At 62.5% G+C, this 108678-nt stretch carries 119 protein-coding genes, 1 tRNA gene, 3 pseudogenes and 1 riboswitch (1 of these 124 running past the window's edge); of the genes and pseudogenes, 66 read left to right on the forward strand and 57 right to left on the reverse strand.

Annotated features, from left to right (window positions below):
• The first annotated feature begins 299 nt into the window (after window positions 1-299).
• The 5 genes from V7S54_RS04800 (at window position 300) to V7S54_RS04820 (ending at window position 3234) form a co-directional block, all read left to right on the forward strand.
• Window positions 300-1076 (forward strand): hypothetical protein, encoded by a 777-nt coding sequence (locus tag V7S54_RS04800; protein WP_336409989.1) that lies wholly within the window; start codon window positions 300-302, stop codon window positions 1074-1076.
• Window positions 997-1533 carry a hypothetical protein gene (locus V7S54_RS04805; protein WP_176707631.1) on the forward strand — a complete coding sequence of 179 codons (537 nt, stop codon included), beginning with the start codon at window positions 997-999 and terminating at the stop codon, window positions 1531-1533. Before V7S54_RS04800 ends, V7S54_RS04805 begins: the two co-directional genes overlap by 80 nt.
• 189 nt (window positions 1534-1722) lie before the next feature.
• Window positions 1723-2082, forward strand: a complete 360-nt coding sequence (locus tag V7S54_RS04810) for a helix-turn-helix domain-containing protein (protein WP_336409988.1) — start codon at window positions 1723-1725, stop codon at window positions 2080-2082.
• A 104-nt stretch (window positions 2083-2186) separates the two neighbouring features.
• Window positions 2187-2792, forward strand: coding sequence for a hypothetical protein (locus tag V7S54_RS04815; RefSeq protein WP_065377329.1), 606 nt, complete (start codon window positions 2187-2189; stop codon window positions 2790-2792).
• A 67-nt stretch (window positions 2793-2859) separates the two neighbouring features.
• On the forward strand, window positions 2860-3234 hold the full coding sequence (locus tag V7S54_RS04820) for a hypothetical protein (RefSeq protein WP_141679602.1): 375 nt from the start codon (window positions 2860-2862) through the stop codon (window positions 3232-3234).
• A gap of 742 nt (window positions 3235-3976) precedes the next feature.
• On the opposite strand, the gene V7S54_RS04825 is transcribed toward V7S54_RS04820, so the two are convergent.
• Both V7S54_RS04825 and V7S54_RS04830 read right to left on the reverse strand, forming a co-directional pair.
• Complete coding sequence (locus V7S54_RS04825) at window positions 3977-4447, reverse strand: nucleoside deaminase (RefSeq protein WP_057254438.1); 471 nt, start codon at window positions 4445-4447, stop codon at window positions 3977-3979.
• Window positions 4448-4682: 235 nt separating this feature from the next.
• The gene (locus V7S54_RS04830) at window positions 4683-5147 is read right to left on the reverse strand and encodes a cupin domain-containing protein (RefSeq protein WP_065377336.1); all 465 of its coding nucleotides are present in this window, start codon (window positions 5145-5147) and stop codon (window positions 4683-4685) included.
• 346 nt (window positions 5148-5493) lie between these two features.
• On the opposite strand from V7S54_RS04830, the gene V7S54_RS04835 reads away from it, so the two are divergent.
• Window positions 5494-6300 (forward strand): class I SAM-dependent methyltransferase, encoded by an 807-nt coding sequence (locus V7S54_RS04835; protein ID WP_065377326.1) that lies wholly within the window; start codon window positions 5494-5496, stop codon window positions 6298-6300.
• Between the two features lie 116 nt (window positions 6301-6416).
• Here the strand turns inward: V7S54_RS04835 and V7S54_RS04840 are convergent, their stop codons facing one another.
• The 3 genes from V7S54_RS04840 to V7S54_RS04850 all read right to left on the reverse strand — a co-directional run bounded on the left by V7S54_RS04840 (window position 6417) and on the right by V7S54_RS04850 (window position 8252).
• Entirely contained in the window at window positions 6417-7067 is a 651-nt protein-coding gene (locus V7S54_RS04840) for a glutathione S-transferase family protein (protein WP_065377325.1), read from the reverse strand.
• A gap of 91 nt (window positions 7068-7158) precedes the next feature.
• The gene (locus V7S54_RS04845) at window positions 7159-7539 is read right to left on the reverse strand and encodes a nuclear transport factor 2 family protein (protein ID WP_065377335.1); all 381 of its coding nucleotides are present in this window, start codon (window positions 7537-7539) and stop codon (window positions 7159-7161) included.
• A 260-nt stretch (window positions 7540-7799) separates the two neighbouring features.
• Window positions 7800-8252, reverse strand: a complete 453-nt coding sequence (locus V7S54_RS04850) for an Lrp/AsnC family transcriptional regulator (protein ID WP_057253994.1) — start codon at window positions 8250-8252, stop codon at window positions 7800-7802.
• 115 nt (window positions 8253-8367) lie between these two features.
• Between V7S54_RS04850 and V7S54_RS04855 the strand changes: the two genes are divergently transcribed.
• Window positions 8368-8991 (forward strand): LysE family translocator, encoded by a 624-nt coding sequence (locus V7S54_RS04855; RefSeq protein ID WP_065377324.1) that lies wholly within the window; start codon window positions 8368-8370, stop codon window positions 8989-8991.
• Window positions 8992-9006: 15 nt separating this feature from the next.
• Here the strand turns inward: V7S54_RS04855 and V7S54_RS04860 are convergent, their stop codons facing one another.
• Window positions 9007-9957 (reverse strand): hypothetical protein, encoded by a 951-nt coding sequence (locus V7S54_RS04860; RefSeq protein ID WP_065377323.1) that lies wholly within the window; start codon window positions 9955-9957, stop codon window positions 9007-9009.
• 529 nt (window positions 9958-10486) lie between these two features.
• Here V7S54_RS04860 and V7S54_RS04865 point away from each other — a divergent pair.
• Window positions 10487-10909: a MarR family winged helix-turn-helix transcriptional regulator gene (locus tag V7S54_RS04865; RefSeq protein WP_057253998.1), complete on the forward strand. Its 423-nt coding sequence runs from the start codon at window positions 10487-10489 to the stop codon at window positions 10907-10909.
• 111 nt (window positions 10910-11020) lie between these two features.
• Entirely contained in the window at window positions 11021-11914 is an 894-nt protein-coding gene (locus V7S54_RS04870) for an SDR family NAD(P)-dependent oxidoreductase (protein WP_058323289.1), read from the forward strand.
• Between the two features lie 463 nt (window positions 11915-12377).
• Here the strand turns inward: V7S54_RS04870 and V7S54_RS04875 are convergent, their stop codons facing one another.
• A complete protein-coding gene (locus V7S54_RS04875; RefSeq protein ID WP_065377322.1) occupies window positions 12378-12959 on the reverse strand; it encodes a dienelactone hydrolase family protein in 582 nt (193 codons plus the stop codon).
• A 190-nt stretch (window positions 12960-13149) separates the two neighbouring features.
• On the opposite strand from V7S54_RS04875, the gene V7S54_RS04880 reads away from it, so the two are divergent.
• Window positions 13150-14232, forward strand: a complete 1083-nt coding sequence (locus V7S54_RS04880) for a D-alanine--D-alanine ligase family protein (RefSeq protein WP_065377321.1) — start codon at window positions 13150-13152, stop codon at window positions 14230-14232.
• Between the two features lie 117 nt (window positions 14233-14349).
• Window positions 14350-14895 (forward strand): BA14K family protein, encoded by a 546-nt coding sequence (locus tag V7S54_RS04885; protein ID WP_065377320.1) that lies wholly within the window; start codon window positions 14350-14352, stop codon window positions 14893-14895.
• 162 nt (window positions 14896-15057) lie between these two features.
• On the opposite strand, the gene V7S54_RS04890 is transcribed toward V7S54_RS04885, so the two are convergent.
• The 3 genes from V7S54_RS04890 to V7S54_RS04900 all read right to left on the reverse strand — a co-directional run bounded on the left by V7S54_RS04890 (window position 15058) and on the right by V7S54_RS04900 (window position 16520).
• Complete coding sequence (locus tag V7S54_RS04890) at window positions 15058-15189, reverse strand: hypothetical protein (protein ID WP_268753082.1); 132 nt, start codon at window positions 15187-15189, stop codon at window positions 15058-15060.
• Between the two features lie 285 nt (window positions 15190-15474).
• On the reverse strand, window positions 15475-15642 hold the full coding sequence (locus V7S54_RS04895; RefSeq protein WP_176707630.1) for a hypothetical protein: 168 nt from the start codon (window positions 15640-15642) through the stop codon (window positions 15475-15477).
• 509 nt (window positions 15643-16151) lie between these two features.
• The gene (locus tag V7S54_RS04900; protein ID WP_065377319.1) at window positions 16152-16520 is read right to left on the reverse strand and encodes a tetratricopeptide repeat protein; all 369 of its coding nucleotides are present in this window, start codon (window positions 16518-16520) and stop codon (window positions 16152-16154) included.
• Window positions 16521-17047: 527 nt separating this feature from the next.
• Between V7S54_RS04900 and V7S54_RS04905 the strand changes: the two genes are divergently transcribed.
• The 8 genes and pseudogenes from V7S54_RS04905 (at window position 17048) to V7S54_RS04940 (ending at window position 21738) form a co-directional block, all read left to right on the forward strand.
• The gene (locus V7S54_RS04905) at window positions 17048-17437 is read left to right on the forward strand and encodes a hypothetical protein (protein WP_141679600.1); all 390 of its coding nucleotides are present in this window, start codon (window positions 17048-17050) and stop codon (window positions 17435-17437) included.
• A pseudogene (locus V7S54_RS04910) lies at window positions 17322-18116 on the forward strand (terminase large subunit domain-containing protein); the annotation flags it as partial. The gene V7S54_RS04905 and the pseudogene V7S54_RS04910, both read left to right, overlap by 116 nt.
• 185 nt (window positions 18117-18301) lie before the next feature.
• Window positions 18302-19432, forward strand: a complete 1131-nt coding sequence (locus V7S54_RS04915; protein WP_336408432.1) for a hypothetical protein — start codon at window positions 18302-18304, stop codon at window positions 19430-19432.
• 13 nt (window positions 19433-19445) lie between these two features.
• Window positions 19446-19925: a hypothetical protein gene (locus V7S54_RS04920; RefSeq protein WP_336408431.1), complete on the forward strand. Its 480-nt coding sequence runs from the start codon at window positions 19446-19448 to the stop codon at window positions 19923-19925.
• A gap of 25 nt (window positions 19926-19950) precedes the next feature.
• Window positions 19951-20799, forward strand: a complete 849-nt coding sequence (locus V7S54_RS04925) for a hypothetical protein (RefSeq protein WP_336408430.1) — start codon at window positions 19951-19953, stop codon at window positions 20797-20799.
• A complete protein-coding gene (locus V7S54_RS04930; protein WP_058323330.1) occupies window positions 20796-20999 on the forward strand; it encodes a hypothetical protein in 204 nt (67 codons plus the stop codon). Before V7S54_RS04925 ends, V7S54_RS04930 begins: the two co-directional genes overlap by 4 nt.
• A gap of 120 nt (window positions 21000-21119) precedes the next feature.
• Entirely contained in the window at window positions 21120-21377 is a 258-nt protein-coding gene (locus tag V7S54_RS04935; RefSeq protein ID WP_083203878.1) for a hypothetical protein, read from the forward strand.
• Window positions 21364-21738 (forward strand): DUF1515 family protein, encoded by a 375-nt coding sequence (locus V7S54_RS04940; protein ID WP_336556956.1) that lies wholly within the window; start codon window positions 21364-21366, stop codon window positions 21736-21738. Before V7S54_RS04935 ends, V7S54_RS04940 begins: the two co-directional genes overlap by 14 nt.
• 444 nt (window positions 21739-22182) lie before the next feature.
• On the opposite strand, the gene V7S54_RS04945 is transcribed toward V7S54_RS04940, so the two are convergent.
• Window positions 22183-23214, reverse strand: a complete 1032-nt coding sequence (locus V7S54_RS04945) for a GlxA family transcriptional regulator (RefSeq protein WP_234793227.1) — start codon at window positions 23212-23214, stop codon at window positions 22183-22185.
• Between the two features lie 118 nt (window positions 23215-23332).
• On the opposite strand from V7S54_RS04945, the gene V7S54_RS04950 reads away from it, so the two are divergent.
• Entirely contained in the window at window positions 23333-24349 is a 1017-nt protein-coding gene (locus V7S54_RS04950) for an alpha/beta fold hydrolase (RefSeq protein WP_065377316.1), read from the forward strand.
• 73 nt (window positions 24350-24422) lie between these two features.
• Complete coding sequence (locus V7S54_RS04955; protein WP_065377315.1) at window positions 24423-25388, forward strand: MBL fold metallo-hydrolase; 966 nt, start codon at window positions 24423-24425, stop codon at window positions 25386-25388.
• 79 nt (window positions 25389-25467) lie between these two features.
• On the opposite strand, the gene V7S54_RS04960 is transcribed toward V7S54_RS04955, so the two are convergent.
• Genes V7S54_RS04960 through V7S54_RS04970 form a run of 3 tightly spaced genes read right to left on the reverse strand, consistent with a single transcriptional unit; the run spans window position 25468 to window position 27408 of the window.
• The gene (locus V7S54_RS04960) at window positions 25468-26580 is read right to left on the reverse strand and encodes an NADH:flavin oxidoreductase (protein WP_065377314.1); all 1113 of its coding nucleotides are present in this window, start codon (window positions 26578-26580) and stop codon (window positions 25468-25470) included.
• 1 nt (window position 26581) lies between these two features.
• Window positions 26582-26974, reverse strand: a complete 393-nt coding sequence (locus V7S54_RS04965; RefSeq protein WP_065377313.1) for a RidA family protein — start codon at window positions 26972-26974, stop codon at window positions 26582-26584.
• 41 nt (window positions 26975-27015) lie between these two features.
• On the reverse strand, window positions 27016-27408 hold the full coding sequence (locus tag V7S54_RS04970) for a RidA family protein (RefSeq protein ID WP_065377334.1): 393 nt from the start codon (window positions 27406-27408) through the stop codon (window positions 27016-27018).
• Window positions 27409-27549: 141 nt separating this feature from the next.
• On the opposite strand from V7S54_RS04970, the gene V7S54_RS04975 reads away from it, so the two are divergent.
• Window positions 27550-28458, forward strand: a complete 909-nt coding sequence (locus tag V7S54_RS04975) for a LysR substrate-binding domain-containing protein (protein WP_065377312.1) — start codon at window positions 27550-27552, stop codon at window positions 28456-28458.
• Between the two features lie 17 nt (window positions 28459-28475).
• Here V7S54_RS04975 and V7S54_RS04980 read toward each other — a convergent pair whose 3' ends face one another.
• Window positions 28476-28772, reverse strand: coding sequence for a hypothetical protein (locus V7S54_RS04980; protein ID WP_065377311.1), 297 nt, complete (start codon window positions 28770-28772; stop codon window positions 28476-28478).
• A gap of 436 nt (window positions 28773-29208) precedes the next feature.
• Here V7S54_RS04980 and V7S54_RS04985 point away from each other — a divergent pair, with 436 nt between their 5' ends.
• Complete coding sequence (locus V7S54_RS04985) at window positions 29209-30984, forward strand: SLC13 family permease (RefSeq protein WP_065377310.1); 1776 nt, start codon at window positions 29209-29211, stop codon at window positions 30982-30984.
• An 81-nt stretch (window positions 30985-31065) separates the two neighbouring features.
• Here the strand turns inward: V7S54_RS04985 and V7S54_RS04990 are convergent, their stop codons facing one another.
• The 4 genes from V7S54_RS04990 to V7S54_RS05005 form a co-directional block, all read right to left on the reverse strand.
• Window positions 31066-32745 carry an aspartate:alanine exchanger family transporter gene (locus V7S54_RS04990; RefSeq protein ID WP_336408429.1) on the reverse strand — a complete coding sequence of 560 codons (1680 nt, stop codon included), beginning with the start codon at window positions 32743-32745 and terminating at the stop codon, window positions 31066-31068.
• A gap of 246 nt (window positions 32746-32991) precedes the next feature.
• The gene (locus tag V7S54_RS04995) at window positions 32992-34644 is read right to left on the reverse strand and encodes a bifunctional aspartate transaminase/aspartate 4-decarboxylase (protein WP_065377309.1); all 1653 of its coding nucleotides are present in this window, start codon (window positions 34642-34644) and stop codon (window positions 32992-32994) included.
• Between the two features lie 60 nt (window positions 34645-34704).
• The gene (aspT, locus tag V7S54_RS05000; protein WP_234793226.1) at window positions 34705-36393 is read right to left on the reverse strand and encodes an aspartate-alanine antiporter; all 1689 of its coding nucleotides are present in this window, start codon (window positions 36391-36393) and stop codon (window positions 34705-34707) included.
• A 490-nt stretch (window positions 36394-36883) separates the two neighbouring features.
• The gene (locus V7S54_RS05005; protein ID WP_065377308.1) at window positions 36884-37177 is read right to left on the reverse strand and encodes a DUF1330 domain-containing protein; all 294 of its coding nucleotides are present in this window, start codon (window positions 37175-37177) and stop codon (window positions 36884-36886) included.
• A 215-nt stretch (window positions 37178-37392) separates the two neighbouring features.
• A riboswitch (cobalamin riboswitch) is annotated at window positions 37393-37608 on the forward strand.
• Window positions 37609-37713: 105 nt separating this feature from the next.
• Here V7S54_RS05005 and V7S54_RS05010 point away from each other — a divergent pair.
• The 9 genes from V7S54_RS05010 to V7S54_RS05050 all read left to right on the forward strand — a co-directional run bounded on the left by V7S54_RS05010 (window position 37714) and on the right by V7S54_RS05050 (window position 48073).
• Window positions 37714-38127 (forward strand): DUF1636 family protein, encoded by a 414-nt coding sequence (locus V7S54_RS05010; RefSeq protein WP_065377307.1) that lies wholly within the window; start codon window positions 37714-37716, stop codon window positions 38125-38127.
• 76 nt (window positions 38128-38203) lie between these two features.
• Complete coding sequence (locus V7S54_RS05015; protein ID WP_065377306.1) at window positions 38204-39010, forward strand: ABC transporter ATP-binding protein; 807 nt, start codon at window positions 38204-38206, stop codon at window positions 39008-39010.
• Window positions 39007-39960 carry an ABC transporter substrate-binding protein gene (locus V7S54_RS05020; protein WP_065377305.1) on the forward strand — a complete coding sequence of 318 codons (954 nt, stop codon included), beginning with the start codon at window positions 39007-39009 and terminating at the stop codon, window positions 39958-39960. The genes V7S54_RS05015 and V7S54_RS05020 overlap by 4 nt, the downstream gene beginning before the upstream one ends.
• Before the next feature lie 3 nt (window positions 39961-39963).
• A complete protein-coding gene (locus V7S54_RS05025; protein ID WP_083203876.1) occupies window positions 39964-41031 on the forward strand; it encodes a FecCD family ABC transporter permease in 1068 nt (355 codons plus the stop codon).
• 229 nt (window positions 41032-41260) lie between these two features.
• Window positions 41261-41821, forward strand: coding sequence for a DUF924 family protein (locus V7S54_RS05030; protein ID WP_065377304.1), 561 nt, complete (start codon window positions 41261-41263; stop codon window positions 41819-41821).
• 126 nt (window positions 41822-41947) lie between these two features.
• Window positions 41948-44761 carry a mechanosensitive ion channel family protein gene (locus V7S54_RS05035; RefSeq protein WP_336408428.1) on the forward strand — a complete coding sequence of 938 codons (2814 nt, stop codon included), beginning with the start codon at window positions 41948-41950 and terminating at the stop codon, window positions 44759-44761.
• Between the two features lie 167 nt (window positions 44762-44928).
• Window positions 44929-45207, forward strand: a complete 279-nt coding sequence (locus V7S54_RS05040; protein ID WP_057254041.1) for a hypothetical protein — start codon at window positions 44929-44931, stop codon at window positions 45205-45207.
• A 353-nt stretch (window positions 45208-45560) separates the two neighbouring features.
• Window positions 45561-47117 (forward strand): caspase family protein, encoded by a 1557-nt coding sequence (locus V7S54_RS05045; RefSeq protein ID WP_065376592.1) that lies wholly within the window; start codon window positions 45561-45563, stop codon window positions 47115-47117.
• Between the two features lie 194 nt (window positions 47118-47311).
• Complete coding sequence (locus tag V7S54_RS05050; protein WP_065376591.1) at window positions 47312-48073, forward strand: MBL fold metallo-hydrolase; 762 nt, start codon at window positions 47312-47314, stop codon at window positions 48071-48073.
• Window positions 48074-48141: 68 nt separating this feature from the next.
• Here the strand turns inward: V7S54_RS05050 and V7S54_RS05055 are convergent, their stop codons facing one another.
• On the reverse strand, window positions 48142-49551 hold the full coding sequence (locus V7S54_RS05055; RefSeq protein WP_065376590.1) for an adenylate/guanylate cyclase domain-containing protein: 1410 nt from the start codon (window positions 49549-49551) through the stop codon (window positions 48142-48144).
• A 152-nt stretch (window positions 49552-49703) separates the two neighbouring features.
• On the opposite strand from V7S54_RS05055, the gene V7S54_RS05060 reads away from it, so the two are divergent.
• Window positions 49704-51155 (forward strand): DUF1254 domain-containing protein, encoded by a 1452-nt coding sequence (locus tag V7S54_RS05060; protein WP_141679537.1) that lies wholly within the window; start codon window positions 49704-49706, stop codon window positions 51153-51155.
• A gap of 38 nt (window positions 51156-51193) precedes the next feature.
• On the forward strand, window positions 51194-52594 hold the full coding sequence (locus V7S54_RS05065) for a DUF1254 domain-containing protein (RefSeq protein WP_234793182.1): 1401 nt from the start codon (window positions 51194-51196) through the stop codon (window positions 52592-52594).
• Here the strand turns inward: V7S54_RS05065 and V7S54_RS05070 are convergent.
• Window positions 52588-53076 (reverse strand): nuclear transport factor 2 family protein, encoded by a 489-nt coding sequence (locus V7S54_RS05070; RefSeq protein WP_336408427.1) that lies wholly within the window; start codon window positions 53074-53076, stop codon window positions 52588-52590. The two genes, V7S54_RS05065 and V7S54_RS05070, sit on opposite strands and share 7 nt — an antisense overlap.
• A gap of 189 nt (window positions 53077-53265) precedes the next feature.
• Between V7S54_RS05070 and V7S54_RS05075 the strand changes: the two genes are divergently transcribed.
• The 5 genes from V7S54_RS05075 to V7S54_RS05095 all read left to right on the forward strand — a co-directional run bounded on the left by V7S54_RS05075 (window position 53266) and on the right by V7S54_RS05095 (window position 58104).
• Window positions 53266-53676, forward strand: a complete 411-nt coding sequence (locus V7S54_RS05075) for a GFA family protein (protein ID WP_065376588.1) — start codon at window positions 53266-53268, stop codon at window positions 53674-53676.
• A gap of 141 nt (window positions 53677-53817) precedes the next feature.
• Entirely contained in the window at window positions 53818-54891 is a 1074-nt protein-coding gene (locus V7S54_RS05080; RefSeq protein WP_065376587.1) for a cyclic nucleotide-gated ion channel, read from the forward strand.
• A 185-nt stretch (window positions 54892-55076) separates the two neighbouring features.
• Complete coding sequence (locus V7S54_RS05085) at window positions 55077-55922, forward strand: response regulator (protein ID WP_065376586.1); 846 nt, start codon at window positions 55077-55079, stop codon at window positions 55920-55922.
• Between the two features lie 307 nt (window positions 55923-56229).
• A complete protein-coding gene (locus V7S54_RS05090; protein ID WP_336408426.1) occupies window positions 56230-57498 on the forward strand; it encodes a diguanylate cyclase in 1269 nt (422 codons plus the stop codon).
• 123 nt (window positions 57499-57621) lie between these two features.
• Complete coding sequence (locus tag V7S54_RS05095) at window positions 57622-58104, forward strand: VOC family protein (RefSeq protein WP_065376585.1); 483 nt, start codon at window positions 57622-57624, stop codon at window positions 58102-58104.
• Between the two features lie 157 nt (window positions 58105-58261).
• On the opposite strand, the gene V7S54_RS05100 is transcribed toward V7S54_RS05095, so the two are convergent.
• On the reverse strand, window positions 58262-58861 hold the full coding sequence (locus V7S54_RS05100) for a YdeI/OmpD-associated family protein (RefSeq protein WP_065376584.1): 600 nt from the start codon (window positions 58859-58861) through the stop codon (window positions 58262-58264).
• 386 nt (window positions 58862-59247) lie between these two features.
• On the reverse strand, window positions 59248-60252 hold the full coding sequence (locus V7S54_RS05105) for a GlxA family transcriptional regulator (RefSeq protein WP_057254457.1): 1005 nt from the start codon (window positions 60250-60252) through the stop codon (window positions 59248-59250).
• 464 nt (window positions 60253-60716) lie between these two features.
• Here V7S54_RS05105 and V7S54_RS05110 point away from each other — a divergent pair, with 464 nt between their 5' ends.
• On the forward strand, window positions 60717-60944 hold the full coding sequence (locus V7S54_RS05110) for a hypothetical protein (RefSeq protein WP_065376583.1): 228 nt from the start codon (window positions 60717-60719) through the stop codon (window positions 60942-60944).
• 111 nt (window positions 60945-61055) lie between these two features.
• Here the strand turns inward: V7S54_RS05110 and V7S54_RS05115 are convergent, their stop codons facing one another.
• Both V7S54_RS05115 and V7S54_RS05120 read right to left on the reverse strand, forming a co-directional pair.
• Complete coding sequence (locus tag V7S54_RS05115) at window positions 61056-61259, reverse strand: hypothetical protein (RefSeq protein ID WP_057254070.1); 204 nt, start codon at window positions 61257-61259, stop codon at window positions 61056-61058.
• A gap of 99 nt (window positions 61260-61358) precedes the next feature.
• Complete coding sequence (locus tag V7S54_RS05120) at window positions 61359-61637, reverse strand: hypothetical protein (protein WP_065376582.1); 279 nt, start codon at window positions 61635-61637, stop codon at window positions 61359-61361.
• A 112-nt stretch (window positions 61638-61749) separates the two neighbouring features.
• Here V7S54_RS05120 and V7S54_RS05125 point away from each other — a divergent pair, with 112 nt between their 5' ends.
• The 4 genes from V7S54_RS05125 (at window position 61750) to V7S54_RS05140 (ending at window position 64517) form a co-directional block, all read left to right on the forward strand.
• Entirely contained in the window at window positions 61750-62640 is an 891-nt protein-coding gene (locus V7S54_RS05125) for a LysR substrate-binding domain-containing protein (protein ID WP_057254074.1), read from the forward strand.
• Window positions 62641-62713: 73 nt separating this feature from the next.
• Window positions 62714-63361: a VIT1/CCC1 transporter family protein gene (locus V7S54_RS05130; RefSeq protein ID WP_065376581.1), complete on the forward strand. Its 648-nt coding sequence runs from the start codon at window positions 62714-62716 to the stop codon at window positions 63359-63361.
• A gap of 174 nt (window positions 63362-63535) precedes the next feature.
• Window positions 63536-63967, forward strand: coding sequence for a VOC family protein (locus V7S54_RS05135; RefSeq protein ID WP_065376580.1), 432 nt, complete (start codon window positions 63536-63538; stop codon window positions 63965-63967).
• A gap of 313 nt (window positions 63968-64280) precedes the next feature.
• Complete coding sequence (locus tag V7S54_RS05140) at window positions 64281-64517, forward strand: hypothetical protein (RefSeq protein ID WP_082616074.1); 237 nt, start codon at window positions 64281-64283, stop codon at window positions 64515-64517.
• Window positions 64518-64807: 290 nt separating this feature from the next.
• Here the strand turns inward: V7S54_RS05140 and V7S54_RS05145 are convergent, their stop codons facing one another.
• Entirely contained in the window at window positions 64808-65464 is a 657-nt protein-coding gene (locus V7S54_RS05145) for a GntR family transcriptional regulator (RefSeq protein WP_058327032.1), read from the reverse strand.
• 234 nt (window positions 65465-65698) lie between these two features.
• On the opposite strand from V7S54_RS05145, the gene V7S54_RS05150 reads away from it, so the two are divergent.
• The 8 genes and pseudogenes from V7S54_RS05150 (at window position 65699) to V7S54_RS05185 (ending at window position 72149) form a co-directional block, all read left to right on the forward strand.
• A complete protein-coding gene (locus V7S54_RS05150; protein ID WP_065376579.1) occupies window positions 65699-67123 on the forward strand; it encodes a M20 family metallopeptidase in 1425 nt (474 codons plus the stop codon).
• Window positions 67124-67155: 32 nt separating this feature from the next.
• Window positions 67156-67875 (forward strand): ABC transporter permease, encoded by a 720-nt coding sequence (locus tag V7S54_RS05155; protein WP_336408425.1) that lies wholly within the window; start codon window positions 67156-67158, stop codon window positions 67873-67875.
• On the forward strand, window positions 67875-68597 hold the full coding sequence (locus V7S54_RS05160) for an ABC transporter permease (RefSeq protein ID WP_336408424.1): 723 nt from the start codon (window positions 67875-67877) through the stop codon (window positions 68595-68597). Before V7S54_RS05155 ends, V7S54_RS05160 begins: the two co-directional genes overlap by 1 nt.
• 2 nt (window positions 68598-68599) lie before the next feature.
• On the forward strand, window positions 68600-69376 hold the full coding sequence (locus V7S54_RS05165) for an ABC transporter ATP-binding protein (protein WP_336408435.1): 777 nt from the start codon (window positions 68600-68602) through the stop codon (window positions 69374-69376).
• 72 nt (window positions 69377-69448) lie between these two features.
• Window positions 69449-70305: pseudogene (locus V7S54_RS05170) on the forward strand (transporter substrate-binding domain-containing protein).
• 113 nt (window positions 70306-70418) lie between these two features.
• Complete coding sequence (locus tag V7S54_RS05175; protein WP_065376574.1) at window positions 70419-70757, forward strand: ArsR/SmtB family transcription factor; 339 nt, start codon at window positions 70419-70421, stop codon at window positions 70755-70757.
• Window positions 70758-70820: 63 nt separating this feature from the next.
• The gene (locus V7S54_RS05180) at window positions 70821-71288 is read left to right on the forward strand and encodes an SRPBCC family protein (protein ID WP_065376573.1); all 468 of its coding nucleotides are present in this window, start codon (window positions 70821-70823) and stop codon (window positions 71286-71288) included.
• A 375-nt stretch (window positions 71289-71663) separates the two neighbouring features.
• Window positions 71664-72149 carry a BA14K family protein gene (locus V7S54_RS05185; RefSeq protein WP_065376572.1) on the forward strand — a complete coding sequence of 162 codons (486 nt, stop codon included), beginning with the start codon at window positions 71664-71666 and terminating at the stop codon, window positions 72147-72149.
• Between the two features lie 220 nt (window positions 72150-72369).
• Here V7S54_RS05185 and V7S54_RS05190 read toward each other — a convergent pair whose 3' ends face one another.
• Together V7S54_RS05190 and V7S54_RS05195 are read right to left on the reverse strand one after the other, a co-directional pair.
• Window positions 72370-72681 carry a hypothetical protein gene (locus V7S54_RS05190; protein ID WP_065376571.1) on the reverse strand — a complete coding sequence of 104 codons (312 nt, stop codon included), beginning with the start codon at window positions 72679-72681 and terminating at the stop codon, window positions 72370-72372.
• A 348-nt stretch (window positions 72682-73029) separates the two neighbouring features.
• A complete protein-coding gene (locus V7S54_RS05195; protein ID WP_065376570.1) occupies window positions 73030-73209 on the reverse strand; it encodes a hypothetical protein in 180 nt (59 codons plus the stop codon).
• A gap of 184 nt (window positions 73210-73393) precedes the next feature.
• On the opposite strand from V7S54_RS05195, the gene V7S54_RS05200 reads away from it, so the two are divergent.
• A tRNA-Leu gene (locus V7S54_RS05200) sits at window positions 73394-73467 on the forward strand.
• A gap of 3 nt (window positions 73468-73470) precedes the next feature.
• Here V7S54_RS05200 and V7S54_RS05205 read toward each other — a convergent pair.
• Both V7S54_RS05205 and V7S54_RS05210 read right to left on the reverse strand, forming a co-directional pair.
• Window positions 73471-73695 carry a hypothetical protein gene (locus tag V7S54_RS05205; protein ID WP_065376569.1) on the reverse strand — a complete coding sequence of 75 codons (225 nt, stop codon included), beginning with the start codon at window positions 73693-73695 and terminating at the stop codon, window positions 73471-73473.
• Window positions 73696-74598: 903 nt separating this feature from the next.
• Window positions 74599-75483 carry a hypothetical protein gene (locus V7S54_RS05210; RefSeq protein WP_065376567.1) on the reverse strand — a complete coding sequence of 295 codons (885 nt, stop codon included), beginning with the start codon at window positions 75481-75483 and terminating at the stop codon, window positions 74599-74601.
• A gap of 97 nt (window positions 75484-75580) precedes the next feature.
• Here V7S54_RS05210 and V7S54_RS05215 point away from each other — a divergent pair, with 97 nt between their 5' ends.
• Entirely contained in the window at window positions 75581-75889 is a 309-nt protein-coding gene (locus V7S54_RS05215) for a putative metallopeptidase (protein WP_336408423.1), read from the forward strand.
• Between the two features lie 150 nt (window positions 75890-76039).
• Here V7S54_RS05215 and V7S54_RS05220 read toward each other — a convergent pair whose 3' ends face one another.
• The 21 genes and pseudogenes from V7S54_RS05220 to V7S54_RS05320 form a co-directional block, all read right to left on the reverse strand.
• A complete protein-coding gene (locus tag V7S54_RS05220; RefSeq protein ID WP_065376565.1) occupies window positions 76040-78112 on the reverse strand; it encodes an ASKHA domain-containing protein in 2073 nt (690 codons plus the stop codon).
• Between the two features lie 154 nt (window positions 78113-78266).
• On the reverse strand, window positions 78267-78599 hold the full coding sequence (locus tag V7S54_RS05225; protein WP_065376564.1) for a hypothetical protein: 333 nt from the start codon (window positions 78597-78599) through the stop codon (window positions 78267-78269).
• A gap of 141 nt (window positions 78600-78740) precedes the next feature.
• A complete protein-coding gene (locus V7S54_RS05230) occupies window positions 78741-79703 on the reverse strand; it encodes a methyltetrahydrofolate cobalamin methyltransferase (RefSeq protein WP_065376563.1) in 963 nt (320 codons plus the stop codon).
• A gap of 98 nt (window positions 79704-79801) precedes the next feature.
• Complete coding sequence (locus tag V7S54_RS05235; RefSeq protein WP_058323481.1) at window positions 79802-80893, reverse strand: methylenetetrahydrofolate reductase; 1092 nt, start codon at window positions 80891-80893, stop codon at window positions 79802-79804.
• Window positions 80890-81492: a methylenetetrahydrofolate reductase C-terminal domain-containing protein gene (locus V7S54_RS05240; protein WP_065376562.1), complete on the reverse strand. Its 603-nt coding sequence runs from the start codon at window positions 81490-81492 to the stop codon at window positions 80890-80892. Before V7S54_RS05240 ends, V7S54_RS05235 begins: the two co-directional genes overlap by 4 nt.
• Window positions 81485-81787, reverse strand: a complete 303-nt coding sequence (locus tag V7S54_RS05245) for a virulence factor (RefSeq protein ID WP_065376561.1) — start codon at window positions 81785-81787, stop codon at window positions 81485-81487. The genes V7S54_RS05240 and V7S54_RS05245 overlap by 8 nt, the downstream gene beginning before the upstream one ends.
• 339 nt (window positions 81788-82126) lie before the next feature.
• Window positions 82127-82930 carry a formyl transferase gene (locus V7S54_RS05250; RefSeq protein ID WP_065376560.1) on the reverse strand — a complete coding sequence of 268 codons (804 nt, stop codon included), beginning with the start codon at window positions 82928-82930 and terminating at the stop codon, window positions 82127-82129.
• Between the two features lie 131 nt (window positions 82931-83061).
• Complete coding sequence (locus tag V7S54_RS05255) at window positions 83062-83325, reverse strand: DUF1488 domain-containing protein (protein ID WP_065376559.1); 264 nt, start codon at window positions 83323-83325, stop codon at window positions 83062-83064.
• Window positions 83326-83353: 28 nt separating this feature from the next.
• The gene (locus V7S54_RS05260; RefSeq protein WP_268753074.1) at window positions 83354-83476 is read right to left on the reverse strand and encodes a hypothetical protein; all 123 of its coding nucleotides are present in this window, start codon (window positions 83474-83476) and stop codon (window positions 83354-83356) included.
• Window positions 83477-83521: 45 nt separating this feature from the next.
• Entirely contained in the window at window positions 83522-83827 is a 306-nt protein-coding gene (locus tag V7S54_RS05265; protein WP_065376558.1) for a hypothetical protein, read from the reverse strand.
• 413 nt (window positions 83828-84240) lie between these two features.
• Window positions 84241-84423: a hypothetical protein gene (locus V7S54_RS05270; RefSeq protein WP_065376557.1), complete on the reverse strand. Its 183-nt coding sequence runs from the start codon at window positions 84421-84423 to the stop codon at window positions 84241-84243.
• On the reverse strand, window positions 84420-84728 hold the full coding sequence (locus V7S54_RS05275) for a hypothetical protein (protein ID WP_336408422.1): 309 nt from the start codon (window positions 84726-84728) through the stop codon (window positions 84420-84422). The genes V7S54_RS05270 and V7S54_RS05275 overlap by 4 nt, the downstream gene beginning before the upstream one ends.
• Window positions 84729-84908: 180 nt before the next feature.
• Window positions 84909-85205, reverse strand: a complete 297-nt coding sequence (locus tag V7S54_RS05280) for a hypothetical protein (RefSeq protein ID WP_176707612.1) — start codon at window positions 85203-85205, stop codon at window positions 84909-84911.
• A 72-nt stretch (window positions 85206-85277) separates the two neighbouring features.
• Entirely contained in the window at window positions 85278-85553 is a 276-nt protein-coding gene (locus V7S54_RS05285) for a metal/formaldehyde-sensitive transcriptional repressor (protein ID WP_043619696.1), read from the reverse strand.
• 27 nt (window positions 85554-85580) lie between these two features.
• A complete protein-coding gene (dmeF, locus tag V7S54_RS05290; protein WP_336408421.1) occupies window positions 85581-86570 on the reverse strand; it encodes a CDF family Co(II)/Ni(II) efflux transporter DmeF in 990 nt (329 codons plus the stop codon).
• A 136-nt stretch (window positions 86571-86706) separates the two neighbouring features.
• The gene (locus tag V7S54_RS05295) at window positions 86707-87300 is read right to left on the reverse strand and encodes a hypothetical protein (RefSeq protein WP_065376555.1); all 594 of its coding nucleotides are present in this window, start codon (window positions 87298-87300) and stop codon (window positions 86707-86709) included.
• A 209-nt stretch (window positions 87301-87509) separates the two neighbouring features.
• Window positions 87510-87884: pseudogene (locus V7S54_RS05300) on the reverse strand (DUF1638 domain-containing protein); the annotation flags it as partial.
• 46 nt (window positions 87885-87930) lie between these two features.
• Window positions 87931-88434: a YciE/YciF ferroxidase family protein gene (locus tag V7S54_RS05305; RefSeq protein WP_065376554.1), complete on the reverse strand. Its 504-nt coding sequence runs from the start codon at window positions 88432-88434 to the stop codon at window positions 87931-87933.
• Between the two features lie 172 nt (window positions 88435-88606).
• Window positions 88607-88891, reverse strand: coding sequence for a hypothetical protein (locus V7S54_RS05310; protein ID WP_065376553.1), 285 nt, complete (start codon window positions 88889-88891; stop codon window positions 88607-88609).
• 64 nt (window positions 88892-88955) lie between these two features.
• A complete protein-coding gene (locus tag V7S54_RS05315; protein ID WP_065376552.1) occupies window positions 88956-89273 on the reverse strand; it encodes a hypothetical protein in 318 nt (105 codons plus the stop codon).
• Window positions 89274-89391: 118 nt separating this feature from the next.
• The gene (locus tag V7S54_RS05320; RefSeq protein WP_058323210.1) at window positions 89392-89610 is read right to left on the reverse strand and encodes a hypothetical protein; all 219 of its coding nucleotides are present in this window, start codon (window positions 89608-89610) and stop codon (window positions 89392-89394) included.
• Between the two features lie 360 nt (window positions 89611-89970).
• Here V7S54_RS05320 and V7S54_RS05325 point away from each other — a divergent pair, with 360 nt between their 5' ends.
• Window positions 89971-90585 carry a LysE family translocator gene (locus V7S54_RS05325; protein WP_065376598.1) on the forward strand — a complete coding sequence of 205 codons (615 nt, stop codon included), beginning with the start codon at window positions 89971-89973 and terminating at the stop codon, window positions 90583-90585.
• 31 nt (window positions 90586-90616) lie between these two features.
• On the opposite strand, the gene V7S54_RS05330 is transcribed toward V7S54_RS05325, so the two are convergent.
• On the reverse strand, window positions 90617-91237 hold the full coding sequence (locus V7S54_RS05330; protein ID WP_065376551.1) for a DUF1638 domain-containing protein: 621 nt from the start codon (window positions 91235-91237) through the stop codon (window positions 90617-90619).
• Between the two features lie 39 nt (window positions 91238-91276).
• Here V7S54_RS05330 and V7S54_RS05335 point away from each other — a divergent pair, with 39 nt between their 5' ends.
• A complete protein-coding gene (locus tag V7S54_RS05335) occupies window positions 91277-91435 on the forward strand; it encodes a hypothetical protein (RefSeq protein WP_034788206.1) in 159 nt (52 codons plus the stop codon).
• Between the two features lie 120 nt (window positions 91436-91555).
• Here V7S54_RS05335 and V7S54_RS05340 read toward each other — a convergent pair whose 3' ends face one another.
• Window positions 91556-92254 carry a corrinoid protein gene (locus V7S54_RS05340; protein ID WP_057254147.1) on the reverse strand — a complete coding sequence of 233 codons (699 nt, stop codon included), beginning with the start codon at window positions 92252-92254 and terminating at the stop codon, window positions 91556-91558.
• A gap of 333 nt (window positions 92255-92587) precedes the next feature.
• Between V7S54_RS05340 and V7S54_RS05345 the strand changes: the two genes are divergently transcribed.
• From V7S54_RS05345 to V7S54_RS05370, 6 genes are all read left to right on the forward strand, one after another.
• The gene (locus V7S54_RS05345; RefSeq protein ID WP_065376550.1) at window positions 92588-94162 is read left to right on the forward strand and encodes a trimethylamine methyltransferase family protein; all 1575 of its coding nucleotides are present in this window, start codon (window positions 92588-92590) and stop codon (window positions 94160-94162) included.
• 107 nt (window positions 94163-94269) lie between these two features.
• Entirely contained in the window at window positions 94270-94974 is a 705-nt protein-coding gene (locus V7S54_RS05350) for a 4Fe-4S dicluster domain-containing protein (RefSeq protein ID WP_065376549.1), read from the forward strand.
• Between the two features lie 262 nt (window positions 94975-95236).
• The gene (locus V7S54_RS05355; RefSeq protein ID WP_336408420.1) at window positions 95237-95764 is read left to right on the forward strand and encodes a hypothetical protein; all 528 of its coding nucleotides are present in this window, start codon (window positions 95237-95239) and stop codon (window positions 95762-95764) included.
• A 77-nt stretch (window positions 95765-95841) separates the two neighbouring features.
• Window positions 95842-96591, forward strand: a complete 750-nt coding sequence (locus V7S54_RS05360; RefSeq protein ID WP_065376547.1) for a phosphodiester glycosidase family protein — start codon at window positions 95842-95844, stop codon at window positions 96589-96591.
• 80 nt (window positions 96592-96671) lie between these two features.
• Window positions 96672-97199, forward strand: coding sequence for an RNA polymerase sigma factor (locus tag V7S54_RS05365; RefSeq protein WP_065376546.1), 528 nt, complete (start codon window positions 96672-96674; stop codon window positions 97197-97199).
• Complete coding sequence (locus tag V7S54_RS05370; protein ID WP_065376545.1) at window positions 97196-99244, forward strand: vWA domain-containing protein; 2049 nt, start codon at window positions 97196-97198, stop codon at window positions 99242-99244. Before V7S54_RS05365 ends, V7S54_RS05370 begins: the two co-directional genes overlap by 4 nt.
• Before the next feature lie 448 nt (window positions 99245-99692).
• Here the strand turns inward: V7S54_RS05370 and V7S54_RS05375 are convergent, their stop codons facing one another.
• Window positions 99693-100040, reverse strand: coding sequence for a hypothetical protein (locus V7S54_RS05375; protein WP_065376597.1), 348 nt, complete (start codon window positions 100038-100040; stop codon window positions 99693-99695).
• Window positions 100041-100280: 240 nt separating this feature from the next.
• On the opposite strand from V7S54_RS05375, the gene V7S54_RS05380 reads away from it, so the two are divergent.
• The 3 genes from V7S54_RS05380 to V7S54_RS05390 all read left to right on the forward strand — a co-directional run bounded on the left by V7S54_RS05380 (window position 100281) and on the right by V7S54_RS05390 (window position 104318).
• Window positions 100281-100916: a helix-turn-helix transcriptional regulator gene (locus V7S54_RS05380; protein WP_336408419.1), complete on the forward strand. Its 636-nt coding sequence runs from the start codon at window positions 100281-100283 to the stop codon at window positions 100914-100916.
• Window positions 100917-101021: 105 nt separating this feature from the next.
• Window positions 101022-102167, forward strand: a complete 1146-nt coding sequence (locus V7S54_RS05385; RefSeq protein ID WP_065376543.1) for an aminotransferase class I/II-fold pyridoxal phosphate-dependent enzyme — start codon at window positions 101022-101024, stop codon at window positions 102165-102167.
• Between the two features lie 180 nt (window positions 102168-102347).
• On the forward strand, window positions 102348-104318 hold the full coding sequence (locus V7S54_RS05390) for an acyltransferase family protein (protein ID WP_065376542.1): 1971 nt from the start codon (window positions 102348-102350) through the stop codon (window positions 104316-104318).
• A gap of 204 nt (window positions 104319-104522) precedes the next feature.
• Here the strand turns inward: V7S54_RS05390 and bmt are convergent, their stop codons facing one another.
• Both bmt and V7S54_RS05400 read right to left on the reverse strand, forming a co-directional pair.
• Window positions 104523-105536 carry a betaine--homocysteine S-methyltransferase gene (bmt, locus tag V7S54_RS05395; RefSeq protein WP_065376541.1) on the reverse strand — a complete coding sequence of 338 codons (1014 nt, stop codon included), beginning with the start codon at window positions 105534-105536 and terminating at the stop codon, window positions 104523-104525.
• A gap of 83 nt (window positions 105537-105619) precedes the next feature.
• A complete protein-coding gene (locus V7S54_RS05400; protein ID WP_065376540.1) occupies window positions 105620-106963 on the reverse strand; it encodes an O-antigen ligase family protein in 1344 nt (447 codons plus the stop codon).
• 479 nt (window positions 106964-107442) lie between these two features.
• Here V7S54_RS05400 and V7S54_RS05405 point away from each other — a divergent pair, with 479 nt between their 5' ends.
• Window positions 107443-108315: a D-alanyl-D-alanine carboxypeptidase family protein gene (locus V7S54_RS05405; RefSeq protein ID WP_065376539.1), complete on the forward strand. Its 873-nt coding sequence runs from the start codon at window positions 107443-107445 to the stop codon at window positions 108313-108315.
• A 251-nt stretch (window positions 108316-108566) separates the two neighbouring features.
• Here V7S54_RS05405 and V7S54_RS05410 read toward each other — a convergent pair whose 3' ends face one another.
• On the reverse strand, window positions 108567-108678 hold the 3' end of the coding sequence (locus V7S54_RS05410) for a quaternary amine ABC transporter ATP-binding protein (protein ID WP_065376538.1). The gene runs 935 nt beyond the window's last position; only the last 112 of its 1047 coding nucleotides appear in the window; the start codon falls outside the window, past its right edge — the gene reads right to left on this strand; it ends in the stop codon at window positions 108567-108569.

The following is a 108678-nucleotide window of genomic DNA, read 5'->3' on the forward strand; positions in this document are numbered from 1 at the left end:
GGAGGCGGAAAGATGCTCTGGAATCAAAGTGCTAGAGCGTCCTTTGTGCGTTCGGTCGAACGCACGGCGCTCTAGAGCATCCCGCTCACAAGTGGAAACACTGGAGGCGGAAAGATGCTCTGGAATCAAAGTGCTAGAGCGTCCTTTGTGCGTTCGGTCGAACGCACGGCGCTCTAGAGGACAGGCGGAAAGCAAAGGCGCGGGTTTCCTGCCGCCTTTGGCGCGCATCTGCGGCAGCGCTGTTGCCGCGGTGACCGGCAAGACCAGGGCCGCATCCCGGCCGAGCGGGGAGTAGCGGCATGCGCATCACCGCGATCGTCGAGGCGCTGGTTCAATCCGGTGCGTCGCCGGAGATGATCCTTTGCGCCGTTCGCGCCGCCGAAGCCGGGCAGCAGTCGGAGATCGAGCGGCGCCGGGCAGGCGATCGCGAACGGCAGCAGCGTCACAGGGCGCGCGTGACGTCACGCGATGTCACGGCGACAGGGGCGGGTGTCCTCTCTGATAAAGAAAGCTCCCCCGCACCCCCTAAAGAAACTAACTCTCCCGACACGACTCCGGCCGGGAGCGGCCCTCAGCTCGATCTCCACCTGGGCGAGGCGGATGCGGCGCGGTCGGGGCGCGGCCGCAGGGCCTGCCGGCTGCCCGCGGCCTTCGAGCCCGACTGGGAGTTTGCCGCCGGGCTCGGCTTCGGGCCGGCCGAGGCAACAATCGAATTCGACAAGTTTCGCGACTACTGGGCCGCCAAATCCGGCCGCAGCGCCACCAAGCTCGACTGGGCGGCCACCTGGCGGAACTGGATGCGCAATGCCGGCCGACCAACCAGGGCTGGCGGCCCCCAAGTCGCGGGCCGTTCAACCGCGGCGGGCCGGGCCGGAGACGCCCGGCCACCGCGACGAGGGTCTCGCCAGCAGGCGCCGCCGCACGAGACCGCCTTTGCCCGCCACCAGCGGGAATGCAGGCAAGCGATTGAAAACGAAATCAAAGGAAACCGAAACAATGACCCACATGGAAATGATGAGTTTGCCGGCGCAGGCCCGGCTTTCGACCTTGAGCCGGGAGATTACCGCGCTCACTGAACGGCTGGCGCCGGCAAGCGAGGCGGCGGTGCTGCGCAGCCTCGACGCGATGCAGACGGCCGGCCTGACGATGCCGCAGGGGATCGAGCCGAAGAAGATCCTCGCCGTCTACCACTATGCGCTGTCAGGCGTGCCGGGCTGCGGCCTGGCGGCGGCGACGCAGAAGCTGATCCGCGGCGACTATGCGGCCAACGCCAATGTGCTCTTGGGCACGATCCCGAAGCCGCCGGTGCTGGCGGCACTGGCAAAGGCAGAGGCACTGGGCATGCGGGCCGAGCTTGCCCGCAAGCGCGAGACGATCGCCGCCCTCAAGCCCCGGGATGCTGCCCGTTCCGAAGCCAGCCGCGCCCGCGTACGCGCCAGGCTCGAAGCGTTTCGGAGGACACACGCAGCGGCCAAGGCGGCCGCCCAGAACGTAAGCGCGCTTGCAACCCGGGAGATCCACCATGCAGCCTGAGGCAACGGAATTCATGACAGGACAGACAGCTGCAGGCGGCAGGACAAGCGGCGTTGCGGCGCGGGCGAGGGCCGTGCCTGGGGCTGGCGGTGACGACGACGCGGGAAAGGGCCATCGGCGACGCGGCGGACAGGCGCGCGCGGAGGGTGGCGCAGAGGCCATGGCCATGCCGATGTTGGCAGGCGACGAGTGCGCAGGCAGACACGGCGGATCGCGGAGCTGGAACTGGCGCTCGCCGATGCGGAGGCGCGGCTTCTCTCGCAGGCGCGGGTGATTTGCGGCGCGGCGGATGCGACGGGCGGCGATCTCTTCAGCCGACGGCCGGTGCGCGAGATCATCGAGGATGTGCTTGGCGCCTATCCCGGCATCACCTGGGAGGAGATCATCGGCGTTGGCCGCGAGCGCCGCCTGGTCGAGCCGCGCCATCGCTGCATGGCGGCAGTCTACGAGGAGCGCAAGGATCTGTCGCTGCCGGCGCTCGGGCGCATCTTCCACCGCGACCATACGTCGGTGCTGCACGCGGTGAACCGGCGCGGCGCCAGCCGATGACGGCAAGCTTTCGATTTTTGGACTGATTTTGCGTCAGCGCGAAGCCGGGGCCGGCGGTACGGCCAACCAGCGATGACGAATGAATGAAACGAGGAAACGACACGATGACATCCAAGGCAGAACGCATCCGCATCAAGCGCGCCAGCCGGGCTGGCCGGCCGCGCAAGGCCGACGTGGCACGCTATCCCGGTGGGCAGATCAAGCACGGCGAGACCGAACGGGAGGTGCGCTCCGTGGCGCTCGACGCGCGCAAGCGCATGCATTTTTCCGGCAAGCGCGACGTCGATGTTGCAAGCCCCTTTGCCGGCTACACGCTCGGCCGCATGTTCCTCGACGGCAAGCTGACGGCGCATGAGCGCGAGGCTGGCGACGAGTACGCCCGGCAAATGGCGCGCTATTACAGCCTCACCGGCATTCCCTTTCCGAGTGTCAGGGCGCAGTCGCTCTTCAGCGTCAAGGGCTTTGCCGGCGAAACGAGCGCCGAGCGCGCCCGCAGCGCCCGCCAGGCGGCGAACCGGATGATGGAGCTCGAAGGCGTGCTCCTGAAACTGCAGGATGGACCGCAGGTGAAGACCACGGTCTTCAACGTCTGCATCATGGATTACGAGATGCTGCGCACCATGCCGGAACCGCAGCTCGCCTGGCTGAAACGCGGGCTGACGGAGCTGCACTGGCACCTGGGACTGTCGCGGGAGAAGGAGGTGGGGTGAAGTGCGGCTCCGGAGGCGACCGGGTGCGGTTTTGTTGACAGGGCGTGCGGCGGATGCCAAGTCCGCCATGGCCGCTCGCGTGTTCTGCGCGCCGAGCGGCTACAGGCCAAGAAACGGTGTGACCGCGATGTGGACGCGAAATTCCCGTAAACTGCTCGATGATGAAAAGCGCTGGGTAAACCACCTGAGCCGGCAGTGGTCCGCCGATACTCTGGACGCCCTTCAGGTCGTCGAATTCGTGACGGACAACGCGCACACGATCAGGAATGCGGCGCTTGCAAAGGGCAGGGTGAAACCGCTCGGCTCCCGCCTTGCCAAGGATGGGGACGGTGCTCTCGTGGACGTGATCCTTTTTGAAACTGAAAACGGTGAATTTGGCGAGTTGGAGTTCAACCGTGTTGACACCAGGCCGTTGACCGGGATCCCGGAATTGGACGACTAGGTCAGCAACGTCATTCTGGCCGATGCGGTTTTCGGCCTTGGGGGGAGCGCGATGGCAAGACTTAGAATTTATGATCTCGACGAACAGGCTCGCGCGCTGGATCTGAGGGACCTGTTGCGCCTCCTGGCGCCTCGGTCCTTGCAGGCGAATTGGGCCGTATCACCGGTCAAGTCGTCTCTTGCCGAATATGCGTGGTTCGAGGCGACTGGCGAAGGCGGCGAGCGGCTGGAAGCGCTGACGCAAGACGATGGACGGCTTTCGGGTTCCGAGCTGGCGGCATTGGCCGAAGATACGCGGCAGGATCTGGGGAGAATTTTCCGGCTCGTTACCCGCGCAGCCAGGCGGGACCTGGGTGGTGATCGGGGCAGTCGACAGCACTTTCTACGCGATCGAGACGGACGACGAGGCAGTGTTGAGCACTATCGGCGCGAAGTACAGGGACGTTCGACTGGGCGAGGTTCCAGTCGCCGCATGGCCTCTTCGTCATCCCCAGTGAATGACGGTAGCCGAGCAATGGTCGTGAGGGCTCCTCATCCGGCCTGCTGGCCACCTTCTCCGCGCTCGCAGGGAGAAGGGGACGTGTGGCGGCGTCCCGCTCAAGGCGCGTCGCGATCCTTCAGAATCGCTCATTACGCCTTGGGTCTTTGATTTTTCACATATCGTTGCCGCTGCGCACGTTGCGCGACATGTTTTAGGCGGACGGCTTCGCAACACCCGGCCTCGTCTCCATCGGACGCGTTCCTCACCGCCGCCAGAAGGTCCGGTGGGGGCTGAGCAGTTCGTCCTCGATCTCGGGGAAGGGGCCAAAAACCTCGATCGGCTTCTGGCCGGAGGCAAGCACCGTGCGCGAGGCGAGGTTCATGGTCGGGTTTTCGGGGTGGTCGCTGGTTTCGGCAAGGAGCTTTTCCTCCTCGAAGCCGTAGACCAGGCGACCGATATTCGCCCAATAGAGCGTGCCGGTGCACATGGCGCAGGGCTCGCCGGTTGAAACCAGCGTGCAGGACCATAGGAATTTCGCCGGATAGGCGGTCGCGGCACGCCGGCTAAGCTCGGTCTCGGCGTGGCGTACGGTGTCGATATTGCCTTGGCGCATCAGGATGCTGTCGTCGGGGCCGACCAGGACCGCGCCGAAAGGATGATGGCCGTGCGCGGCGGCCTCGCGCGCGACTTCGTCGGCGGCGCGAAGGTGGGCGAGCATCTGATCGCGGGTCATGGTCTGTCGCTCCCCAACGTCGTGGACGCCACCGATTGGACGGTGCCGTTCGGACGATCGTAGCTCGAAAATCGAATGTCCGATATCGCCGCTGCCCGCAATTTCGCAAGACATCCGCCATGCCAGTGGGTGCTGCGCTTACAAAGGGGAGTGTGTCTCCGCTCTCCTTGCGACAGGTGAGGCGGTCGCATTGCCCGGTCTTTCCCGAACCGCCGCAGCCTGCGCTGGCGGCGGGTCAATCTTGATCCGACCAGTCGGCAAGCAGGGTGATGCCGAACTTCGGCGCGGCCATCCGAAGCCGATCAAGCTCTTCCGATGTCGGTGGCTTGACCGCTTCGCCGGGCCTCAGTTCGCGGCCGGCTTCTTCCAGAAAGCGGTCGAAGATGGCTGGCGTGCCGATCAGGATGTAGCGCGCCGGCCGGCGGCTGACGTTGAGGAGCTGGTGGGGGACGCCGCGCGGGAGAAAGATGCTCTGGCCCACGGTCAGCCGGTGCGCAGTCCCGCCGATTACGGCTGTCATTTCGCCCTCGAGGATGTAGACGGTTTCGTCGTCGCTGGCATGGACGTGAACTGGCGTCCTGGTGTCGCCGCCGCTGATATTTTCGAAGAGGCAGAATTGACCGTCGGTCTGGCTGCCGGACAACAGACGCTTCATGACGACGCCGGCGAGGGCGAAAGCTTTCGTTTCGGTGCTGCTCATCGCAAATAGCCCTTCGAATTTCGCAGGAGCGGTCCTGTCCGCCGCGCTCCCGAGGAAACGCGGCGGCATGGTTGCATGCGTCGGCGGCGACATCAGGACGAAGGGTGAGGTGCGGCACGGTTCGATCGGCGCCGATGGAGCCGGGGCGGCGCCCTGCCTGGCCGGCCTGCCGAGGGAATGGCGAAATATCCGCCGCGCGCGAACGGCGATCGGATCCGGTTTCGCATGCCGTGGATCGGTCTCAAACCCGGTAAACCGATCGACGCGGCAGTTTGCCAACACCGATGTCTTGGGTTGCCCAGCCTGTGGTAGAGTTCGCCCGTTCGGCTGGCTGGAGTGTGCTGTGATGGCTGCATCGACGTTCAATGCCAACACTGGCGACGGTTACGAGTTGCAGATGGGGCGCTGGAGCCGAAGGCTCGCCGTGCCCTTCCTGGCATTTGCCGGAGCCGCGGCGGGTGAACGAGTGCTGGATGTCGGCTGCGGCACCGGCAGCCTGACGTTTCTTTTGGCCGCGCGGCCCGACCTTTCCGCCGTCTGCGGGGTGGATTGCGCGGCGCCCTACATTGAACACGCCAGCCGCTTCAATTCAGATCCGCGCGTCTCTTTCCAGATTGGCGACGCATGCGCTCTGCCCTTTGAGGATGCGGCGTTCGATCGGGTTCTGTCGCTGCTGATGCTGCATTTCGTTTCTGAGCCGGAACGGGCCGTGGCGGAGATGCGCCGCGTTGCGCGGCCCGGTGCGACGGTCGCTGCCACCGTATGGGACGGCCGCGGCGGTTTCGTTGCCAGCCGCCTGTTCCTCGATACGGCGGCAGCCCTTGACCCCGCCGCCCGACGGCTTCGCGAGCGTGCCTTCACCCGCCCGATGACCCGGCCCGGCGAACTGGAGGCGGCTTGGCACAGGGTCGGCCTTGTCAAGGTCGAGACGGCAGAGCTTGCGATCCGCATGGAGTACGCTTCCTTCGACGACTACTGGACGCCCTATCTCGGCAAGGATGGCCCAGGGGCCGAATATGTCGCCACACTCGACGAACAGGCGCGCACGCGGCTTCGCGATGCCGTCCGTTCTGCCTATCTCGATGGCGAGGTCGATGGTCCACGGTCCTATGTTGCGGTCGCCTGGGCCGTCAAAGGTGTGGTGCCAGGTTGAATTCAAGGCGGCGGCCCATACCAATCTCACCCTGGCATCGCTGGAAACTTGAAGAAAGAGGTCAACCGGGTGATGCGGCTCTGTCAGAGTGACGCAACTCGATTGCCGCTTCCGGGTTAGCCTGAGGAAGCGGTGGTGAAAACCGCCAGCTGTGCCTCGAAGGCGCGCTTGTAGGCCGGCCGTGCTTCGCTGCGAGCGACATAGGCAGCAAGGTTCGGGTATTCCTCAAGAATCCCTGATCCATGCAGCCGGCGCAGCACCGTCACCATCAGCAGGTCGCCGGCGCTGAAGGCGCCATCGAGCCAGTCGGCATCGCCAAGGTGGTTGGAAAGGCCGCCAAGCCGTCTGCGGATGGTTTCGTCGAGCGCACGCAGGCGGTGCTCGTACCAGGGCTCGTTGCGTTCGAGGATCTGGACGAGATTACGGTCGAAGACCGGCGGCTCGATCGTGTTGAGCGCGGCAAACATCCAGGCGATCGCGCGCGCCCGGGCATTGGCTTCGTCTGGCAGCAGGCCGGCATGGCGCTCGGCGATATGGAGCACGATCGCCCCGGACTCGAAGAGGGCGAAATCGCCTTCCTCATAGGTCGGGATCTGGCCGAAGGGCTGAAGCGAGAGATGCGGCGGCTGCTTCATCGCCTTGAACGACAGAAGGCGAACCTCGTAGGGCAGGCCGACTTCCTCGAGCGCCCAGCGGACACGCATGTCGCGCGCGAGCCCCTTGCCGCGATCCGGCGACCGTTCGAAAGCGGTAATGGTGATCGTCATCGTTGTCCTCCATCGCTTGTCTGTCCTTGAAGACGGATGGCGGCACGCGATCCCGACACGTCGTCGCGAAAATCGCGCTTGGACGGGCCGCTCAGGCCGCTCCCGTCACCGTTCCCTGGTGGAACAGCATCTGCCACCTGGTTCCGTTTCGCTTCCACACAGAGCTTCTGAGCGCGTGCCGCTCCGATCCATCGCTTTCCCTGCGACGGGTTCTGTAGGTCAAGAGCAACGCTTCCGGCGAAATGGCGGTCAGGCGGTAATCGCTCGCGCGCAGTTCGCCATCGTCTTGCTCTGGCTCCTGCACAAGCAGATCGATGATTTCCGCACGATGATAGATCGAGCCGGACGCCCCGAACTCGACGAAGCCTTCGGCGAGCAGCGCCTCGACGGCTGAACGCGACCGGCGAACGTCCGGGCGGTGCAGCGCTTCTTCAAGCGCACGGATTTCGTCGAGAGGGGGCAGAGCGTGCATCATCATTGTTCCGCTATGGGCGAGGGCTGCCGGTACACTACTGCATGTCTTTGTCCTTAAATCGACCTCGATTTAAGGACAAAGACATGCAGAAAATCAAAGTGCTACAGCGACCTTTGCGCGTCTGATAAGACGCGCGGCGCTGTAATCGTCTGAGCCCTCGGACGGCAACTGCCAGAGCGCCGTGCGTTCAAATGAACGCACAAAGGACGCTCTAGCCGTGGCGCACCAGTTCATCCGGGGCTGCGCGAGCCAGCCGTTCAAAGAGGCAGCGGCCGGTTCTGGAAGATGCTCTTCATCACAAGGGTAGAGGTCAGGCGCAGCACGCTCGGCAGCGCCAGCAGGCTTTCGTCATAGAGCGCCTGAAACGCCTTCAGGTCCTCCGTCACCACATGCAGCATGTAGTCCGGATCGCCAAACAGACGCTCGGCTTGCGTGATTTCCGGTATCGCCCAAAGAGCCTTTTCGAAGGCATGCACGTTTTCGCGGCTGCCTTCCCTAAGCGTTGCGAAGACGATCGCCGAAAAATTGAGGCCGACCTTGGCGGCATCGATATTGGCGCGATAGTCGCTGATCACGCCGGATTGCTCGAGCGCCCTGACCCGGCGATGGCAGGGGGAAAGGCTGAGCCCGATGCGGTCGCCGAGCTCGGTAACCGACAGTCTCCCGTCCTTCTGAAGCTCGGCAAGAATCTTGCGGTCCGTATCATCCATGAGGGAGATATTGCCTCAGGATCCCGCATCTCGGCAAGAGATAGGGAGCTAATCCCCGTGATGCAACGCTATTCTTCCTTCGATGGGTCGGGTATCCGAAGGAAGGTGGTGCGAGATGGAAATGGGTCTGTTGACGGCGTTTTGGGCGATATCGTTTTCGCTGGTGCTGACACCCGGCGCAGACTGGGCCTATGCGATCTCGGCGGGATTGCGAGACAGGGCGATCATGCCGGCCGTTTCCGGCATGCTGCTTGGCTATCTTGCGATCACCCTGGTGGTCGCGGCCGGTGTGGGCGCGCTCGTCGCCGGCGTTCCGGCGGTTCTGACGGTCCTTACCGTGCTGGGCGCAGCCTATCTCCTTTGGCTCGGCGCCGGGGTTCTCGCCCATCCGCCTGTTCCGGTGGTCGGCGAAGACCAGGCGGCCAGGAGCTGGACCGGGTGGATCGTCCGCGGTTTCGCGGTGAGCGGCATCAACCCGAAGGCGCTACTCTTTTTCCTCGCGTTGCTGCCGCAGTTTACCAGCCGCGACGGGAGCTGGACGATCCCGAGCCAGATCGCGGCGCTCGGGGCGGTGCATATGCTCAATTGCGCGCTCATCTACTCGCTTGTCGGCACGGGTTCGAGCATGGTCCTCAGGACGCGCCCGCGCGTGGCTCGTCTGGTGAGCCAGTTCTCAGGCGCGGCGATGATTGCGATCGCGCTGTTCCTGCTCGCCGAGCAGCTTGTCATAATCCGATGAGGCGTGGCGGCCGCCTCAGGAAGCTTTCGCCAGCTTTTCTTCGCGACCGATGCGGGCGTCGAGGTCCCGCAGGCGAAGCGTGACGGCGGGGTGGCCGGGCAGGAGCGACAGGGCATTCGTCAGCATGTCGCGCGCCGTGACGAGGTTGCCGTCGCGGATATGGCGATTGGCGCGGTGGAAGAGGAAATTGACCTGCTCCGTGGGGGCAAAGCGATCACCGAAGCGGGCGTGCAGGCGATCGGCCCAGGCCGGGTGGCGGGCCATGGCGGCGACGGCGTTCTGGTAGGGCCGCATCGGCGCGTCGATCCGCGCGGAGCGGGCAAGGGCGCGCAGGGCAGCAGGGTCATTGGCGCGGCAGGCATCGATCAGCGAAAGCGCGCGCTGCGTTCCGGTGAAGACCCTGACCGTGCCATGACCGGTCATGTGCACGGGCACGAGATGCGTTTCCGCCTGCAGTTCCGCTATGCGCTCGGCATGTCGGCGATCGATCGCGTGGAACGGGTCGTAGAAGAGATAGGCGCGGCCGGCGGCGTGGTCGGGGGCGATGCCCATATTGGCGTGCAGATCGGGCGAGAAATGCCTGAGAAAGCGATTGTCGTACGGAACGGCTTTGGGATTGATCGAGATTTGCGGGCAGAAGGCGATGGCTGTCGTGGCGTTGAAACGCCGGCGGTAGCGAAGCGCTGCATAGCCGCCCTGCGAATGGCCGTAGAGGATGCGCTCGGGTGCTGCCTTCAGGATCGGCGCCGCAGCCTCGACCGCCTTGACCACGCTTGCGGCCGGAAACCAGTTGGGACGCCTGCTGATGAAGCCGAGGGCGGCGATATCCGCCTTCTCGCAGAAGCGCTGGCCCCAGTAGCGGCTGCCGTTTGCCTGGATTTCCATCTCGTTGAAGGTGATGAGGAGGTAAGGCGAGGCGCCCGGGCGATGGATGACCTCAAGGTTTTCGTCCGAGTAGATAAGCACAGTTACTCCGAAGTATTTCAGGATTTGCAGTAGTATAATTCCAAATTCCGAAGCTTGTCCGGCGACGTTATATTAGTGTGATTTCGCCTGGGATTTCCAGTGCCTGGGACTTTCTGCAAGAGGATTTCAATATTCATTTCGGCTGACGGCTTCAGCGGTCGTTCGTTTCGGCAGCTTTCGGCTCAAACCTGACATAGAGGTTCGCATCGCGGACGGCTGCTTTGCGCCCCCATTTGAGCCGTTCAGCGCGCCGATCGCCGAGCCCAGAAGCTGCCATTCATTCACGTGGAGCGGCGCTGAGCGGCAACGGCCTCAATGGGACTCTGCTGCCATCCTCGGATGATACGGCGAACGGCAGCTTCCAGCGAGAGCGAACGTTCCGGCGTTTATGCAGATCATCGCCCGTGGCATGCGCTGAGACATCAGGGTTTCGTATCCTCCTTGAAACGCGATACTGGTTGACTACATGTTGTAGATGCATCATCGAGAGACTATGAACCTGCGTTCCCTACCCGACGATAGACGAGCAATGCTGCGGGAACTGGAAGATGCCTGCGTAATTTCGCGGGCGCGCCTTATCTCACGCGTCATGACCAACATCTTCGACGAGGAACTGCGGCCGTTCGGCCTAGTGTCCTCGCAACACACCTTACTCGGTTCAATCATGCGGATGGGCGTCGCGACGCGTGCCGAAATCGGCCGAGCCAACTGCCTCGATCGCTCCACCTTGACGAGAAACCTCAAGCTGATGCTGGACGCGGGATGGATCGAAGAGGTCCCCGACAAGGTTCAAGGTCGTCAGCGCCCCCTTCGGCTGAGCAAAGCTGGCGAAGACCTGCTGTTTTCATCCATGCCGGCCTGGCGGGCGGGGCAGGAACGAGCGTCCAAGCTGCTTGGGCAAGCAGGCTTGAGCGCAATCAAGACCGTCGCGGACGACATTCCGCGCGATTAGCCGGAATCGGAAATTATGGTATTGCATATACAACACTGCTTCCTATGTGTTGTATATGCAGCATTAGGACGCCGCGGAGCGCCTGATGCCATTATCGAAAGGAGAAATGCGATGACAACGATTCTGGTGACCGGTGCAACCGGAGATACGGGGCGTCCGACCGTGAAGGAACTGCTGAAGAAAGGCCTAAAGGTCCGCGCCCTCGCTCGTCGGGAGGACGCTCGCTCGCAGGAGCTGGCCAGTCTGGGTGCCGAGATCGTTTATGGGGACATCACCAGCCTGCGCGATATGCGGCTGGCTTTCGACGGCGTCGACCGCGCTTACTTCTGCTATCCCATTGCCGACGGTCTCGTGGAGGCGGCAGTCATCTTCGCACAGGTGGCGAGAGAGCAGGGCGTCGAGCACATCGTCAACCTGTCCCACAAGCAATCCAGGCCCGACGCGCGCAGCAAGGTGACCCAGAACCATTGGCTTTCGGAGCAGGTGTTCAAGTGGTCAGGCATCCCGACGACGAACTTGCGCATCACCTTCTTCGCCGAGTGGCTCCTCTACATCTCGTCATTCATCCAGCGCGGCCGCTACGTCATGCCATTCAACAAGGATGGCCGCTTTGCTCCGCTGGCCGCGGCCGATACGGCGAAGATCATCGCCAACATCCTGGAGAAGCCGGAAGGCCACGGCGGCCAAGCCTACCAGCTGCACGGCCCGAAGGAGTATAGTCACGAGGAGCTCGCAGCAGAGGTTGGTCGGGTCCTCGGAGTCGATCTGCCCTTCGAGCAGCTTACCGTATCGGCCTTTCTGGAGCTCGCGGGGCTCGAGGATGACACCGTCTTGCGGCGGCACTTCGAAGCTGCGGAGCTGGACCAGCAAGAGGGTCTCCTCGCCGGTCTCGATGACATCGGCACGAAGATTATTGGTGGCCCGCTGATGACCGTAGAAGCTTTCGTCAACGCGAACCGGGCGCGCTTCGTCCGTGAAACGCAAACGTCAGTCGACCGAAATTAGAATCCTGTGCGTTTTGGGGCGGATATATCAGGGTGACTAATCCAGGTCGCTAACCGGGGCTATCCGGAACGCATGTTTCGGAGCTGCATCGTCCACCTCGAAAATGCCATGGCTTTGCGATTAATTCACCGGCCACTGAGCTGAATCCTCGAGTGCGTAGCGACTGGCAGCTGCGCACTCGATGGACGATAGCTTTTGGCCGAAGCAGATGCTCACATCCAGGTCAAGGTACGACCTGGAGGGGGCGACAGCAGTCCATGGCCGACCTGCTGATTTAAGCCGATAGCGAATGTCCGCTTCATCAATGCTGCTGCCCGGAACCTGCCGTCCCGCTCTCGGCCCCATATCGGCCACGGCGCCGCGGTCGGCGAATGTCTACTGTTGGCGCAAAGCGGCCAAGGCCACCATGACCGATTGGTGGGATTGCTGAGCAACTCCGAGCTTTTCCTACAATAGGGCAGCTTCAGACCCGCCTGAGAAAAGCAAGCACCCGTTCTGTCAGCAGCGCCGTTGCCGCCGCGTCGTAGGACGGCAGCGAGCTGTCGGCGAAATAGTGCTGGTCGCCCGGATAGAGGAAGAGCTCGGCATCGTCGGCCTTCTCGACGAGTTCGCGGGCGGCGTCGATGTCGCCTTCGCCGACGAAGATCGGGTCGTTGTCCATGCCGTGGATCTGGACGGGCACGCCATCCGGCCAGGGGCCGAAGGACCACTGACCGCTGATCGGGATGCAGGAGTAGAAGAAGAGGGCGCCGCGGGCGCCGGGCCGGGACTGGGCGAGCTTCTGTGCCGGCAGGACGCCGAAGGAGAAGCCGGCATAGACGAGACCCTGGGGAAGCGCGTCGGCGAGGCGAACGCCGCGCTCGCGCATCTCATCGAAGCCGACCTCGCCGATATGGGCAAGGCCTTCTTCGATGCTTGCGAAGGTGCGCCCCTCGAAGAGATCGGGCAGGTGCACGGTGTGCCCGGCGGCCCGGAGGTCCTCGGCGAAAGCGTGCATTCCCGGGGTCAGCCCCTGGGCGTGATGGAAGAGCAGGATCTCGGCCATGGACGACTTCTCCTTCAAATTATCCTTCGCGTTCCAATTGTGTCTCGCCGCCTGAAGGGTCAAGCGGTGTTGCGGTCGATTGAGAAAATTTTCCTGTCGCAGCGATAGCACGTTTCCTTGACGTCTTGTTGCCATCTTCGACCGCTTCCTTGCGGATCAGCATTGGCCACGAATCTGAAGGAAAGACGTCATGACAGGGAAGTTGCGCATTGCCGTGTTGTTTGGTGGGCGTTCGGCGGAGCACGAGGTTTCGCTGATGTCAGCGCGCAACGTCGTCGCCGCGCTTGACAGAGCACGCTACGAGATCGTGCCGATCGGCATTGCCAAGGATGGGCGCTGGCTGTTGCTCGAGCTTGAAAACGGCGAGCTGCCCTGGGCTATTCCGGCGGCAGGAACGCAGGTGGCGCTGATCCCGGGCGGCAAGGGGCGGGCGGTCACCATTGCCGCCGACGGAACGCAAGGGCTGCTGCCGGCGGTCGACCTCATCTTTCCGGTGCTGCACGGGCCGTTCGGCGAGGACGGGACGGTGCAGGGTTATGCCGAGACGGCGGATGTCGCCTATGTCGGCTGCGGCGTTGCGGCTTCGGCAGCCGCCATGGACAAGGTGCTCGCCAAGCGCCTGCTTGCGGCCGAGGGGCTGCCGGTCGCCCGTGCCATCGCGCTGCATCAGGAGGATGCCTATTCCGGCGAAACCATCCTGGAAACACTGGGATTGCCGGTCTTCGTCAAGCCGGCACGGCAGGGTTCGTCCGTCGGCGTCAGCCGTGTCAATAGCCTCGACGGGCTTGCGGCTGCGCTGGAAGAGGCGTTTCACCACGACGACAAGGTGCTGATCGAAGAGTTCGTGCACGCCCGCGAGATCGAGTGCTCGGTGCTGGAAGACGCCAAGGGCAGGCTCACCGTGTCACGGCCCGGCGAGATCATCCCCGCCGAAAGCCACGGTTTCTACAGCTACGACGCCAAATATGTCGATGCCGGCGGCGCGATCGTGAAGGCGCCGGCGGACCTTGCCGAGGAGGTGGGCGCGCAGGCGCGGGAGATGGCCGAGCGGGCCTTCCGGGCGCTGGCCTGCGCCGGCATGGCGCGCGTCGATTTCTTCCTGCGGCCGGATGGAAGCCTGGTCATCAACGAGATCAACACCATTCCCGGCTTCACCAATATCAGCATGTATGCCAAGGCGCTTGCGGCAGACGGAATCTCCTATGGCGCGGCCGTGGAAACGCTGATTGCGCACGCGATCACGCTGCGCGGGAAGGGGGCCGCGCGCGCGTGAAACATTGGCCGCGAATGCTGCCTTTGGGTTGCATTGCATATTAGATTTATCGCATTCATTGTGGGTTCACGTCGTTCCGCGAAACTGGCGCCTGTTTGCAAACGGACAGGTGATGAGATGAAGAAGATTGCCATCGTCATAATGGCGGCGGTTACGGCTCTTTCGGGCATCACGCCGGCGAATGCCGTGCCGGCGGTTGCCATCGAGCGGGCGCAGAAGAGCGACGTCGAGCTGGTGCAGCACCGGGAATGGAACGGCGGCCACTATCGCCGGCGTCCGCCGGGCTGGCATGGCGGCTATCGCCCGCGCCCCGGTTGGGACGGCGGCTACCGCCCGCGGCCAGGCTGGCATGGCGGCTATCGTCGGCGCCCGGGCTGGGACGGCGGCTACCGCTATGGACACTATAACGGCTACCGCGGCTATCGCTACGAGCGCTACGGCTATCGCCGCCACAATGACGGCTGGTGGTATCCGCTGGCAGCCTTCGGCACCGGCGTCATCATCGGCGGCGCGATTGCCGCTCCGCCGCGCCGGGTGGATGCCGGGGTGAACCCGCAGCACGTGGACTGGTGCTTTGCGCGTTACCGCTCCTACCGCGCCTACGACAATAGCTTTCAGCCCTATGGCGGCCCGCGCCAGCAGTGCTATTCGCCCTATTTCTGAGCAAGGCGCGTTCGAAAAAAAAGGCCCGTCGGTCGTCATGATCGGCGGGCTATTCTGTTTGTGAAACCGCTGTTGGCTTTGCGGGTCGTGAAGCGGGCAGACGCGAACGACCGGCCGAGAGGAGGCGCGAGCGGATGGGCCGACGTCTGGAAAACCGATGATCTAGAATTTCAACCGGGCGTCGTCATGTTCGGGACGCCGGTGCGCATCCTTGCGGCGGAAGCCGTAGGCGAGCGCGAGCCCCAGGATGGCGGAGCCGACGACGATGGCGGCGAGTGCGAAGAAATTCTCCATGGTATTTTCCTCCCGAGGGGAAGCTTAACACAGAATGCGCGCAAACAAATGGCGTGGCACCGAGATTGCGCGTCATGGTTACTCAACGCGCTAAGGCGCCGGAGGTTCAATCAACAGGCGCCGAAGCGAGGCGAACGGCACCGGCAGGCTCCGTGCATGCTTCTTTCCGTCATGCGCGGCCTGGGCAGGCAGCCTGCGGTCGGCGCCGCTCGTCGTGGGCCGTTCAGTTTTGATTTGTCGCATGTCGTTTTCGCAAAACCGCTACGCACTTTTGCGCGACATGCGTTAGTAGCCGGAGCTTCCGCCGCCCTGGCTCATGCCTTGGCCGCCTTGCAGGCCCTGGTTTCCCTGGCTTGGGGCAGGGGCGGTGCTGCGGCTGGCCTGGTCGGTGGTGCAGCCGGCAAGCGCGGCAAGCGCCGCGATAACAGCGACAATCAGATATCGTGAGATCATGGAATCCTCCCGTCGTCGTAGGAACGGCCTTCGACCGCCTCACCATCGAACCGGACATGGCACGCTTGGCCCTGTCCAGTGGTCCCTCCTCGCGGGGACACCGGCAGCGTGGCGTTGCCGGTCGCAACTATATCACCAAACGACGGGAGCGGCGGCTGAGATGGCAGGTGGGCGTGAGGCGAGCGACGTTGACGGCTCGCGAAAAAAAACGAACAAAACGGAAACAAATTTAGGCAAAGGGCTTGCCAGGCGGCCGGAACCGGGCTAAGGATATTACAGGCTGGCCGTTTCTTCATTGAAGCGGCCTTTTCGATTCCGGGGTCAGCTTAACGCGAGCGGCCTGCAGCGCCGCGCGTCTTGTCAGCCGCGCAAAGGTCGCGGCAGCACTTTGATTTTCTGCATGCCTTTGTCCTTAAATCGAGGTCGACTTAAAGGGACATGCAGGTGCGCAATGGCCGCCTGACCGTTGCGGATCGTTACGGTGCTTCGGGAAGGCCGGTTGGCGCTTGCTATGCTTCCTGTTTGGCGATCTTGCCGGAAACGGCGCGGGCGGGCTCAAGGCGCGGGCGCGGTTGCCCAATGTTGCGAAGCCAGCGGGAGGCCTCTTTCGGATCGCGCTCGACGCCGAGCCCCCTTTGATAGATGGTGACGAGACGGGCCTGCGCGGCGGGATGACCCTGGCGGGCGGCCTGCCGGTTCCAGTGAAGCGAGGCAGCGTAGTGTTCCTCGCCGCCGTCGTTGAAATAGATTTCGGCCAGTTTTGCCTGGGCGTCGACGTTCCCCGAAGTGGCCAGTTCAAGCAACCTGGGCGAGATATTCGTTGCGGAGGGCCGCGGGGTGAAAATGGTCTTCAACTTACTGAACGCGTTGCGGATCATCTGACACCTGTTGCATCCATCGCATGGTTCCCGCAGCGGGCCCGCTAGGCTGACAAATTACTCAAAAACTTGAACTACTTTGGCTTTTCCCTGGCTACTGCCTGTGAACCAGGGCACTTGCGACGCATTCCGCCAAGAGGACCCGAAGCGGGGCAACCCGGCGGGCCGTATTGATGACCGGATACAACCTGAAGTCAAGGTTGCAAGCGTGACATCCGGCGTGACAGCTGCAATTTTCTGTGATCGGCTGTCACGCTTGGCGCACATTGCGCTGTCCGCGGCGATGGCGCTTGACGATTGGCAGGTGCGCCTACAGCGCCGCGCGTCTTATCAGACGCGCAAAGGTCGCTGTAGCACTTTGAATTGCTGCATGTTTTTGTCCTTTAATCGGGTACGATTAAAGGAAACATGCAGTAGCCATTCGAGCAAAGACGAGGTGACGGACCGAAGTCGGGGCCGAGTGCCTTTTCTGTCAAAGCTGCGGCTGCCAACAGGTGCAGCGGCTGAGCCTGCCCGGAGTAATTTCCATGACAACCAGACCCGCCAAGGACCCGAAGACCGGGCGCTTTCTGCCGCGTGCCGGTGGGAACGGGCCAAGCATCCGGCCGCGCGCCCGCAAGGCGGTGCGCAGCAAACTCGGCGAACTCTTTCTCGAGGACATGCTTTCGGCCTGGGAGGCCCGAGGTGCGGCAGCGATCCATGCGCTGATCGAGAAGAACCCGCATGATTTCCTGAAGGCCGTGGCGGCGCTGATGCCGAAGGACGTGACCATCAATGCCAACCAGATCGGCGAGATGACGGATGAACAACTCCTCGACCGGATCCGCAAGCTCGACCAGACCATCCGACCTTTCCTTGCTGCTCAAGGAGCGGATGGAGCTGGCGATGGAGATCGGGCGGCGGCAGAACACGAATAGGCTGCGCTACTACCAGCCCTATGCGAAGCAGACGGCGTTTCACGCGGCCGGCGCCACATTCCGCGAGCGGCTGTTCATGGCCGGCAACCAGCTCGGCAAGACGCTGGCCGGTGCTGCGGAAGCGGCGATGCATCTGACAGGCGAGTATCCCTCTTGGTGGGCGGGCCGACGGTTCGAGCGGCCGATCACGATGATCGGCGGCTCGGAATCGCACGAGCTGACACGCGATGGCGTGCAGCGGCTGCTCGTCGGCCCGCCGATGAGCGAGGAGGATTGGGGCACCGGCTATCTGCCGAAATCGGCGCTTGCCGGCTGGACGCGCCGATCAAGTGCTTCCGGCGCGCTCGACAGTGTGACGGTACGTCATGCTTCGGGCGGCACCTCGACCTTGCTTCTCAAAGCCTATGAGCAGGGCCGGGCGAAATGGCAGGCCAACACGGTGGACTATGTCTGGTTCGACGAGGAGCCGCCGGAGGATGTCTATTTCGAGGGCATCACCCGCACCAATGCGACAGGGGGCTCGGTTGCCGTGACCTTTACGCCGCTGAAAGGCATGAGCTCGGTCGTCAGCCGCTATCTGCTGGAACCCTCCGAGGACCGGACCGTGGTGACCATGACGATCGACGATGCCGAACATTATTCGCCGGAAGAGCGCGCGAAGATCGTCGCGAGCTACCCTACAATACTCTGATCGACGACCTTACGGCCGACGCCAACGCACCGCGCCCGCTGACCGCGGGCGGCACGGGCGCAACGAGCGCAAGTGGCGCCAGGACGGCTCTGGGCCTTGAGATCGGCACCAATGTCCAGGCGCAGGACGCGGGCCTGCAATCGATCGCCGGATTGACGACGGCGACCAACCAGATGCTCTATACGACGGGGACGGACCTCTATGCGACGACCGCGTTGACGCCGCTTGCACGAAACCTCCTCGATGACGTCGATGCGGCAACGATGAGGACGACGATCGGTGCGGACAATGCTAGCAACCTGACGAGTGGCACCGTCGCGGATGCGCGCCTGCCGACGACGATGACGGCAAAAGCCTTCTCAGGAGCCATTACCGGAACCAGTATTCAGCTCTCTGGAAGTTACGTCACCTCCGGCCAAGAGATCGTTTTTAACAACAATTCCAATAAGCATATTTGGTTCAGAAATGCTGCTGGGACAAACAGAGCCCTGCTTTACAATGATATGGCTGATAATTCCTTGAGGCTCAACCTCTACAACGCCTCTGGAGCGTTCGTCAGGACGATGTCCTTCAGGGAAAGCGACGGACTGTTGAAGGTTGAGGGGCCAATCGACAATGGGGCAAACAGCCTCGTCACTGGCGACATCACCGCCAGCCGTGGCAATGGCACTGGCGTCATTTTCTTGGGCGGCGGCACCAGATACCTCCACTACGATGGCGCCAAATACAACCTTCCGTCCGCCGGCCTCGCCATCGGCGGCAACCTAACCATCGCCGGGGGTGGCGTCTATCAGGGTGACGGCAACGTCTACATGCCGTGGGCGAGCGATTATCTTTCGAACGTCCTCAACAGCAAGATCACCACTAATGGCCGCGCTTATCCGCGCCTCATGGGCGGTGGCGATTTCAACGTCAACTGGAGCGGGCAGGCCGGCCAACCGTCATGGCTCATCGGCGGCAACGACGGCGTCAATTTCTATGTCTACAACCCGTCGAATTTCAGCGTGAATTGGGCGAATAGCGCCGGCAACGCCGACACCGTTGATGGCTATCACGCCATCGATTTGAGTCAGATTTACAAGGGCACCAACCAAGACGAAACGAACTATCCGATCGGTTCGTATCTCTTGGTCTATAATGGTGGGATCGTGGCTCGAAACGTGTCGGTCGGGGTTTGGCTCAACTCGACCTCATCGTTTACGTTGTTTGCTAGTGGAGCGCAGCTCTCTGGCACTTGGCGCGTGAGAGGATGCCTCACCTACAGTGGGTCGAATAACATTCTTTTGGTTCAGCGCGTCGCATAGGAAGGATACGGGCATGTTTGAAATTATATCTATCAGCCGCGTTGTTCACGCTGATCCTGTCGACCTGATGCACGTAGATTGCGCGGTGATGATCAACGGTATCGAGGAAACGATCGCTGCACATGCCTATCGCGAGAACGACATCAACGGGCTTAACCCATTGATAAAAGCTTGGCTGGAGGACAACCCCGATTTCCACATCGCCCCTTATGTTCCCGTCGATCCGACACCGGAGGAAACTCGGTCCGTTATGCCGGATCTTTCAGCCCGGCAGCTTCGTTTAGGGCTTCTTGCTGGCGAAATTCCACCTTCGCAGGTTTCTGCGACCATGGCGGCTATGCCTGCGGGCCCTGACAAGGAGAAGGCACAAATCGAGTGGGAATATGCCACCACCTTCAAGAGAACACACCCGTTGATCGCAACCGTCGGCGCCGCGCTCAATCTCTCTGATGTCCAGATTGACGCCATGTGGTCCGCGGCGGTCAGTCTTTAGCCACTCTCCAACAATCAGGTGACCCATGAACAGAGCAGCGTTTTACGCGGCCCTGCGTCGCAGCACGTCCGGTGTATTCGGAAAATCGCTTTGTACAAAGCAGGTCGAGTGTATCGAGGCTATTCTCGGCGAGGCCCAGCGCAGGGACACAAATCTCTTCCATCTCGCAGCAATCTTCGCCGCGGCATACCACGAAACCGGCGGCTCCATGCGGCCGGTTGAAGAAAATCTCAATTACTCCGCGAAGCGGCTCACCCAGGTGTGGCCCGCTCGATTCCCGACACTTGCGAGTGCCGAACCCTACGCTGGCAAGCCGCAAAAGCTTGCGAACCGGGTCTATGGCGGGCGGCTCGGGAATCTGGAGGCGAATGATGGGTGGCGCTATCGCGGGCGCGGTTTGGCCCAGATAACCGGCAAGGCGAATTACGCGAAGTTCGGCATCGCGGAAGCACCTGAACAGGCGAGCGAGATGGCGACCGCAGTGCGCATCCTGTTCGACGGCATGACGGAGGGGCTTTTTACCGGGAAACGGCTTTCCGACTTCGACACGGACGAGAGCCTTTCCGGGGCGGCAACCGGCTATCGTTATGCGGCATCCCGCGCGATCATCAATGGTGATATCAGGCAAAATGGTCCGAAGATCGAGGCTTATGGCCGGGCGTTCGAGGCGGCATTACGGGAAGCCGGATATGGCCGGGGTGGCCAGCAAAAAACAGGGGCGGCAGAGTCGGGCGTCGTCGTGGTGCTTCGGCCCGGAAAGTCGGGATCGGAGGCAAAAGGCGAGGGCGTCAGCGCTTCGGCCCTGTCTCTTGGCAACATCTTCGAACGCCTTGTCACCGTGATTGTCTCAATTTTCGCGAGGTGGGCGAAATGAGCGCCGTGATGATCCGCATCGTGTTGCGCTATGGCGCCGGCTTGCTTGTTGCGAAGGGCTTGCTGGCGCCCGAAACCGGTCCCGCGATCGCCGATGATCCGGACATCCAGATGCTGTTGGAGGTTGGCGTCGGCCTAGCTGCCGGCGTCCTCTCCGAAACCTGGTACGTGCTCGCGCGCCGCCTTGGCTGGGCCAGATGATGCTGGCCGGGCCGAAGTTGTTGGTCGGCGGCTTGTTACTCGCCGGCGTCGTCTGGCTCGTTCACGAAATCCGGGCCGACGGTGCCCGTTCCATCGCCAATGCTATCGAAAGGCAGAACAATGACGCTCAGAGCCGCGCTCGCGAAAAGCGCCTTGATTACGATTCCTGCCTTGATGCAGGCGGGTTGTGGAACTTCGCAACCGGCCAGTGTTCCAGGTCTGCGGGGCGTCGTCGGAACTGATCTCGTCGGCGCGCGCGGCGCGACTGCTGCCGATCAACGCCGAATTGATCGCACGGCCGTCGGCCTCTGCGCGGCGGAAATCTGGACACGGGCGGAATGCGCCAGACATGGGGAGCGCACCGATGTCGGCAGTTGAAATCGATGTTGCCGTTCACCGCCAGCTCGGCGAATTGGTCGCGGGCATGCGCGGCTTGCAAGAATCCATCCGCCGGATCGAGGAGGGCAGCCGCCGTGCCGAGGACAAGTACGCCGCCATTCATGGCAGTGTGCATCTACGCATGGAGCAGCTGGTCGATCGCGTGGGTGAGATCGAGGCGTCTGTCTCGGCGATTGGTGCGGACGTCGCGGAGATGAAGCCGGTGACCGACGACGTCAAGCGCTGGAAGCTGATGGGGATCGGCGCATTGGGCGTCACCGGCATCGCGGCGATGGCGCTGGGCGTCAGCTTCGCCGAGGCGATCCGCCGCGTCGTCTTTATCATCATTGGCAAGGGCTGACGGGGCCGTCGGAGATCGGAGGCGCCGCGAAGGCCTGAGGTGGGGCGACGAGATTTGCCGGTCGCGTTCCGAGACAGGTCAGATCTGGATTGACCGATCTTCCAAGGAAAATCGTTCCAAACCTCTATATTCAATGCACGCCGCGCGCCGCAACGGGCGCGCGGCGTTTTTTGCGTTTTCTATCCGTTCGGGGCCACCAAGACGGCGTTGCCGTCGCCGATGAGTTGTCCTCCACGGGGGAGCGCCAGGTGGAGGGAACCGACCAGGAGATGCGCTGTGGGCTGTCACTTTGGTCGGGTCTTGAGCGGATGCAGCTTGCTGGCTCAATCAATGGAGCGCCCGACAGCGCCGCGCGTCTTATCAGACGCGCAAAGGTCGCTGTAGCACTTTGATTTTCTGCATGTCTCCTTAAATCGAGGTCGATTTAAGGAGACATGCAGTAGGTCACAAAGCCGGCACCGCATTCGGCGCTCCTGCTGCCATTCGCCGGGCACCATCCGATACCGAGAAGCGGAGGCGATATTCCTTTGGCGAGAGACCGAGGATCTTGCGGAAGATCTTGCGGTAGGCGTTGGTGTCGTCATAGCCGCTCTGCCAGGCGATCTGCTCGATCGAGAGATGCGAACGCTCCAGGAGGTCGCGTGACTTGGCAATCCGCAGCCGCTGGCAATATTCGGTCGGGTTGAAGCCGGTCGCCTTCTGGAAACGGCGCAGGAACGTGCGGTCTCCGAGCCCCGCGCGCTCCGCCACCATCTGCAGCGTCACGCCCTTGGTGCTGGTGCCATGCAGCCAGTGCTGGATCTTGAGGATGACGTTGTCGCCGTGGTCGAGCTTCGGTGCAAAGACGCTGTAGTAGCTCTGCTCACGGGCGCCGGGATCGATGATCATGTACCGTGCCGTCGCCAGCATGACGTCGGTTCCGAGGAACCGGTCGACGAGTTTCAGCCCGAGATCGATCCAGGCCATCATACCGCCGGCGGTGATGATGTCGCCCTCGTCGATCAGCAGCCTGTCGGTGTCGACGCGGATGTTGCCGTAGCGGTTGGCGATCAGGTCCTGGTGCGACCAGTGCGTGGTGATCGTACGGCCAGCAGCGAGGCCGGATTCTGCGAGCAGATAGGCGCCGCCGCAGACGGAACAGATGGTGGTGCCGCGTTGATGTTGCTCGCGCACGAAGGCGGGCAGGGCGCCGATGCGATCACCGACCGGCAGATCGGCGAGCGTCGGCGGCAGGATCAGCGCCACCAGGCCCGATGAGGGACCCTCGTGGGTGTCGCGCGATTTTGACACCGAGCCGTCTTCCTGCAGCTTCCAGTGGCTGATGCGGATCTGCGGAGCGTCCCTCCCGCTCTGCTCGACCGATTGCATGCTCGCCACCTGGAACATGTCGGTCAGCCCGTGGATCGCCGACATCAGCGCACGCGGATAGACGACGATGCCGATCTCCGCCGGTTCGCTTTCCGCTCGTTTTGTCACTTCTGCCCCCATCGTTGTCAGCTTTGCCGGTCGAGAGGTTAGGCCCGCCGATTTATCAATTCAACCATCGCTTCCACGGGATGGAAGCCGGGCAACAGAGATCGAAAAGGTGAGGACAATGACACAGGCAAAAGCAGTTTCCGCAAGCGTTTCCAACGGCCTTTCTCGCCGCACGGTTCTTTCAGCCGCCTTTGGTGCGGCGACGACCGCAGCCGCGGTCAACGCAATGAACATTCCGGCCAAGGCCGCATCCACAACCGCATCAACCGCCGGCGCGTCCGGCACCGAGGGAGCAAATACTATGGGCAGCCGCATCACCACCCGCGATGGTGTCGAGATCTATTACAAGGACTGGGGTCCAAAGGATGGCCCGGTCGTCGTGCTCAGCCACGGCTGGCCGCTGTCGTCGGACAGCTGGGAAGCGCAGGCCTTCCATCTCGCCAACAATGGCTTCCGCGTCATCACCCATGACCGCCGTGGCCACGGCCGCTCGTCGCAGCCCTGGCACGGCAACGACATGGATCACTATGCCGACGACCTGGCCGACCTCATCAATGCGCTCGATCTGAAGGCCATCTTCCTTGCCGGCTTCTCCACCGGCGGCGGCGAGATCAGCCGCTATATCGGCCGCCACGGCACGGGCCGGATCGCCAAGGCCGGGTTGATCTCGGCAGTGCCGCCGCTGATGGTCAAGACCGACAACAATCCCGGCGGCCTGCCGAAGGAGGTGTTCGACGGGCTGCAGGCGGCAAGCCTCAAGGATCGCTCGAAGCTCTACCGCGATATCGCCTCGGGTCCGTTCTTCGGCTTCAACCGCCCGGGTGCGGTTGCTTCCCAAGGCATGATCGACAGCTTCTGGCTGCAGGGTATGATGGGCGGCCACAAGAACACCTACGACTCGATCGTCGCCTTCTCGCAGACCGACTTTACCGAGGACCTGAAGAGGTTCGATGTGCCGACCCTGATCATCCATGGCGACGACGACCAGATCGTGCCGATCGATGCCGCCGCACGGGCCTCGAAGAGGCTTGTCCCGCATGCCGAACTCAAGGTCTATGCCGGCGCGCCGCACGGCATCACCGACACGCACAAGGACCAGCTCAACGCCGATCTGCTCGCCTTTGCCAAGGCCTGATGCTTGCTCGCCGGTGGCGCCCAAGGGGCGCACCGGCGCCTTTCCTCAGATGTTTCAGCCAAGGACTAAAGCCATGACCTCTTCCCGCAATTCCACCGACGCATCCGGTCCCGACCGTCGTGAATTCCTTGCCGGTTCCAGCGCGATTGCTGCTTCCGCCCTCCTGCCGAAAGGTGCCTACGCCGCTGACGTCCATCGTTTTCAGCACGGCAGTTTCGATATTTCCGTCGTCAGCGACGGCTTCATCATGCTGCCGGTGAGCATCGTGCTGCCGGATGCGACGGCGGAGGAGCGGCCGGACATCATGCGCCGCCTCGGCGGCACGCCCGAACACGCGCCGTTTCACACCAATATCCCCGTCATCCGCAACGGCGGTGATCTGATCGTGGTCGACGACGGCTCGGGCAACCACTTCCAGGAAAGCGCCGGCAAGCTCCGCGCCAATCTGCTGGCCGCTGGCATCGATCCGGGCCTGGTGACGAAGGTGGTACTGACCCACGCCCATCCCGATCATGCGGGGGGCACCCTTGGCGCCGACGGCAAATTGACCTTTCCGAACGCGCAGTATTTCGTATCGGAGGCGGAATGGCAGTTCTGGACCGATCCGAACTTCGAGAAGGTGATGCCGCAGGCGTTGCATGGCTTTGCCAAGGGCGCGCAGCGCGATCTTTTCGCGGTGCAGGATCGTCTGACCCTGGTCAAGCCCGGCGACGAAATCGTCAGCGGCATGCAGGTGCTCGACACCCGTGGCCATACGCCCGGCCACATCTCGCTTCAGCTTGCCGGTGGCGACGGGGCGGGACATGACGGCCTGGTGCTCACGGGCGATGCGGTGACCAGCAATGTCGTCTTCTTCGAACATCCCGACTGGCATTTCGGCTTCGACACGGATGCGGAACTGGCCTTGAAGAACCGCAAGGCTCTGATCGACAGGGCGGCATCGGAGCGGCTGGCGTTGCTTGGCTATCACTGGGCCTATCCGGGGATCGGGCGCGCCGAGCGGAACGGCTCAGCCTATCGTTTCGTCGCGGCGTTGTAACCGCGGCGAGCAGTCCTCAACGAACGCGCGCGACGTAGCCGACGGGCGCCTTCTCAAGCGCCCGTCGGTCCCTTCTTTCTCAGAGCGCGAGTTCGCTGTCCTTGATGTCGCTGATCGGTGCGAGGAACGGCAGTTCGAACGGGCGCAAATCGCGGTGTTTGGTTGTCAGCTGCGGCCAGTCGGGATTGACGAGCGCGCCGCGGCCAAGCGCGATCATGTCGGCCCCGGCTGCCATCACCTCCTCGGCGCGCGCAAGATCGTGCAGGCTGCCATTGGCGATGAGGAACAGGCGTGGCGAATGACGGCGGGCAAGCGCCACCAGCGAGGCGTCGCCGCCCTCGAAGGCCGGCTGCCAGGCTTCGAACTCGGTCACGTGAACGAAATCGGCCGGACTTTCGGCCAGCGCCTCGAACACGCGCGCTGCACCCGGTTCGCGCTCCACCCATTTGTGCCTGAAGTCGTTGACCTTGCCCTGGGAGAGGCGCAGTCCGAGCGGGACGCTGGGGCCGATCTCGGTGCGCACCGCCTTCAGCACCTCGAGCGACAGACCGAGCCGCTGCACGATATCGCCGCCCCAGCGATCTGTCCGCCGGTTTGAGAAGTCGGTGAAGAATTGATCGAGCAGGTAGCCGTTGGCGCCGTGGATCTCGATGCCGTCGAAGCCGGCGACCCCGATTGCCAGGCGAGCGGCATTGGCGAAGCCCTCGATCGCTTCGGCGATCTCGACCTCGCTGATCTCGCGCGGCAAAGCATAGGGCCCGTCGCCATGGTATCCGGTCATCTGGTTGCCCTTCGGGCGTATGGCGGAGGGTCCTACCGTATCCGGGCGGTGGGAATTGCCTTGTGCCAATGCGCCGCCATGCATGAGCTGCGCGAAGATGCCTCCGCCTTCGGCATGGACCGCGTCGACGATCTTTTGCCAGCCAGCCGCCTGTTCCCCGTCGGTCAGGCCGGGCTGGTCCCTATAGGTATGGGAATAGGCCTTGTCGGTGTAGATGCCTTCGGTCGTGATCAGGCTGAAGCCGCCTCGGGCGAAGCGTTGGTAGTAGCGTCGCATGCGTTCGCCTGGAACGCCTGCGGCCGAAGCGCTGATGCGGGTCATCGGCGCGACCGACAGGCGGTTGCTGAAATCGAGCCCCTTGAGGGTGATGCCAGTGAAAATGGGAGATGGGAGGATCTGTGGCGCGTTCATGTCAGTGGTCTCCGTCAAGCGCGATCGCTTCGATCTCGATCAGCGCATCCGGTGAATAGAGAGAAGAAACCTCGATCATGCTTTCGGCCGGGTAGGGTGCCGAAAGCCACTTGCGGCGAAGCTCGACCATCTTTCCCGCGTTCTCGATGGAACGCAGGAAGATCGTGGTCTTGACGACCCTGTCGAGCCTGGAGCCCGCGGCCTTCAAGGCGCGGTCGAGATTGTGAAAAGCCTGGTCGGCCTGGCGGTCGAAGTCGCCAATGCCGACGAGTTCGCCGTCGGCACCGATTGCCGCCTGGCCAGAGACGAAGACGAAGCCATGGGCCCTGATTGCCTGGGAGAGCAGGAACGGCACGTAGGGATCCGGCGCGGTGACGACCTGTTCACGATGCATGGAATGTCCTTTCGATACCGGAACGATTTCCGGCGCTCATCTCAACGGCCCGCATCGAGCGCGATTGCTTCGATCTCGATCAGCGCGTCAGGCGAATAGAGCGAGGAGACCTCGATGATGCTGTCGGCGGGGTAGGGTGCCGAAAACCACTTGCGACGGAGTTCGATGATCTTGCCGAAATTCTCCATGGAGCGCAGGAAGATCGTAACCTTGACGATCTTGTCGAGCCCGGATCCGGCGGCCTTGAGTGCCCGGTCGAGGTTGCGGAAAGCCTGCTCGGCCTGGCGGTCGAAGTCGCCGATGCCGACGAGTTCGCCATCGTCGCCGATCGCCGCCTGGCCTGAGACGAAGACGAAGCCGTTGGCCTTGATCGCCTGGGAAAGCAGGAAGGGCGCGTAGGGATCCGGCTTGGTGATGACCTGTTCGAGAGACATGATTTGTCCTTTCATGCTTGAGTTTTTCTCAGCTTGGCGCTGTTGCCTTGCCTGTTGAACTCAATATGCTGGGGAGATAGCAGGCTGACAAAGAGTGATTTCTCAGCTAATAGATGAGTTCAATTCATCCATAGGGATACGATGAGAAAGCTGCCGCCGCTCGGCGCCTTGCGGGTCTTCGAAGCGGCCGCCCGCCGGCTGAGCTTCAAGCATGCGGCGGAAGAGCTGAACGTTTCGGCGACCGCCGTCAGCCACCAGATCCGGCAACTGGAGGAGATGCTGGAGGTCAAGCTCTTCGAGCGCGAGACGCGACAGGTGCATCTGACGGCTGCCGGCAAGGCGCTGTTTCCGGTGCTGCGCGATGGTCTCGATCGCTTCGAGCAGGCGATTGCCGACGTGCGCCGCCAGCAGGGGAGCAAGGTGGCGCGGCTGACCTCGACGGTCGCCTTCGTCGCCAAGCGCCTGGCGCCGCTCGCCGGCTCGTTTCGCGAGGCCTATCCGGACTGGACGCTGCGGCTCGACGCTTCCAACCGGACGATCGATCTGGAGGCGGACGCGGACGCCGCAATCCGTCTCGGCGGCGGACACTACCCGGGCCTCATAACCGAGCCGCTGTTTGCCGATCGTTTTGCCCCGGTCTGTGCGCCGCGACTGGTGCCGGCAAGTGCTGCGGATCTCAAACGCTCAACGCTCATTCATTTCGATTGGGGTGCGGCTCGGCGAGACGAGCCGCGTGCGCCGGTTTGGCGGCAATGGCTGGAGCGGGCTGGCATCGCAGATGTCGATGCGAATGCGGGCCTGTCGTTTACCGATGAAATCCATGCAGTTCAGGCCGCCGTAGCCGGGCAGGGCATCGGCCTTTTGAGCCTGACGCTCGTCGCCGAGGAACTCGCCTCGGGCATTCTCGTCCAGCCTTTTCCTGTGACGCTCGAAAGCGACCGCTACGATCTCGTCTATAGCCCACGGATGGCAGATCGACCGGCGACGCAGTTGTTGCGCGATTGGGTGATCGCACAATTTGGCAGCGGCGACTGTCGCTCCCTGCCGTAGTCGCCCCACGAAATGCGTCAGTCGAAATCGAAAATATCATCTGGCTGCCAGCGCCGGCTGGTCAGGCGCAACGACCGGTCCGGCTCGATGATATAGGTTTCGTAGACCTTGCGGCCGTACTGGTCGATGAACTGATGCGGCACGATGCTGCCGATAGGCGACTTCGTGAGCTTAGTGCGCGGCTGGCCGCCATAGGTGATGCTGCCGGGAATCGGTTCGAGGTTCGATGAATAGCCGTAATAGCTTGAGCCGCCGCTTGCGGTACAGCCGCTGAGGAGCAGAACGACGGAGAGGGCGGCAAGGGCGTTTTTCATGTCGGCGATCCTCGGTTACGGGTGCGCTTGGTAGGGGAGGCGCAGTCAGGTTCCTCGCCTTCAAATGGACTACGGAACGCGCTGCAACACTTTGATCTATTGTACAATTTCCTGATGTAAATCCAAGAGCGGGCATCATTTTGCAATCCTGTGGCAATCCAGACGGCAGAGCCGTCGGCGGAATGCCGGGCAAGCGGCTGTCCATGCGTCGGTGACCAAAGTTGCGTCATTCTTTGAGAAACGTGGCGTCGCGCTCGCGAGTTTCAGTGAGCCTGCCTGCCGTCGGTCACCAATTCGTGTTCGTACCCAGATTTGTCGCTTGGCCGAATTCCGATTGGGAAAAAGATGCGCTACTCCTGCGAACGTTCCGGCGGATCGTGCGTTTTGCTTTTTCGGCTCCTCGTCTTTCCGTCCCCTCGATTTGACCGGATATTGCATGACCGCCGAACAGTCTCTCGCGTTTATCGTCATCGGCGCCATGATGGTTTTCTTCATCTGGGGGCGGTTTCGATATGACGTGATCGCCTGCTCGGCGCTGATGCTGGCGGTGGCCGTCGGCATCGTGCCCTATGATCATGCCTTCGATGGTTTCAGCGACGATATCGTCATCATCGTCGGCAGCGCGCTGATTGTCAGCGCCGGCGTGGCGCGCTCAGGCGTGGTGGATGCGGCGATCCAGCGGTTCCTGCCCAACATCTCATCCGTCCGGGCCCAGCTTGCGCTGCTGGTTATTACCGTCACGGTGCTTTCCGCCTTCATCAAGAATATCGGGGCGCTGGCGATCATGCTGCCGGTCGCCTTCCAGTTTGCCCGGCGGTCGAATGTCCAGCCTTCGGTCTTCCTGATGCCGATGGCCTTCGGCTCGCTGATCGGAGGGCTGATGACGCAGGTCGGCACCTCGCCGAATATCGTCGTGTCGCGTGTTCGCCAGGAACTGACCGGCGAGAGTTTTACGATGTTCGACTTCACGCCCGTCGGTGCGACGCTGGCGCTGGTCGGCTGTATCTTCCTGCTCTTTGCCTACAAGCTCGTGCCGCAACGCTCGAGCCAGCAGGTCTCGGTTCATTCGGCGATCGAGATCACCGATTATACGTCCGAGGCCGTCGTCCCTGCCGGCTCTCCCGCGATCGGCAAGTCGCTCAGCGCTCTGGTCAAGCTCGGCGATGGCGGTGCCGTCGTCATTGCCATTTTCCGCCGCGGCCTGCATCTGGCGCCGCTGCCCGACATCACGCTTGAAGCCGATGACATCCTGCTGCTTGAAGGCGGGCCGGGGGCGCTCGATCGTATTGTCTCGCAGGCCAAGCTGAAGATCGCCGGCGACCGCTCGCCGGGTAGCCGCGAGAAGGCAGGGTCCGAAATCGAGGCGGTGGAGGCGGTCGTCGGCAGCGGTTCGCCACTTGAAGGCATGTCGGCGCAGCGCTTGGCGCTGTTCAACACCCACAACATCAACCTGCTCGCCGTCAGCCGCCAGGGCGAACGGCTGAAGCAGCGGCTCGGCAGCATTCGTCTGAGAGCCGGCGACGTCATTGTGTTGCAAGGCGCGCGGCGCGAATTGACGTCCTTTCTGCAGGACTTCGGCTGCCTGCCGCTGGCCCAGCGCGAGATCCTGCTCGGCACCACGCGCAAAGCGCCGTTGCCGCTTCTGGTCCTGGCCGCCGCCATGGGCTCGACGGCAGTCGGCCTCGTGCCGGTGCCGATCGCCTTTTTCGCAGCGGCCCTTGCCATGGTCATCTTCCGCATCATCCCGCTGCGCGACGTCTATCGTTCGATCGACGGGCCGATCCTCGTGATGCTGGCGGCACTGATCCCGGTCAGTGATTCCCTGCGCACGACCGGGGGGACGGAAGTCATTGCCGGGTGGCTCGGTACGGTTGCCGCCGGCTTGCCGCCGGAAGGCGCGTTGACCATCATCCTGCTTGCGGCAATGGCGGTCACACCGTTCCTCAACAACGCCGCGACCGTATTGGTCATGGCGCCGATCGCCGCGAGCTTTGCCGGCGCGCTCGGCTACAGACCGGAAGCCTTCCTGATGGCGACCGCCATCGGCGCCGGCTGCGATTTCCTGACGCCGATCGGCCACCAGTGCAACACGCTGGTCATGGGGCCGGGCGGCTACCGGTTCAGCGACTATCCGCGCCTCGGCCTGCCGCTCTCGCTCATGATCGTCATCGTCAGCATACCGACGCTGATGGTGGTCTGGCCGCTGCGTTAGTTTCCTGACCTAGCGTCAGGCCGCTTCGCGCATGACACAGGAAACGGCCGGCACGGCACGCTGGCGTCGGCGGTTTGGACGCTACCCGAGAACCGTGACCAGCACCGCGCCCCAGAGCGCCAAGAGCACATTGCCAATGGCGTAGCCAAGGCCGTAGCCGAGGGTTGGCACCTGGCTGCCGGCAGCCTCCTGCACCGCGGCGAGCGCCGGTGCCGAGGTTCCGGCGCCGCAGCTGGTGCCGGCGAGCACGCCTTCGTTCATGCGGAAGACCCAACGGCCAAGCGCAAGCGCTGCGAGGTGCGAAATCAGGCAGATCAGCAGACTGGCGATCACGAGCGCCGGACCGGACTGAACGAGGCCCGCCACGAAACTCGGGCCAGCCGAGATGCCGACGCAGGCGATGAAGGCGCAGAGCCCGACGCTGTCGAAGAACCAGAGGGTCGCCTCCGGCACGAAGCCAAAGGTGCGCCGGACCGAGCGCAGCCAGCCGGCGACGAGACCCGCGATCAGCACGCCGACCGCAACGCCGAGGCCGATTTCAAGCGCTCCGAGTTTCAGCGCGGGGATGCCGATGAGGCCGCCGAGGAAGATGAAGACGCCGACATAGACCATGTCGGTCGCCGTCGTCTTGCGATCCGCATAGCCGAGCCGGGCAGCAACATCCTCGACATGGCGCCTGGCACCGGCGATCGACATCACGTCACCCCGGCGGACCGTCAGCCCGGGGAAGATCGGGATCGGCTGGCCGGCGCGCAGGATACCGCGCAGGAAGACCGAGCGCGCCTCCGGCTGCTGCTTGAGCTGCCACAGGCGTTTGCCGGCGACGTCCTTGTTGGTCACCACCACGTCGAGAATTTCGACCGGAATGTCGAGAAGCTCACGGTCGTCGATCTCGGTGCCGATCCGGCTTGCATATTCCACCAGGAAACCGCGAAGCCCAGCGACAGCAATGATGTCCCCGGCCTGCAGTCGTTCTTTCGCGGCGGGGGAGATGATCTCATTGCCCCTGCGGATCTGCTCGATATAGGCCTTCTGATGTTCGGGGACTCTGGCTTCCGCTTCCGCGACGGTCAGGCCGACCAACGTGTCGGCGATCTCGAAGGCGCGTGCTTCGATCTCGCGGCGGGCGGTGTCGCCGCTGTTCTCAGGGGCGATGTTGAGTTCGGCTTCGAGCTCGGCGCAGGCTTCCTTCAGGCTGCGGCCGAACATGCGCGGTGCGAGCTGCGACTGGACGAGGATCGCGGTGACGACGCCGACGAGATAGGCGACCGCAAAGCCGGTGGCCACGGCGGATTCGAATTGGGTGATGGCTTCGGGTGTTGGCGCCGTCTTGCGGAAGGTGTCGATGGCGACGCCGACGGTTGCCGATTCCGTTGCCCCGCCCGCAAGGACGCCTGCGGCCGTGCCGAGATCGAAACCGAACAGGATCGAAAGAAGGATCGCCGCCGCGAGCGCCACGACGCAGAGCGTCACGGTGACGGCAATCTGGGGCAGGGCATCGGCATTGAGGCTCTGGAAGAATTGCGGGCCGGTGCGGTAGCCGATGGCGAAGAGGAACAGCAGGAAGAACGCCTGCTTCACGTCGTTCGACAACACGGCGCCCGTCTGGCCGATCAGCACACCGGCCAGCAGGCAGCCGGTAACGGCGCCAATGGTCACGCCGAAGATGGTGATCTTGCCGACGGCGTAGCCGATGCCGAGCGCGAGGAACAGGGCGAGCTCCGGATGCGCTCTGAGGATGCCGAACAGGTGATCGATCACGCCACTTTACTCCCAACTCCATGCCGAAGGGGCGCCTTCAGCCCGATGATGCGCTGCTCACTTGCCGGCAGGACCCTGCCGGAAAATCCGGGGTGGCTGGGTAACAGGGCGTCTGCTCACGCCCTACTGCATGTTCCCTTCAATCGTCGCCGATTGAAGGAGCTACAGCGACCTTTGCGCGTCTAACTGGAGGCGCGGCGCTGCATGGAGGCGGCGGCCGGCGGGTTTGCCGGCCGCCTTGCTCGGCTAGCTGATCTTCAGGCCCTTGGCCGCCTGGTAGGTCTGCACATAGCCACGCGCCACGGAGCGCACGGCCCGGCCGATCTGCGAATAGGCGTCGTCATTGAGGTTGGCGAAGGAAACGCGCGCCGACCAGCTTGGCGCGTCGAAGCCGGAGCCGTTCAAGAGAACGATGCCGTGGTCCTCGGCCAGTCGGAAGGGAATGTCGAGCGGATGGATGTTGTCCTTCACCCATTCGACGACATCCTGCCCGACATATTTGCGCAGCCAGAACTCGAAATCGATGATGCCGTAATAGTGGTCGAAATAGATGCCCGGGTTGGACTCGACGCCCATGCCGTTTACGAGGTTCCAGAACCGCTTCGTGCAGATGGCGATGCAGGCCTTCTGGTAGGCCTTCTCGACATCCATCATCTCGACCACGCTGAAGAGCGTCATCATCACTTGTTGGGGAAGCGACAGGCCGGCGGTGTGGTTCAGCGCCACGTCGCGGCTGTCGGCGACGATGCGGTCGATGAACTTCACCTCGCGCGGCTTCGGCGTCATTGCCTTGTAGCGCTTTTCCAGAAGCTTCTGGATCGGCTCGGGATGCGCCTTGATCCTCTCGTCGAAGATATTGTCCTGGGCAACGGCCACCACGCCGAGGCGCCAGCCGGTGCAGCCGAAATACTTCGAATAGGAATAGACGCCGATGGTGTTGCGCGGCAGATGGCCGAGCAATGACTGGAACCCCGGGACGAAGGTGCCGTAGACGTCATCGGTAAGGATAATCAGATCGGGACGCTTGTTGTTTACGAGATCAACAAGGCGCTTGATCGAATCCGGATCCATCGCGACGGCGGACGGGTTGCCGGGGTTGACCAGGAACAGCGCCTTCACCTCGGGGTTTTCCAGCGCCTTGATGTCATCGTCGGTGAACTGGAAGCGGTCTTCCTGCTCGGCGCTGACATTGATGGTCTTCAGCGTGTAGTCCTCGAGCTGCGGCATCTCGAGATAGGGCGTGAAGATCGGCGTTCCGAGCGCGATCGTGTCGCCGGCGTTGAGGATGCGGGCGTTCTTCAAGGCCTTGAAGATGTAGCACATGGCGGCGGTGCCGCCTTCGACCGGGTAGAGGTCGAATTTCACGCTTGGCCGGTGGCCGGCGCACATCGCCCACATCAGATATTCGTGGGTGATGATCTCGTTGTGATGCAGCGCCCGATCGGGGACCGGATAGTTGTCGCCGATGATCGAGTCTGTCAGTTCGTGCACGAATCCATCAGGGTCGAAGCCGAAGGTGTTGATGGCATAGGTGACGGCGTCACCGAGGGTCTTGGCGGCCGGGATACCTTCGTCTTCCTCGTCCGCGTTTTCCGTGCTTTGAAGCTGTTTCTTAATCCACTTTTGGAACCGCGCATGCGCGCCGTCCTGGGGCGGCATGCCGGCGACGCCCGCCTTCGGATCGTAGTAGGCGCGTTTCGCCTCCGTCAGGGCGAACTGGCCGAGCAGGAAGAAGGCTTCGCGGGCCCGCGTTGCCGTCCAGTTCGGGTTGCCGCGGCCGGCATTGAGGAAGGCCTTGGCGGATTTTTGCGAGCTCGTCTTGGCGAGCTTGATCAGTTCGTCCTTGATCTCGAATGGGCTGAGATCGGAAATGCTGTCGTAGAATTTGCGGTCCAACATGATCCACACTCCCTGTGATCTATGAACTTGGAACAATGGTCTCGGTTCTGCCTGCCCGCCTCAGGCAAGCATGATGACGATGACGAGGCCGAAGATGGTGAGCAGCGTGTTGCCGATGGCGTAGGGCATGCCGTAGCCAAGCGCCGGCACCTTGCTCTTGGCCGCCTCCTGGATCATGCCGAGCGCCGCGGTCGTGGTCCTGACGCCGGCGCAGGCGCCAAACAGGATCGCCGGGTGGAACTTGAAGACATAGTGGCCGATGAGCACCGAGGCGATCATCGGGATGGAGGTTGCAACGACTCCCCAGATGAACAGCGAAATGCCGACTTCCTGGAGGCCTGCGACGAAGCCCGGGCCGGCGCCGATGCCGACCACGGCGATGAAGATGTTGAGGCCGAGCGTGTTCAACAGCCACAGCGCCGGCGACGGGATGCGGCCGAAGGCGGGGTAGGTGGTGCGCAGCCAGCCGAGCACGAGACCGGCAAGCAACGCGCCGCCTGACGTGGAAAGCCCGATCGGAATACCGCCGATCGTTATCGTCAGCGCCCCGATCATCGCGCCGATGAAAAGACCCCAGCCGAGGAAGGCGATGTCGGTGGTTTCGACCGGGCGATCGGCAAAGCCGAGAGCCTTGATCGCCGCTTCGACATGCCTCCTGGCGCCGCCGATGGTGACGATGTCGCCACGCTCGACGGTCGTGCCGGGAAGGACCGGGATCTCGACCAGCGAGCGCACGATCTTGCGGGCATAAACGCCGCGCGCCCAATCCATCGTGCTGACTTCGGCGAGTGTCTTTCCGGCCAGCGCCTTGCTGGTCACATAGACGTCGACGACTTCAGCCTCCGCGTTCAGCAGTTCCTTGTCCTCGACCTCCGTCAGCTTGCTGTCGAGGTTTTCGACCAGCAGGGCGCGCCTGCCGGAGAAGGCGACGACGTCGCCCGGCTGCAGCACGGTGTTGCCATCCGCTTCAATGATCTGATCGCCTCTTCGCAGGCGTTCGACGAAGACGCGAATGCCGGGAAGCAGGGCCTTGACCGGCGTTCCGGTTAGCCCGCTTGCTTCGTCGATCCGATAGGCCCGAAGACCGAAATCATGATAGGCGCGGGTGATGCCGGGTTCGCTGCTCTCGGTGCCGCCGCCGAGCTTGGCCTCATACTCCTTGCAGGCCGCCGGAAGATCGATGCCGAGAAGTTTTGGGCCAAGCTGGGCGAGAATGATGGCCGAGCCGATCGTGCCCCAGATGTAGGTGACCGCATAGGCAATCGGAATCTGGTCGGCAAAGGTCTTGGCCTGCTCCGGCGTCAGCCCGAGCGAATTGATCTGGTCGGTGGCAACGCCGATCGCAGCCGAGATCGTCTGCGAGCCGGCATACATGCCGGCGCCGTAGCCAAGCGGCAGCCCGGCGATCAGCGCGCAGAGATAGGGAACGATCAGGCACAGCACCAGGACAGACAGCGCAAAGGCAATCTGTTTCGGCCCATCGGTGCTCAAGCCGCGCACGAATTGCGGGCCGACACCGTAGCCGACGGCGAACAGGAAGATCAGGAACAAGGTGGACTTCAGATCACCGGAAACCTGGATGCCCAGCTGCCCGATGAGAACACCTGCCAGCAGCGTGGCGGTGACATTTCCGAGATTGAACCCCGCGACCTTGATGGGCCCGATCAGGAAGCCGATGCCGAGGGCGAGGAAGACGGCGACGGGCGGGTATGTCCGAAGCGTGTCGACGAAGAAGTCAATTGGATTCACAGCCGTCCCCTTCAAAAAGCTGAGTTGCCATCCTTCGGATATTTACGCGTCTAAGTTGAGCCTTCTTCCGTGGTTTATCGATGCCCAATCCTAGCTCTACAAATTGTTGCTGCGGCCGTTGATTTTCTCAACGCCCATAGGGTTACGTGACGGTAACACATGCGGCAATTCCGGGCTTTTCCGGGAGCATCAGGCGGGTGGCGGTTCGCCGGCGTCGGGCTGGATATCCGGCCGGCGAAGGCAAGTTCGGGACGGCGACGGCGCACTATCCGCAACCAATGCGCGAGTTTATCTCAGCTCGAGCCCCATCGGCAATTCAACTCTGGCATTGCAAATAACTGCATGACGAAACGCTGCACGTTGATAGGTCCGGAGCGCATGCCCCTAGCAGTCGTTTCATCCGCGCGCCGCGAAGCTTGAAGTGACGGGCGCGCTCATCCGTTCGTTTCACGAGCAAGGCCGGCAATTGCGGCCAGTCTTGCGCTCCGCTTCAGATGGCGACGCCTTCGAGTGCTATGATACGTGTCCTGGCACAGCGCTCGCGGATCGCCTTCAGGCGCTGATACTCCGGCGACTGGTACCAGGAGAGCAAGGCTTGCATGTCCGGGAATTCGATGATGACGAGGCGGTGCGGCTCCCAGTCTCCTTCGAGTAGCCGGGTCGCACCCCCACGGCCGAGATAGCGCCCGCCATAGCGGGCCTCCGTCGCCGGCACCTCTCTTTTGTATTCCTCGAAGGTCGCTGCATCGGTGATATCGACATCGGCGATCAAATAGGCAGCCATGGCAGAGCTCCTTTTCCGACAAGCCAAAGATCAAGGATACGCCGTTCGTGCCCCTCGAGCGACGCCTTGCGCCGTAGAGAGCAGTTGAACGGCTGATCATCATTTTTATGTTGATTCTTGTAATGTTATCACATAACAAAAAATGCATGACCATAAGCCGCATGTTGATAGATCCCGGCCGCCGGACCCCATCGGTTGTATCCGCTGCCGATTCGTGCGAGGAAGAGCGCGATGGTGCTGCGTCCGCGACAATGCGGAAGCGGCTGAAAAGGGAACACGGAACGGACGACCCTGACGGGACCGAAACCGTGGCTGCCCCCGCAACTGTGAGCGGACAGCGCATTCACACCATGTCACTGGCCAATGGCCGGGAAGACGTGGATGCGCCGCGACCCGCGAGCCAGGAGACCTGCCATCGAACCGATCAACCACAACGGACGGGGTGTTCCGATGGAAAAGAACTGGCTTTTGCGCGACGGTCATCCGTCATCCTGCCGCTTCGCCATCTCTTGCCGTCAGTCCGGCGGAGAGAGAAAATGGCTGAGCCGACTTCCCGACAGCACAAGATAACGGTCTGCACCGATTGCCGCTTTACCGGTGGCCCCTGCATGCCGGGCGCCGAGCTGATAAAGCGTCTTAACCGCAGCATTGCCGCGCTCGGCGAGCCGCTCGATCGTGATTTCTCGATTGCCGGCACGGTCTGCATGGCGGCATGCACGCGCCCCTGCACCATCGCTTTCCAGGCGACGGGCAAGGCGACCTATCTCTTTGGCGACATCTCGCCGGAAGAGGATATCGACGATCTCGTCCGCTTTGCCGCCACCTATGCGGAGCGCGGCGACGGCATGACGCGGGCTGCCGAACGGCCGCGCGGGCTTAAAGGCAAGACGCTTGCCCGCATCCCGGCGGCCATGCTCGTCTCCGAAGACCTTGCGGGCCACTTCCAATGAGCGCGACACGCATGCGCTCAAGCGCGTTTGGTGCATCCGGGATGGACGCGTGGCGCTGCCGGGGAGGGATGAGACCATGACCTGCACCGCAACAGGAGCAGCCCTCCGTGTCGAGGGGCTTTGCTGGGGGCCGCGCCCGGGGTTGAAGCTGGTCGACGACATGGACTTCGCAATCGAGGCGGGCAGCCGGCTTGCGATCCTCGGGCCGAACGGAGCCGGCAAGACCTCGCTTCTGCGCTGCCTTTACCGGGCGGTGCAGCCGAATGCGGGCCGCATCGAGGTCGACGGCGTCGACCTCTGGTCGATTTCGGCGCGCGAAGCGGCGAAGACGATCGCCGTCGTGCTTCAGGAAATGCCCGGCGATTTTCCCTTCAGCGTGCGCGATGTCGTGATGATGGGCCGCATCCCGCGGCGGGAGGGGCTCAACGGCTGGACGGACACGGATCGCGAGCGCGTGCACCATGCGCTTTGCCATCTCGATCTCGCCCATCTCGCCGGCCGCCAGTTCTCGACGCTCTCAGGCGGCGAGAAGCAGCGGGTGCTGATCGCCCGGGCGCTTGCCCAGGAGCCGCGCATCATCATCCTCGATGAGCCGACCAACCATCTCGACATCCGCCACCAGCTCGAAATCCTCGAGCTCTTGCAGACGCTGAAGCTGACGATCGTTTCGACGCTGCACGACATCAATCTCGCCGCCGAGTTCGCGACCGACGTGGCGATCGTGACCGCGGGGCGCCTTACCGCCTTTGGCACACCCGACGACGTGCTGAGCCCGCGGGCGCTTTCCTCTGCCTTTGGCGTCACCGCCACCGCCCACAGCACCGCCGTTGCCGGCAGCGCCCGTTTCTCCTTTTCACTTCATCGACAGGGATCCATTTCATGAAGATCAACATTGCCTCCTCTGCCTTCCTGTTTCTCATCGCCACTGCTGTGCCGGCGCTCGCCTATCCGGTCACCGTCAAGAGCTGCAACCGCGAGGTGACCTTCGATGCCGCGCCCAAGCGGGCGATCGCCAACGACGTCAATCTGGTCGAGATGATGTTGGCGCTGAAACTGCAGGACCACATGGTCGGCTACACCGGCGTTTCCGGCTGGAAGACGCTGGATGAAAAGCTGCGTGAAGGTGTGAAGGAACTGCCGGAGCTTGCGGAGAAGTATCCGACCAAGGAAGTGCTTCTCAACGCCGACGCCGACTTCTTCTTCGCCGGCTGGAACTACGGCATGAAGGTCGGCGGCGAGGTGACGCCCGAGACCTTGGCGCCGTTCAAGATCAACGTCTACGAACTCACCGAATCCTGCATCCACGTCATGGCCAGGGAAAAGCCTACGATGGACGACATGTTCGTCGATCTCCTCAATCTCGGCCGCATCTTCGGCGTCGAGGATCGCGCCGAGGCGCTGGTCGACGGCTACCGCCGGCAACTGGCCGAGATCACCGAGGCAAATGCCGGCCGCGAAAAGCCGACGCGCGTCTTCGTCTATGATTCCGGCGAGGAAAAGCCCTTCACATCAGGCCGTTTCGGCATCCCGACGGCGATGATCGAGGCCGCCGGCGGCGCCAACATCATGGACGACGTCGACAAGAGCTGGGTGGAGGTCTCCTGGGAGCCGGTGATCGATCGCAATCCCGAGGTCGTGGTGATCGTCAACTACGGCGAGGTGAAAGCCGAGGACAAGATCGCCTTCATGAAGAACAACCCGGCCTTCGCCAATATCGATGCGGTCAGGAACGACCGCTTCGTGGTGCTCGAGTATGTCGAGGCGACGCCGGGGCCGCGCAACATCGACGCCATCGCCCGGCTCGCCAAGGTCTTTCACGGCGAAGGCCTGTAACCGATGCTGGCTGAGGATACGTCGCCTGGTCCCGCTGCCGTTTCGCGGGTTGTTCCCGTTCGGGCGCTCCGCGGCGGGGTCGGGGTGCTCGCGGCGCTGCTCTTGCTTCTCCTGACCGTGACCGCGGGCGTGTCGCTCGGCTCGGCGCCGATTCCGGTAACCACCGTCTGGTCGATCGTTGCAAGCAAGCTCGCGCCCGGCAGCGTCGAGGCCTTCTGGTCGGCGGGGCGCGAAAGCATCGTCTGGGACGTGCGCCTGCCGCGGGTCATGCTGGCGGGGCTTGTCGGCGCCGGATTGGCGCTGACAGGCGCCGTGCTGCAATCGGTGACGCGCAATCCGCTTGCCGATCCGCACCTGCTCGGCGTCTCCTCGGGCGGCGCGCTCGGGGCGATCGTCGCACTGCTCCACACGGGAATGATCCTCGGTCTTCTCACGGTGCCGCTCTTTGCCTTTGGCGGCGCGCTGCTGGCAACCGTGCTGGTCGCCTTCGTTTCCCGCGCGCTCGGCACCAGTGCCGATCGCCTGGTGCTTGCCGGCGTCGCCGTCGCCTTCGTCTTAACGTCGATCGGCAATCTCATGATCTTCCTCGGCGACCCGCGGGCCACGCACACGGTGATCTTCTGGATGCTCGGCGGCCTGGGTCTCGCGCAATGGCCGCATCTCATCTATCCGGCGCTCGTGCTGTCAGTCTCGCTCGGCTGGCTGGTCGTCCGATCGCGGGAGATCAACGCGCTTGCCATGGGCGACGAGACGGCGATGACGCTCGGCATTCCCGTGCGCCGCTTCCGTCTGACGCTCTTCGTCGTCACTGCGCTCCTGACCGGGGTCATGGTGGCCTTTTCCGGCGCGATTGGCTTCGTCGGGCTGATGGTGCCGCATTTCGTGCGGCTTTTTGCCGGCAGCGACAATGTCCGGGTCATCCCGCTCTCGGCCTTCTTTGGCGCCTTGACGCTGATCATGGCCGACCTCGTCGCCCGGGTCATCATGGCGCCAGAGGACATGCCGATCGGCGTGGTTACCGGCATTGTCGGCGGCATCGCCTTTGTTGCCATCCTCACGCGGCGCGCGTAAGGCGTGCATCGAAATTGTGCATGGACATGGGCCGGTCGACGCCTATGTCTTATTGCATGTTTCCTTTGATCGTAGCCGATTGAAGGACAAAAACATGCAGCAATTCAAACTGCTACAGCGACCTTTGCGCGTCTAATAAGACGCGCAAAGGTCGCTGTAGCGCATGCATGGCTGCCCGATCGGGCCTCGAAAGGGGCAGGACCGGCAGAAGAGCAGCACGAGGGAGCAAATGACGAACGAAGTTGAAATCTGCACGCCGGACGACGTTTTGAACTTCTGGTTCGGCGAGCTCACCTATGACGACTGGTTCACGATGAGCGGCGAACTGGATAAGGCCTGCATTCGTCGTTTCCAGGCATCGCATCTGGCGCTTGCCCGCGGGGTCAGCGAGATCTGGCGGGCAACGCCGGAGAACCGGCTGGCGGCGATCATCCTGCTCGACCAGATGCCGCGCAACATGTATCGCGGCACGCCGCTTGCCTTCGCGACCGATTGCCTGGCGCTGCACGAGGCGAAGCTCGCCGTCGGCGTCGGTGCCGACATGGCGATCAAGCCGGAAGCGCGCGCCTTCGTCTATCTGCCGTTCGAGCATTCGGAAAACCTGACCGACCAGACCATGTCGGTGAAGCTTTTCACTGAACTCGGCGATGCCGACTATCTCGACTATGCCATCCGCCACCGCGAGGTGATCGAACAATTCGGCCGCTTCCCGCACCGAAATGCCCTCCTGGCCCGCGTCTCGACAGACGCCGAGCTTGCCTATCTGGCACAGCCCGGCGCCGGTTTCTGACGAAAAATCCGGCGTTGGAGCGCAATTGGCGGCGTCTTTTGCATCTTTCCGCCGTCTTTCGTATTCACATCGCATTGTGATGACCACTGACGCGATTCCGCACCACGGTCTCAACCTGCAAGGATCATGAAATTGCGTTCTGTCGGAAAATTGCCTGCCATTTTCGTCTGCCTGCTGGCGCTTGCCGCCGCCGGCCCGGTCGTGGCGCAACAGACGACGCAACCGGCACAAGGTACGGCTCAGAACACAGCACAGCCAGAGCAGAAGGCGACGCCAGCCCAGCCGGCCCAGACCGCAACGCAACCGGCCGGCAAGGCGGCGGCACCCGCTAAGGATGGCGCGCAGCCCGCTGCCAATGGCGCGACACCCGGCGGCGCGACACCCGGCGCTGCCACCCAGCCGGCCGCGACGGCAACCCAACCGGCGCAGACGGCAACACCGCCGGCCGGCGAGGCGGTGCCGGCGGATGCCACGCCGCCGGCCCAGAGCCAGGCGGCCGATCAGCTCGCCAAGGCCGGCGAGGAGCTCAAGCGGCTGACGGACCGCGTTGACAAGGCCAAGGACGACGACATCGTACTTGCCGACATCAAGGTTCAGGTCGACGCGCTCGCCAAGCAAATCATCGGCGTTTCGGTCTCGACCCGGCCGCGCCTCGACGAAATCAAGGCGCGGCTCACCGAACTCGGCGATCCGCCGGCCGAGGGACAGCCGCCCGAAGCCGACATCGTGACCGCAGAGCGCAAGCGGCTGATGGCCGAGCGCGGCGCCATCAACGCGCTCACCGGCGAGGCGGAAGGTCTTTCGATCCAGGCGACGAAGCTTTCGAACACCATTACCGCGACAAGGCGGGCGCTGTTTTCCAACACGCTGCTGAAGAACACCGAAGTCTCGACCGGCATGTTCGACGACGCGCTGACGGCGACGGCGGACGAAACCCGCGTGCTTACGCGCAGTGTCGGGAGCTGGCTGAGCTTTGCCTGGAACTACAAGCGCGTGCCGCTTTTGACAGCGCTGTTCCTGTCGATGCTGGCGGCGCTCGTGTTCCTTTCGGGCAGCCGCAGGCTCTTTCGCCCGCTGATCCGGCATGACATTACCGATGAGGAGCCGAACTACTTCCGCCGCCTGTCGGTCGCCTTCTGGTCGACGCTGATCCCGACGATCGCCTCGGCCGCCTTCGCGATTTCAAGCTTCCTGTTCCTGCGTGGCTTCAACGTGCTGCGCTCCGACATCGCACCGATCATTGCCATTACGCTCGGGGTGGCGGTGGTGGTGTTCTTCGTGACACGGCTCGCCCAGGCGGTGTTGTCGCCGCGCGATGCGCGCTGGCGGCTCGTCAGGGTTTCCGATCGCGGCGCCAGGATGCTGATGATCGCGATCGTCGCCATGGCGCTGGTCAACGGTCTCGACTACCTGTTCGGCGGCGTCAGCGAGGCGCTCGGCTCGCCAGTCGTGCTCACCGTCGTCAAGAGCTACATCGCCTCCATCGTCATCGGCCTCATCATCATGGCGTCGGCCTGGATCAAGCCGACGCTCAGGAAGGACGAGTCCTTCGATGCGCATGGCCACGCCTGGCCGCGGCTGGTGTCGTTCGCGCTGCTTGCGACCGGCGCTTTGCTGATCATTGCGGCCGTCTCCGGCTATGTCGGTCTAGCCCGCTTCATCGCCACGCAGATCATCATCACCGGCGCGATCCTGGTGACGATGTATATTGGCATTCTCACCGGCCGCGCGGTGGCAAAGCAGGGCGCCTTTGCCGAGACCGCGGCCGGGCGCTACCTCGAGCGGCGCTACAATCTGGAACAGGTGGCGCTCGACCAGATCGGTCTTGCCGCGGGCCTGAGCATCTATGCGCTGGTCGTCCTCTTCTTCATCCCGCTGATCCTTTTGCAGTGGGGCTTCCAGGTCGCCGACATCGAGTCCTGGGCTTACCGGATGGTGACCGAGATCAGGATCGGCTCGATCACCATTTCGCTGGTCGGCATCCTCGCGGGCGTCCTGTTCTTCGCGCTCGGTTTTGCCGTCACCCGCTTCGTGCAGCGCTGGATCGACGGCAACATCATGGCGAGAAGCCGGGTCGACGCCGGCGTGCGCAACTCGATCCGCACCGGCATCGGCTATACCGGCGTCGGCCTTGCGGGCCTCATCGGCCTCTCGGCAGCGGGCATCGATCTCTCGAACCTCGCGCTCGTCGCCGGTGCTCTCTCGCTCGGCGTCGGTTTCGGTCTGCAGAACATCGTCTCGAATTTCGTCTCGGGCCTGATCCTGCTCGTCGAGCGCCCGTTCAAGGTGGGCGACTGGATCGTCAGCGGCACGACGGAAGGCTTCGTCAAGCGCATCTCGGTACGCGCCACCGAGATCGAGACCTTCCAGCATCAGTCGATCATGATGCCGAACTCGCTGCTGATCAACGCCTCGGTCGGCAACTGGACGCACCGCAACAAGCTCGGCCGCTCCGAAATCGCCGTCACCGTCACCTATGCCAGCGATCCGCGCCGGATCATGGAGCTGCTGTCGGAGATTGCCGCCGCGCATCCGATGGTCCTCAAGAACCCGTCGCCGACGGTCGGCTTCACCGCCTTTGGCGACGAGCGCATGACCTTCGAGCTTCGGATCTACGTCGCCGATGTCTTGACCGGCGGCGGCGTGCGCAACGACCTGCGCGTGTCGATCTACGAACGTTTCCGCGACGAGGAGATCGGCGCGCCATTCCCGGTGAAGATCGAGGACGTGCCGGTCGAGGACCAGACCGGCATCGAAAGCCACCACCCGGAAGAGGTGGGCGAGCCGAAGGGCGCAACCTCCGCCGAGGCAAGAGCGTCGGCCAAGGCGACGGCTTCGGGCAAACCGGCTGCTTCCGCAGCGCCGCTCAACGAGGAAGGCGAGGCAGAAGAAACGGGCACTCGCCGAACCGCCAGCCGCAGATCAAACCCAAACCGCTGATAAACGGAGCGTTCAGCCGCTATTCAGCCGGCGTGCCATAAAAAGCATGCAATTCTTCTGGTGACCGATTACGTTGTCATCGGCTGAAGAGGTGGCCGGCGCAGCGTCGCGAAACCGACGGGGCGGCCGGCTCGGCGAGAGGGCGGCGCTTCGGGCGCCGATGGGCAATGAAGAAATCTGTGATTGCTTTGCTTTCCGGCGTACTGGTGGCCTACGTGCCTATGGCAGGCGCGGCCAGTGCCGCGACGGTCACGAACAAGGACAGCGAGACCGCCGTCCTGGTCGTCGTCGAAGGCGAAAGCCGCATGGAAGTGGCGATCGCCGCAGGCGCCACGGAGATGATCTGCCCGAGCGGCTGTTTCGTGACCGCGCCGAGCGGCGACCGCATCGGCCTGCAGGGCGACGAGAATGTCGAGATCGTCAACGGCAATGTCGTGGTGAAGTAGCCGGAAAACCAGCCATTGAAGGGCGCGGGCTTCTTCCGCGCCCCTGGAGCGTGGTTCGTTCAGAGGACCGCACAGACGACGCTCTGGCTCTCGAAATCGAGAGCAGCTTTCCGCTCTCGATGTTTCCACTTTCGAGCGCCTTCGCGCCCACAGCTAACCATGGCGCGCTAATCCCATTGGATGGCGAATGAACCGGCACTCCCGCCCGTCACTACGACGAGAGATAGGGTGGCCCGGCGAATGCCTATGCCATCCCTTCGAAGCGCATTGACACGACCCATGCCCGGTAGCACGCTCGGCTGTTCGGCCGATGTTGACCGCCACGGTCGTTCGCGCATTGCCGGAGGGGAACCATGCCATTCCTTCGCATCGCCTTGGCCGTTCTATGGGTGTTTTGCGCGTCGCAGGCGGTTGCCGAGAAGCGCGTGGCGCTGGTCATCGGCAATTCCGCCTATCAGCATGTGGCGGCATTGCCCAATCCCGGCAATGACGCTGCCGACATGGCGGCCAAGCTCGAAGGGCTCGGCTTCGAGGTGGTGACGGGTGTGGATCTCGACCTCTCGGGCGTGCGGCGCGTATTGCGCGATTTCGTCGGCCGGCTCGACGGCGCCGATCTGGCGCTGTTCTACTATGCCGGCCACGGCCTTCAGGTGAACGGCGAGAACTACCTTGCCCCTATCGACGCCAAGCTCGCCTCCCATGTCGATCTCGATTTCGAGGCTGTGCCGATGAACCTGATCCTGTCGGCGATGGAGCGCAGCACCAGGGTCAATGTCGTGCTGCTCGATGCCTGTCGCGACAATCCGCTCGCGGTCAATCTCGCTCGCTCCATGGGCACCCGATCGGCCTCGGTCGGCCGGGGCCTTGCCAAGGTCGGCACCGGCATCGGCACGCTGATCGCCTTTGCCACCCAGCCCGGCAATGTCGCGCTCGACGGCAGCGGGCGAAACTCTCCCTTTACGTCGGCGCTGCTCCGGCACCTCGGCCAGCCGGGACGCGACATCACCCGCGAGCTGATCGATGTGCGCCGCGACGTTCTTTCGGCAACCGGCGGCAAGCAGGTGCCCTGGGACAATTCCTCGCTGACCGGTGAGGTGGTGCTGAAGCCTGCCGATGGCGGCCAACCGGCGTCGGTCAAGGAGCCGGCGACCGACCAGACCGCCGAGCTTGCCTATTGGGAAACGATCAAGGATGGGACGGACCGCGATCTGTTCGACGCCTATCTGCAGCAATATCCCGATGGCGCTTTCGCATCCCTGGCGCGGGCCAAGATCCGCATCATCGAGCGGGTCTCCGCCCCGGCAACCGGGGGCGTGACCGGTGTGCCGGCCGGCCAGGCCGTGGCGGCCGTCGATCCGGCCGCAGCCGCAGCGGGTACCGACGATCGCGCCTTGACCCGATCGATCCAGCAGCAGCTGAACCGGCTCGGCTGTCAGGCCGGCAGCGAGGATGGGCTCTGGGGCGCCGGCAGCCGCAAGGCGCTGGAGGCATTTGCCAGGCACAGCAAGGTCGAACTCGCGACGCTCGAACCTTCCAGCGACGTGCTCGAACGCCTGAAGGCCGAGAGGGCGCGGATATGCCCGCTTGCCTGTGCGCGAAACCAGGAGGCAAAAGATGGCCGCTGCGTGACGATCCGGCGCGAGGCCAAAGTGCCCGAGCCGAGTGCGACCCAGGGCACCGCCAAGACACCGGCGAAGAGCACCGGCACGCGAGCGATCAGCCCGCCGGCCGAGCTGAAAAAGAAGAGCTTTGCCGACTGCCCCGACAATGCGGATGTCGCCTTCCGGCAGATGTTTTCCCGCGGCTCTGGCCGCGGCAGGACGACGATTACCGCCACCCACTCTTGCGGCCGCGCCTTCGCCTGTCACCGGGCGGCAAGGGGGCAGCCCTGGGATTGCGGCTGGCGGTGAGAGGCTGCGCGTAGGCGGGCGGCGATCCGGGCGCTGCCGGCGTTGGCTGGAGCGTCTCAGTTCCGCCGGCCGAATGCCGTTGCGCGCCTTTTGGCGGCGTGGAAGAGGGCAAATTTCGGCTCTTGATTTTACCGCCGCCTCAGCAAGGATCACGGCGACATCCGTCACTGCTTTCCGCCAAGGGAGGACTCCCCATGAAACTCCAGCTTATCCGCAACGCCACGCTCAAGCTCGACTATGCCGGCCATACCGTGCTGGTCGATCCGTTTCTGGGGCCAAAGGACAGCCTGCCGTCCTTTGCCGGGCGCTCGCCCAATCCGACGGTCGAGCTGCCGGTCGACATCGATACGATCCTGGCCGGCGTGGAACTCGTCATCATCTCGCATCTGCATGAGGATCACTTCGACGATACCGCCAAGGAGCGGGTGCCGAAGGGGCTACCTATCTTCTGTCAGCCGGGCGACGAGGAGGCGATCCGCGCCGCCGGGTTTCGCGACGTCACGCCGCTTTCCGACAAGGCCAGCTGGCAGGGTCTGAAGCTGACCAGGCGTGACGGCAGCCATGGGCTCGGCCCTGTCGTCCAGGACATGGGGCCGGTCATCGGTTTCAGCCTTGAGGCGAAGGGCGAGCCGACGGTCTACTGGGCCGGCGACACGGTCTTCTATCCGGCGATCGAGAACACAATCCGCGAAACGAAGCCGGATATCATCGTCACCCATTCCTGCGGCGCGAAGTGGAATGGCGATCTCATCGTCATGGATGCTGAACAGACGATCAAGGTCTGCGAGACGGCGAAAAACAGCATCGTCATTGCAACGCACATGGAGGCGCTGGATCACGCGACGGTCAGCCGACGGGAGCTGCGGGCAGCAGCCGATGCCCATGGCATCCCCTTGACGAAGCTGGTGATCCCTGATGACGGCGACGTGCTGACGCTGATACCGCCGGTGGTTTAAGCAATTCCAGGAAAAGTGTGAAACGGTTTTCCGTCCGGAATTGCGGCGATCCAGAAGGCCAGCCGCGCTTACGGGATCGAGAAGATACTGATCTCGTTGGTGATGCCGCGCAGGGCGACATTGTGCGACTGCGGATTGAGGCCGCGGTCGCTGAGCAGGCCGGAGGCGCGCGGGTCGTCGAGCACGGAGCTGGTGGCGAAGATCTCGCGCGAACTCGCGAGATGCTGGACGCGCGAGGCGATGTTGACCGTCTGGCCGAAATAATCCTGGCGCTCGTTGAGGCTGACGGCGATGCACGGTCCCTCGTGGATGCCGATCTTCAAGAGCAAATCCTCGGAGCCCCTGTCATCGTTGAGTTTGCGCATCGCCTCGCGCATGCGCATGGCGGCGGCAACCGCCCGATCCGGTGTCGGGAAGGTGGCCATGACCGCATCGCCGATGGTCTTGACCACGGCGCCGGCCTCGGAGCCAACGATCTCGTTGACGACGCTGAAGTGGGTCTTCACCAGATCGAAGGCCGCGAGATCGCCGACCCGCTCGTAAAGTTCGGTCGAGCCGCGGAGATCGGAAAACAGGAAGGTGAGGCTGGTGATCTTCAGCCGCTGGTCTACGTCGATCGTGTCGGTGCGGTAGATATCGCGGAAGGTCTGGTTGGAAAGCAGCCGCTTGGCGGTGAGGAACGGACGCCGGCGGCCGAGAATATCGTGCAGGGTGTCATTGGCGATGCAGACCGAGGGCAGGGTGCGCACATCCGTATGGTTTTCCACCTGGATGCGCAGCGGACCCGGTTGCATGGTCAACGCCTCGTCGTGCCGGTGGCCGCGATCGAAGACGAGCGACAGCGTCCGCCGCTCCTTGGTCGGCTCGCCCTTGACGTCGATGAATTGCGCGGCATGGGTCACCGGCTCGAAGACGATGATGAATTCCGCCGGCATCTGCAGCGAGATGACCGCCTTTTCGCCGGGCGGCAGTTCGAGCGCCTCGATCATGAAATCGTCGACCTGGGCCTCGTAGTCGTCCTCCGGCAACTCGATGCCGGAGCCCCAGTAGATCTGGCGGAAATATTCGAGCGGCGGCAGCTCGTGCGGGTTGTGGGCCTCGATGTGGCGTACCCGCGGGTTGACGGTGAAGGTCACTTCCACCATCTCGTCGAGCGTCGGCTCATAGCCGGCGGCGCAGAGCGAGCAGGTATAGGTGTCGCTCTGCACAGTCTTCAGCGAGGTATTGCTGTCAAGCACACCGCCGCAGCCGGGGCAGAGCACATTCCACGACAGCTCGAACAGCCCGAGGCGTGAGGCATGCAGGAAGGCGGCGATGACCTTTTCTTCGTCGAGCCGATGCTCGGCGGCAAAGGCGAGCGCATTGACGCGGCAGAGCTTGCGGTCCGGCGCTTCCCGGACAAATCGCTCCAATACGCCGGCGATGTCAGGCTGCACGGTTTGGCGCAGCATGTCGAAGAGAGGCTGAGCATCACTCATGATTGCATCCTACACTGAAAAGAGCCGGCGGGGCAGCCGGTTTGTAGAAGGGGTCGCGGGCCAAACCAACGCGCGTTGCACGATGTAACCGTTACGTACTTGCTCCGAAGGGAACCTCACGGTCGAATGACGGGATCGCGGAGGATCCTCTTATGATTTCGAAAACGGCCCTCTTGTTCGTCTCCATTCTGGCTGCCACGGTGGCCGATCCGGTCCGGGCCCAGGAGCAAGGCACGCCCGTGCCGACAGATCGTCCGGCGCAGGCCGAAGCCCTCTCCGAACAACGGGCCCGGGAGATCGCGAAAGAGGTCTATCAATACGCCTACCCCATTGTGCTGATGGATGTCACGATGCGGCAGTCGACGGCCGTACCCGACGCAACATCCGTCCACGGGCGTGCGCCGATCAACCAGTTTGCCTACTTCCGGGCCTATCCGGCCGCCGATGCCAAGGATGTCGTCCGCTTCAACTTCGACACCCTCTATTCCTTCGCCTGGCTCGACCTCAGCAAGGGGCCGATGGTCCTTTCGGTTCCCGATACCGGCGGGCGTTTCTATCTGGTGCCGTCTCTCGACATGTGGACGGATGTGTTTTCCTCTCTCGGCTCGCGGACGACTGGCACGGGGGATGGCAATTTTGTCTACGTGCCTCCGGGTTGGCAGGGCGATCTTCCGGAAGGCGTTCAGCGTATTGACACGCCGACGTCGATGATCTGGATCATGGGGCGCGTCCAGACCAACGGTCCCTCCGACTACGACAATGTTCACAAGGTGCAGGATGGATTGAAGCTGACGCCGCTCGACCAGTGGGGCAAGTCCGACGCGCCAGCGGCCACACCTTCGGTCGATGCAAGCGTGGACACAAAGACGCCGCCGCTTGTAACGGTCGGCAAGATGACGGGTGTGGAACTGTTCACCCGCTTTGCCGAACTGATGCAGAAATTCCCGCCGCATCCGAATGACTACCCGATTCTCTTCCGGATGCGGGCGATCGGGCTCGAACCTGGCAAGGGCTGGGACAGCAGTACGCTCGACCAGGCAACCGTCGACGCCATCAACGGGGGCGCCAAGCAGGGCCTCGAAGACATGATCACCGGCATCAAAGAGGGAGGCAGCCACGTCAACGGCTGGAACATCACCGTCGACAACATGGGGACTTATGGTACGTCCTATCGGCAGCGCGCCATCGTCGCGCTCGCTGGGCTCGGCGCCAATCTGCCAGCCGATGCGATCTACCCCTCGGCCTTCGTGGATGGCGACGGAAAGCCGCTCGACGGTGCCAACAAGTATGTGCTGCACTTCGACAAGGACAAGACGCCGCCGGCCGGCGCATTTTGGTCGCTCACTATGTACGACAATCAGGGCTTCCAGGTTCCCAATCCGATCAATCGCTTTGCGATCGGCGACCGCGACAAGCTGACCTTCAACGAGGACGGCTCGCTCGACATCTACATCCAGGCGGAATCGCCCGGGACCGACAAGGAATCGAATTGGCTGCCCGCGCCGAAATCCGGCGCGATAGGGCCGACCCTGCGCATCTATGCGCCCAGGCCGGAGGCGCTGGACGGTTCATGGGCGCCGCCGCCGTTCAAGCGAGTGGAGTGAGGCTGGGAGGCAATGGCAAGCCGCAAAGGAGAACCATCTTGATAAGAGTAGCCCTCAAATTGATCCCGCTTGCGCTCCTGGCGCTTGCTGGCCCCGCCTGCGCAGAGGATGTTACCGAACAGGAAGCCTATGCCATCGCCAGGGACGCCTATGTCTATGCCTATCCGCTGGTGTTGACGCATACGACCCTGCAGAAATTGTCGAACTTCGCCGAGGCGGTCGACGGCGATGCCTTCGGCCCGCCCAATCAGTTTCATCACGCGCGCGCTTTTCCCAACCCCGACGACAAAATTGTTATCCGCGAGAACGTCGACACTCTCTATTCGGCCGCCACGCTCGACCTGACGGCGGAGCCGGTTGTCCTGTCGGTGCCTGCGACTGACCGCTACTTCCTGTTGCCGATGCTGAGCCTCTGGACGGATGTGTTCGCCGTTCCGGGCACGCGGACGACCGGGAGGAATATGGCGCGGGAATTCCTGGTGGTAGGGCCGCAATGGAGTGGCAGCGCACCGGATGGGTTGGAATTGATCAGGAGCCCCACGCGCTACGTCTGGATGATCGGACGTACGCAGACCAACGGTGCGGCAGACTATGAAAGCGTCCACAAGGTGCAGGATCGCTACAAGCTGACACCACTCTCTGCCTGGGGCAAAGGTTCCTATGCACCGGCCAAGGGCAAGGTCGATCCCTCCATCGACATGAAGACGCCGCCGCCGGTTCTTGTGGACCAGATGGACGCCGCCGGCTTTTTCAAGCGCTTCGCCGAGCTGTTGCAGGACAATCCGCCGAACCCGGTCGATTATCCTATGATTCACCGCCTGGAGCGGGTTGGTTTCAAGCTTGGTGAGAGCTTCGATCTGAAGGCGTCGTCGCCCAGCCTTCAAAAGGCGTTCGAGCGTGGTTACGGTGATGGCAAGGCGCTGGTCGTGGCCGAGGGCAACAAGGCTGCCGGTACGGGCGGCAAGGGGTGGGTCTATACCACCCGCAGCGGCGCCTATGGCGTGGACTATCTCTACCGCGCGGCGATCGCCCAATGCTGCGTCGGCGAGAATCTGCCGCAGGACGCGGTCTATCCGGCGCTTTCCAGTGACAACGAAGGCCGTCCGCTGGATGGCGCCAACAAGTACGTCCTACATTTCGACAAGGGCAAGCTGCCACCGGTGGATGCGTTCTGGTCTGTGACAGCTTATGACGCTGAAGGCTATCTGATCCCGAATACGTTGAAGCGTCAGGCAATCGGCGACCGCGACAAGCTCGTTGCCAATAGTGACGGCTCGGTCGATCTCTACATCCAGGCGGATTCTCCGGGCAAGGACAAGGAGGCGAACTGGTTGCCGGTCGGAAAAGCACCGTTCAACCTGCTCATGCGCCTCTATTCGCCCCGCGAGGAATTCCTTGAAGGCAAGTGGCTTCCGCCGGAGATCACGACGGTTCAGTGATTTTCCGTCTGCCCGCGGTCAGATCGGGTGCGCGGCGTTGCGGCCCACGTGTTCGCAGCACGCCGAATGCAGGGCGTCAGACGCGTTCCGAAGGGATCGCCGAGCACCGATTCCGTGTAAAGGGAGGCCAACCATCCACCGTCCTTGCGGATCCAGGTGGTGGCGTCGGCCGCCTTTATCGTCAAAGGCTCGCCCTCGACTTCCATCTCTTCCGTCACCGTGTAGGCGATGACGGCTACGTCCTCGCGCGGAAAGATGACGCTGACGTCGTCGAGGCGAAACGCGTTGAGCTTCCAGGAGCCTTCGGCCTGGTCGGCCATCCTGCGATAGTCATCGCGGGTAAGAACGGCCGCCCCTTGCGCCCCCACGACGATCGACCGGTCGGGCAGCATCGCCACCGATGCTTCGGTATCCTTCTCCAGAATGGTCCGCCAGAATTCCTGTTCGAGATCGATGATCTCCTGTTCGTCGGCATGTGCCATGGTTTGATTCCTCCGTTTACAATTTACAGAAGCCATGGGACGGACAAAGGTTCCGACCAAACATACCTCGCGGCATGGCGCGCATTTTTTGCGCGACCGCGTGAGATCGAAGCCCAACCGTCCCGCGGGAACCCAATACCCGCCTCTGTCGTTTTCCGGATCCAGCAGTTGCGAAGCAGGATGAGACACATGACGATCTACTCGGGAAAATGCCTCTGCGGTCAGGTGCAAGTATCGCTTCGTGGCGAACCTCTGCGCGTCGGTATCTGCCACTGCATGGATTGCCGGAAGGAAAGCGGTTCGGCCTTTACCTTCTATGGCATCTGGCCCGCAGACCAGTTTGAACGTACCGGCGATACGTCGGAGTTTCAGGGACGGTGTTTCTGTCCCGATTGCGGGTCGCGGGTTTTTTCGATCGATGCGCGTGAGGCGGAGGTCAAGCTCGGTATCCTGTCCGACGCGCCGACCTCGCTTAAGCCGAGCTACGAGCTCTGGATCAAGCGGCGCGAGCCATGGCTCAGGCCGGTCGAGGGGGCCGAACAGTACCAGGAGGATCGCGAACAGGCAGCCGACGAAGGGCCTGTCGGCACGCGCTACTAGAGCGCGCGTCGCGGTCAGTCTGCCATCCCTTATTTAAGCGTCGATTCATCAACGGAATTGTGCTTAAGATCAAAGCGTTGCTGCGCCGCTCGCGTGTCCGGCCGAGATATCGCCTGAGGGCGCGGGTCGCTGGGGGAGTGAATGTCGGCACGGCCTTTCCTGAAAATCTCCGCGCCGCTCAACGGGATTTTGGCGGCGGCGGGACTTGTTACGGTCGCGGCGCTGACGGCGCGGGATATTGGCCTGACGGCGAAGCTGTCGCTGGAGTTTCTGCTGGCCGGTATCTGGGCCATCTATGTTCTGCAACTGGTCGATACGGTGATGCGGCAGCGGACGAAGGACGATCGCGGCCGCACGCCCGAACTCGTCATCGATCTTTTTGCCGTGGTGGTTCCGCTTGTCGGTTTTGTCCTTGCCGGCCCGCGTGACCAGAGCCTTTATTGCGCCATCTGGCTGTTGAAGCCGCTGCGTCATTTCACCTTCTTTCGGCTGCTCGGCCGGGTGGTGGCGCGGGCCGCACCCAATCTCGTCGGCGTCACCTCGGTCTTCGGCATCCTGCTTTTCGGCGCATCGCTGTTTGCCTATCTGATCGAGCGCGACATCCAGCCGGACAAGTTCGGCAGCATTCCCCAGGCCATGTGGTGGGCGGTGGTGACACTTTCGACCACCGGCTATGGCGACGAGATCCCGATGACCTTTGCCGGCCGGGTGCTGGCGGGACTCGTCATGATGTGCGGCATCGGCATCTTCGCGCTGTGGGCCGGCATTCTTGCCACCGGCTTCTTCGAGGAGGTGCGCCGCCAGGATTTCGTGCGCAACTGGCAGCTGGTTGCGGCGGTGCCGTTGTTCCAGAAGCTCGGCTCGGCCGCCTTCGTCGAGATCGTCAGGGCGCTCCGGCCACGGGTGGTGCCGGCGGGCGCCGTCATCTGCCGCAAGGGCGAGGCGGGCGACCAGATGTTCTTCATCGTCGAGGGCCGCGTCAGCATTGCGACCCCTTCGCCGACACCCATCGAACTCGGCCCCGGCAGCTTCTTCGGCGAAATGGCGCTGATCACGGGCGAGCCACGCTCGGCGACCGTCAGTGCCGCCACCGAAGTCTCGCTGCTATCGCTCTATGCGGAGGATTTCCAGATGCTGTCGAGCAGCAATCCGGAGATCGCCGAAGTCATCCGCAAGACGGCCGATGAGCGGCGCGGCCTGGCGCCCCGGCATTGACCCCTGCGGCGATGGCAGCGTCCGGAGCGTGTCATGCCAGCACGCGACCTCGCATTTCGTCGGTTGCTCATTAACACCAGAGAAAGCCTTTCTCCACTAGCATGGCGGCTGCAAGTTACAGTGACTTTGCGGGCATGAAGAACGCTTGGGCGCTGTTGGGGGACACTCTTTTACATAGGCGTTCAATGTCGTTTTTTGGCGTTTCCGGAATGTATTATTCCGGCGAATCCCTTGCCCAGCACCGTATCGTGCTTGCCGAGGACTCCAACCTCTTCTCGTCGATGGTTTCGAAGCGGCTGAAAGAGCTGTTCGACATCGATGTCATCGTCTGCCGCGACTATGACGATCTGCAGTTCGCGGTCGAAAACGCGACTTTTCCGGCATCGCTCGCCATCTCCAACATCAACCTTCCGGGGGCGGAGAACGGCGAGGCGCTCAACTATCTGATCGACATGAGCGTGCCGACCGTCGTCTTTACCGGTTCCTTCCAGGAGTCGACGCGCGAAAAGATCCTCGCCAAGGAGATCGTCGACTACGTCATCAAGGACAGCGTCTTTGCCGTCGACATGCTGGCGGAGTCCGTCTGCCGTTTCCTCACCAACCACAAGCACCACGTGCTGATCGTCGACGACAGCCCGACGGCGCGCGCGCTCCTGACGACGCAGCTCAAGCGCTACAATTTCCGCACCAGCTCGGCCGAAAACGGTGCGATGGCGCTCGAAATCCTCAAGAACAATCCGGATATCGGCCTTGTCATCACCGACTACAACATGCCCGATATCGACGGCTTCGAACTGACGCGGCGCATCCGTGGTTCCTACGGGCCGCATCAGCTGCGCATCATCGGCGTCTCGTCCTCCACCAACCGGCTTTTGTCGGCGCGTTTCCTCAAGGCCGGCGGCAACGACTTCATTGTCCGTCCCTTCGTCAACGAGGAATTCTACTGCCGCGTCAACCAGAACCTGGACACGCTGACGAAGATCCGCACCCTCAGTGAAAAGGCTGGGGTTCCGGCGCAGGCTTCGGCCTGATACGAGAAATAATCCCCAAAATTTTGTTGCAATCTGCGCGAAATCCCGCGCGCAGGTTGCTCCATTAACGAAATTGCAATCCGATCGGTCTTCAATCCGCCCCAGCAGGAGCGGGGAGCCCGGTCACACCAGACCACGCCGGCCAATGGGTCGGTGCGGTCAGTGGCAGGATCTATTCATATATTCGGAGCCAGCGTCACCCCCTTCAAGGGAAGCACGCCTGCGGCTCGAGAGGGGTTGCAGGGACGTGAGATTGCGCCGCACGCCAGGCCGGCTGAATTCTGTGCAAAAGCACAGCGACAAGCGCATGCTCCTTGTCGAAGATTCCCGGATGTTCGCGACGGCGCTGAAATACGGGCTCGAGTCCGTCCACGGCATCCGCGTCACCCATTGCAGCTCGCTTGCGGCGCTCAGGGAAGCGCTGGAGCAGGCGCCGGAAAGCTTCTCGCTCGCAGTGCTCGACCTCAACCTGCCGGACGCGCCCAATTGCGAGGCGCTCGAATTCGTGCTTGCCCATCAGGTGCCGGCCGTCGTCTTCACCGCGGCCTTCAACGACCAAACGCGCGAAGAAATCCTCGGGCGCGGCGTGCTCGATTGCGTCATCAAACATCAGCCTGAATCGATCAATCTCCTGATCGGCGCCGTCGACCGGGCGCTTACCAATGGCAAGACGACGGTGCTGCTTGCCGATTCCGATACCGCCTCGCGCAGCGAGCTTGCCGGTATCCTGAGAAGGCAGCGCATCTCCGTCTGCGAGGTCGCGTCCGCTGCCGATGCGCTGCAGGTGCTCGACAGCGGCGAAGCGGTTGATCTGGTCGTCACCGATCTCGATCTCGCCGATATGACCGGTGCCGCCCTGCTTGCCGAAGTGGAACGCCGGCAGGGCGATGGCGCGCTGCCGGTGATCGGGCTCTCCGACAGCGGTGACCGAAGAGCGGGCGCCCGCTTTCTCGAAGCAGGCGGTACCGATTTCATCCAGAAACCGTTCCTCGAAGCGGAGTTCAACGGCCGCATCGCGCAAGCCGCTGGCGTGCAAAAGCGCCTGCAGACGCTGCAGCGCCAGGCGGCGAGCGACTATCTCACCGATCTCTACAACCGCCGTCACTTCTTCCTTGCCGGCCCGCGCCTGGTGGAGCAGTGCCTGAGGCGCGGCGAGCCGACGGCGATCGCCATACTCGATATCGACCATTTCAAGCGGCTCAACGACACCTACGGCCACGAGATCGGCGACATCGTGCTGAGACACGTGGCCAAACGGCTGGCAGCCCTCGTCGGCGACGAGCATCTGCTTGCCCGCCTCGGCGGCGAGGAGTTCGGCATCCTCTTCAACGGCTGCGATGTGCGCCGCGCCTTCGCCTTCTGCGACGGGCTGAGGATGGAGCTGGCGAAATCCCGCATCGTCGCCGACGACGAGGAACTGACGATCACCGTCTCGATCGGCCTTGCGACCATCGAGACGCCGGAAGCCTTCGAGAACTACCTGCACGCCGCCGACCAGTTTCTCTATATGGCCAAACATGCGGGCCGAAACCGGGTGATCTCCGAGCTCGCTCTGCTCGACGCGCTGGCGTCGTAAGCTCCCGGGCCGAGCCGCAGACCGGCCTTCAGAAAAAAGATGCGCCACGTGTCGACTTGGAACGAAGTCGAACGTCCTTCGGTTACTCGCACATGCTCAAGCGGTACGAAGAGGAGCCGACAGATGACGAATGTTGTTTCAAATCTCTGGTTTGCGAAGGAGGCGCGCGAGGCGGTCGACTTCTATATTTCCCTCGTTCCCAACTCGGCGATCACGCGCATCACCACCTTGCCGGCGGAAAGCCCGAGCGGACCGCCCGGTAGCGTTCAGGTCATCGAGTTCATGCTTGGCAATCAGCAGTTCATGGCACTCGAAGCCGGGCCGCTCGATCCGTTCAACCATGCCTTCTCGATCATGATCCAGTGCGACAGCCAGGAGGAGATCGACCGGCTGTGGAGCGCGATCCTCGATAACGGCGGAGAACCCGAGCAATGCGGCTGGATCCGCGACCGCTGGGGCCTCTGCTGGCAGATCGCGCCGCGGGTGCTTGGCGACATGGTCGCCCATTCGGACCGTGCACGTGCCAAGCGCGCGACGGAAGCCATGCTCGGCATGATCAAGCTCGACATCGCCGAACTGGAACGCGCTTTTCACGGGCAGGGATAGCGAAAGGCGCTTGTCGTACCGGCCGTGGGGCCGTCGCTCGGCCTCGTCGTGCTCGGCCTCTTTCCGGGCAACGAAGGCGCGATCCGTTTCGGGCCTCCGGCGGTGCCGGGTTGCGAGGGTGCAGGCCGGCGCTTCGGTCGCGCTCCGCAATTGCCTTTCATTTGCTTTTTTGCGGATAGATCGTCTCGCCCCGCTTCAGCATCTCGACAAGGGTCTCGATCTTCTTCTTGCGGCCGGCCTCGGTCTTCATGTTGTGGGTGCGAAAGGCCAGCGCGAAGCGGTTCTGGGCGCTGAGTGTTGCCAGCATTTCTTTCGCCTTGGGCTCGGCATCGATCGCCGCCTGCAGGTCGCTGGGGATTTTCATGTCCTTGCCGCTTCCATAGGCACGGTCCCAGCGCCCGTCGGCCTTGGCGGCCTCCACCTGTTTGAGGCCGTGCTCCGTCATGCGTCCCTCCGCAATCAGCCGCGCGACATTGTCGACGTTGATCTTGCTCCAGATGCTTTTCTTGCCGCGCGGCGAATAGCGCTGCAGGAAGCTCTTCTCGTCCAGCCCTTTGCGCACGCCATCGATCCAGCCCCAGCAAAGCACCACATCGATCGCCTCCTTGGGCGTGATCGACACGAGCCCGGAGCCGACCTTGTGGGTCTTGATCCAGACTTCGTCTTCGCTCTGATGATGGGCGCTGAGCCAGTCATAGAAGCTCTGGGCATCCTTAAATTCGCGGACCTTGGCGGGATCGATCTCAACCGGTGCCATATGACGCGTTGCTCCTGATGGTGATGATGGGGTCTGCGGCAGAGCCAATGTCCTGCGGCTCGGGCATGATTCGCGGATGCCGCAAACAGTCATATCTCAGCGGTGAGCGTGCAAGCTGTACTTCGTGCCGACCGGGGCGCGGTGACAAAACCAGGGCGATAAAGGCGCGGGAGCAGAAGCGGGGTGCGGCGTGCCGACCTCTCTTCTCGTCATCCTCGGACTCGACCCGAGGATCCATGCCGCACGGCGCGTTGGTGCCTGGATGCTCGGGTCAAGCCCGAGCATGACGGAGAGGGGGGCTCGCAGCCGGTAAACTTTGCAGCCCGTGTCGCAAAACGAAAAAGGGCGGATCGCTCCGCCCTTCGCACTTGTCTTTATGTCGTTCTTTACCGCGCCATCTGCAGCGTCAGCTTGCGGTCCGCGCGCTCCTGCTGCGGTGAACGATTGTAGAGTTCGCGATAACACTTGGAGAAATGCGAGGCGGAGACGAAGCCGCAGGCTACGGCGACTTCGACGACCGGCATCGACGACTGGATCAGCAGGTGCCGGGCGCGGTCGAGGCGGATCTCCAAGTAGTAGCGGGCCGGCGACCGGCCCATTTCCTGGCGGAAAAGCCGTTCGATCTGGCGGCGCGAGAGATCGGCGCCCTCGGCGATTTCGAGCAGCGACAGCGGCTCGGCGAGGTTTGCCTCCATCAATTCGATGATCGACAGCACCTTGGCATTCTGCACGCCGAGGCGGGCGCGCAGCGGCAGGCGCTGGCGGTCATGCGGCCCGCGCACCCGGTCGGTCAGCGCCTGTTCGCAGACGCGGTTGACGAGGTTCTCGCCAAAATCCTGGTCGATCAGGTTCAGCATCATGTCGAGCGAGGCGGTGCCGCCGGCGCAGGTATAGATGTTGCTGTCGATCTCGTAGAGGTCGGCATAGACGTCGACCTGCGGAAAGCTTTCGGAAAAGCCCGGCAGGTTTTCCCAGTGGATGGCGCAGCGCTTGCCGGTCAAAAGGCCGGCAGACGCCAGCACATGGGCGCCGGTGCAGAGGCTGCCGACGGCGACGCCGCGATTGTAGACCTCGCGCAGCCAGGCATTGACCGACTTGTTGTTGAAATCCTCGACATAGATGCCGGAACAGACCAGCACCATCGACGGGCGGTTCTCGCCGCCGAGAAACTTGCGCTCGTCGGCAAGCGACGAATTGACCTCGAGCGCGATGCCGCTCGACGACAGGACTTTTTCGCCGTCGGACGAAGCGAGGCGCCAGGTATAGGCCTCGTAGCCGAGCATGCGGTTGGCGATGCGGAGCGTTTCGATCGCCGCCGAAAAGGGCAGCATGGAAAAGTTCGGCACCAGGAAGAAGACGAGAGAACGCTTTTTGGTCAGTGGCTTGTTCATGAGGCTTCCCATGCTTGGCGATGGCGTATATTCGTCGCTTGGAAGATACTCTTCGGCTTGTCTGTTTGCGACATTGGCATGGAAAGCAACGACCGCAAAGAGATTTCGCATTGCGACATAGCTCGGCAAAAGGCGATTCGGCCGGTCTTTCAGGCTTTTGTAAGGAAAGCGACAGTTTTTACAGCGCAGCTGACGCTATCGGACAAGAACTGCCAGAGATACGCAACATTCGCAAAGCGCGCGCCAGAGTTGTGTTTGCCGATTGCGACCTTTCGGGCGGGTTTCCCGGTGTCGGTATGAGACAAGTCGGTCCTCGATAGCGGGCGAGGGCGCAGAGCCGGCCGTGCCGCGATCGGCTATAGGAAATGCGGGGGGCGGGATTACGGACACCTCGCGCCTCTGGCGGCGCGCGTTTTCCATACTACATGCATAGCTACCGAAACATCCGACGGGGTGGTTTTTGCATGAGACCGGACAAAGCGACCGCCACTCGCCTGGTATCGTTGGTCCGAGTGCTGTGGGCCGCTTCAATCATCACGACCGCAACCGCCGTCGGAGCCTATTCAGGCTGGCAGGACCACGGCATCACCGGAGCCCTGGAGGTCGGATTGGCGAGTTTCGTCGCCGGCTGCTGCCTCAGTTCACCGTCGCTTCTTCTGCAACTGCTGGCTTACGCTGTTTTTCCCGATTGACGGTGGCGGGGAGCGAGCACACCCATAAAGGAAAAGGGCACCGCCCGATTTGGCGATGCCCTTTGCTGTATCCGGCTGCTTTGACCGGCCCGGGGCCGGTCAAGCCGTCGTTCATTGTTCGGTCTTATGCACCGCATCGTCCACCGACGGGAAGCCGATGTCCTTCAGCGTGTCATAGGACAGGTTTTCCAGTGCCCGTTCCTGGCGGTGACGCTTCCACGCTGCCCAGGCACGGACGCGCAGGTTGAAGAGACCCGGAAGGGACGAGTGGGAGGATGCCCGTTCCGAGGCCGATGAAAACTGAATGTTGGACATTTCATGGCTCCTTCTGAGTGTCTCAGCAGGTCGCGACCATAATCGTATATATGGCGCAACCCGATCTATCATTCCAACGAATATGTTTGATGCTTTCCATCAAACTTGGTGATTGATTAGCGGGTCCGCAAACATCACGTCGTCGCGGACTCTCTTCGGCAGTTTTGCCAGTTCGCGCCGGGCTTCCACCCGATTTCGTGCGATCTGCTTTTCGCGTCTCTGCCGGACAACGCCGTCGAGTACGGCGATCACTTGGGTAAGGGTGTTGAGGACCATGTCGTTGCTCCTTCGATGCTGAATCTGTACCACTGCCTGCGACGCAGGGCTGTTACACAGGGAACTCTGTCGAGTGGCGATAACAAGCGCGGCGGTGGACATGGGCTTCTCCTTCCTTCCTCGTCCTTGAGCTTGACTATCGGTCATTGCTGATGTTCAATCAAACGAAATGAAGTGAACTTATCTTTCAGTTTTTCTGATCGAGGATGCCGCCATGAACATGATGATGCGCCACGCGCTACCGCTTCTTGAAATGGATGTGCTGAAGACGTTTGTCGCCATCGCCGAGACCGGCAATTTCACCACCGCTGCCGAAACCGTCTATCGCACCCCGTCTGCGGTCTCGATGCAGATCAAGAAGCTCGAGGAAATGCTCGGCAGCACGCTCTTCCTGCGTGACGCGCGCTCGGTGACGCTGACGCCGAAAGGGGAAATGCTGCTCGGCTTTGCCCGCCGGCTGCTGTCGCTCAACAATGAAACGGTGTCGCGCTTCCTGCTGCCGGACATGAATGGCGTCGTGCGTGTCGGTGCGCCCGAGGATGTCGGCGAGCGCATCCTGCCCGAAGTGCTGAAGCGTTTTGCGGAGTCCTATCCGAACGTGACGATCGACGTGTCGATCGGCATGAGCAATGCGATGCGCAAGAAGGTCGACGAGCACCGGCTCGACATTGCCATCTTCAACAGCCTCACCGAGGGAACGCCGAGAAACGGCGAAATCCTGATGCAGGAGAAGCTGGTCTGGGCCGGCGCCAAGTGCGGCAACGCACATCTGAAGGATCCGCTGCCGGTGTCGATGTGGGAGGATGGCTGCGTCTGGCGGGCAGATGCGGTGGAGAAACTGTCGCGCGCGGGCCGCAAGTTCCGCATCGCTTTCCTGAGCGCCTATACGACCGGCCAGCGCGCCGCCGTTCTCGCCGGCCTCGCGATCGCGCCGCTGCCGCGCTACCTCGTCCAGGGCGAAATGGTGCAACTCGGCGAACGCGACGGCCTGCCGGATCTCGGCCACTACAATATCGGCCTGCAGGTGATCACTGACGCGCCGGCGCCGGTGCTGGCGGTAGCAGATCACGTGCGTGACGCTTTCGCCGACCTGCAGATGCAATAGGGGGTCGCATGCGGTTCGCCGCCTTCTGCCTCCTGTCTTCCACCCTTCGGTTCTTCTCGCGGGGCGAACTACCTTGAGCGACCAAACGCGTCCCGTTCTCGATCCGATCGATCGCCTCTCGGAGATCATCTTCGGGCTGCTGATGGCGCTTTCCTTCACGGGAACGATGAGCACGGTTACGGGCAGCGAGGGTGGGGTCAATGCCGTGCTCGTCGCCGCCCTCGGCTGCAACGTCGCCTGGGGCATCGTCGATGGCGTCATGTATGTGCTGACGACGGCGGTCGAGAGAGCGCGTCGCCGCGGCTTTATCGAGACGCTTCGGCGCGAGCCGCTTGATCGCGCCCGCGAAAAGTTTCTCGAAAGCCTGCCGGATGACGTGCGCCGCGTATCCTCGTCAAAGGAGACCGAGGCGCTGCTGCTCCGGGTGAGGGCGCTTGCCTCCGATCCCAGGCACAGGGCGGTGACGGGGCATGACCTGAAGGCGGCTTTCGCCATCTTCCTGCTCGTCGTCACCTCGACGCTGCCGCCCAGCATTCCCTTCCTGTTGATCGACGATGTCGCGCTGGCGATGCGCGTTTCGAACGGCATCGCGCTCGCCATGCTCTTCGTCGTCGGCGCGCGGCTCGGGCAATATATGGGACGCAGCCCCTGGCCCATGGCCTTCGCGATGACGGCGATCGGCGCGGTGCTGGTGGCGGTGACGATCCTGTTTGGCGGTTAGCTTTCGCCGCAGGCGCCGCGCTCAGGTTAATCGCGACCGGCGTTCCAACTCATGGAGTCCTCTACTCCGTGGGTGTGCGTGCCCAAGCGTGCCCAAAGACCTGTGTCGGCCGACAGCAGCCCCTTTTGCTTTCCCGACCAATCGGTACGATTGCCTCTTCACCTGGATAGCCACATGAAGCTCGCACACATCAACTTGGTCGCCCGCGACGCGGATGCACTCGCAGCGTTTTACATGAACGTCTTAAAATGCGAGCCCCTTCGCGAACCCAGGATGTTGTCCGGAGAAAAAGTGTCGAGAGGCAATGGGGTTGCCAACTCCGAGATATACACGATCTGGCTCAAGTTCCCCGCACTCGACCGCCCCTTCCTGGAAATACATGAGCACAAGGCCATACATGATCGGAGCCAGCCAAGGGTAAACGAGCCTGGCTTTGGGCACCTGTCATTCCAGATGGACGATATTCGCGCTGTGCTGTCAGAGGTCATTCAGGCAGGTGGAAGCCAGATTGGCGAGATCACGGACTTTGGGACGAAGGATAAGCCGTATCTTATTGCCTATGCACGCGATCCCGAGGGGAACATTCTCGAGCTTGAGCAAGCCTGAAATGGCCGAGCAGATCACCGCTTCTGGCGAGAAGCGGCCGTGGCGTCTCGACCGAAAGGGGCTACTGCATGTTTCCTTTAATTGTAGCCGGTTAAAGGACAAAAACATGCAGCAATTCAAAGCGCTACAGCGACCTTTGCGCGTCTGATAAGACGCGCGGCGCTGTAGTTCCTGGTCTGCTTCCGGTGCCGCATTTTCGAAAGCGGACGCGATGCTGCAATCCATCGTCACCCATTGACGTGGGCATTTTTCTTCACAATAGGGTCAAGCTGACGAATGTGGCGAGCGCCAGCCACACAGCAACAGGAGTGTAATCGTGAGCGAACCGACCGTAGCAGATGCAACAAACCGCATTTATGAATCGCTGCAGGCGGACAATGCCGACATTGACATGCATATTGCGACCCTCAAGGCAGCGTTGGCGCGGGAGGGTTTGAAAGAAGCCGTATTCGACCCGGCCAGGCTCGTGCAGAACAACCGTTCCGGCAGGAAGCTGATGCAGGCATACTTTCGCCAGCGCGGCGTGACGGTGAAATTCGCGGCTTCGTGAAGCCTTCGCATGACGTCAAACGGGGCCAGTATGACGGCTGACTTGATTATCCTCGTTGAGGCCTGACAGCGAGCTTTGGCCTTCGGACTCGAACTGAAGTGCCGCGTCCGCTGTCGTCCCGGGACCTGCCTGCTTGAGCAGGACCGCTATGGAAGCCGCGCAATCACGCGGCTTCAAAATCCGGCAGCCTGAAGCTCGAGTTGTTTAAGGCCTCCCCCTTGGCGCACAGTTGCCGTCGGCGGGGCGGCGAACCGGTCGCCTGCCCGGCGAAGCGCCGAAAGGCCAGACGCTCAGGTCCTGATCGGCGCCTGGCGGATGTGGATTTCGATCAGCCGTTTCAGTTCAGCCAGATCCCTGGCTTCCAGCGCATCGACCATCAGGTGGTGCTCGCGCGCGGATTGCTCGATGCGGGCCCGCGTGCGCCATTGCGAAACCGGGGCCGATACCGTTCGCTGGCGAATTTCGGCGACGACGTCGACGAGCTCGGAATTGCCGGCAAGAAGCAGAAGCGCGCGGTGGAAGGCGAGGTTGGCGTCGTAGTGCTCCATGATGGAGCCGCGGAACGACATTTCGTCGAACCGACGGGCGAGCCCGCGCAGTTCGGCAATGGCCGCCGGCGTGACATTGGCGATCATCCGGTCGGCGACGCCGGTCTCCAGGATCACGCGGATATCGCTGATCTCCCGCGTGCGCTGGTCGTCAAGTTCGTAGACCTGGTAGCCGCGGTTGGGATTGTGCTGCACCAGCCGGCGCTGCGACAGCCGGTCAAGCGCCCGGCGCACCTCCGGCCGGGTGCAATCGTAGCGGCGCTCCAGGTCGATCTGCTTGAGCCAGGTGCCCGCCGGCAATGTCCCGGTCAGGATGTCGTGCAGCAACAGGTCGGTGACATCCTTCTTCTCCTCGGGCTTTTCCTCGGCCGCCAGCATTTCCGTCAGATCGTCGCTCATTCCCTGCCTTACACTCTTTTGCCGCGCGGCGCCTGCTGCGGACGAATTGGTTCCATTTTTGGAGAAACTATGATGCTGCCCTGGACAATTCAATGCGCCAGAACGGCATTCCTTGCCCGTCTTTCGTTGTTGTGCACATCGGTCGAAATGTTTCACGACCCTCTTGTGTATCCGAAAATGTTATCATAAATTGGCGCCAATTCTGGTTACTATTGTTGCGGAAGTTAGTAAACGATGAAAAATGCCGATGCCGTCTGGGACCTCCTCGAAGCCAAGCGCGAGCGGTTTTTCGTGCTCAGCGACCGGGTCTGGGATACGCCGGAAACCAACTACGAGGAGTTTCGCTCGTCGGCCGAACATGCGCGCCTCCTGGAGGCCGAGGGTTTCCGCGTGTCGCGTGGCATTGCCGGCATGCCGACGGCGGTCATGGGCGAGGCGGGCGAGGGCGGGCCGGTCATTGCCATCCTCGGCGAGTTCGATGCGCTGCCGGGATTGAGCCAGGAGGCCGGCGTTGCCGAGGAGCGGCCGCTTACCGAGGGCGGTAATGGCCACGGCTGCGGCCACAATCTGCTCGGTGCCGGCTCGATGATGGCGGCCACCGCGGTCAAGGATTATCTCGCTGCCAACGGCATCAAGGGCCGGGTCCGCTATTACGGTTGCCCGGCGGAAGAGGGCGGCTCGTCCAAGGGCTTCATGGTGCGCGCCGGCGTGTTCGACGATGTCGACATCGCCATTTCCTGGCACCCGGCGCCCTTTGCCGGTGTCAACAACCCGATTTCGCTCGCCTGCAACGAGCTCGACTTCCGCTTCAGCGGCCGGGCGTCGCATGCCTCGGCGGCCCCCCATCTCGGCCGCAGCGCGCTCGATGCGCTCGAACTGATGAATGTCGGCGTCAACTACTTGCGTGAACACATGCCGTCTTCGGCGCGGATCCACTATGCGGTGACCGATACGGGCGGCAATGCGCCCAACGTGGTGCAGGCCCGGGCGAAGGCGCGCTATCTCGTCCGCGCCCGTAGCCTGCCGGAGCTGCTTGACCTCGTCGAACGCGTCCGCAGCGTGGCGAAGGGTGCAGCGCTGATGACGGGAACGACGGTCACGGACGAGATCGTCAGCGGCGACGCCAACCTGATCGGCAACACGCCGCTCGAGGCGCTGATGCATCGCCAGCTCGAGCATCTGGGGCCGCCTGAGTTCGATGGGGACGACCGCAGGATGGCGGCCAAATTCCAGGAGACCTTCACAAACGAGGATATCGCCTCCGCCTTCGAGCGGTTCGGCCTGAAACTGCGCCGAGGCGTTTCGCTCTGCGACACGATCTTCCCGCCGGAAAACGGCGCCGGAACCCTCGTCGGCTCCACCGATGTCGGAACGGTCAGTTGGGTGGTGCCGACGGTGCAGATGCGCGGCGCAACTTACGCGATCGGCACGCCCGGCCACTCCTGGCAGTTGGTCGCGCAAGGAAAGCTTCCGGCTGCCCACAAGGGCATGGAGCATGCTGCCAAGGTGATGGCGAGCACGGCGGTCGAGCTGATCCTCGATCCGGCGCTGATCGCCGCCGCCAGGGCCGACCATGCGGCGCGGCTGGAGGGCACGCCCTTCGTCAATCCCATTCCAGATGATGTCGACCCGCCGATCCCCGGGGGTAGCCATGGTTAAGTCATCGATCGAGAGCGAAGGGAGGCGCTGCGATGACTGAGCCCGGTTTCCTTGACATCATCAGCTTCGGGCCTGACGGCTGGGGGCCGGCGCTGGCGGCCGGCGCGTGGATGACGATCCTGATCGCGATCGCAGGTTTTGCGATCGGCGGCGTCATCGGCACCTTCGGTGCCTGGGCGAAAATCTCCGGCGGCCCGGTCGTCCGGAAGTGCGCTGAAGCCTACACCACCATTCTTCGCGGCATTCCCGACCTGCTGGTCATCTATCTCTTCTATTTTGGCGGCAGCGCCGTGGTGACCGCCGTTGGCCAATTGTTCGGCGCGGAGGGTTTCGTCAGCTTCCCGGGTTTCCTCGCCGGCGCACTTGCGGTCGGCATCACCTCGGGCGCCCAGCAGACCGAGGTCTATCGTGGCGCCTTTCGCGCCGTCCATCCGGGTGAACTGGAGGCCGCGACCGCCTGCGGCATGGGGCGGCTGCTCAAGCTCCGCCGCATCACCGCGCCGCTGACGCTGCGTTATGCGCTGCCCGGGCTCGGCAATGTCTGGCAGGTGGTGCTAAAGGAATCGGCGCTGGTCTCGGTCACGGGCGTCGTCGAACTGCTGCGCCAGGCGCAGATCGGCGCCGGATCGACCAGCCGCCCGTTCGACTTCTTCTTCATCGCGGCGATGATCTATCTCGCCATTTCCACGGTCACGGGCCTCGTTCTTCAGGTCACCGAGCGCCGGTTCTCGCGCGGCGTCAGGAGGGGCTGATGGATATCAAATTCGCCCTCGAAACCTTCTGGAGCCTGCTTGCGGCGCTGCCGCTGACGCTGGAGCTTGCCGTCACCTCGATTGTGCTCGGCTCGGTGCTGGCCCTGGGGCTGGCGCTATCGCGCCTGTCCGGCATTCTCGCGCTCGATCTCTTTGCCCGCGTCTATGTGTTCCTGTTTCGCGGAACGCCGCTGCTCGTGCAGATCTTCCTGATCTATTACGGTCTCAGCCAGTTTCCGGCCGTGCGCCACAGCATTTTCTGGCCGATACTGCGTGAACCCTACTGGTGCGCGGTGCTGGCACTGATGCTGAACACGGCCGCCTATGCCAGCGAGATCATCCGCGGCGGGCTGCTTTCGGTGCCGCACGGCCAGGTCGAGGCGGCGCGGGCCTGTGGCATGGGTCGCTTCATGATCTTCCGCCGCATCGTCATGCCGCAGGCGCTTCGCCAGGCGCTGCCCGGCTATGGCAACGAGATGATCTCCATGGTCAAGGCAACCTCGCTCGCCTCGATCATCACGCTGATGGAAATCACCGGCGTCGCTGCCAAGCTCATTTCGGAGAGCTACCGGGTGATCGAGGTCTTCGTCGTCGCGGGGGTCATCTATCTCGCCATCAACTTCGCGCTGACCCGGCTCGTCGCTTTCGCCGAACACAGGCTCAATCCGCAACTGCGCGCGCCGCTGGCGATCTCTGCCCAACTCAAGGGAGAAGCCCATTGAACATGTCCGCCGCCGTCACTGCACCGGTTGCCATCCGCGTGCACGATCTTCACAAGAGCTTCGGCCCCGTCGAAGTGCTGAAAGGCGTGTCACTTGACGCACGCGAGGGGGAAGTGATTTCCATTCTCGGATCCTCCGGCTCCGGCAAGTCGACGCTGCTTCGCTGCATCAACATGCTGGAGGTGCCGAATTCGGGCACGATCGAGGTCGCCGGCGAGGCGATCCGGCTGAAAACGCTGAGCGACGGGCGCAGCCGTCCGGCCGATCAGAAGCAGGTGGACCGCCTCCGCTCCGAACTCGGCATGGTGTTCCAGAGCTTCAATCTCTGGTCCCACAAGACCGTGCTCGAAAACGTCATCGAGGCGCCGGTGCATGTGCTGAAGCGCCCGCGCGCCGAGGCCGTGGAAGAGGCCGAAGCGCTGCTTGCCAAGGTCGGCATCGCCGACAAGCGCAACCACTATCCCTCGCATCTCTCCGGCGGCCAGCAGCAGCGCGCCGCGATCGCCCGCGCGCTTGCGATGCGCCCGAAGGCGATGCTGTTCGACGAACCCACCTCGGCGCTCGATCCGGAACTGGTGGGCGAGGTGTTGCGCGTCATGCGGGGGCTGGCCGAAGAAGGGCGGACCATGCTGGTGGTGACCCACGAGATGGGCTTTGCCCGGGACGTCTCGAGCCGCGTCGTGTTCGTGCACAAGGGAACGATCGAGGAGGAGGGACCGCCGCACGAGGTCTTCACCCGTTCGAAGTCCGAACGCTTCCGCCAGTTCATCAAGAGTTGAGATCTGCCGCGAGCTGCAGACCGATTACCAACAACCAAACCAATCAACATCCACAAAAAGGGGAATGCTGTAATGAAAAAGATGACCGCAATCATGGCTTCGGCGCTTGCCGTTGCCGCGGGGCTGATGTCCATGCCGGCTCAGGCCGAAGACAAGAAGTGGACGAAGATCACGATCGCCACCGAAGGCGCCTTTCCGCCCTACAATCTGACGAAGGCGGACGGCACCCTCGACGGCTACGAGATCGAGCTCAGCAAGGTTCTCTGCGAGCATATGAAGGTCGAGTGCACCATCATCGCGCAGTCCTTCGACGGCCTGATCCCGGCGCTCAACGCCGGCAAGTTCGACGCGATCATGGCCGGCATGTCGGCAACCGAAAAGCGCAAGGAAGTCATCGACTTCTCGATGTCCTACGGCAGCACCGGCCAGGCCTTCGCGACGTTGAAGGGCGGCGAGCTGGAAACGCTGCCGATGAAGGGCGAACTGTTCTCGCTCGCCTCCAACGAGGCCGGCGCGCGCAAGGCGGTCGATGAATTGAAGCCGCTGGTCGAAGGCAAGACGATCGGCGTCCAGACCGCCTCGATCGCCGCGCGCTTCATCGACGAATACCTGAAGGACGTCGTCGAGGTGCGCGAATACAAGACGACCGAGCAGCACGACCTCGATCTCGTCGCCGGCCGCGTCGATTTCGTCATGGCGTCGATGGGCTATCTGAAGACCGCGGTCGAAAAGCCCGCCAACAGCGACATGGTCATCGTCGGCCCGCGCTTCCAGGGCGGCTTCCTCGGCGCCGGCAGCTCCGTCGGCTTGCGCAAGAGCGATACCGAGCTGAAGGCGCTGTTTGACGACGCCATCGCCGCCGCCAGGCCGACGGCACCATCAAGCGCCTGTCCGAAAAGTGGTTCGGCTTCGACCTGACGCCGCAATAATCCGCGGTCGTCACCGCTCTCGACCCAAGCGCCGCGTGTTCCGCTGAACGCGCGGCGCTTTTGCGTGGCGGCGCTAGCGGTTGACTCTCATAAGTAGTGTCTTATTATAAGTCATGACTTATGAAGGAAAAGTGCTCACTGCGCTCGCGGACCCGACGCGCCGGGCGATCTTCGAGAAGCTTGCCAAGGGACGTTCCTCGGTTGCTGATGTCGCCCGGTCCCTGCCGGTCTCGCAGCCGGCGATCTCGCAGCATCTGAAGGTGCTGAAGGAGGCGGGGCTGGTCACCGACGAGCCTCAGGGCCAGAGGCGCATCTATTCGATCGATCCGGCGGGCCTTGGGCCGCTCAGGCAATGGCTGGATCGCTTCTGGGAGGATCAGCTCGCCGCCTTCAAGGCGCTGGCCGACGGCGACGAGGCTTCGGGAACTGAGCCGAGGGCACCGGAGCGATAGGGGGCGGAAGCCCTACAGTCGACACGCCTCCACCGTGACCACGTCAGCAACGGGAGGAAGGACATGCAGAGGATCGAACCGGCGCCGGTGCGCAAATCCGTAACCGTCAGCGCTCCTCCGGAGCGCGCCTTCGAGATCTTCGTCGCGCGCATGGGCGACTGGTGGCTGAAGACCCACAGCCTGACGGCGAGCGGCCAGAGGGCTGTTATCGTCGAACCCGCCGCCGGCGGCCGTTGGTATGAGGTGGGCACTTCGGGCGAGGAAAAGGACTGGGGGCGGGTGCTCGCTTACGAGCCGCCGAAGCGGATCCTCTTCGCCTGGCAGCTCAATGCCGACTGGAATTTCGATGCGGAATTTCAAACCGAGGTGGAGGTGACCTTCGAACCGACGCCGGAAGGCGGCACCACCGTGCGGCTCGAACATCGCGACCTCGCCAACTACGGCGCGAAGGCGGAGGTGGCTCGTGCCTCGCTCGATTCCGAAGGTGGCTGGGCAGGGCTGCTCGCAGCGTTTGCGGAGAAGGTGGGGTGAAGTGTCGAGCCCGGTTGGTTCGGCGTCGCATCGAGGGCGGCGCGCTTCCAACCTTGTTTCGAACACAATCGCCCCGTATATACCCGGCCATCGGTATTGCTTATGAGCGCTGAAAATTCTCGCCGCTCGCAATCGCCGCGTCGCTTTAGACTTTTGACCACGGATGTACTGGCACTGGTGTAAGAGCGATGATGAGGAAGGTCGGTGCGATTTCGCCCCGGCCTTTTTTGTTGCCCCACTACGGAATGATGATCTTCATCTGGTCATGGGCTCCCGCTGCTTTGAGGATCGACGCTGCGCCAAGCTACGCACGTTCATCTGAGGTTCATGACGGGTGCCGGAAAATGACCCGACGAAAAACAGTTGGATGATGCCATGAAAAGAATAGGTGCAGTACTCGTAGCCGCGGCTACGGCACTGTCGGCGGTCTCGGCGCAGGCCGTGCCCATGTCTCCCGTTTCGGTGGGGCAGTCAGTTTCCCAGCCGGTCGAGTTGATCCACCACAAGCCAGGTCACTACGGCGGACCGCCGCACAAGCGCGGGTATAACGGCTACCGCTACGGCGGCAACCGTTACAATGCGGGTCCACGATACGGCTATTACAATGGCTACGAGGGCTACCGCTACCGTCGCGACGGGTACCGTCGGCACAGTGACGGGTGGTGGTATCCTCTGGCGGCATTCGGGGCCGGAGTGGTTATCGGTGGCGCGATCGCGCAGCCGCCCCGCAGGGTCTATTCCAACGCGCCGTCTGCGCATGTCGAATGGTGCTATGACCGCTACCGTTCGTACAACGCCTATGACAACACTTTCCAGCCCTATTACGGGCCGCGCCAGGAATGCGTGTCGCCGTATTACTGATCGGCACGCCTGCTTGACGGTGGCCATGGGTTCGAAGCCTTGATGGCCATCGATGCGCCCTGTGGCCGCCTTCGTCCGCCGCCAGTTTGCCCTTCGGCAATGACGGCGGCCGAAAAGCTTCGGGACGGCCGTCGTCTCCACCTTCCGACCAATCTGGTGGGTTGCCCGATTTCCCGCGAGGAGCGGCAGGGTTGGCGGCCGAGAGCGTTGCGGCGAGCCCTTACTTGGTCGGTGTCGGCCGCACCAGCGTGACGACGCGTGGCTTCGAGGGCGCATCCAGCCATTCGATCCACTTGTCCCGCTCCTCGATCGTGTCGAAGAACCGCCAGAGCTTGTAATCTTCTTCGGTCGTCTGCAGCATCTCGCCGAGCGAGACGAGCTCCATCGGCAGTTCCACCTCGTTGCCGTCGTAGCGAATGAAATAGATGCCTTCGGCGGCGAGACGGATGATCTGGCCGGTGCCATAGGTGCCATCGGGATCGTCGACGGTAAAGTACATGCCGGTCAGGGTGTCGAAAACTTTGTCGTTCATAGGTTTTGGATGCCAGTTCAAAGAATACGATTCATCAGACCGTCGCCTGCCGCTGGAATTAAGGCAAGCTGAAATATCGAGTGTCCACGTCTGGTGAAGAGTAAGATAGCCCAGGCTGGGCAAGCGCGACCACCCAATGACCGCCGTTTATGCGGTAGGGTGGTCGGGAAAAAGGCGAGGCTGCTGCACAACCAAAAGGCGGTTCGCTGTTTCGCCTACGTTCCTCACCCATTTGGGTTAGAGCCGCGCGCGTGGGCTTGTTCCGTACCGCAGCCGTTCTGCACTCGTTCGAGGATATTTCAGAAGTTGTGATTGTGACGACGTAGAGCAGTCCGAAAGCTCGCCAGTCTAGCTTGGGGCGAACACCAGAATGATAGCGATAACGATCAAAAGCGGCCCCATCCATCGAAAATGCTTTGTGAGCTGAACGAGCCAAGGAACTTGAGTGTTCGTCTGAACGTAGCCAAAGCCTGCCGCCGTCATCCAGAGACCGGCGCCAAACATGATTATCTGATCGATGTTACCCATCTGCCATCCCCCCAATGTGTGTGCCGGTCTCGAAAACGCTCAGCGCAAAAAGTTCGCGCGGTCCGCGTCCAATAGCAAGTGGTGAATTCTCTGCCCACAACCGGCTGGTGTCGGCGTAGCTCGCCAGCCTCATAAGCTAGAGGTTGCAGGTTCGCATCCTGTCGCCGCAACCATTCTCAGGCTTTCAGGCTTAGCCAAGCGGTAAGGCATCGGTCTTAGGTACCGACATCCCACGTTCGAACCGTGGAGCCTGAACCAAAGTCATTGCGCCGGAGAGAAACTCGGCGCGTCGTCGCCTTCGCCGTGCGCAAGGAACTGCATCAGCGCGGATATGAGTTGCGCCGCCGTCGCACGATCGAGCATGACCTCAACGACCTCTTCTTGTTCTGCCATGAGTTGAAGGCGACCAAGCAGCGGATCAGTAGAGATCACTTCAATGTCGTTGCCTTGGTATTCGGCCTCAAGCGTTGCCCACTCGTTCCCCATCGTCATCTCCTCCAGACTTCATATTAGCAAGGGACGATAAATGGCTTTGTCGCAAGGGCAAACCTCAACCCGAAAGGAACGAGGTTCGACTATATGAGCACCTCAACGTGCGCGACCACCAATGGCCGACTGTGCGGGAGGGTGGTCGCGCTAATAGGCTTTATTGAGCAGGCGTCGTGGTTGAAGGTTGCGTCGTAGATGGCTGAGTAGTGGACGGTGTCGTCGTCGACGGCTCAGACGTCGATGGTGTCGTGGTCGATGGCTGTGTGGTCGTCGGCTCCGTAGTCGATGGAGTGGTTGTCGACGGTTGAGATGTCGTCGGCTCAGTCGTGGTCGCCGGCGGTGTCGCAGTTTCCGTAGCCGTCTCCTTCTTTGGCATTAGAAGGACGACGAGGATGATGACCACCACGGCAAGAATTATTCCAAGGACGGTATTACGGCTCATGCTTGGCTCCTCTTGGATGCATCCGACTCGCGAATTGTATCACGGCAACCAAAACCGGAGATGAACAGGATCCCGCATGCCTGAATAGGGAGCCGGACCTTTGGCCCGGTCCTCGATGACTCAGTTTGAGCGCGACGCGCGACCTTTTAGCACCACGACCAGTAAGGCAGCAGCCACAAGGGTACCAAGGGTAGCGCCTACGCCACCAACCAGCATCAGTGCGTAGAATTCGAAAGGGTCTTCGTTGGCGGTCAATACGACGGCGCCGCGCCTGTGGACCTCGCCGGCAATGAGCGCATCGATAACCCCATAGAGAGCCCCAGGACCTATTGACGCGGCACCGATAGTAATGAGGATTTTGTGGAGCGGCCCTCCGGAGAGAAGACGCTCACAAATCTCTCGGAGTTTATCCCGCCGTTTCGTCGTTCCAGGCATACGTCAGATGCTTCCCCGATGTCTCAACTTGTGCCCTCAGGAGTGGGTAGAGGTGGCGACACCAGAGATTGATCCAAAAACGCAAGCCATCTGATGAAGGCCATCCCTTGGCTTACCATAAGGATCGCAGTCTCCGCCGGTGGCGAAGTTGGTTCTTCATTCCCTGGCTCGTGCCGGTAGAAGTGGATACTGGCAACCCAGTCGCGGAAGGATTCAACCTGTTTCTGTGAACTGCGCTGAGCGTACGGGTCCCCGGCGTAGACGCGGTCAATGGTGGGCTTTAGGTGTGTCTGGATCTCCGCGACGTTCAATTGGAGGGGGCGTTGAAAAGTGAGCTTAAATAACCCTTCGGTTGCCGAGAAAACCGATCGGACGGCGTGCTTATAGTCCGGCGGTGTTTCGTCCAGTGCTTGCAGCATCGCATCAAGATTCGAGCGGACATTATCGTACCGAGCGCTTCCTAGCCCGGAGATTAGTGTCACTCGCGCGCCTTCGAACGCAGCGTCTACTTTGAGGTGCACACCTCCCCCATCGTCGATTCGATAGGAGACTTTTTCCTCTTCGAAGACCTCGCGAGCATCGCGCAGAAAACGTTCGCGCAAAATGCGGGTACGATCAGGTTGGAATGAGTTATTGAGGGTGCCGTACAGGATCGTGATGGCATCCAGAAAGTCTCGAAGCTCCATCTTCTCGAGAATTCCTGGCCAGTAAGTCGGGTAGCGATAGTTTACCGGCACTGAGATCCCGAGTTTTTTGGCGAGAACTATGCCGAAGGTCTCCTTGTCCATGTACTCGACGAATACGTGGCCCATACGCATGCGGGCGCGCTTGCTGTCTGGCAAGAGTTCGTTCGGCTGCATGTAAACCTGAGAAAATCTTCGCCCGACAGGCGCAACTGCGTTCGTCATCATCTTCCCCCATCTTGGGTTGAGAACTATCGAATGGGCCGGTGGCTGACAAGGGCGCCGCAACTGCGGCTATGGGTGAAAACTCAGTGGTGATTTGATGCGTCCACAACCGCCATCGACAATGTTCGACGACAATACCTCGCCCGCTTTCACCACTGCGGAAGACATGCCAGACTGGGTGGACGCGATGTTTCTCGACCCATCGTCTCCGGTCCACAATCCGGACCATCTCCACCTCAGCTTCGCCGACATCGGCTACCTCTGGACCACGGTCGGCAACAGCAAGAAGGGCCGCCGCGTAATCGGCCAGTGCGAGACAGGATCTCCGCAGGGCACGATGGGCAAGTGGTCACGCGCCCGGGTTGAGATCGGCCAGATCCCTGATTTCATCATCGCTGGACGCTGACTACTGCAGGGGATGCGGAGACGCCGGGTTCATGGCTCTGGTCGAGCACTGGGTCTATCACGCCGCCCAGGACGTCGATGCTTTCGGCGCACGCGATAACGGATCCGATTCTGCAGGCGCCAAGACTTATCTCGCGTCCGCCCGCTCTTCCTATTCCCGGCTGCGTCTCCGCCGGCGGCCGCCGCCATCGCCATCATCCGCCGCCACCTTGCGCTCCGGCAAAGTCACCACAGCGGAGAGCTTCGGGAAGGCGTCGACCTTGTTCGGCATCGCCATGGCGTTGATGAAATGCTCCTGAAATTTTGATTCAAGCGCCGTCTCTATCTTCTCGATTTTGCTGACGGTTTGCTCGACCTCGCGGCGGTGGCCGCGGTTCAGGAGCGCCATGAGCGCGCCGGTGCCGGCGGCGTTGCCGACGGCCTTCACTTCCTCAAGGTCGCAATCCGGGATCAGCCCCAGCACCATCGCGTATTTCGGGTCGATGAAGGAGCCGAAGGCGCCGGCGAAGCGGATGGTGTCGACATGGTCGACATCAAGCTTTTCCATGAGCAGCTTGATGCCGGCATAAAGCGCTGCCTTGGCGAGCTGGATGGCGCGGATGTCGTTCTGCGTCACGGTAATGCGCTGTTCGCCCTCGTGCAGCAGATAGGAGAAGGTGCGGCCGTTGGGGATGATGCGCGGGCTTTTCGCCGCCATCGCGCCATCGACGACGCCATCCTGCGAGATGATGCCGGAAAGGTACATCTCGGCGACGATCTCGATGATCGCCGAGCCGCAGATGCCTGTCACGCCGACGGAGGCGGCCGCCTCGGCAAAACCTTCCTCGTCCGACCACTTGTCGACGCCGATCACCCGGAAGCGCGGTTCCAGCGTTTCGGGGTCGATACGCACGCGCTCGATGGCGCCGGGGGCGGCGCGCTGGCCCGAGGAGATTTCAGCACCCTCGAAGGCGGGGCCGGTGGGTGACGAGGCGGCGACGACGCGGTCCTTGTTGCCGAGCACGATCTCGGCATTGGTGCCGACATCGACGAGCAGCATCATCTTGTCCTGGCGATAGGGGCCCTCGGCAAGCGTCGCACCCGCGGCATCGGCGCCGACATGACCGGCGATGCAGGGCAGCATGTAAAGCCGGGCGCCGCGGTTGACGTCGATGTCGATCTCATGTGCCCAGTATTGCAGCGCGCCGGACACGGCGAGTGCAAACGGCGCCTGGCCGAGCTCGGTCGGGTCGATGCCGAGGAACAGGTGGTGCATGATCGGGTTGCCGACGAAGACCATGTCGAGAATGTCGTGACGGTCGACTTCACCTTCGGCGCAGACCTTGCCGATCAGGCCATTGACCGCCTCGCGCACCGCCTTTGTCATGGCTTCCCGACCGTCCGGGTTCATCATCACATAGGAGACGCGGCTCATCAGGTCTTCGCCGAAGCGGATCTGCGGGTTCGACGTGCCCGAGGAGCCGACGATGCGGCCCGAAAGCAACGAGACCAGATGCATGGCGATGGTCGTCGAGCCGATGTCGCAGGCAACACCATAGGCCTCGTTCTTCAGGCCCGGCCACAGGCCGACGATGAAGGGGCGCGAGGAATCCATGTCGCGGTGGATCGCGGCGGTGACCGCCCAGTTGCCCTTGCGCAGGATGGTCTGCACTTGCGGGATCAGGTGCGGCGCGATCAGGAGATCCTTCCAGCCCCAGTCCTTCTCCAGCATCACCTTCAGCCGGTCGAGGTCGCCGAGCGGCTTGTGCATGTCGGGCTCGTCCACCTCGACATAGCAGAGCTGGACGGCGGCATTGCGCTCAATGACCCGGTCGGTTGCGGCCTTGCGAACGACCTGGGCGTTGATGACGGTATCCTGCGGCACGTCGATGACGAGGTCGCCGAGGATCTGGGCGGAACAGGAGAGGCGGCGGCCATCGGGCAGGCCGCGGATCTTCTCGTAGCGATCTTCCTTGGCGCCCTTTTCCGAGATGTGCTCGTTGGAAGAAACGATCTTGTGCTTGGCGAAGTTACCTTCCTGCACCACGATCTGACAGCGCCCGCAGGTGGCGCGGCCGCCGCACACACTTTCGACATAGACGCCGAGCTTGCGGGCGGCATCGAGAACCGGGGTGCCGACCGGGAAGCGGCCGCGTTTGCCCGAAGGCATGAACAGCACCAGAGGTTCCTTTTGCGCGGCTTCGGTCATGTTGGTCTCGATCTCGGAAGTGCCTTCGATGCGCATGCTCTAGTCTTTCGTCAGGTCCGCTTCAACAGGTGAGCGAAGCACGGCTAAACGGTTTCAGACTGCACCGGAACGCCGCCCGATAGTTGTCCAATCCCGACATGGAAGCATCTGTTTCAAACAGTTAAGGCGTGAGGCTTGGCGGCCGGTCAGGCTACTTGCGCGACAGACGCCGGGCGTTGCTGCGCACCCGCTTGCCATAGGGCCTCAGAGCGGCGGAAGCAATCGCCGTGCCGTGGCCGGAGGCCGCGCCGCCGGCCATCAGCCGCAGCGTGTTGTCGAAGGCAGCTTTCCAAAGGGCCATGTTCACGGCCATGACGCTTTCCGCTGAGGCCGCGATCTTCTCGGAGATCATGCGGTGAAGCTCGGTTACGTCGTGGGACTTGCCCGTAAGCGCCGCCATCTGCATTTCCTGCAGCCGGATGGCGATGACGAAGGGTGCTTCGAACCAGAGGGTCGCGGCATCGAGGCGAAGGCGGCGTGTCATGGGTGATCCCTTGTGCTGCGAGGTGGGGTGCCGAAGTCGGTGTTACAGCGCTCCCGTTTGTATCACCGCGAATGCGACGGGAGGAGGGCGGCGACGAGACGCGGATGGCTTCTCATGCCGTTCCCCCTCCCAAGACGCAACCTACTCGCTCGCAGCCGCACCGCCGGTGCGGGCCGCGCGACCGCCGCGGCGTCCACCGGAAGCTGCTGCCGGTGCGGCCGCAACGACGTGGCCGCCCTCGGCCGGCTTGTGGTCGCGATAGGTCTTGATCCAGTGGGTGCAGTTCGGGTCGGTACCGTTCAGCACGTTTGCGGCGCGCACGGCTTCCATTTCCTGCGGGCGGCAGGGGTTCATGATCGCAGACGTCATGCCGGCGCCGATAACCATGGGGATGAAGCCGGCATTGATGCCGTGGCGGTGCGGCAGGCCGAAGGAGATGTTGGAGAGGCCGCAGGTGGTGTTGACCTTCAGCTCCTCGCGGAGCCGCCGCAGCAGCGCGAAGACCTGCCGGCCCGCGTCGCCCAGGGCGCCGATCGGCATGACCAGCGGATCGACGACGATGTCGTGCGGCTTGATGCCGTGATCCATGGCGCGCTCGACGATCTTCTTGGCTACGGCGAAGCGCACGTCCGGGTCCATCGAGATTCCGGTTTCATCGTTGGAGATAGCCACCACCGGTACGTCGTATTTCTTGACAAGCGGCAGGATCGCTTCGAGCTTCTCCTCTTCGCCGGTGACGGAATTGACCAGCGGGCGGCCCTTGGCAACGCGCAGTGCCGCCTCGATCGCAGCGGTGACGGAACTGTCGATCGCCAGCGGTACATCGACGAGGCCCTGGACGATTTCGAGCGTCTTGACGAGCAGCGGCGGCTCGGTCTCGTTCGGGTTGACGGCGGTGACGCCGGCGTTCACGTCGAGCATTGTCGCGCCCGCTGCGACCTGTTCCAGCGCATCCTTGATCACCGTGTCGAAGTTGCCCTCGATCATTTCGGCGGCGAGTTTCTTGCGGCCGGTCGGGTTGATGCGTTCGCCGATGACGCAGAACGGCTGGTCGAAGCCGATGATGATCTCGCGGGTGGCGGAAGCGACGATGGTCCGGGTCATGCAGGGTCCTTTGTCATTTGGCGTCGGGCTATGTAATCACGCCCATGAAGTCGATGATAGGCGCCTTCTGATCGGCGCCGGTTTTGTCTGCGGTCTGGTCAGTGCGGATGATGGGCTGCGGCTTCGGCCATCTGCTGCTGGTTTTCTTCCTTGCCTTCGCGAATATGCTCCAGCCGCTCGGCAACGAGCGCATCCTCAGGCAGCGTCTCGTGTTTCCAGGGCCTGCGGCCCTTCAGCACGCCCGATTCATGCACGATCTCTGCGACATATTCTTCCTGGCGATAGGCCATCACGTGGATGCCGGAGACGCCTTCGATCTCCTTCACCTCGTTGATGATGTCGATGCAGAGCTGCTTGCCTTCCTTCTTCTGGTCCTGCGCGCCTTCAAGCCGGGTGATGATGCTGTCGGGGATATGGATGCCCGGCACGTTGGAGCGGATCCAGCGGGCGGTCTTGGCCGATGCCATCGGCCCGACGCCGACGAGGATGTAGCATTTTTCATGCAGGCCGAGGTCGCGCACCTTCTTCATGTATTCGCGGAACATCGGCACGTCGAAGCAGTACTGGCTCTGGACGAACTGCGCGCCGGCCTCGATCTTCTTGGCCAGACGATAGGGGCGGAAATCATAGGGCGGCGCGAAAGGGTTGATCGCGGCACCCAGGAACACCTGCGGCGGCGTCGTCAGCTTGCGGCCGGAAAGGAATTTCGAATTGTCGCGCATGATGCGCACGGTTTCGAGCAGCGACATGCAATCAAGGTCGAAGACCGGCTTTGCGCCCGGCTGGTCGCCGGCCTGCACGCCGTCGCCGGTCAGGCACATGATGTTCTGCACCCCCATCGCCGAGGCGCCGAGCACGTCGCCCTGGATGGCAATGCGGTTCTTGTCGCGGCAGGCGATCTGCATGATCGGCGCATAGCCCATGCGGGTCAAAAGCGCGCAGATGCCAACCGAGGACATGTGGCAGTTGGCGCCGGATGCATCCACCGCGTTGATGCCGTCGACCCAGCCGTCGAAGACCGCCGCGCGTTCGTAGACGTCCTGCGGGTTGGCGCTGTCGGGCGGATTGAGCTCGGCGGTAACGGCAAATTCGCCGCGACGCAGAACACGCTCCAGACGGCCGCGGGAGGAATGGCCGGGCAGGGGCTCGAGCGGCGCGCCGGGATCGAAGGGATTGATGTCTGGGCTCATGCCTGGCCTTCCTTGGATGCCGCTTCACGGCGCGCTGCGGCTTCCGCCGTCACGCGCAGCCAGGACGAGGTTTCGCGCAGCGACTGGTTGACCGGCTTCTGCACATTCATGATCGCGTTGCCCTTCTCCATGTTCTGCGAGCCCTTCCAGGCCTGCACCCACACGCAGGGCATGTCCGGCTCGACCTCGCAATTGCCGTTGGCACGCACGCCGCCGCAGGGACCGTTGCGCAGCTGCTTCGGACAGTTCATCGGGCAGGACATGCCAGTTGAAGACAGCGCGCACTGGCCGCACATGCGACAGTCGAACAGGAAGCCCTTGACGTGACGCTCGACGAAGGTCACCGGCCGCTCGACCCGGCCGTATCCGATCGCGTTCCAGAGCGGATGCAAGAGCAGGAATACATCGGCGAAGCGGTTGTAGAACCACTCGAGGAAACGGGAGTTGCGCACGGCCCAGAGGCGAACCGTATATTTGTGGCGCGACCGGCGGCTCGGAGAAACCCCGGTCGGGGTATAGGCGCCGGTCGCAGCCTTTGCCCCAGGTGCTGCGTTGCCCTTCATGATCTTCGCTTCGCCTGCAGGTTTGGCATCAGCCATTGTCGCGGCCTCCGGCCTTGACCAGTGCGACGAGCCGCTCGCGGTCATAGGCCGCTTCGAGTTCGGCCGCGGCCTGATCCGCTTCCGTTTCCAATTCGTCGGAGACCGGCACCGGATCAGCCTTGCGCCATTCGGCGAGATAATCGTCGGTTTCGGCGGCACCGGTGCGCATGGCGCACATGTCGATCGCCTCGGTGAAGCGCAGCGACAGCTCGCGTTTTGCCGTCGTGCGGCCCTTCTTGATGATGACCTGGGCCGGAATGTCGCGCCAGTAGACGATAATGCGATCTGCCATCGGGTGTCGTTCTCCTCCCCTGCATGTTTCCTTTAGTCGGAGCCGATTAAAGATCAAAAACATGCAGCACTCAAAGTGCTACAGCGACCTTTGCGCGTCTGATAAGGCGCGCGGCGCTGTAGGTGCGACAATGCGCATGTACAGGCGTCCGGGCTCATCTCGCCACGACGTCGGATATGTCCAAAAACGACGCTGGGCGACGAGCCGCCGCGAGCGCGCTTCAGGAGACGCGCGAGCGTCGGTCGAGCGGCTGGGCGTGTCAATGCCGTTCGGAGCGGATTGCCCACAGTTTCAGGCTTTTAGCGCGCATGCGACCGGATCGATAACCCTTTGCACCGCTTACCAGATACGACGTGTGAGCCCGTTCCACAGCCAGGTCCAGATGGGCGGGTGAAACCATTGTCGTGACGGACCTGCGACATCGACAGTCCGCAGATTTCCGTCAAGCGCATCTGTGACTGCGGCGATCGCAATATCGGTGGAAGCAGCCGTCTGCAGCAGCGGGTAGGTGTGCATCGTGTCGCTTTGGCTCGGCCTTTGGCGTGACTGGTAGAGCACGCTGCCGGTGTCGACCCCGGCATCGACCAGATGCACGGTCGCACCGAAGTTTTCGGCATCGTCGTTGACCAGCGCCCAGTAGCCGCCCATCAGGCCGCGATAGGCGGGATTGATGCCGGCGTGGAAGTTGAGGACCGGGCAGGGGATCGCGGCAAGCGTTTCGGCCTTCAGCATGCGGCAGCTTATGAGGAAAACGACACCGGGTTTCAGCGCGCGGAAGTGCACCAGAGTTTCGGCGTCGTTGATCGAAACCACGGATTTGACCGGGATCGACGGATCGGGCCTGTCCGAAACCTTGTAGGTGGCAACAATCTCCTCTGCACGACGGCGGGTAAAGCGCTTGCCGAAGCGCGAGGCGATCATGGTGGCAAGCTGCCCGAGCGCCGTCAGCCAGCCGAGCTTTCGGACGCGACGGCGCAGGAACACAGCTTTCGATTCCGGCTGTTCCTCGATGACGGTGATGTCGGAAAAGCGCGCGGCGAGCGCATTGATCATGATCCACGGGTTCTCGCCGCCCGCCGTGACCACGACGATACGGCCGGCCCGCTTGCCGGTAGTGATGGTCTCGTTTTCTGCGTCCGCCATGCCGGCCCCTGAAGCGTTGGTCGCAACAGCTATGGGGGCCGCCACGTTACCGGCTGCTTAATGGCGGGTCTTGGGGAGCAGATGCCAGGATCTTATCCGCTTTCAGTGATTCCACTTGAAAGCGGGCTGCTCTAGCGGAAGTCGGCGGCCGTGAGGACATAGATTGTCCGGCGCCCCTGGGCATATGCTGCTTTTGCGACTTCGTAGATCGAGTTGCGTGCGGCGTCGAATGCCTGGAGGCAGGCCGCCTCGGTCGTCCGGGCGGGCGCGCCACGGGCGAGGGCCGACGCCTCGACATAGAAGGGCACTTCGAACATGCCGTCGTGGCCAAGGAAGCGAACGGCGTTCCTCGCACCATCGAAGCTTCGGGATTGGTTTGGGAAGCTCAGTGGCATGGCGTGATCCTTGTACAGCGCCGCGCCATCACAAGACCCGGCCGAAGAGAATTGTGGTAATGACGACGGCAACCGCGAGCGAAAGGGCAATCCAGGCAAGCAGACCACGATAGTCGAAGAGATAGATCTGAGCCGGTATGTGGTACTTCATGATCGCCTCCTGTGGCTGATCTGTTCGGACCGCTTGGCTTGGTGTTTACAAGATGTGTGCGGTTCTGAACGCCCGTTCGGCCCGTGCGATCGCGTCCTTGCCGGCATCGACGAGTTCCAGATTGCCTTCATCGGTCACCCGCTCATGGCATTCGCCGTTGCTCCGTATGCGGTACTGGAGCGCATTGTCACGGATCGGCAGCGTCGCGGTTATGCGATACGTTTCTCCGACAATTGACTCGCTCGTCAGCGCCCCCCTGGAACGGACAAGCTGGCCAACGTGAAAGCGGTGGACCGGTGGCTGGTCGCGCGGACTGCGGATGATGCGTTTCGTGAAAGATAGAGTATTCATGATGGTCTCCGTCCTCTTTAAGCGTGCGTAGGGACATTCGGCCGGACAGCTGTTGCGCGCCGGCTATCGACGGATCAATGATTGCTCGTTGCAATGGGGCGGGCGAACAGACGGCTCGAAGCAGATGTGTTTCGAGACGACGCGTGGGCCGCAAGCACTGGAACCGAGCTTGCCTGTCTGTCGAGAATTTAGGAGATTGGGGCGGTTCGAAGTTTTGATACCGCGAAAGCCACATCGGCCAAATCTACTTGCCTAACATAGCGCGTCGATTGAGTTTCAATTGAGGCGGTTGTGTATGTTGGCGGAGGCGTGCGACGCGGCCGGAGCGCTTGCCGGCGAATTGGCTTTGACTGGCGATTTCGGTCATGACGGCCCCGCGCAAAGATAGGGCCACAGATATGACGACTCGCCTGCTACCGCCGGCTTAATTTGTTCCAGTACCACTCGGCCACACCGCCGCCGAGCACGACCAGAGCCACGGACTCGACCAACTTCACGTCGTCGGTGAGGTTGCAGACCGTACCAACCAGCAGGGCCAAAAGCAGACCGGCGGCGGATCCTATGGCGTAGGGCAGGTATTCGACGACGTACCTCATGAGTGTCTCCGTAGGTAGGAGCGAATGGCACCTACGATATATCCGACCACAACGGCAAGCGCGCCGCCAAGCAGCATGTTTTTCGCAGCCCAGAACATCGTTCCCCGATAATGGACCGGTACCGGCAGGAAGAGAAGGAAAAGGATCGAGGCGGCGCTGAGCAGAAGGGCTGTGGTGGTCAGCGTCCAATAGGGCGAGAACCAATGCAGGATGGCTTTCCCAAGCAGCAGCAACGTCATTACATAGAGAAACAAGAGAAACAAAAGCAGGGCCAAGAGGTTGATGGGCTCGCCTTCGGTTTGCACGTTGCTCCCTCTCATTCCAGCCGGTGCGCACAGGTTGCGCTGTCGCGCCATATTAAGCGCAGAGTAGCGGTAAAAACCGCGCTGTGAAAAGCCCTCATTTTGTCCGGGGCGAAATCGGGCGGCGGCGTGATGGGCAACTGAGTGAGGCGCGATCGCAAGGAGCCTGCCGTTGCTGCCGGCTCACGACGCCGCAGTGATGCGGCGGTGAATACCGCCGAGGCTTCCCTTGAACCGCTCGAACGTCCCGTGCTCCGTCAACTCTCGCAGCACCTGTTCGTTGATGCCGCCGCGGGTCGCGTAGTCCTGAGCGAGATGCGCGAAGCTGGCATCCGGTGTCGTTTCCGGTGCCTGTCCCAAGGCCCCAAACAGCGAAGCCACATAGTCACGGCCCTTCGCGTCCTCGACGCCGTTGTCCTTTAGCCAGCTATGGATCGTTTCGAGATATTTGAAGTAGCTGGCATAGGTGGCAGTCGCCACGCGCGAAATCTGGGGCCGCGGCGGGGATTGCCGCTGCTTTCGGCGGTCGAAAGCGGCGTCCTTTGGCCCAGCCTATTTCATATAGGCGCGCACCACGTCCACCAGTTCCGCCGCGGCTTCATCCCGATCCTTCTGCGACAGGTCGGCCGCGGCCAGATGCATGTGGATGTGGTCCTCGACAACTTCCGCCATCAGGCCGTTGACCGCGCCGCGGATGCCGGCGATCACCTGCATGACTTCGGCGCAGCCTTTTTCTTCCTCGAGCATCCGTTCGACCGCCTCCATCTGGCCCCGGAGCCGTCGGACCCGGTTGATGAGCTTCTGTTTTTCACGGATGGTATGGGTCATCGGTCACTCCGGTTTCGGGCGCCGTCACTATGCGGCCCGTGCTTCCACCTCCACGGTGACATGCGACAAATCGTAAATGGCGGCAAGCTTCTCGCGATAATAGGACGGTGCCCGCGGGTTGTCGGCAACAATCGAGACGATCGCCCCGTGGTGACCCGGTCCGAGCTGCCAGACGTGCAGATCGACGATCTCGGCATTTTCCTTGGCGACGATCTCGCCGATTTCTTCGGGCAGGTCTTCGCCCTCGGGAATATAATCCAGCAGGGTTGCGCCGGTGTCGCGGATGAGACCGAAGGACCAGTGCGCAATGACGATTGCGCCGACGATACCCATGGCGGGATCGAGCCACAGCCAGCCATAGATCGCACCCAGACCGAGAGCGACAATCGCGAGAACCGAGGTCAGCGCATCGGCGAGGACGTGTAGATAGGCGGCGCGCAGATTTCGATCCTGCCCGCCATGGTGTCCGTGGTGATGCCCATGGTGGTCGTGATGGTGATGGCCGTGATCATCCTTCAGCAGCCAGGCGCAGACCAGGTTGACGACGAGGCCGGCGACGGCGACGAGAATGGCCTCGCTGAAATCGATGCTGACAGGTGCGCTCAGGCGCTGGAGGCTTTCCCAACCGATCAGCAGCGCGATGAGCGCCAGAACGATGGCGCTGGAGAAGCCTGCGAGGTCGCCAAGCTTTCCGGTGCCGAAGGTGAAACGGCGGTTGTTCGAATGCTTGCGCGCATAGAGATAGGCGAGTGCGGCAATCAGCATCGCAGCGGCATGAGTCGACATGTGCCAGCCGTCGGCAACGAGCGCCATCGACCCGAAGAGCTGTCCGGCAGCGATCTCGATCACCATCATCGTTGCGGTGACCGCGATGACGATCCAGGTGCGCCGCTCGTTGCGCTCGTGATTGCCGCCGAGGAAGACGTGATCGTGGCGCGCCGCGAGCACGCGTCCTTCGCCATGCGAATGCCCGTGGTGACTGTGATGGTGATGATGGTCGTGTTGGTGATTGCTCATGCCGCAGGCTCCAATATTATATAGGGGGGTACCCTATATTGAGCACGTCGTAAAGTGCTCTGTTCCGCAGCCCTTCCGTGGGCGGTTGTGGTTGGCGGGAAGAGGGCGCCGGGCGCTTCCGGGGCCGTGATCGGCTCTAGCCGGCTCGACCGAGGGCGACGGCCGAGCCCGTGAACGGCAGCACCCGCTTGTAGCCCGCCGGCGTCGGCTCGATCTGCGTGGCGGCGGACGTGCCGAATTGCGTGATGCCAGCGCCGAGATAGTGTGCCACATCGTGGCGGCGACCGCTGAAATCGAACGGTGCGCTTGCGATCAGGCGGGCCGAAAACACATTGGTGCCGAACAGTGCTGCCGTCGTCCCGCCAGTGGTGTCGGAGACCGTGGTTCCTACAACCAGGCTGGTCCGCCGGAACGTGCCGATACATTCTCCCTTGGCGAAGGAGGCGGGGTCATCGAAGGTTCCAACCGGCTTGCGCTGAAGATAGAGCGAAAATTCGCCGACCGGGTCGAGGCCGAGAGACAAGACACCGTTTGCCGCCGCTTGCGCCTTGAACGGTTTTGCCGCGAAGGTGAAATGGGCGGTCGTTTCGCCCGGTTCACCGTCAAACATCCGCGCATCAAGAAAAGGCAGGTGCAGGAAATAGCCGTAGTCGGCCAACGTGCCGTCGTTCGCCTCGTAGAAGCGACCGGTGACATACCAGGCGAGTTCGGCGGGAAGCAGTGCGCTCATGACGGGCAATCCTGTGGTCAGCGGTTGCAGCCAGCAGGTTGTGCAGCGTTCTGTCCTATGCGGGAAGGGCCATCGGGGTGCGCGTGCCGGTCGGGACGCCCAATCAGCCGATAGAGTAAATGCGCGCTACCGGGGCCGACGTGGGATGGCTCAATCTGCGACACCGTTCGCCATACGTGACAAGTCGCATGCGTCCTCGCGCCTCCGCCTCACGCCCTCAGCAGTGAAGTCGCCAGATCGCCGTAGCCGGTGAAGCGGTATTCGTATTCGAGACCGAGATAGTCCGCCTTCTTCGCCTTCTCCTGCAAAGCCTTGTCTTCCTGTTGCGAGAGGTAAACCAGCTTGCGGTAATGGCCGAAATACATGTCCCGCAGTTCCGGGTGCCGATCAAGGCCGAGCGGTTCGATGACGAAGGCATCGAACTGGCGGGCGAGGAAGTCGGTGAGGAAAAAGGCGGTGATGTCGTCGTCCCAACGGCGGGCGAAATCCTCGTTGCCGGCAAAGAAGGAGTAACAGTGCGGGCCGGGGATGCGCTCGACCTTTTCCTCCTCGCACAACCGGTCGAGATGGCCGCCGGAACCGCAGCCTTCGCCCGGCTCGATAAAGGATCAAGCCGGGCTGGTGTTTGCGTCAGGCCGCTTTTTCGGCGGACTGATTGACGACCTTGGTGGCGATCGCGGTCAGGGCAATGTCCGTCGCCTGCTCTTCGTCGAGCGTCGTCTGAAGCAGCTTGGCGGCGTCTTTCATGCCCAGCTCCAGCGCCCAGGTCCTCAGCGTGCCGTAGCGTGACATTTCGTAGTGTTCGACAGCCTGTGCGGCTGCAAGCAGTCCGGCGTCGAGCGCGGGCGAGCCTTGATACTCTTCCATGATCGAGGCGCCTTCCTTGGTGATGCCCATGATCGCGTCACAGGTCTTCTTTTCAGGCTTCTTGCCGATGATCTTGAACACTTCGTCCAGCCGCTCGACATGGACCTTTGTCTCTGCGAGATGCTTGATAAACGCGTCCTTGAGCGGCTTGCTCTTGGCGGCATCGCGCATCTTTGGCAGTGTGTCGACGATCTTGTTCTCGGCGAAGTAGACGTCCTTCAACGTATCGTGAAAAAGCACGTCCAGTGTCTTGATGTCCTTGGCCATGATGGCTCCTGTTGTTCGAGGGCTCACTGTCATGTTCCAGGCGACGCGCCTGGCCGTGCTGGTGCCCGTGAGCGGCGGCCAGATAGCAGAGATCGGACGGTTGGAATGGCGGTCACAGCTCGACGGATAGTGTGACTATTGAGCGTCTCGACCGTAAATCTGTTGCCTGTGTTCAGCCGAGGTGGTGGTTCTCTCGGGGCAATGCTGTTCGCATGTCAACGATGGAGTCGCGCTTCGCCTCGGGCAAGATGCCCCGTGTTTCATACCATAGGGCACATTCAAGGAGCGAAGCCTCGTCGGTATTGCCGAACCGAAACTCATCCATAATGAATCTGGCCAGGCGGTCGGCATGGTCGCCGGGACGCTTTTTCGAGCAGGTCGCCTCAAAAACCCTCCGGACCACCACGATGTCGTGGGGGCTGAGATTATGGCCCGTCAGGTTGGGCAGCGTGTACATCGAATTCTCCCTTCACCGGCGCCGGAATAGCGCACGCGATCAATCGGTTAGCCGCAAGCGGCGGTCAGGCCGCAGGCTTGGCGACGACATCCGAAACGGCGCCGCCTTCGTCATCCCATCGGTCAATCGCCTCAGCTTTCAACTGTGCCGGCGTCTGATGTGCGCCGTTTGAGGCATCCGCACGCTCTGCAAGTGCTGCGGCGAGCGTCGCGCTGGTGTCGATGCCGCTTTCGAGAGCAGTCATCAGGAAGCGTGCCGCGGCAAGCCGTCCGGCCGGATCTGCCGTCGCTGTTGTTCCGTAGAAACCGGCAACGGTAAGCACCTCGACCAACAGGCTGAGGTCATCTGAATCAAGATAGTGTTCTGGATTGCTGGAAGACATTACGTCCTCCTTTGGTTGGGGCGCAGGCACGGAAAGGCCTGTTTGCGACAGCGCCCGCTTCAATCGCTGTCGATGGAGCACCCTGCACGCGTTGTCGCGCCAGCGCAACGAACTTCACTCAAGCACCTTGAGTGTGTTTCGACTGGTCCCGGGGCGCCATTATGTCTCGTGCGTCCATCGCATTTGCCAGATCGAGCCGGCGGGGGCCGGCCTTTGCGAAGATTTCGCGCGCGGCAAGCGGTGGCAGGCGATAGGCCAGAATGAACTCTTCGAGATCGTAGACTGCGTCCCAGCCACGAAGCAGGGCCTCTTTGTCATACTTGAAATGCCTGGTCACTGGAGACGCTCCCGCGTGTTGGATCGGTGCTTGGCGCAAAGACGGCCAATTGTCAGGCGGCAGAGGAAGCGTCACGGTTGGAGATATGATCTGGTAGCTAAACGAGGTGGAGCGCACATGGTTCCAAAATAAATTCTGAAGTCGACGAGATTTAAATTGAATAGTTACAGATCGTGAGACCTGGTTTTTCTCGAGATATGTTTTCGAGTGTTTCTTCTCTTGAAGATTGTTTCGGTTTGTCTTGCGCATGTCGTTGTATATGCGTGTAGTATCCAAATTGTTTGTGTGTTTGTCTATTTGTGTAGATCGAGAGATTGTGCCTATATGCTTGGATCGATGAATTTTCCCCAGGCCTTACCCATGACCCTTGCTGTTATCTCCACCTATGCTCTGGCACTGTTCCTGGCCGCGGTCACTCCGGGGCCTGCCATGTTCGCGGTCATTTCCACCAGCATCAGCCGTGGTGTTGGCCCGGCGCTGGCCTGTGGCTTCGGTATCGCGCTCAGCGATATGGTGCTCGTAAGCGTCGCGCTTGCTGGCCTCACGGTCATTGCACAGACGTTCGGCTGGCTGTTTCTTGCCATCAAATATGCTGGCGCCGGCTATCTGATTTTCCTCGGATATCGGATGTGGCGCGCGGCTGCGACGGTTGAGGCGGAGGTGGCATCGGGCGAGCGCAGATGGATGCGCTCGCTGGCGCTTGGCGCTGCCATCGGCTTCGGCAATCCGAAGGCGATCCTCTTTCATGCCAGCCTGATGCCGCTGATCCTCGACCTCGAAAGCCTTGATCGCTTCGGGATCGGGACGGTGCTTGCCGTCGTTTTCGCGGTCAATGTTGTCACGATGGGTGGCTATGCGCTCTTGTCTGCGGCATCGTCACGGTGGTTCCGCACCACCCGGGCGGTCCGGGCGCTGAACCGGGTGGCCGGCAGCGCCATGATTGCCACCGGCCTCGTGATCGCCGCGCGCAGCTAGATCTGCCGCGGCCACTTCGGCCGCCGTTCCATCATGCGCTGATCAGCGACGTCGCCAGATCGCCGTAACCGGTGAAGCGATATTCGTATTCAAGCCCGAGATAGTTCGCCGCCTTCTTCGCCTTCTCCTGCAGGGCCAGATCCTCCTGCTGCGAGAGATAGACCAGCTTGCGGTAATGGCCGAAATACATGTCCCTCAGCTCCGGATGCCGATCAAGGCCGAGCGGTTCGATGACGAAGGCCTCGAACTGGCGGGCGAGGAAGTCGGTCAGGAAAAAGGCGGTTATGTCGTCGTCCCAGCGGCGGGCGAAATCCTCGTTGCCGGCAAAGAAGGAGTAACAGTGCGGGCCGGGGATGCGCTCGACCTTTTCTTCTTCGCACAACCGGTCGAGATGGCCGCCGGTGCCGCAGTCGGCATAGGCGACGAAGATGCGCTCGAAGCCTTCGGCGCGCGCCTTGGCGATGGCATCACGCACACCGGGGGTAATCTTGTCCGGGGTGTTGTGCCAGATGGCGGGCAGACAGTTGAGGTCGATATGGGCGAGCCCGTTTGCCTCGCAGATCGCCAGGATTTCGCGCGCGATGGCGCCACAACCGATCACGTGAACTTTTTTCGGTTGTGCACGTTCTATTGCCGACGATACTTTTTCCATCTTGATTCCATGTGGCTATCAGCGGGAAGGAACCTGACCATGACAGTAAAGACCCTTGCAACCGTCGGCGCCGTTCTCGTCGCCCTCTCAACGCTCACCGCCTGCGGCAACACCATCCGCGGCATCGGGCAGGATACTGCAAACACTGTCAACGCGACACAGTCGGCCGGCAAGAAGGTGGCGAACTCCGTCAACTAAGCCTGACGGCGAACGACTGGGCACGGCCTCCGTCACCTACGCCGAACCAGCCAGACATAAGAAAGCCGGCCGCGGATTTCACCCCTGCGGCCGGATTCGTCATTTCATGGCCTTCGAAGCTCAGCCGGCCGCCAGGCGGTTGTGCTTGCGCTTCATGAAGTCCTTGGCGGTTTCGACGGCGATCGCCGCGTCGCGGCAATAGGCGTCGGCGCCGACGGCCTTGCCGAATTCCTCGTTCAGCGGTGCGCCGCCGACGAGAACGACGTAGTCGTCGCGCAGTCCCTTTTCCTTCAGCGTGTCGATCACGACCTTCATATAGGGCATGGTGGTGGTCAAAAGCGCCGACATGCCGAGAATGTCCGGCTGCTCGCGCTCGATCGCTTCGAGATAATTCTCGACCGGGTTGTTGATGCCGAGGTCGACGACGTCGAAGCCCGCACCTTCCATCATCATGCCGACGAGGTTCTTGCCGATGTCGTGAATGTCACCCTTGACGGTGCCGATCACCATCTTGCCGAGCTTCGGTGCGCCGGTTTCGGCGAGCAGCGGGCGCAGGATGGTCATGCCGGCCTTCATGGCGTTTGCCGACAAGAGCACTTCCGGCACAAACAGGATACCGTCGCGGAAGTCGATACCGACGATGCGCATGCCTTCGACCAGCGCCTGGGTCAGGACGTCGTAAGGCGTCCAGCCGCGCTTGAGCAGGATGTGGGTCCCGTCCTCGATTTCTTCCTTCAGGCCGTCATAGAGGTCGTCGTGCATCTGCTGCACAAGTTCTTCGTCGGAAAGGTCCTCGAGAATGATTTCATCGTCTGCCATATTGGGGTTCCTCGGTTCCTGGCACGGTCGCGCAAACTTAGCACGCGTCCACCAATCCATAACGGTCGATTTCTAAAAATCTGTTTTCGAAAGCGACGTCGCATATGACAAAAAGCGACGGGAGGGCAGCTTCTTTTGACGCCTGCATATTCTTAACAAAAACAATATATTCGCGCCACGCGGTTTTTGGCCTCCTGTGGTCGCTTCTCGGTAGTGTTCGAGTTGCGCCACTCCTTGGCGCATTGAGACCCGCAAGGCCCCCTATGCTTGGTAGCATTAGGACCAATTGATGCTTGAAGGCGCAAAAAGTGATGCGCGGGAGAGGAAAAGCGAATGAGCGACGTGACAGATCAGGGCGTGGGTGAAGGCGGCGGTCGCCGCTCGCGTGGCGAGGGACGGGGAGCGGCAGCACGGCGTGCGTCGCGTACCGGCGGCGGTCCGGGACCGTCTCTGCCCTATATCCAGCGCAAGATTCGCGAATATGAGGTCCTCGACGAAGAAGGCTTGCAGCTCATCGAGCGCAATGCCGACACGATTCTTGAGGAAATCGGTATCGAATTTCGCGATGACGCCGAGGCGCTCGAACTCTGGAAAGAGGCCGGCGCCGACGTGCGCGGCCAGCGCGTGCATTTCCCGAAAGGTCTCTGCCGCGAACTCCTGAAGACGGCGCCGTCTGAATTCACCTGGCATGCCCGCAATCCGGAGCGCAACGCCCAGGTCGGCGGCAAGGCGACGATCTTCGCGCCGGTCTACGGCCCGCCCTTCGTGCGTGATCTGGAAGGCAATCGCCGCTATGCGACGATCGAGGATTTCCGCAATTTCGTGAAGCTCGCCTATATGGCGCCGTCGATGCACTCGTCCGGCGGCACGGTCTGCGAGCCGGTCGACATCCCGGTCAACAAGCGCCACCTCGATATGGTCTACAGCCATATCAAATATTCCGACAAACCCTTCATGGGCTCGGTCACGGCGCCGGAGCGCGCAGAAGACACGATCGCCATGGCGAAGATCGTCTTCGGCGACGAGTTCGTCGAAAACAACTGCGTCACGCTGAACCTCATCAACGCCAACTCGCCGATGGTTTTCGACGAGACCATGGTCGGCGCGCTGAAGGTCTATGCCCGCCACAACCAGGCCTGCGTGCTTTCGCCGTTCATCCTCTCGGGCGCCATGAGCCCGGTGACGGTTGCCGGCACGCTGACGCAGATTCTGGCCGAAGTTCTCGCCGGTGCCTCCTTCACCCAGCTCATCCGCAAGGGCGCGCCGGTGCTCTTCGGCACCTTCGCGGCCTCGATCTCGATGCAGTCGGGCGCTCCGACCTTCGGTACGCCGGAGCCGTCGCTGGTCTCCTATGGCGCGGCCCAGCTCGCACGTCGCCTGAAGTTGCCGTTCCGTACCGGCGGCTCGCTCTGCGGCTCCAAGGTTCCGGATGCGCAGGCCGCGCACGAATCGGCGAGCACCCTCAACATGACGCTGCTTGCCGGCACCAACTTCGTGCTGCATGCCGCCGGCTGGCTCGAAGGCGGTCTCGTCTCGTCCTATGAGAAATTCATGATCGACCAGGACCAGCTCGGCATGATGCAGAAGATGGCCGAGGGCATCGATCTCTCCGAAGAAGCCCAGGCGCTCGACGCAATCCGCGAAGTGGGCCCGGGCAGCCACTATCTCGGCTGCGCCCATACCCAGGCCAACTTCCAGACCGCGTTCTATCGCTCGCCACTCGCCGACAACAATTCCTTCGAGCAGTGGGAAGTGGAAGGCGAAAAGCGCATCGAGCAGCGTGCCAATGCGCTCGCCCGCACGTGGCTGGAACACTACGAGGCGCCTTATCTCGATCCTGATATCGACGAAAAGCTCAAGGCCTATATCGCGAGCCGCAAGGACTCGATGCCGGACGCTTTCACCTGAAAGGGTCCCGAGCGAGCCAGGGAGCAAGGCGGCGCGGCGCAGGTGGCCGACATGATCCAGAAGGAGGTCTGGCGCCCGCATTACGAACTAGAGGGGCCGAAACCGAAATGACGGCGCCTTCCGCGACAGCGGACAAGATTGTCGAGATGGTCCGTGCGGCGCTGGCGCCGCACGGACTTTTTTTGCGCGGAACGGTGAACTTCTCTTCCGCAGAGGCAGCACCGCTGCTGGCCGATGGGCGACCGGCGGCAGGCGTGGTGCTGATCGGTAATATCGGCGGCTTGCTCTGGCGGGCCTTCAGTGCCTGGCGGGCGGGCCTGCCGGATCGTGGCGGTGCCGATCCGCTCGACACCTGGTCGAAGGCGGTGATAGAGCCGGTTGCCGCAGCCTGCGGGGCGACCGCCTATTTCCCATCCGATCCGCCGTGGCAGCCTTTCCAGCAATGGGCGATGCGGGCAGAGGGCCTGAAACCTTCGCCGCTCGGCATCCTCATCCATCCGCGTTACGGGCTCTGGCACGGCTACCGCGGCGCGCTTGCCTTCGACAGGCCGCTTCCCGAAACCGGCGAGCGCGCGGCGGAGCATCCTTGCGATCGCTGTGCCGCAAAGCCCTGCATCTCAGCCTGTCCGGCAAATGCGCTTGCCGAAGAGCGCTTCGATATCGGCCTCTGTCGCGGGCATCTGCGCAGCGAAGCGGGCAGGGCGGGTTGCCTGTCGGCCGGCTGTCTTTCGCGCGACGCCTGTCCGGTCGGGGTGGATTATCGCTATCGTCAGGAACAGCTTCGCTTCCACATGGCGGCCCTCAGCCTCTAGAGTGGGACGAGGGAAGTGTCTCGGTCTTTCGGCCGCATCGCCCTAACTTACGAGAATCGATCGCGTTTATGATTTGGAGGCGCGCCCCAAAAATCACTGTGATCTCGGCGATCCGGCTATCCTCCTTGTCCGCAAAGATGGTGGAAATCTCCAAAATGACTAAAATTGGAGATGTCTTGGAAAGATAATATTATCGAATTTACACCGATCTGGACGGCGTGGCGTTGGAGTCCATCGTATGAGAGGCAGCCCAGTCGTATCCGTGAGTAACTATCCTCCGCACCTTTCGCGCGAGGAGGTGGAAGCGCAGATCTCTCGTCTTAACAGCATCCACGACGCAAACAGCCAGGTCCTCGAGGAAGCTTTCAAGCGCCTGCTGGCGATCGGCGCCGGCCACGCCGCCGTCATTGCCGCCTGCATCACCGGCTTTGATGCCCTGGTGGACCGTTCGGTCTTTTCGGGCGGTTTCCTTCCCGATGCCATCGACCTGCTCCGGAAATTCGCACTGACCGTCAGCGCCCTTGGCCTGTTTCTCACTTTCCTGGCGATCGGCAACAATTTCGGCGAGGTGCAGAAGGAAGCGAAGCGCCATGCGGTGAAGCTCGCAACGACGCTCAGGGAAAAGCGCCTGCTGCTTTCGCTGTCGCAGGATGTGCTGAACCGCGATCCCAAATCCTATGTGCTCGCAGGTGTCGGCGGCTTTGCCTGCCTCTGCGTGATCTTCGGGCTGGCGGCCGCGGCCGGGTGCTACGGGCTTGTGATTGCCATGGGGCTGCTCGCGAGCGGCTGACGCCTTTCGGTGGTTTTGCACCAGAACCGCCGCAATCTCCGTCATGCTTGGTCGCTGATTCGATTGGACCTTTTGCCATGCCGCTTTTTCCAAAACCTATTCTCGTCGGTGCCGTTCTGTCAGCTGGCCTTGCCGGCCCTGCGGCTGGCGCCTGCCGTGACGTCAGCCATCTCGGGCAGGACTATGTCGCCTGCAGCTTTGATCCCGCCGAGAGTGACATCCGCCTCTACAACAAGGACCAGGCCGGCGTGCCGTTCCGCTCTTTCCGGGCGCTGTCGCTCGAATTGCGCCACCGTGAGGAGTACATGGCGTTTGCGATGAACGGCGGCATGTATCACGACGATCTGTCGCCTGTCGGCCTGCATATCGAGGAGGGGCGCGAGCAGGCGCCGCTCAACACCAATACCGGCTGGGGCAATTTTCATCTGCTGCCGAACGGAGTGTTCTACGTCGATGACGGCAAGGCCGGCGTGATGGCGGCGGAAGCCTATCGTGATGCCGGGATCACACCGCGCTTCGCCACCCAATCCGGGCCGATGCTGGTGATCGACGGCAAGCTGCATCCGCGTTTTCTGCCCGACAGCACCAGCCTCAAGACCCGCAACGGCGTCGGCGTGACGGACAAGGGCGAGGTTGTCTTCGTCGTGTCGAAGCGCCCGGTGCGCTTCCACGATTTCGCGACGCTCTTTCGTGACACGCTTGATTGCCCCAATGCGCTCTTCCTCGACGGCACGATTTCCAGCGTCTACGCGCCCGAGATCAACCGTCACGACCGGCTGTTCCCGATGGGGCCGATGATCGCCGTCGTCGGAAAATTTCCACGCTGATCGAAAAAGTGTGTTTTCCACCCAAGCAATCGGCAGCCTGCAACGTCTAAGGTTCAAATGAGGTGAGGGCGGGCACGGATTTGGACGCTGAACTCGTCGAAAAGGCGGTAGGTGGTGACCGACAGGCTTTTGGTCAGCTGGTCGAGCGGCACTATGATTTTGTCCATGCGGTCGCCTGGCGCTGGTCCGGCAACGCGTCGGATGCCGAGGATATTGCCCAGGACGTGTGCCTGCGCCTGGGCGCCGCGATCCGCGGCTTTCGCGGCACCAGCCGGTTTCGCACCTGGCTCTACACGCTGACTTTGAATGCCGCCCGCGATCACAAGAGACGGCAGGTGCGCGATATCCGGCGCATGCAGGCCTATGCCAGCGAGCAGGCGACAATCGCTCCGCCCGAGGATCCCGATGAGGCGCAGCGCGAGGCGCTGTGGGCGGCGGTGCGGGAGCTGCCGGAAAAGCAGTGCGACGCGGTGCTGCTCGTCTATGCCGAGGGGCTCAGCCACGCGGCAGCCGCCGACGTGCTCGGCTGCTCGGAAGCAACCATATCCTGGCATGTGCATGAGGCGCGCAAGCGGCTGACGACATTGCTTGGCAAGGAGGCCGTGTGACCATGAGCGACGATTTCGAAAAGCTTGGCCGGCTTACCCCGCCGAAGGCTTCTGCGGAAGCGCGCGCCCGCGCGCTCACTGCGGCCATGCAGGCCTTCGATACGGCAGAAGAAAATTCGACTGCCACCCAAGGATCGGTTCAGCCGGGTCGTCAAAGCTCCATCTTGAACCGGATATGGAGCCCCATCATGAACCGGAAACTGCTTGCCGGCTCGGCACTCGCCACACTTCTCGTCGTGCCTGCCGCAGCCTTTCTGACGCTGGAACTGACGCGCAACGGTGCGCCCTTCGGCGAGAGCGCGCAGGAGATCGCACTGAAGGCCGAGGCGAAGAAGGAAGTGGAAAGGCAAAAGGCCGAGCCGCAGGTGGCGGCGAAAAAGGCAGCGACAGATGAACTCGCGCGCCAGCGGGAGGCTAAAACCCTGGAGGCGCCCGCCAGCGCTTCGGTGGAGAGCGAGGCTGCGGCGCCAGCCGCCGAAGCCGACGCCATGGCCAACCGTGTCGCGACCGACAGTGCCGCTCCGCTCTCGGCCGTCGGCGGTGCTCAGCCGCAGATGACCTTTCTGCCGGCGCCCGTCCCTCAGGAGGAAATGCGCCCCGCACTGCCGGAAAACCGTGAGCGCTTCGGCAAGGCCGACAGCAATCCGGTGAAAAGCGTTGCGACCGACCCGGTCTCGACCTTCTCGGTCGATGTCGACACGGCAGCCTACGCCTTCGTCCGCCGCTCGCTGATGGAAGGGCAGATGCCGCAGCGTGACGCCGTGCGCGTCGAGGAGATGGTCAACTACTTCCCCTATGATTGGCCACGGCCGGCAAGTGCAGCCGAGCCGTTCAAGGCGACGGTGACGGTAACGCCGACGCCCTGGAACGGCGGCACGCGGCTGATGCATGTGGCAATCAAGGGCTACGACGTCGTGCCGGCGCAAGCGCCGAAGGCAAACCTCGTTTTCCTGATCGACGTCTCCGGCTCCATGGACGAGCCGGACAAGCTGCCGCTGTTGAAGGGCGCCTTCCGGCTGCTGGTTGAGAGATTGAAGCCAGAGGATACGGTTTCGATCGTCACCTATGCCGGCAATGCCGGGACGGTGCTGGAGCCGACCGCCGTCAAGGACAAGGCGAAGATCCTGGCTGCCATCGATACCTTGCAGCCGGGTGGCTCAACCGCCGGCGCCGAGGGCATCGATGCGGCCTATGGGCTCGCCGAGAAAGCCTTCATCAAGGGCGGCGTCAACCGTGTCATGCTGGCGACCGACGGTGACTTCAATGTCGGCCCGTCGAGCGACGAGGACCTGAAGCGGCTGATCGAAGACAAGCGTAAGAGCGGCATCTTCCTCTCCGTGCTCGGCTTCGGCCGTGGCAATTACAACGATGCGCTGATGCAGACGATCGCCCAGAACGGCAATGGCACGGCGGCCTATATCGATACGCTTGCCGAAGCGCAGAAGACGCTGGTGGAGGAGGCTGGCTCGTCGTTGTTCCCGATTGCCAAGGACGTCAAGCTGCAGGTCGAGTTCAACCCGGCGGCGATCGCCGAATACCGGCTGATCGGCTACGAGACGCGCGCCTTGAAGCGTGAAGACTTCAACAACGACAAGGTGGATGCCGGCGACATCGGCTCCGGCCATAGTGTGACGGCGATCTACGAGGTGACGCCGACGGGAAGCCCTGCGGTTCTCAACGACGACCTGCGCTACGCGGAGGCACAGAAGCCGGCGGCAGAAGCGAGTCCGCATGGCGGCGAGCTCGCCTTCCTGAAGGTCCGTTACAAGAAGCCTGACGGCGACAAAAGCGAGCTGATCACCACGCCGGTGACCGAGGCCAATGCAGTGACGGCGCTCGCTGAGGCGCCCAACGACGTCCGCTTCTCCGTCGCAGTTGCTGCCTTCGGGCAGAAGCTCTCGGGCGCGTCGGCACTCGCCGACTATTCCTATGACGCGGTCATTGATCTTGCCGCCGCTGCCAAGGGTACCGACCCGTTCGGCTATCGCAGCGAGTTCGTCAATCTGGTGCGGCTGGCGAAGGGCCTCGGCGGTTCGAGGAATTGAAGGTGGCTCGGGTTGGGGCATTTGCCCCTCATCACGCGGTGAGGGAAGCCCCTCATCCGGCTGCCGCCACCTTCTCCCCGCCTGCGGGGAGAAGGACTCGCCGCATCGGTTTCAGCCCGCATGAACTTTGCTATGCGGGGGGCTGAACCCGCCACGAAGCTTCGCGGTTGCCTAGTTCCCTCTCCGTGCCCGTGGGGAGAGTGTTAGGGTGAGGGGCGATTGGCGGCCTCCGCCACCCTCATTCCTGTGCCTGTCACAGGAATCCAGCGACGGCGCGTCTGCGCCGTCAATGAATCCTGGCTCTTGGATGTTGATCATTCCCTTGCGCCGCCGACGCGGCGCGGCTGGATCCCTGTGACAAGCACAGGGATGAGGGCGTAGAGGTTTGGAGCCTGCACTATCGCCCCCCCACGGTGGTCGAGCTCATATCGAGGAGGGGGCTGTCGTTTCACGCCTTCGGAAAAGCGCGGTCCGGGCCGCCGGCCTTCGAAAGCCCGGCCTTGAACGCCTGGTAGGCGGCGTGCTGGCTGGAACGGCCGGCTTCCAGCAGCCGCATCTGCAGGCGGGCGGGTGCGGTGCTGCCCAGCCACTCGCCGAGCTTTTCAAGCTTAAGCGAGTTCAGGAACTTGGCCTCCGAGGCGAGGTCGAGGTGGCGATAGAGGCCATCCATCAGACGCTCGTCCTGCTCGGGGTTTTCCATCAGCAGGCGCAGGCAGGATTGGTCCGCTTCGCTAAATGCCCCAAGCTTCTCGGCGACGGTATCCCGGTCGGGAAAGGAGGCGGGGCCGGCGTTCATGTAAGTCTCCGTCTGCGTTTCCGAGCGCGCGGCGCGCTCTGCGAGGCGCACATGGGGTCGCTGTAGCACGTTGAATTGCTGCATGGTTTCGTCCGTTTCCGGTACGAACTGGCAAGCAGCGAATCTTCCTGTCATCGGGGATAGGCCAGCGGCCATCGCTGCGCAAGCTGCAGCGCATATGCAGCTTTTGAACAAATCATCCAATATTGACAATTAGTCTAGATTCGGAAATAAGCGGGCATGACCATTGCACCCGCCTTTGCCTCCATCCTCGCCACGCACGCGCCGACGGCTGCTGCGATCAGCGCCTTGCTCTACCCGCATGGAGAGGTGGTGCTGCATGATCTCAAGACGGGTACGATAGCGGGGATATGGAACAGTTTCTCCGGTCGCGCGGTCGGCGAAGATTCGCTGATCGAGGACGAGTTTGCCGCGGTTGGCGGCGCCGACGCGGTGCTCGGTCCTTACGAAAAGACCGGCGCAGATGGTCGCCGCTTCAAGTCGATCTCCGCCGTGCTGCGTGACGGGGCGGGCGAAGCGGTCGGGCTGCTCTGCATCAATTTCGACATGTCGATGATCGATACGGCGGTGAAGCTGCTTTCGGCTTTTGCCGGCGCCGAGCAGCCAAGGCCGCAGGCGCTGTTTTCGCGGGACTGGCGCGAGGAGATCAATGCGACCCTGCATGGCTGGTTGAAGGAGCGGGGGCTGGCACTTTCGGCGTTGAAGCGCGGCGATCGCGTGGCGCTGGTGGCGGCGCTCGATGGGCGCGGACTGTTTCAGACGCGCAATGCCGTCGATCACCTGGCAAGCCTCATCGGCGCCTCGCGCGCCTCGATCTACAATTATCTTGCTGCGGCACGCGGCGAGGCACCCTGATTGAAACATGCGCAACTCCGGACGGAGACCGCTTCGCGTCTCTCCGGAGTTGGCTGATCTGCAACCGTTTCGCGCGCCGTCGGGCGCCGAGAGGAGGAGATTTCCATGACGACCTTGCCCGATTTCCGGCTCGAAACCCATTTCTCCCGCTGGGAGTTCAATGCCCGCCACCATATGACGGCGAGCGACAGCCAAACGACCAGCATGAGCGATCTGCTGGCACTTGCCGATGCTGAGGACCGCGCCGCCTGGGAGGGTGTTACGCTCGGCTACACAGAGACCTATGGCGCGCCGGCGTTGAGAGCAGCGATCGCCACGACCTATGAAGGGCTTTCGGCCGCAGACATCCTTTGCTTCGCCGGCGCAGAGGAGGGGCTCTATTGCGCCATGCTGGCGCTGCTCGGGCCGGGTGACCATGCGATCGTGACGGTGCCGAACTATCAGTCGATGGAAACTTTGCCGGTGACGATCGCCGGCGCCGTTACCGGCGTGCCGCTCAGGCCGGAAAACAACTGGCGGCTCGATATCGCCGACGTGCGCGCTGCCTTGAGGCCCAACACCCGGCTGATCTGCATCAACTTCCCCAACAACCCGACCGGCGCCATCGCCGACCAGGAAACGTTCCGGGCTCTGGCGGCGCTCTGCGCCGAGCGCGGCATCCATCTCTTCAGCGACGAGGTCTATCGCGGCCTGGAGCGGGATCCGGCGCTGCGCCTGCCCCAGGCAGCCGAACTCTTCGAGCGCGGCATCTCGCTGAACGTCATGTCCAAGGCCTACGGGCTTCCGGGCCTCAGGATCGGCTGGATCGCCTGCCGCGACCACGCGCTGCTCGAGCGCATGGAGAAGATGAAACACTATCTGTCGATCTGCAATTCGCGCCCGTCGGAAGTGCTGGCGACGATCGCGCTCAAGGCCCGCGCGACGATCCTCGATCGCAACCGGGCGCTGGTCGCCGACAATCTGGACAAGCTTTCTGCCTTCTTTGCAGAGTTTCCGGATCTCTATGAATGGCGGGCGCCTGACGGAGGCTGCGTCGGTTTTGCCCGCTATCTCGGCGCCGACGGCGTCGAAACCCATTGCCGGCGTCTCGTGGAGGAGGCGGGCGTGCTTCTCCTTCCCTCGAGCCTCTTCGTTTCCGATCTTCTTCCGGTTGCAACCGATCGCTTCCGTGTCGGCTTCGGCCGCAAGGATATCGAGACGGGGCTCGATGCCTGGCGCCGGCATCTGACCGGGCTTCGCGCATCCGCCTGACGCTGCCTGCAGCCTGCCGGAATCTCGTCTTCTGCCGCGGCGGCCTGCGGTCGCCGCGGCGCAAATTTGTGGCCGTGCCCAGAAATCGCACGAATGTGGATATAGGCTCGGTGGCAATGGTCCTGTCGTTAGGACCGTGTTAACCAGCGGCTCCTGCCACCGAGTGTTTCTTCCCTGTTGATGCATTACAGACCCGAAATCGATGGACTGCGCGCGTTTGCCGTGGTGCCAGTTCTCCTGTTCCACGCCGGTTTCGGCCTTGTTGCCGGCGGTTTTGCCGGCGTCGACGTCTTCTTCGTCATCAGCGGCTTTCTGATCACCTCGATCATCCACCGGGAAATCCGCGACGGGAGCTTCAGCATCGTCCGCTTTTACGAGCGGCGGGCCCGCCGGCTTGCGCCCGCGCTCCTCTTGGTTTGTGCCGTTTCGATCCCATTCGCGCTTCTGTGGATGCTGCCGCAGGAGCTCAACACTTTCGGCAAGAGCCTCTATGCCGTGAATTTCTTCGCTTCGAATTTCTTGTTCTGGGACCAGACGGGATATTTCGAGCCGAGCACCGAGCTGATGCCGCTGCTGCACACCTGGTCGCTGGCGGTCGAGGAGCAGTTCTATCTCGTCTTTCCGCTGCTCCTGCTTGTGCTGCGCCGCGTGTCTGCGGCAACGGCGCTGAAGGTCGTGCTGGCTCTCGTCGCCTTGAGTTTTGCGATGACGCAGCTCCTGGCGCGCGTCGATCCGGCGGCGAATTTCTATCTTCTGCCCAGCCGCTTCTGGGAGCTTGGCATCGGTGCGGCCCTTGCGCTTGTGGGTGTCGATAGGCTCGATCTGGCAAAAGGCCGCCGCGAACTGCTCTCGGGCCTTGGTCTGGCCGCGATCGTCGCGAGCTATCTCTTCGTTCCGGAATCGGCCTTCTATCCCGGCTTTACGACGGTGCCCGTGGTGCTCGGAACGGTGCTGGTTCTTGCCTTTGCGCACGGCGACACCGCCGTCGGCCGGCTACTGTCGCTGAAGCCGCTCGTGGCCATCGGCCTCATCAGCTACAGCCTTTACCTCTGGCACCAGCCGGTCTTCGCCTTCGCGCGGCTGAGGGCGATCGACGGGATCCCGGCCGGAGGCTATGCGCTCTTGATCGTGCTGTGTTTCGCGCTCGCCTATCTCAGCTGGCGTTTTGTCGAGCAGCCCTTCCGCAAAGCCAAGCGCATCGGGCGCGGCGCGGTCTTCGGCGCGACGCTTGCCGCCGGATCGGCGGCGATCGCACTCGGCTTCGGCTTCGATGGTTCGGACGGACTGGTTGCCAGCAACCGCGAGCTCGCGCAGTTGACACAGCCGAGCGTCGGTCTCGGCAAGAAATGCGATGCCGTCGCCGATCTCACATGCGCCACCAGCCCGAAGCCGGAAGTCGCGGTCTGGGGCGATTCCTTTGCCCGCCACCTCGTCGATGGCGTCATCGCCTCGAAGCCGGACGTGCGGCTGGTGCAGCTTGCCAAGAACAATTGCGGGCCGTTCCTGAACCTGGCGCCCGTCGTTCCCCGGCTTGGTCGCAACTGGCCGCAGGACTGCGCGCGCTACAATGACGACGTCCGCCGCTTTCTGCTCGCCAACCGGTCGATCCGCTACGTCGTGCTGTCCTCGCAGCTCAGCCAGTATCTGCAGCAGGAGACGGTGCTCGTCGACGGCCGCAAGGAAATGCCGTCGGAGGTGAGCCTTCTCAGCGATGGCCTGCGAACGACGCTCGCCTGGCTGAAGGCCAATGGTTTCGAAGCCGTCTTCGTGGCGCCGACACCGCATGACGGCCGCGATACCGGGCTCTGCGTTGCCAGGGCACGGTTGCTCGGCGAGCCGGATCAGCGCTGCGAGCCGGCCCTGAAGGACGTGCGCAAGTACGATCAGGACGTGCTGAAGGTTGTCGCCGATATCGCCGACGAGTATCCGGTCGTCAGCTTCATGAACTATCTCTGCGATGCGGATAGCTGCAAGGTCGCGGACAAGGGCGTGTCGCTCTTCGAGGACTTCGGGCATTTCTCCGCGCAAGGGTCCCGGCAGATGGGCCGCGCCTTTGACTTCTACCGATCCTTCACCCAGGCGGCGGAGCGCGATGTTCTTTCGTGGCGTGAGCCGGGCAGTCTGCCGCTCTTCGGGAGCGCCGATCTCTAGATCATTTCATTGTTTCGTCGAATCAGTGAAATGATCTAAGTCTTTGAAATGGCCCAATTCCGGACGGAAAACCGCTTCACACTTTTCCTGGAATTACTCTAACGGCGTGCGCCGTTGTCGGGCGCTGTCCATCAATCCCCAAAAGCAAACGCCCCGGATCACAGATGCCGGGGCGTTTGCTTTTGGTTTGGCTTGTCGCTCGGATCAGGCGCGGCGGCTACGGCGCTCGCGGTTGGGGGCGGCGACCTCGTTGGCGGTCTTGTTGCGCAAGGGGCCGATCCTTTCGATGATCAGGTCCAGCGTCGGGCGCTCGCGGCGTACATGCTCGTCCAGCGCCACGCGCATGGCGGCAAGGTGACCGCAGGTGGTGCCGCAGCAGCCGCCGATGATCTTGGCGCCGGCATCGGCCGCAAGGCGCACATATTCGGCCATCAGCGGCGGCGTGCCGGAATAGTGTATCTCGGAGCCGCGGAATTCGGGAATGCCGCAATTGCCCTTGACGATCACGGTCGCCTCGGGGGCGGCTTCGGTCATGTCGAGCAGCGAGGAAAGGATGTCGGAAGCGCCGACGCCGCAGTTGGCGCCAACGGCCACGGGGCCGTTGCCGAGATCGCTGGCAACACCGTGGATATCCTTCGGATGCAGGCCCATCATCGTCTTGCCGGCGGTGTCGAAGGAGCCGGTATAGACATAGGGCAGGCCGACCTTGGCTGCGGCTTCGGCGGCAGCGCGGATCTCGTCCGGCGAGGACATGGTCTCGATCCAGGCGACTTCGGCGCCGCCGGCCTTCAGGCCTTCGATCTGCTCGACGAAGGCGGCAACCGCGTTTTCATAGGAAAGCGCCCCGAGCGGGATCAGCAGTTCGCCGGTCGGACCGACGGAGCCGGCCGTGATGACCTTGCGCGGTGCCTTGTCGGCAACGGCACGGGCGATCTCGGCGGCGCGCTTGTTCAGCGCATGCACACGGTCGTCCGCCTGGTGCAATTTCAGGCGATGGCGGGTACCGCCGAAGGTGTTGGTGAGGATGATGTCGGCGCCGGCGTCGACGAAATCCTGGTGCAGCTTGGTGATGTTCTCCGGCTTGCTTTCGTTCCAGAGTTCCGGCGCTTCGCCAGCCTCGAGCCCCATGGCGAAGAGCGACGTGCCGGTGGCGCCGTCGGCGAGAAGAATGCCTTTTTCGGCAATGAGAGCGGAGAGGACATTGGATGCTGCGGTCATCGGTTTTTCCCGGCTAGAAGAGATTGCAACAAGATATAAAGATATCTTTATGTCTTTGCAAGCCGTCCGCGTTAGGGAGGCGACTATTGTTGCCGGCGCATGCTCATGCGGCCGGCAAGCCCAAGACCGAAGACGGCAAGCGCGGTCAGCAGCCACATCGGGTCGGCACGATTGAGGAAGAAGCTTTCGAGCATGGCGTTATAGGTCATGAAGATGACCACCATCACGCAGAAGTCGGCAAAGATCCGCGCCTGCGGGCGACGATAGGCGCGGATGTAATCGAAGAGCGGTTTGACGAAGAGCAGGGCCGTCATCAGGATCCCGCCAGGCAGGCCGAACATCAGCACCGCGTCGAGATAGCTGTTGTGGCCGGTGACGATGCCGCGCACGTCCCAGCTCGCCTCGAAATTCGCTTCCATGCCCATGATGACGGGCGACAGCCAGAAACTCGCATAGCCCTGGCCGAACCACGGGCGCTCGGCGATGCTGGCGCTGGCGAATTTCCAGATGTCCTCGCGGCCGGTAAAGGTCGGGTCGTCGATCAGTGCCTTGGTGATCGAAAGCAGCGTGTCGGAATAGATGGTGCCAAGGGTCAGGCCGAAGACCAGAGCCGACATGGCGAGGTGGGCGAGGATCATCAGCCCGGGGCTGCGAACCGCACGGCCGGCAAAGACGAGACCGATCGCGATCGGCAGGAAGCCGATCGTTGTCTTCGAGCCGGTATGAAGCACGAAATTGGCGGCAAGCAGGGTGATTGCCCAACCGCGCAGTGGCGCACCGGCGCGCAGGCAATAGATGCCGAACATGCAGAGGATGGAGAAAACCGGGGCCGAGACGTTCTTGTGCAGCAGATGCCCACGCCAGAAGCCGGCATGCCAGGGCTCGTCGCCGAAGGCCGAATGAATGGCGCGATCCGGCGCCACGAAAAGCGCGGCATGGTCGATCAGGATCAGAAGCAGGATGGCGTTGGCGCCGGCATTGACGAAATCCCGCTCGCTCCTCGGCAGCACCAGCACGCCCGCCACCATGATCATGGCGATGAGGCTCAGTGTCAGGCCGCGGGCGGAAGCCGCAGGATCATAGGATTGCTGGCAGGAGAGATAGGCGATCGCGAAGATCGCGATCCAGCTTGGCGAGACCAGGCGGGCCAATATCCGCCTGTCGACCGTAAGCAGCATGGCGAACAGATAGACCGCGCCAAGCACCAGGTAACCGACCTGGTTGATGATATTGCCTTCGTTGGCGGCGTTGGGGTTCGTGGTTACCGTGCCCTCAAACGGCATCAGTGTGAAGACGATGAGGAAAAGACCAAGGCCCGAGAGCAGCGCGGCAATGCCGTTGACGAGCTCCGCCAGGCCGGCATCGACAGCAGCCGGCACCCGCTGACGCTCGGTGGATAGGTCTGCCGTGGCTGAGTTCGGGTGCATGGCGTGCCGAAACGGATGGAGCAGGTTTGCCGCGTCGCGGGCGACGCCTTCGTTTGTGAACCCACGCCGGTGTCGCTGTTGAGGCTGGCCGGGCAGGGAGAGACAGTCACCTTGGCGCAATCAGGTTAAACCTCGGTGAAGCGCGAGATGGTGTTGCCTACTGCATGTTTCCTTTGACCGTAGCCGGTTAAAGGACAAAAACATGCAGCAATTCAAAGTGCTACAGCGACCTTTGCGCGTCTGATAAGACGCGCGGCGCTGTAGGGCGACGGCTTGGCGCCTCAGTCGCCGGGAATGTGATATTTGCAGACGGATTGCCGCAGGTGCTTGCCGCGCGGGCCTCCTACCCGTAAAAAGGCGGGGATTGTCTCGGCCGTGGAAAACGCGGCCGCTGCCGTATTCAGCGGCATGTCTTTCATAATTCGATCACGATTTTCGTCCCGAGGTCGTTCGATAGCGTCGAAACGAGAAAATACGATATGCAGTCCCTAATCCGTATGGTCGCGTCTGCCGCGGTCTCCGTGAGCCTGCTCCTTGGCAGCGCGTCCTATGCAGCCGCCGGGCAGGCGCATTTTGTCGTCAACGCCGAAACCGGCTCGATTCTCGAAGCCGACAATGCGGACGAGCTGAATTTTCCGGCGTCGCTGACGAAGATGATGACGATCTATCTCGCCTTCGAAGCGCTGAAGAACGGCACCCTGCAATGGGACCAGAAGCTGACGGTTTCGGAACATGCCAACGGCCTCGAGCCGTTCAAGCTTGCCGTCGGCGCCGGTCGCCAGATCACCGTGCGCGAAGCGGTCATGGGCATGGTCGTGCTTTCGGCCAACGACGCAGCCGTCGTGATCGGCGAGACGCTTGCCGGCAACGAGCCTGCCTTCGGCGATATGATGACCCGGAAGGCCAAGGCACTCGGCATGAGCCGCACCGTGTTCAAGAACGCCAACGGTCTGCCGGATCCGGCCCAGGTGACGACGGCGCGCGACATGGCGACGCTCGGCCTCGCGCTGATGCGCGACTTTCCGCAGGAGTTCCAGCTCTTCGCCAACAAGACGATCGAGTTCCGCGGCATGAAGCTGCGCGGGCACAACGGCGTGATGAAGCGCTACGAGGGCGTCGACGGCATCAAGACCGGTTATACGGACGCCTCCGGCTACAACCTCGTGACGTCTGCCAAGCGCGGCGACACCCGCCTCGTCGCCGTCGTCATGGGCGGCAAGACTGCACAGGCGCGCGACGACGACATGATCGCTCTGCTCGACAAGTTCCTGCCGCCGAAGGAAGACGCGAGCGCGGCAAGCGTTGCCGAGCCGGTTGCAGCGGCAACGGCAGCGACCACGACGACCAACTGATCGCAGAAGAACAGTCTGCCCCTCACCCTAACCCTCTCCCCGCAGGCGGGGCGAGGGGACGCGGACTGTCGCCAACTGTCAGCCTTGGGTTGACCGCCAGCTATGGCGCCGGGTGTTCCGGGTGATCTTGTTGAGCTGGGGAATGCGACCTCGCCACGCGTCCCTTCTCCCCGTTTGAACGGGGAGAAGGTGCCGGCAGGCGGATGAGGGGCGCCTCGTCAGCTGGTGTGGCTGAGCCCGATCATCCCGTTTCACGCCGCCGCGCGATCCTCGTGGCTTGTTGGCGTGACCATGGCGGAGATGACGGTGGAAAGGTCGAGCGCGCCGATCGGGCGGCCGTTGACATCGACCACATGGGCACTC

Origin of the sequence: Ensifer sp. CCNWLY38, from assembly GCF_037120565.1 — a bacterium.
Classification (GTDB): domain Bacteria; phylum Pseudomonadota; class Alphaproteobacteria; order Rhizobiales; family Rhizobiaceae; genus Ensifer; species Ensifer adhaerens_H.

What these genes read in the sequence shown, in the direction of transcription:
- V7S54_RS05070 (WP_336408427.1), bottom strand. Translation starts at nt 53,076, where the DNA reads ATGGCACATGCCGACGAACAGGAGATCATCGATCTCGAACAGGAATTC.
- V7S54_RS05010 (WP_065377307.1), top strand. Translation starts at nt 37,714, where the DNA reads ATGGCTGAGCCGACTTCCCGACAGCACAAGATAACGGTCTGCACCGAT.
- V7S54_RS05050 (WP_065376591.1), top strand. Translation starts at nt 47,312, where the DNA reads ATGAAACTCCAGCTTATCCGCAACGCCACGCTCAAGCTCGACTATGCC.
- V7S54_RS05075 (WP_065376588.1), top strand. Translation starts at nt 53,266, where the DNA reads ATGACGATCTACTCGGGAAAATGCCTCTGCGGTCAGGTGCAAGTATCG.
- V7S54_RS05265 (WP_065376558.1), bottom strand. Translation starts at nt 83,827, where the DNA reads ATGAATACTCTATCTTTCACGAAACGCATCATCCGCAGTCCGCGCGAC.
- V7S54_RS05145 (WP_058327032.1), bottom strand. Translation starts at nt 65,464, where the DNA reads ATGAGCGACGATCTGACGGAAATGCTGGCGGCCGAGGAAAAGCCCGAG.
- V7S54_RS05165 (WP_336408435.1), top strand. Translation starts at nt 68,600, where the DNA reads ATGTCCGCCGCCGTCACTGCACCGGTTGCCATCCGCGTGCACGATCTT.
- V7S54_RS04880 (WP_065377321.1), top strand. Translation starts at nt 13,150, where the DNA reads ATGACAGGGAAGTTGCGCATTGCCGTGTTGTTTGGTGGGCGTTCGGCG.
- V7S54_RS05340 (WP_057254147.1), bottom strand. Translation starts at nt 92,254, where the DNA reads ATGGCAGACGATGAAATCATTCTCGAGGACCTTTCCGACGAAGAACTT.
- V7S54_RS05390 (WP_065376542.1), top strand. Translation starts at nt 102,348, where the DNA reads ATGCATTACAGACCCGAAATCGATGGACTGCGCGCGTTTGCCGTGGTG.
- V7S54_RS04830 (WP_065377336.1), bottom strand. Translation starts at nt 5,147, where the DNA reads ATGAGCAGCACCGAAACGAAAGCTTTCGCCCTCGCCGGCGTCGTCATG.
- V7S54_RS05040 (WP_057254041.1), top strand. Translation starts at nt 44,929, where the DNA reads ATGAAGAAATCTGTGATTGCTTTGCTTTCCGGCGTACTGGTGGCCTAC.
- V7S54_RS05020 (WP_065377305.1), top strand. Translation starts at nt 39,007, where the DNA reads ATGAAGATCAACATTGCCTCCTCTGCCTTCCTGTTTCTCATCGCCACT.
- V7S54_RS05150 (WP_065376579.1), top strand. Translation starts at nt 65,699, where the DNA reads ATGAAAAATGCCGATGCCGTCTGGGACCTCCTCGAAGCCAAGCGCGAG.
- V7S54_RS04970 (WP_065377334.1), bottom strand. Translation starts at nt 27,408, where the DNA reads ATGTCTCTCGAACAGGTCATCACCAAGCCGGATCCCTACGCGCCCTTC.
- V7S54_RS04885 (WP_065377320.1), top strand. Translation starts at nt 14,350, where the DNA reads ATGAAGAAGATTGCCATCGTCATAATGGCGGCGGTTACGGCTCTTTCG.
- V7S54_RS04875 (WP_065377322.1), bottom strand. Translation starts at nt 12,959, where the DNA reads ATGGCCGAGATCCTGCTCTTCCATCACGCCCAGGGGCTGACCCCGGGA.
- V7S54_RS05315 (WP_065376552.1), bottom strand. Translation starts at nt 89,273, where the DNA reads ATGTCTTCCAGCAATCCAGAACACTATCTTGATTCAGATGACCTCAGC.
- V7S54_RS05230 (WP_065376563.1), bottom strand. Translation starts at nt 79,703, where the DNA reads ATGACCCGGACCATCGTCGCTTCCGCCACCCGCGAGATCATCATCGGC.
- V7S54_RS04800 (WP_336409989.1), top strand. Translation starts at nt 300, where the DNA reads ATGCGCATCACCGCGATCGTCGAGGCGCTGGTTCAATCCGGTGCGTCG.
- V7S54_RS04960 (WP_065377314.1), bottom strand. Translation starts at nt 26,580, where the DNA reads ATGAACGCGCCACAGATCCTCCCATCTCCCATTTTCACTGGCATCACC.
- V7S54_RS04845 (WP_065377335.1), bottom strand. Translation starts at nt 7,539, where the DNA reads ATGCACGCTCTGCCCCCTCTCGACGAAATCCGTGCGCTTGAAGAAGCG.
- V7S54_RS04925 (WP_336408430.1), top strand. Translation starts at nt 19,951, where the DNA reads ATGAACAGAGCAGCGTTTTACGCGGCCCTGCGTCGCAGCACGTCCGGT.
- V7S54_RS05045 (WP_065376592.1), top strand. Translation starts at nt 45,561, where the DNA reads ATGCCATTCCTTCGCATCGCCTTGGCCGTTCTATGGGTGTTTTGCGCG.
- V7S54_RS05360 (WP_065376547.1), top strand. Translation starts at nt 95,842, where the DNA reads ATGCCGCTTTTTCCAAAACCTATTCTCGTCGGTGCCGTTCTGTCAGCT.
- V7S54_RS05060 (WP_141679537.1), top strand. Translation starts at nt 49,704, where the DNA reads ATGATTTCGAAAACGGCCCTCTTGTTCGTCTCCATTCTGGCTGCCACG.
- V7S54_RS05295 (WP_065376555.1), bottom strand. Translation starts at nt 87,300, where the DNA reads ATGAGCGCACTGCTTCCCGCCGAACTCGCCTGGTATGTCACCGGTCGC.
- dmeF (WP_336408421.1), bottom strand. Translation starts at nt 86,570, where the DNA reads ATGAGCAATCACCAACACGACCATCATCACCATCACAGTCACCACGGG.
- V7S54_RS05055 (WP_065376590.1), bottom strand. Translation starts at nt 49,551, where the DNA reads ATGAGTGATGCTCAGCCTCTCTTCGACATGCTGCGCCAAACCGTGCAG.
- V7S54_RS05195 (WP_065376570.1), bottom strand. Translation starts at nt 73,209, where the DNA reads ATGGGTAACATCGATCAGATAATCATGTTTGGCGCCGGTCTCTGGATG.
- V7S54_RS05035 (WP_336408428.1), top strand. Translation starts at nt 41,948, where the DNA reads ATGAAATTGCGTTCTGTCGGAAAATTGCCTGCCATTTTCGTCTGCCTG.
- V7S54_RS04900 (WP_065377319.1), bottom strand. Translation starts at nt 16,520, where the DNA reads ATGATCCGCAACGCGTTCAGTAAGTTGAAGACCATTTTCACCCCGCGG.
- V7S54_RS05085 (WP_065376586.1), top strand. Translation starts at nt 55,077, where the DNA reads ATGTCGTTTTTTGGCGTTTCCGGAATGTATTATTCCGGCGAATCCCTT.
- V7S54_RS05175 (WP_065376574.1), top strand. Translation starts at nt 70,419, where the DNA reads ATGACTTATGAAGGAAAAGTGCTCACTGCGCTCGCGGACCCGACGCGC.
- V7S54_RS05110 (WP_065376583.1), top strand. Translation starts at nt 60,717, where the DNA reads ATGAGACCGGACAAAGCGACCGCCACTCGCCTGGTATCGTTGGTCCGA.
- V7S54_RS04815 (WP_065377329.1), top strand. Translation starts at nt 2,187, where the DNA reads ATGACATCCAAGGCAGAACGCATCCGCATCAAGCGCGCCAGCCGGGCT.
- V7S54_RS05160 (WP_336408424.1), top strand. Translation starts at nt 67,875, where the DNA reads ATGGATATCAAATTCGCCCTCGAAACCTTCTGGAGCCTGCTTGCGGCG.
- V7S54_RS05310 (WP_065376553.1), bottom strand. Translation starts at nt 88,891, where the DNA reads ATGTACACGCTGCCCAACCTGACGGGCCATAATCTCAGCCCCCACGAC.
- V7S54_RS04820 (WP_141679602.1), top strand. Translation starts at nt 2,860, where the DNA reads ATGGCCGCTCGCGTGTTCTGCGCGCCGAGCGGCTACAGGCCAAGAAAC.
- V7S54_RS04955 (WP_065377315.1), top strand. Translation starts at nt 24,423, where the DNA reads ATGACCTCTTCCCGCAATTCCACCGACGCATCCGGTCCCGACCGTCGT.
- V7S54_RS05095 (WP_065376585.1), top strand. Translation starts at nt 57,622, where the DNA reads ATGACGAATGTTGTTTCAAATCTCTGGTTTGCGAAGGAGGCGCGCGAG.
- V7S54_RS05135 (WP_065376580.1), top strand. Translation starts at nt 63,536, where the DNA reads ATGAAGCTCGCACACATCAACTTGGTCGCCCGCGACGCGGATGCACTC.
- V7S54_RS05080 (WP_065376587.1), top strand. Translation starts at nt 53,818, where the DNA reads ATGTCGGCACGGCCTTTCCTGAAAATCTCCGCGCCGCTCAACGGGATT.
- V7S54_RS05015 (WP_065377306.1), top strand. Translation starts at nt 38,204, where the DNA reads ATGACCTGCACCGCAACAGGAGCAGCCCTCCGTGTCGAGGGGCTTTGC.
- V7S54_RS04930 (WP_058323330.1), top strand. Translation starts at nt 20,796, where the DNA reads ATGAGCGCCGTGATGATCCGCATCGTGTTGCGCTATGGCGCCGGCTTG.
- V7S54_RS04950 (WP_065377316.1), top strand. Translation starts at nt 23,333, where the DNA reads ATGACACAGGCAAAAGCAGTTTCCGCAAGCGTTTCCAACGGCCTTTCT.
- V7S54_RS04805 (WP_176707631.1), top strand. Translation starts at nt 997, where the DNA reads ATGACCCACATGGAAATGATGAGTTTGCCGGCGCAGGCCCGGCTTTCG.
- V7S54_RS04975 (WP_065377312.1), top strand. Translation starts at nt 27,550, where the DNA reads ATGAGAAAGCTGCCGCCGCTCGGCGCCTTGCGGGTCTTCGAAGCGGCC.
- V7S54_RS05250 (WP_065376560.1), bottom strand. Translation starts at nt 82,930, where the DNA reads ATGGCGGACGCAGAAAACGAGACCATCACTACCGGCAAGCGGGCCGGC.
- V7S54_RS05155 (WP_336408425.1), top strand. Translation starts at nt 67,156, where the DNA reads ATGACTGAGCCCGGTTTCCTTGACATCATCAGCTTCGGGCCTGACGGC.
- V7S54_RS05220 (WP_065376565.1), bottom strand. Translation starts at nt 78,112, where the DNA reads ATGCGCATCGAAGGCACTTCCGAGATCGAGACCAACATGACCGAAGCC.
- V7S54_RS05190 (WP_065376571.1), bottom strand. Translation starts at nt 72,681, where the DNA reads ATGAACGACAAAGTTTTCGACACCCTGACCGGCATGTACTTTACCGTC.
- V7S54_RS04855 (WP_065377324.1), top strand. Translation starts at nt 8,368, where the DNA reads ATGGAAATGGGTCTGTTGACGGCGTTTTGGGCGATATCGTTTTCGCTG.
- V7S54_RS05285 (WP_043619696.1), bottom strand. Translation starts at nt 85,553, where the DNA reads ATGACCCATACCATCCGTGAAAAACAGAAGCTCATCAACCGGGTCCGA.
- V7S54_RS04935 (WP_083203878.1), top strand. Translation starts at nt 21,120, where the DNA reads ATGACGCTCAGAGCCGCGCTCGCGAAAAGCGCCTTGATTACGATTCCT.
- V7S54_RS04995 (WP_065377309.1), bottom strand. Translation starts at nt 34,644, where the DNA reads ATGTTGGACCGCAAATTCTACGACAGCATTTCCGATCTCAGCCCATTC.
- V7S54_RS04980 (WP_065377311.1), bottom strand. Translation starts at nt 28,772, where the DNA reads ATGAAAAACGCCCTTGCCGCCCTCTCCGTCGTTCTGCTCCTCAGCGGC.
- V7S54_RS05405 (WP_065376539.1), top strand. Translation starts at nt 107,443, where the DNA reads ATGCAGTCCCTAATCCGTATGGTCGCGTCTGCCGCGGTCTCCGTGAGC.
- V7S54_RS05350 (WP_065376549.1), top strand. Translation starts at nt 94,270, where the DNA reads ATGACGGCGCCTTCCGCGACAGCGGACAAGATTGTCGAGATGGTCCGT.
- V7S54_RS04870 (WP_058323289.1), top strand. Translation starts at nt 11,021, where the DNA reads ATGACAACGATTCTGGTGACCGGTGCAACCGGAGATACGGGGCGTCCG.
- V7S54_RS05005 (WP_065377308.1), bottom strand. Translation starts at nt 37,177, where the DNA reads ATGGCTGCCTATTTGATCGCCGATGTCGATATCACCGATGCAGCGACC.
- V7S54_RS05105 (WP_057254457.1), bottom strand. Translation starts at nt 60,252, where the DNA reads ATGAACAAGCCACTGACCAAAAAGCGTTCTCTCGTCTTCTTCCTGGTG.
- V7S54_RS04865 (WP_057253998.1), top strand. Translation starts at nt 10,487, where the DNA reads ATGCTGCGGGAACTGGAAGATGCCTGCGTAATTTCGCGGGCGCGCCTT.
- V7S54_RS05325 (WP_065376598.1), top strand. Translation starts at nt 89,971, where the DNA reads ATGACCCTTGCTGTTATCTCCACCTATGCTCTGGCACTGTTCCTGGCC.
- V7S54_RS05375 (WP_065376597.1), bottom strand. Translation starts at nt 100,040, where the DNA reads ATGAACGCCGGCCCCGCCTCCTTTCCCGACCGGGATACCGTCGCCGAG.
- V7S54_RS05120 (WP_065376582.1), bottom strand. Translation starts at nt 61,637, where the DNA reads ATGTCCACCGCCGCGCTTGTTATCGCCACTCGACAGAGTTCCCTGTGT.
- bmt (WP_065376541.1), bottom strand. Translation starts at nt 105,536, where the DNA reads ATGACCGCAGCATCCAATGTCCTCTCCGCTCTCATTGCCGAAAAAGGC.
- V7S54_RS05090 (WP_336408426.1), top strand. Translation starts at nt 56,230, where the DNA reads ATGCTCCTTGTCGAAGATTCCCGGATGTTCGCGACGGCGCTGAAATAC.
- V7S54_RS04895 (WP_176707630.1), bottom strand. Translation starts at nt 15,642, where the DNA reads ATGATCTCACGATATCTGATTGTCGCTGTTATCGCGGCGCTTGCCGCG.
- V7S54_RS05345 (WP_065376550.1), top strand. Translation starts at nt 92,588, where the DNA reads ATGAGCGACGTGACAGATCAGGGCGTGGGTGAAGGCGGCGGTCGCCGC.
- V7S54_RS04985 (WP_065377310.1), top strand. Translation starts at nt 29,209, where the DNA reads ATGACCGCCGAACAGTCTCTCGCGTTTATCGTCATCGGCGCCATGATG.
- V7S54_RS04850 (WP_057253994.1), bottom strand. Translation starts at nt 8,252, where the DNA reads ATGGATGATACGGACCGCAAGATTCTTGCCGAGCTTCAGAAGGACGGG.
- V7S54_RS05180 (WP_065376573.1), top strand. Translation starts at nt 70,821, where the DNA reads ATGCAGAGGATCGAACCGGCGCCGGTGCGCAAATCCGTAACCGTCAGC.
- V7S54_RS04965 (WP_065377313.1), bottom strand. Translation starts at nt 26,974, where the DNA reads ATGCATCGTGAACAGGTCGTCACCGCGCCGGATCCCTACGTGCCGTTC.
- V7S54_RS05400 (WP_065376540.1), bottom strand. Translation starts at nt 106,963, where the DNA reads ATGCACCCGAACTCAGCCACGGCAGACCTATCCACCGAGCGTCAGCGG.
- V7S54_RS04915 (WP_336408432.1), top strand. Translation starts at nt 18,302, where the DNA reads ATGCTCTATACGACGGGGACGGACCTCTATGCGACGACCGCGTTGACG.
- V7S54_RS05385 (WP_065376543.1), top strand. Translation starts at nt 101,022, where the DNA reads ATGACGACCTTGCCCGATTTCCGGCTCGAAACCCATTTCTCCCGCTGG.
- V7S54_RS04825 (WP_057254438.1), bottom strand. Translation starts at nt 4,447, where the DNA reads ATGACCCGCGATCAGATGCTCGCCCACCTTCGCGCCGCCGACGAAGTC.
- V7S54_RS05245 (WP_065376561.1), bottom strand. Translation starts at nt 81,787, where the DNA reads ATGGCAGATCGCATTATCGTCTACTGGCGCGACATTCCGGCCCAGGTC.
- V7S54_RS05025 (WP_083203876.1), top strand. Translation starts at nt 39,964, where the DNA reads ATGCTGGCTGAGGATACGTCGCCTGGTCCCGCTGCCGTTTCGCGGGTT.
- V7S54_RS05380 (WP_336408419.1), top strand. Translation starts at nt 100,281, where the DNA reads ATGACCATTGCACCCGCCTTTGCCTCCATCCTCGCCACGCACGCGCCG.
- V7S54_RS05030 (WP_065377304.1), top strand. Translation starts at nt 41,261, where the DNA reads ATGACGAACGAAGTTGAAATCTGCACGCCGGACGACGTTTTGAACTTC.
- V7S54_RS05260 (WP_268753074.1), bottom strand. Translation starts at nt 83,476, where the DNA reads ATGAAGTACCACATACCGGCTCAGATCTATCTCTTCGACTATCGTGGT.
- V7S54_RS05225 (WP_065376564.1), bottom strand. Translation starts at nt 78,599, where the DNA reads ATGACACGCCGCCTTCGCCTCGATGCCGCGACCCTCTGGTTCGAAGCA.
- V7S54_RS05235 (WP_058323481.1), bottom strand. Translation starts at nt 80,893, where the DNA reads ATGAGCCCAGACATCAATCCCTTCGATCCCGGCGCGCCGCTCGAGCCC.
- V7S54_RS05205 (WP_065376569.1), bottom strand. Translation starts at nt 73,695, where the DNA reads ATGGGGAACGAGTGGGCAACGCTTGAGGCCGAATACCAAGGCAACGAC.
- V7S54_RS04890 (WP_268753082.1), bottom strand. Translation starts at nt 15,189, where the DNA reads ATGGAGAATTTCTTCGCACTCGCCGCCATCGTCGTCGGCTCCGCCATC.
- V7S54_RS05305 (WP_065376554.1), bottom strand. Translation starts at nt 88,434, where the DNA reads ATGGCCAAGGACATCAAGACACTGGACGTGCTTTTTCACGATACGTTG.
- V7S54_RS05215 (WP_336408423.1), top strand. Translation starts at nt 75,581, where the DNA reads ATGCGTCCACAACCGCCATCGACAATGTTCGACGACAATACCTCGCCC.
- V7S54_RS04835 (WP_065377326.1), top strand. Translation starts at nt 5,494, where the DNA reads ATGGCTGCATCGACGTTCAATGCCAACACTGGCGACGGTTACGAGTTG.
- V7S54_RS05240 (WP_065376562.1), bottom strand. Translation starts at nt 81,492, where the DNA reads ATGGCTGATGCCAAACCTGCAGGCGAAGCGAAGATCATGAAGGGCAAC.
- V7S54_RS04940 (WP_336556956.1), top strand. Translation starts at nt 21,364, where the DNA reads ATGTCGGCAGTTGAAATCGATGTTGCCGTTCACCGCCAGCTCGGCGAA.
- V7S54_RS04920 (WP_336408431.1), top strand. Translation starts at nt 19,446, where the DNA reads ATGTTTGAAATTATATCTATCAGCCGCGTTGTTCACGCTGATCCTGTC.
- V7S54_RS05100 (WP_065376584.1), bottom strand. Translation starts at nt 58,861, where the DNA reads ATGGCACCGGTTGAGATCGATCCCGCCAAGGTCCGCGAATTTAAGGAT.
- V7S54_RS05185 (WP_065376572.1), top strand. Translation starts at nt 71,664, where the DNA reads ATGAAAAGAATAGGTGCAGTACTCGTAGCCGCGGCTACGGCACTGTCG.
- V7S54_RS05335 (WP_034788206.1), top strand. Translation starts at nt 91,277, where the DNA reads ATGACAGTAAAGACCCTTGCAACCGTCGGCGCCGTTCTCGTCGCCCTC.
- V7S54_RS05210 (WP_065376567.1), bottom strand. Translation starts at nt 75,483, where the DNA reads ATGACGAACGCAGTTGCGCCTGTCGGGCGAAGATTTTCTCAGGTTTAC.
- V7S54_RS05125 (WP_057254074.1), top strand. Translation starts at nt 61,750, where the DNA reads ATGAACATGATGATGCGCCACGCGCTACCGCTTCTTGAAATGGATGTG.
- V7S54_RS05115 (WP_057254070.1), bottom strand. Translation starts at nt 61,259, where the DNA reads ATGTCCAACATTCAGTTTTCATCGGCCTCGGAACGGGCATCCTCCCAC.
- V7S54_RS05330 (WP_065376551.1), bottom strand. Translation starts at nt 91,237, where the DNA reads ATGGAAAAAGTATCGTCGGCAATAGAACGTGCACAACCGAAAAAAGTT.
- V7S54_RS05270 (WP_065376557.1), bottom strand. Translation starts at nt 84,423, where the DNA reads ATGAGGTACGTCGTCGAATACCTGCCCTACGCCATAGGATCCGCCGCC.
- V7S54_RS04840 (WP_065377325.1), bottom strand. Translation starts at nt 7,067, where the DNA reads ATGACGATCACCATTACCGCTTTCGAACGGTCGCCGGATCGCGGCAAG.
- V7S54_RS05255 (WP_065376559.1), bottom strand. Translation starts at nt 83,325, where the DNA reads ATGCCACTGAGCTTCCCAAACCAATCCCGAAGCTTCGATGGTGCGAGG.
- V7S54_RS04905 (WP_141679600.1), top strand. Translation starts at nt 17,048, where the DNA reads ATGACAACCAGACCCGCCAAGGACCCGAAGACCGGGCGCTTTCTGCCG.